Annotated in this window: 96 protein-coding genes, 1 tRNA gene and 1 pseudogene (1 of these 98 running past the window's edge); 54 read left to right on the top strand and 44 right to left on the bottom strand. The window is 43.6% G+C overall.

Annotated elements, in window-relative coordinates; translation table 11 throughout:
- The 9 genes from HQR03_RS04870 to HQR03_RS04830 form a co-directional block, all read right to left on the bottom strand.
- A protein-coding gene (locus tag HQR03_RS04870; RefSeq protein WP_173239349.1) for a hypothetical protein crosses the window boundary here: on the bottom strand, nucleotides 1-446 show its 5' portion. 421 nt of this gene lie to the left of the window's left edge; the window shows 446 of its 867 coding nt (coding positions 1-446); its start codon is at nucleotides 444-446; its stop codon lies off the left edge, out of view.
- A gap of 46 nt (nucleotides 447-492) precedes the next feature.
- Complete coding sequence (locus HQR03_RS04865) at nucleotides 493-1,683, bottom strand: tyrosine-type recombinase/integrase (RefSeq protein ID WP_173239348.1); 1,191 nt, start codon at nucleotides 1,681-1,683, stop codon at nucleotides 493-495.
- Nucleotides 1,684-1,832: 149 nt separating this feature from the next.
- A tRNA-Ile gene (locus tag HQR03_RS04860) sits at nucleotides 1,833-1,909 on the bottom strand.
- A gap of 83 nt (nucleotides 1,910-1,992) precedes the next feature.
- Nucleotides 1,993-2,799 carry a pteridine reductase gene (locus tag HQR03_RS04855; RefSeq protein WP_173239347.1) on the bottom strand — a complete coding sequence of 269 codons (807 nt, stop codon included), beginning with the start codon at nucleotides 2,797-2,799 and terminating at the stop codon, nucleotides 1,993-1,995.
- A gap of 33 nt (nucleotides 2,800-2,832) precedes the next feature.
- On the bottom strand, nucleotides 2,833-4,035 hold the full coding sequence (locus HQR03_RS04850; protein ID WP_173239346.1) for a tRNA nucleotidyltransferase/poly(A) polymerase-related protein: 1,203 nt from the start codon (nucleotides 4,033-4,035) through the stop codon (nucleotides 2,833-2,835).
- Between the two features lie 166 nt (nucleotides 4,036-4,201).
- Complete coding sequence (locus HQR03_RS04845) at nucleotides 4,202-6,544, bottom strand: NADP-dependent malic enzyme (protein WP_173239345.1); 2,343 nt, start codon at nucleotides 6,542-6,544, stop codon at nucleotides 4,202-4,204.
- 354 nt (nucleotides 6,545-6,898) lie between these two features.
- The gene (locus tag HQR03_RS04840) at nucleotides 6,899-8,365 is read right to left on the bottom strand and encodes a protein adenylyltransferase SelO (RefSeq protein ID WP_173239344.1); all 1,467 of its coding nucleotides are present in this window, start codon (nucleotides 8,363-8,365) and stop codon (nucleotides 6,899-6,901) included.
- A gap of 282 nt (nucleotides 8,366-8,647) precedes the next feature.
- Nucleotides 8,648-10,045, bottom strand: a complete 1,398-nt coding sequence (locus HQR03_RS04835) for an acyl-CoA desaturase (protein WP_173239343.1) — start codon at nucleotides 10,043-10,045, stop codon at nucleotides 8,648-8,650.
- Between the two features lie 302 nt (nucleotides 10,046-10,347).
- Nucleotides 10,348-11,076, bottom strand: a complete 729-nt coding sequence (locus HQR03_RS04830) for a glycerophosphodiester phosphodiesterase (protein ID WP_173239342.1) — start codon at nucleotides 11,074-11,076, stop codon at nucleotides 10,348-10,350.
- Nucleotides 11,077-11,503: 427 nt separating this feature from the next.
- On the opposite strand from HQR03_RS04830, the gene HQR03_RS04825 reads away from it, so the two are divergent.
- Complete coding sequence (locus HQR03_RS04825) at nucleotides 11,504-12,484, top strand: hypothetical protein (protein ID WP_173239341.1); 981 nt, start codon at nucleotides 11,504-11,506, stop codon at nucleotides 12,482-12,484.
- Nucleotides 12,485-12,632: 148 nt separating this feature from the next.
- On the opposite strand, the gene HQR03_RS04820 is transcribed toward HQR03_RS04825, so the two are convergent.
- Complete coding sequence (locus HQR03_RS04820; protein ID WP_025650684.1) at nucleotides 12,633-13,271, bottom strand: cob(I)yrinic acid a,c-diamide adenosyltransferase; 639 nt, start codon at nucleotides 13,269-13,271, stop codon at nucleotides 12,633-12,635.
- A 232-nt stretch (nucleotides 13,272-13,503) separates the two neighbouring features.
- Between HQR03_RS04820 and cysS the strand changes: the two genes are divergently transcribed.
- The 5 genes from cysS (at nucleotide 13,504) to pdxH (ending at nucleotide 21,450) form a co-directional block, all read left to right on the top strand.
- Complete coding sequence (gene cysS / locus HQR03_RS04815; RefSeq protein ID WP_173239340.1) at nucleotides 13,504-14,964, top strand: cysteine--tRNA ligase; 1,461 nt, start codon at nucleotides 13,504-13,506, stop codon at nucleotides 14,962-14,964.
- Nucleotides 14,965-15,105: 141 nt separating this feature from the next.
- On the top strand, nucleotides 15,106-17,112 hold the full coding sequence (locus tag HQR03_RS04810) for a mechanosensitive ion channel family protein (protein ID WP_173239339.1): 2,007 nt from the start codon (nucleotides 15,106-15,108) through the stop codon (nucleotides 17,110-17,112).
- Nucleotides 17,113-17,515: 403 nt separating this feature from the next.
- The gene (guaB, locus tag HQR03_RS04805) at nucleotides 17,516-18,988 is read left to right on the top strand and encodes an IMP dehydrogenase (protein ID WP_101212703.1); all 1,473 of its coding nucleotides are present in this window, start codon (nucleotides 17,516-17,518) and stop codon (nucleotides 18,986-18,988) included.
- Nucleotides 18,989-19,184: 196 nt separating this feature from the next.
- A complete protein-coding gene (gene glmM, locus HQR03_RS04800; RefSeq protein ID WP_173239338.1) occupies nucleotides 19,185-20,552 on the top strand; it encodes a phosphoglucosamine mutase in 1,368 nt (455 codons plus the stop codon).
- 238 nt (nucleotides 20,553-20,790) lie between these two features.
- Complete coding sequence (pdxH, locus tag HQR03_RS04795; RefSeq protein WP_173239375.1) at nucleotides 20,791-21,450, top strand: pyridoxamine 5'-phosphate oxidase; 660 nt, start codon at nucleotides 20,791-20,793, stop codon at nucleotides 21,448-21,450.
- Nucleotides 21,451-22,133: 683 nt separating this feature from the next.
- Here the strand turns inward: pdxH and HQR03_RS04790 are convergent.
- Together HQR03_RS04790 and HQR03_RS04785 are read right to left on the bottom strand one after the other, a co-directional pair.
- Nucleotides 22,134-23,459 (bottom strand): HlyD family secretion protein, encoded by a 1,326-nt coding sequence (locus HQR03_RS04790; RefSeq protein WP_173239337.1) that lies wholly within the window; start codon nucleotides 23,457-23,459, stop codon nucleotides 22,134-22,136.
- A 97-nt stretch (nucleotides 23,460-23,556) separates the two neighbouring features.
- A complete protein-coding gene (locus HQR03_RS04785) occupies nucleotides 23,557-25,245 on the bottom strand; it encodes an MFS transporter (protein ID WP_173239336.1) in 1,689 nt (562 codons plus the stop codon).
- 623 nt (nucleotides 25,246-25,868) lie between these two features.
- On the opposite strand from HQR03_RS04785, the gene HQR03_RS04780 reads away from it, so the two are divergent.
- Nucleotides 25,869-27,128 carry an alanine racemase gene (locus tag HQR03_RS04780; protein WP_173239335.1) on the top strand — a complete coding sequence of 420 codons (1,260 nt, stop codon included), beginning with the start codon at nucleotides 25,869-25,871 and terminating at the stop codon, nucleotides 27,126-27,128.
- On the top strand, nucleotides 27,116-28,450 hold the full coding sequence (locus HQR03_RS04775) for a D-arabinono-1,4-lactone oxidase (RefSeq protein ID WP_173239334.1): 1,335 nt from the start codon (nucleotides 27,116-27,118) through the stop codon (nucleotides 28,448-28,450). The genes HQR03_RS04780 and HQR03_RS04775 overlap by 13 nt, the downstream gene beginning before the upstream one ends.
- A gap of 270 nt (nucleotides 28,451-28,720) precedes the next feature.
- Here the strand turns inward: HQR03_RS04775 and HQR03_RS04770 are convergent, their stop codons facing one another.
- The 5 genes from HQR03_RS04770 to HQR03_RS04750 form a co-directional block, all read right to left on the bottom strand.
- On the bottom strand, nucleotides 28,721-29,356 hold the full coding sequence (locus tag HQR03_RS04770; protein ID WP_025650674.1) for a glutathione S-transferase family protein: 636 nt from the start codon (nucleotides 29,354-29,356) through the stop codon (nucleotides 28,721-28,723).
- A 31-nt stretch (nucleotides 29,357-29,387) separates the two neighbouring features.
- On the bottom strand, nucleotides 29,388-30,065 hold the full coding sequence (locus HQR03_RS04765) for a type 1 glutamine amidotransferase domain-containing protein (protein WP_025650673.1): 678 nt from the start codon (nucleotides 30,063-30,065) through the stop codon (nucleotides 29,388-29,390).
- Between the two features lie 216 nt (nucleotides 30,066-30,281).
- Entirely contained in the window at nucleotides 30,282-31,343 is a 1,062-nt protein-coding gene (locus HQR03_RS04760; RefSeq protein ID WP_173239333.1) for an NADP-dependent oxidoreductase, read from the bottom strand.
- 338 nt (nucleotides 31,344-31,681) lie between these two features.
- On the bottom strand, nucleotides 31,682-32,893 hold the full coding sequence (locus HQR03_RS04755; protein ID WP_173239332.1) for an iron-containing alcohol dehydrogenase: 1,212 nt from the start codon (nucleotides 32,891-32,893) through the stop codon (nucleotides 31,682-31,684).
- A gap of 325 nt (nucleotides 32,894-33,218) precedes the next feature.
- Nucleotides 33,219-33,821 (bottom strand): TetR/AcrR family transcriptional regulator, encoded by a 603-nt coding sequence (locus tag HQR03_RS04750; protein ID WP_025650670.1) that lies wholly within the window; start codon nucleotides 33,819-33,821, stop codon nucleotides 33,219-33,221.
- Between the two features lie 470 nt (nucleotides 33,822-34,291).
- Between HQR03_RS04750 and HQR03_RS04745 the strand changes: the two genes are divergently transcribed.
- Nucleotides 34,292-35,776 (top strand): aldehyde dehydrogenase family protein, encoded by a 1,485-nt coding sequence (locus HQR03_RS04745; RefSeq protein ID WP_173239374.1) that lies wholly within the window; start codon nucleotides 34,292-34,294, stop codon nucleotides 35,774-35,776.
- A 152-nt stretch (nucleotides 35,777-35,928) separates the two neighbouring features.
- Here HQR03_RS04745 and HQR03_RS04740 read toward each other — a convergent pair whose 3' ends face one another.
- Nucleotides 35,929-36,159, bottom strand: coding sequence for a hypothetical protein (locus HQR03_RS04740; protein WP_025650667.1), 231 nt, complete (start codon nucleotides 36,157-36,159; stop codon nucleotides 35,929-35,931).
- A gap of 167 nt (nucleotides 36,160-36,326) precedes the next feature.
- On the opposite strand from HQR03_RS04740, the gene HQR03_RS04735 reads away from it, so the two are divergent.
- From HQR03_RS04735 to HQR03_RS04720, 4 genes are all read left to right on the top strand, one after another.
- Nucleotides 36,327-37,673, top strand: a complete 1,347-nt coding sequence (locus tag HQR03_RS04735; protein ID WP_173239331.1) for a DASH family cryptochrome — start codon at nucleotides 36,327-36,329, stop codon at nucleotides 37,671-37,673.
- A 39-nt stretch (nucleotides 37,674-37,712) separates the two neighbouring features.
- Nucleotides 37,713-38,150, top strand: a complete 438-nt coding sequence (locus HQR03_RS04730; RefSeq protein WP_173239330.1) for a DUF3429 domain-containing protein — start codon at nucleotides 37,713-37,715, stop codon at nucleotides 38,148-38,150.
- Between the two features lie 192 nt (nucleotides 38,151-38,342).
- The gene (locus tag HQR03_RS04725) at nucleotides 38,343-39,584 is read left to right on the top strand and encodes an NnrS family protein (RefSeq protein ID WP_025650664.1); all 1,242 of its coding nucleotides are present in this window, start codon (nucleotides 38,343-38,345) and stop codon (nucleotides 39,582-39,584) included.
- Nucleotides 39,585-39,669: 85 nt separating this feature from the next.
- Nucleotides 39,670-40,206 carry an Rrf2 family transcriptional regulator gene (locus HQR03_RS04720; RefSeq protein WP_173239329.1) on the top strand — a complete coding sequence of 179 codons (537 nt, stop codon included), beginning with the start codon at nucleotides 39,670-39,672 and terminating at the stop codon, nucleotides 40,204-40,206.
- Between the two features lie 125 nt (nucleotides 40,207-40,331).
- On the opposite strand, the gene HQR03_RS04715 is transcribed toward HQR03_RS04720, so the two are convergent.
- From HQR03_RS04715 to HQR03_RS04700, 4 genes are all read right to left on the bottom strand, one after another.
- Complete coding sequence (locus HQR03_RS04715; RefSeq protein ID WP_025650662.1) at nucleotides 40,332-41,075, bottom strand: hypothetical protein; 744 nt, start codon at nucleotides 41,073-41,075, stop codon at nucleotides 40,332-40,334.
- 62 nt (nucleotides 41,076-41,137) lie between these two features.
- Entirely contained in the window at nucleotides 41,138-41,884 is a 747-nt protein-coding gene (locus HQR03_RS04710) for a hypothetical protein (protein WP_173239328.1), read from the bottom strand.
- A gap of 269 nt (nucleotides 41,885-42,153) precedes the next feature.
- Nucleotides 42,154-42,900, bottom strand: coding sequence for a hypothetical protein (locus tag HQR03_RS04705; protein WP_025650660.1), 747 nt, complete (start codon nucleotides 42,898-42,900; stop codon nucleotides 42,154-42,156).
- A 119-nt stretch (nucleotides 42,901-43,019) separates the two neighbouring features.
- Nucleotides 43,020-43,961, bottom strand: coding sequence for a dienelactone hydrolase family protein (locus HQR03_RS04700; RefSeq protein WP_173239327.1), 942 nt, complete (start codon nucleotides 43,959-43,961; stop codon nucleotides 43,020-43,022).
- 792 nt (nucleotides 43,962-44,753) lie between these two features.
- Between HQR03_RS04700 and HQR03_RS04695 the strand changes: the two genes are divergently transcribed.
- The 8 genes from HQR03_RS04695 (at nucleotide 44,754) to mmsB (ending at nucleotide 56,448) form a co-directional block, all read left to right on the top strand.
- The gene (locus HQR03_RS04695; protein WP_217271540.1) at nucleotides 44,754-45,887 is read left to right on the top strand and encodes an MFS transporter; all 1,134 of its coding nucleotides are present in this window, start codon (nucleotides 44,754-44,756) and stop codon (nucleotides 45,885-45,887) included.
- 207 nt (nucleotides 45,888-46,094) lie between these two features.
- Nucleotides 46,095-47,765, top strand: coding sequence for a fatty acid--CoA ligase (locus HQR03_RS04690; protein WP_173239325.1), 1,671 nt, complete (start codon nucleotides 46,095-46,097; stop codon nucleotides 47,763-47,765).
- Between the two features lie 245 nt (nucleotides 47,766-48,010).
- The gene (locus HQR03_RS04685) at nucleotides 48,011-50,056 is read left to right on the top strand and encodes a propionate--CoA ligase (protein ID WP_173239324.1); all 2,046 of its coding nucleotides are present in this window, start codon (nucleotides 48,011-48,013) and stop codon (nucleotides 50,054-50,056) included.
- A gap of 273 nt (nucleotides 50,057-50,329) precedes the next feature.
- Nucleotides 50,330-51,814, top strand: a complete 1,485-nt coding sequence (locus HQR03_RS04680; RefSeq protein WP_173239323.1) for a CoA-acylating methylmalonate-semialdehyde dehydrogenase — start codon at nucleotides 50,330-50,332, stop codon at nucleotides 51,812-51,814.
- Nucleotides 51,815-51,995: 181 nt separating this feature from the next.
- Nucleotides 51,996-53,156 carry an acyl-CoA dehydrogenase family protein gene (locus tag HQR03_RS04675; RefSeq protein WP_173239322.1) on the top strand — a complete coding sequence of 387 codons (1,161 nt, stop codon included), beginning with the start codon at nucleotides 51,996-51,998 and terminating at the stop codon, nucleotides 53,154-53,156.
- Between the two features lie 132 nt (nucleotides 53,157-53,288).
- A complete protein-coding gene (locus HQR03_RS04670; protein WP_173239321.1) occupies nucleotides 53,289-54,071 on the top strand; it encodes an enoyl-CoA hydratase in 783 nt (260 codons plus the stop codon).
- Nucleotides 54,072-54,129: 58 nt separating this feature from the next.
- Entirely contained in the window at nucleotides 54,130-55,398 is a 1,269-nt protein-coding gene (locus tag HQR03_RS04665; protein ID WP_244951979.1) for an enoyl-CoA hydratase/isomerase family protein, read from the top strand.
- Nucleotides 55,399-55,494: 96 nt separating this feature from the next.
- Nucleotides 55,495-56,448, top strand: coding sequence for a 3-hydroxyisobutyrate dehydrogenase (mmsB, locus tag HQR03_RS04660; RefSeq protein ID WP_173239320.1), 954 nt, complete (start codon nucleotides 55,495-55,497; stop codon nucleotides 56,446-56,448).
- A gap of 268 nt (nucleotides 56,449-56,716) precedes the next feature.
- Here mmsB and HQR03_RS04655 read toward each other — a convergent pair whose 3' ends face one another.
- Nucleotides 56,717-57,475, bottom strand: a complete 759-nt coding sequence (locus tag HQR03_RS04655) for an IclR family transcriptional regulator (RefSeq protein WP_173239319.1) — start codon at nucleotides 57,473-57,475, stop codon at nucleotides 56,717-56,719.
- A gap of 720 nt (nucleotides 57,476-58,195) precedes the next feature.
- Between HQR03_RS04655 and HQR03_RS04650 the strand changes: the two genes are divergently transcribed.
- Together HQR03_RS04650 and HQR03_RS04645 are read left to right on the top strand one after the other, a co-directional pair.
- Nucleotides 58,196-59,089: a hypothetical protein gene (locus HQR03_RS04650; protein WP_173239318.1), complete on the top strand. Its 894-nt coding sequence runs from the start codon at nucleotides 58,196-58,198 to the stop codon at nucleotides 59,087-59,089.
- A gap of 221 nt (nucleotides 59,090-59,310) precedes the next feature.
- Nucleotides 59,311-59,685 (top strand): hypothetical protein, encoded by a 375-nt coding sequence (locus tag HQR03_RS04645; protein ID WP_173239317.1) that lies wholly within the window; start codon nucleotides 59,311-59,313, stop codon nucleotides 59,683-59,685.
- Nucleotides 59,686-59,826: 141 nt separating this feature from the next.
- Here the strand turns inward: HQR03_RS04645 and HQR03_RS04640 are convergent, their stop codons facing one another.
- The 3 genes from HQR03_RS04640 to HQR03_RS04630 all read right to left on the bottom strand — a co-directional run bounded on the left by HQR03_RS04640 (nucleotide 59,827) and on the right by HQR03_RS04630 (nucleotide 62,089).
- A complete protein-coding gene (locus HQR03_RS04640; protein ID WP_173239316.1) occupies nucleotides 59,827-60,636 on the bottom strand; it encodes a 4'-phosphopantetheinyl transferase family protein in 810 nt (269 codons plus the stop codon).
- Between the two features lie 131 nt (nucleotides 60,637-60,767).
- The gene (gene pal / locus HQR03_RS04635; protein ID WP_025650635.1) at nucleotides 60,768-61,286 is read right to left on the bottom strand and encodes a peptidoglycan-associated lipoprotein Pal; all 519 of its coding nucleotides are present in this window, start codon (nucleotides 61,284-61,286) and stop codon (nucleotides 60,768-60,770) included.
- A 170-nt stretch (nucleotides 61,287-61,456) separates the two neighbouring features.
- A complete protein-coding gene (locus HQR03_RS04630; protein ID WP_173239315.1) occupies nucleotides 61,457-62,089 on the bottom strand; it encodes a DUF6231 family protein in 633 nt (210 codons plus the stop codon).
- Between the two features lie 304 nt (nucleotides 62,090-62,393).
- On the opposite strand from HQR03_RS04630, the gene pepN reads away from it, so the two are divergent.
- A complete protein-coding gene (gene pepN, locus HQR03_RS04625) occupies nucleotides 62,394-65,003 on the top strand; it encodes an aminopeptidase N (RefSeq protein ID WP_173239372.1) in 2,610 nt (869 codons plus the stop codon).
- A gap of 128 nt (nucleotides 65,004-65,131) precedes the next feature.
- On the opposite strand, the gene HQR03_RS04620 is transcribed toward pepN, so the two are convergent.
- On the bottom strand, nucleotides 65,132-66,214 hold the full coding sequence (locus HQR03_RS04620; RefSeq protein ID WP_173239314.1) for a 3-deoxy-7-phosphoheptulonate synthase: 1,083 nt from the start codon (nucleotides 66,212-66,214) through the stop codon (nucleotides 65,132-65,134).
- Nucleotides 66,215-66,709: 495 nt separating this feature from the next.
- Here HQR03_RS04620 and lpxB point away from each other — a divergent pair, with 495 nt between their 5' ends.
- The 3 genes from lpxB (at nucleotide 66,710) to HQR03_RS04605 (ending at nucleotide 70,287) form a co-directional block, all read left to right on the top strand.
- Nucleotides 66,710-67,951 carry a lipid-A-disaccharide synthase gene (gene lpxB / locus HQR03_RS04615; protein WP_173239371.1) on the top strand — a complete coding sequence of 414 codons (1,242 nt, stop codon included), beginning with the start codon at nucleotides 66,710-66,712 and terminating at the stop codon, nucleotides 67,949-67,951.
- A 57-nt stretch (nucleotides 67,952-68,008) separates the two neighbouring features.
- Nucleotides 68,009-68,890 (top strand): ribonuclease HII, encoded by an 882-nt coding sequence (locus HQR03_RS04610; RefSeq protein ID WP_173239313.1) that lies wholly within the window; start codon nucleotides 68,009-68,011, stop codon nucleotides 68,888-68,890.
- A gap of 218 nt (nucleotides 68,891-69,108) precedes the next feature.
- Complete coding sequence (locus HQR03_RS04605; protein ID WP_173239312.1) at nucleotides 69,109-70,287, top strand: CAP domain-containing protein; 1,179 nt, start codon at nucleotides 69,109-69,111, stop codon at nucleotides 70,285-70,287.
- A 99-nt stretch (nucleotides 70,288-70,386) separates the two neighbouring features.
- On the opposite strand, the gene HQR03_RS04600 is transcribed toward HQR03_RS04605, so the two are convergent.
- Nucleotides 70,387-71,052 carry a DUF924 family protein gene (locus HQR03_RS04600; RefSeq protein ID WP_025650627.1) on the bottom strand — a complete coding sequence of 222 codons (666 nt, stop codon included), beginning with the start codon at nucleotides 71,050-71,052 and terminating at the stop codon, nucleotides 70,387-70,389.
- A gap of 90 nt (nucleotides 71,053-71,142) precedes the next feature.
- On the opposite strand from HQR03_RS04600, the gene HQR03_RS04595 reads away from it, so the two are divergent.
- From HQR03_RS04595 to radA, 17 genes are all read left to right on the top strand, one after another.
- Nucleotides 71,143-72,357, top strand: coding sequence for a carboxynorspermidine decarboxylase (locus tag HQR03_RS04595; RefSeq protein ID WP_173239311.1), 1,215 nt, complete (start codon nucleotides 71,143-71,145; stop codon nucleotides 72,355-72,357).
- 271 nt (nucleotides 72,358-72,628) lie between these two features.
- Nucleotides 72,629-73,903 carry a saccharopine dehydrogenase family protein gene (locus HQR03_RS04590; protein WP_173239310.1) on the top strand — a complete coding sequence of 425 codons (1,275 nt, stop codon included), beginning with the start codon at nucleotides 72,629-72,631 and terminating at the stop codon, nucleotides 73,901-73,903.
- A gap of 421 nt (nucleotides 73,904-74,324) precedes the next feature.
- Nucleotides 74,325-74,750, top strand: coding sequence for a hypothetical protein (locus HQR03_RS04585; protein WP_101212667.1), 426 nt, complete (start codon nucleotides 74,325-74,327; stop codon nucleotides 74,748-74,750).
- A 475-nt stretch (nucleotides 74,751-75,225) separates the two neighbouring features.
- A complete protein-coding gene (locus tag HQR03_RS04580; RefSeq protein WP_173239309.1) occupies nucleotides 75,226-75,687 on the top strand; it encodes a methyltransferase family protein in 462 nt (153 codons plus the stop codon).
- Nucleotides 75,688-75,758: 71 nt separating this feature from the next.
- Complete coding sequence (locus HQR03_RS04575; RefSeq protein ID WP_173239308.1) at nucleotides 75,759-76,571, top strand: PhzF family phenazine biosynthesis protein; 813 nt, start codon at nucleotides 75,759-75,761, stop codon at nucleotides 76,569-76,571.
- A gap of 6 nt (nucleotides 76,572-76,577) precedes the next feature.
- On the top strand, nucleotides 76,578-76,910 hold the full coding sequence (locus HQR03_RS04570; RefSeq protein WP_173239307.1) for a YnfA family protein: 333 nt from the start codon (nucleotides 76,578-76,580) through the stop codon (nucleotides 76,908-76,910).
- A 798-nt stretch (nucleotides 76,911-77,708) separates the two neighbouring features.
- Nucleotides 77,709-78,332 carry a 6-pyruvoyl trahydropterin synthase family protein gene (locus HQR03_RS04565; protein WP_173239306.1) on the top strand — a complete coding sequence of 208 codons (624 nt, stop codon included), beginning with the start codon at nucleotides 77,709-77,711 and terminating at the stop codon, nucleotides 78,330-78,332.
- Nucleotides 78,325-78,849, top strand: a complete 525-nt coding sequence (gene tsaE / locus HQR03_RS04560; protein WP_173239305.1) for a tRNA (adenosine(37)-N6)-threonylcarbamoyltransferase complex ATPase subunit type 1 TsaE — start codon at nucleotides 78,325-78,327, stop codon at nucleotides 78,847-78,849. Before HQR03_RS04565 ends, tsaE begins: the two co-directional genes overlap by 8 nt.
- Before the next feature lie 51 nt (nucleotides 78,850-78,900).
- Nucleotides 78,901-80,709, top strand: a complete 1,809-nt coding sequence (mutL, locus tag HQR03_RS04555; protein WP_173239304.1) for a DNA mismatch repair endonuclease MutL — start codon at nucleotides 78,901-78,903, stop codon at nucleotides 80,707-80,709.
- A gap of 44 nt (nucleotides 80,710-80,753) precedes the next feature.
- On the top strand, nucleotides 80,754-81,944 hold the full coding sequence (miaA, locus tag HQR03_RS04550) for a tRNA (adenosine(37)-N6)-dimethylallyltransferase MiaA (protein ID WP_173239303.1): 1,191 nt from the start codon (nucleotides 80,754-80,756) through the stop codon (nucleotides 81,942-81,944).
- 434 nt (nucleotides 81,945-82,378) lie between these two features.
- Nucleotides 82,379-82,906, top strand: a complete 528-nt coding sequence (gene hfq / locus HQR03_RS04545; protein ID WP_173239302.1) for an RNA chaperone Hfq — start codon at nucleotides 82,379-82,381, stop codon at nucleotides 82,904-82,906.
- A 242-nt stretch (nucleotides 82,907-83,148) separates the two neighbouring features.
- Nucleotides 83,149-84,141 carry a KpsF/GutQ family sugar-phosphate isomerase gene (locus HQR03_RS04540; protein WP_025651243.1) on the top strand — a complete coding sequence of 331 codons (993 nt, stop codon included), beginning with the start codon at nucleotides 83,149-83,151 and terminating at the stop codon, nucleotides 84,139-84,141.
- A 68-nt stretch (nucleotides 84,142-84,209) separates the two neighbouring features.
- The gene (locus HQR03_RS04535; protein ID WP_025651242.1) at nucleotides 84,210-84,776 is read left to right on the top strand and encodes a KdsC family phosphatase; all 567 of its coding nucleotides are present in this window, start codon (nucleotides 84,210-84,212) and stop codon (nucleotides 84,774-84,776) included.
- Nucleotides 84,773-85,360 carry an LPS export ABC transporter periplasmic protein LptC gene (lptC, locus tag HQR03_RS04530; protein ID WP_025651241.1) on the top strand — a complete coding sequence of 196 codons (588 nt, stop codon included), beginning with the start codon at nucleotides 84,773-84,775 and terminating at the stop codon, nucleotides 85,358-85,360. Before HQR03_RS04535 ends, lptC begins: the two co-directional genes overlap by 4 nt.
- 302 nt (nucleotides 85,361-85,662) lie before the next feature.
- Nucleotides 85,663-86,148, top strand: a complete 486-nt coding sequence (gene lptA / locus HQR03_RS04525) for a lipopolysaccharide transport periplasmic protein LptA (protein ID WP_173239370.1) — start codon at nucleotides 85,663-85,665, stop codon at nucleotides 86,146-86,148.
- Nucleotides 86,149-86,273: 125 nt separating this feature from the next.
- Nucleotides 86,274-86,984, top strand: coding sequence for an LPS export ABC transporter ATP-binding protein (lptB, locus tag HQR03_RS04520; RefSeq protein ID WP_173239369.1), 711 nt, complete (start codon nucleotides 86,274-86,276; stop codon nucleotides 86,982-86,984).
- 224 nt (nucleotides 86,985-87,208) lie between these two features.
- The gene (radA, locus tag HQR03_RS04515; RefSeq protein ID WP_025651238.1) at nucleotides 87,209-88,645 is read left to right on the top strand and encodes a DNA repair protein RadA; all 1,437 of its coding nucleotides are present in this window, start codon (nucleotides 87,209-87,211) and stop codon (nucleotides 88,643-88,645) included.
- A 126-nt stretch (nucleotides 88,646-88,771) separates the two neighbouring features.
- Here radA and HQR03_RS14365 read toward each other — a convergent pair.
- Both HQR03_RS14365 and rodA read right to left on the bottom strand, forming a co-directional pair.
- Nucleotides 88,772-89,113, bottom strand: a pseudogene (locus tag HQR03_RS14365) (septal ring lytic transglycosylase RlpA family protein); the annotation flags it as partial.
- Nucleotides 89,114-90,377: 1,264 nt separating this feature from the next.
- The gene (rodA, locus tag HQR03_RS04505; RefSeq protein WP_025651236.1) at nucleotides 90,378-91,520 is read right to left on the bottom strand and encodes a rod shape-determining protein RodA; all 1,143 of its coding nucleotides are present in this window, start codon (nucleotides 91,518-91,520) and stop codon (nucleotides 90,378-90,380) included.
- A 262-nt stretch (nucleotides 91,521-91,782) separates the two neighbouring features.
- Here rodA and HQR03_RS04500 point away from each other — a divergent pair, with 262 nt between their 5' ends.
- Nucleotides 91,783-92,757, top strand: coding sequence for a D-Ala-D-Ala carboxypeptidase family metallohydrolase (locus HQR03_RS04500; RefSeq protein ID WP_025651235.1), 975 nt, complete (start codon nucleotides 91,783-91,785; stop codon nucleotides 92,755-92,757).
- Nucleotides 92,758-92,892: 135 nt separating this feature from the next.
- Nucleotides 92,893-93,441 carry a hypothetical protein gene (locus HQR03_RS04495; protein WP_025651234.1) on the top strand — a complete coding sequence of 183 codons (549 nt, stop codon included), beginning with the start codon at nucleotides 92,893-92,895 and terminating at the stop codon, nucleotides 93,439-93,441.
- Nucleotides 93,442-93,630: 189 nt separating this feature from the next.
- On the opposite strand, the gene HQR03_RS04490 is transcribed toward HQR03_RS04495, so the two are convergent.
- From HQR03_RS04490 to HQR03_RS04480, 3 genes are all read right to left on the bottom strand, one after another.
- Nucleotides 93,631-95,208, bottom strand: coding sequence for a M16 family metallopeptidase (locus HQR03_RS04490; RefSeq protein WP_173239301.1), 1,578 nt, complete (start codon nucleotides 95,206-95,208; stop codon nucleotides 93,631-93,633).
- Between the two features lie 68 nt (nucleotides 95,209-95,276).
- Nucleotides 95,277-96,791 (bottom strand): M16 family metallopeptidase, encoded by a 1,515-nt coding sequence (locus tag HQR03_RS04485; RefSeq protein WP_173239300.1) that lies wholly within the window; start codon nucleotides 96,789-96,791, stop codon nucleotides 95,277-95,279.
- A 71-nt stretch (nucleotides 96,792-96,862) separates the two neighbouring features.
- Complete coding sequence (locus tag HQR03_RS04480) at nucleotides 96,863-97,015, bottom strand: hypothetical protein (RefSeq protein WP_173239299.1); 153 nt, start codon at nucleotides 97,013-97,015, stop codon at nucleotides 96,863-96,865.
- Between the two features lie 713 nt (nucleotides 97,016-97,728).
- On the opposite strand from HQR03_RS04480, the gene ftsY reads away from it, so the two are divergent.
- Both ftsY and HQR03_RS04470 read left to right on the top strand, forming a co-directional pair.
- The gene (gene ftsY, locus HQR03_RS04475; protein WP_472853194.1) at nucleotides 97,729-98,784 is read left to right on the top strand and encodes a signal recognition particle-docking protein FtsY; all 1,056 of its coding nucleotides are present in this window, start codon (nucleotides 97,729-97,731) and stop codon (nucleotides 98,782-98,784) included.
- A gap of 73 nt (nucleotides 98,785-98,857) precedes the next feature.
- Nucleotides 98,858-99,430: a methylated-DNA--[protein]-cysteine S-methyltransferase gene (locus tag HQR03_RS04470; protein ID WP_025651230.1), complete on the top strand. Its 573-nt coding sequence runs from the start codon at nucleotides 98,858-98,860 to the stop codon at nucleotides 99,428-99,430.
- Between the two features lie 88 nt (nucleotides 99,431-99,518).
- On the opposite strand, the gene HQR03_RS04465 is transcribed toward HQR03_RS04470, so the two are convergent.
- On the bottom strand, nucleotides 99,519-100,268 hold the full coding sequence (locus HQR03_RS04465; protein ID WP_173239298.1) for a YebC/PmpR family DNA-binding transcriptional regulator: 750 nt from the start codon (nucleotides 100,266-100,268) through the stop codon (nucleotides 99,519-99,521).
- A 359-nt stretch (nucleotides 100,269-100,627) separates the two neighbouring features.
- Here HQR03_RS04465 and HQR03_RS04460 point away from each other — a divergent pair, with 359 nt between their 5' ends.
- Nucleotides 100,628-101,458 (top strand): ion transporter, encoded by an 831-nt coding sequence (locus tag HQR03_RS04460; RefSeq protein ID WP_025651228.1) that lies wholly within the window; start codon nucleotides 100,628-100,630, stop codon nucleotides 101,456-101,458.
- A gap of 209 nt (nucleotides 101,459-101,667) precedes the next feature.
- Here the strand turns inward: HQR03_RS04460 and HQR03_RS04455 are convergent, their stop codons facing one another.
- Together HQR03_RS04455 and aroQ are read right to left on the bottom strand one after the other, a co-directional pair.
- Nucleotides 101,668-102,969 carry an ABC1 kinase family protein gene (locus HQR03_RS04455; RefSeq protein ID WP_173239297.1) on the bottom strand — a complete coding sequence of 434 codons (1,302 nt, stop codon included), beginning with the start codon at nucleotides 102,967-102,969 and terminating at the stop codon, nucleotides 101,668-101,670.
- Between the two features lie 288 nt (nucleotides 102,970-103,257).
- Nucleotides 103,258-103,794 carry a type II 3-dehydroquinate dehydratase gene (gene aroQ / locus HQR03_RS04450; RefSeq protein WP_173239296.1) on the bottom strand — a complete coding sequence of 179 codons (537 nt, stop codon included), beginning with the start codon at nucleotides 103,792-103,794 and terminating at the stop codon, nucleotides 103,258-103,260.
- Between the two features lie 501 nt (nucleotides 103,795-104,295).
- Between aroQ and HQR03_RS04445 the strand changes: the two genes are divergently transcribed.
- Together HQR03_RS04445 and HQR03_RS04440 are read left to right on the top strand one after the other, a co-directional pair.
- Nucleotides 104,296-104,511: a cold-shock protein gene (locus HQR03_RS04445; protein WP_011513806.1), complete on the top strand. Its 216-nt coding sequence runs from the start codon at nucleotides 104,296-104,298 to the stop codon at nucleotides 104,509-104,511.
- Nucleotides 104,512-104,779: 268 nt separating this feature from the next.
- Nucleotides 104,780-105,934, top strand: a complete 1,155-nt coding sequence (locus HQR03_RS04440; protein WP_173239295.1) for a DEAD/DEAH box helicase — start codon at nucleotides 104,780-104,782, stop codon at nucleotides 105,932-105,934.
- Between the two features lie 115 nt (nucleotides 105,935-106,049).
- On the opposite strand, the gene HQR03_RS04435 is transcribed toward HQR03_RS04440, so the two are convergent.
- From HQR03_RS04435 to ilvA, 8 genes are all read right to left on the bottom strand, one after another.
- Nucleotides 106,050-107,015, bottom strand: a complete 966-nt coding sequence (locus HQR03_RS04435) for a sulfite exporter TauE/SafE family protein (protein WP_173239294.1) — start codon at nucleotides 107,013-107,015, stop codon at nucleotides 106,050-106,052.
- Between the two features lie 133 nt (nucleotides 107,016-107,148).
- A complete protein-coding gene (gene ccoS / locus HQR03_RS04430; RefSeq protein WP_173239293.1) occupies nucleotides 107,149-107,439 on the bottom strand; it encodes a cbb3-type cytochrome oxidase assembly protein CcoS in 291 nt (96 codons plus the stop codon).
- A 207-nt stretch (nucleotides 107,440-107,646) separates the two neighbouring features.
- Complete coding sequence (locus tag HQR03_RS04425; protein ID WP_173239367.1) at nucleotides 107,647-108,420, bottom strand: YdcF family protein; 774 nt, start codon at nucleotides 108,418-108,420, stop codon at nucleotides 107,647-107,649.
- Nucleotides 108,410-109,558, bottom strand: a complete 1,149-nt coding sequence (gene murB / locus HQR03_RS04420) for a UDP-N-acetylmuramate dehydrogenase (RefSeq protein ID WP_173239292.1) — start codon at nucleotides 109,556-109,558, stop codon at nucleotides 108,410-108,412. Before murB ends, HQR03_RS04425 begins: the two co-directional genes overlap by 11 nt.
- 256 nt (nucleotides 109,559-109,814) lie before the next feature.
- A complete protein-coding gene (locus HQR03_RS04415) occupies nucleotides 109,815-110,312 on the bottom strand; it encodes a low molecular weight protein-tyrosine-phosphatase (protein ID WP_173239291.1) in 498 nt (165 codons plus the stop codon).
- Nucleotides 110,313-110,520: 208 nt separating this feature from the next.
- A complete protein-coding gene (locus HQR03_RS04410) occupies nucleotides 110,521-110,961 on the bottom strand; it encodes an RNA-binding S4 domain-containing protein (RefSeq protein WP_101212644.1) in 441 nt (146 codons plus the stop codon).
- A 118-nt stretch (nucleotides 110,962-111,079) separates the two neighbouring features.
- A complete protein-coding gene (locus tag HQR03_RS04405) occupies nucleotides 111,080-111,730 on the bottom strand; it encodes an FMN-binding negative transcriptional regulator (RefSeq protein ID WP_173239290.1) in 651 nt (216 codons plus the stop codon).
- A 92-nt stretch (nucleotides 111,731-111,822) separates the two neighbouring features.
- Nucleotides 111,823-113,376, bottom strand: coding sequence for a threonine ammonia-lyase, biosynthetic (gene ilvA / locus HQR03_RS04400; protein WP_173239289.1), 1,554 nt, complete (start codon nucleotides 113,374-113,376; stop codon nucleotides 111,823-111,825).
- Nucleotides 113,377-113,570: 194 nt separating this feature from the next.
- On the opposite strand from ilvA, the gene HQR03_RS04395 reads away from it, so the two are divergent.
- The 3 genes from HQR03_RS04395 (at nucleotide 113,571) to arsH (ending at nucleotide 115,223) form a co-directional block, all read left to right on the top strand.
- Complete coding sequence (locus tag HQR03_RS04395) at nucleotides 113,571-113,933, top strand: ArsR/SmtB family transcription factor (protein WP_101212640.1); 363 nt, start codon at nucleotides 113,571-113,573, stop codon at nucleotides 113,931-113,933.
- A 137-nt stretch (nucleotides 113,934-114,070) separates the two neighbouring features.
- The gene (gene arsC / locus HQR03_RS04390) at nucleotides 114,071-114,478 is read left to right on the top strand and encodes an arsenate reductase (glutaredoxin) (RefSeq protein WP_173239288.1); all 408 of its coding nucleotides are present in this window, start codon (nucleotides 114,071-114,073) and stop codon (nucleotides 114,476-114,478) included.
- Nucleotides 114,465-115,223, top strand: coding sequence for an arsenical resistance protein ArsH (gene arsH, locus HQR03_RS04385; RefSeq protein ID WP_173239287.1), 759 nt, complete (start codon nucleotides 114,465-114,467; stop codon nucleotides 115,221-115,223). Before arsC ends, arsH begins: the two co-directional genes overlap by 14 nt.
- Nucleotides 115,224-115,343: the final 120 nt, after the last annotated feature.

The raw sequence follows: 115,343 nt of genomic DNA, 5'->3' as shown, positions 1-115,343 counted from the left end.
AAAACTATTTCGCACTTCAAACCAGTTTTTAGGTGTTTTTCATTTATCTTGTCATTTATATTATATAAACAATAACCTAATGAAAGATCCTTATTTTTTAGATTTTCATTACTAATACTATAGATCTTAATTTCTTGAGCTACAGGATTTCCAACTCCTAAGATAGCTTCAAGACAAAATTCTGAAAGGAATATGTTTTCGTTAGATAACTTAAATATACCCGAAACATAAAACTCTTCTTCAAAGAGTTTGAAGACATAGTCAATACCTCTCAAAACTGTTCCATTTTTAGTAAGGTGGGCAGCACCTTTGTAGTCAAGATAGGGGGTCAATTGACCAGATTCTATTCTTCTATACACTTCAGTGTCACTTATGCTTTTATCTATCATATCTTTGAAAAGTGCAACAGAGTCTTTAAAATTATAAAAATCACTACTTTTTAACATAAAAATTGCTCTATAAGTTGAAATAAAATAAATTTTTTGATAAAAATCAATAATCTTTTCGAAAACTATTATCTATAAAATCTGCCCACGCATTCATCATATCTCGACGATAATCTAAATGTTGGGCACCGTTATATGCTTTACTAATTTTGTTCTCTTGCTCATGGGCGAGTTGTAGCTCTATAGCCTCATGCATATAGCCCTGTTCGTGAAGGGTGGTGCTTGCCAGCCCTCGGAAACCATGCCCCGTCATTTTGTATTTATAACCCATCTGATAAAGCGCGTTAATAAAAGCATTTTGGCTGTAAGGTTTGCGAGTTGAAGGGTTGTAGAATACGTACTGCTCTGAAAAATTCAGCTCTTTAATTTGTTGTAATATATCTATGACCTGCGGTGCAAGAGGCACAATGTGAGGTCTATCCATCTTCATTTTGTCTGCAGGTATACGCCAAATTTTATCCTTCCAGTCGATTTCTGACCATTCCATAAATCTGATCTCATTAGTTCGTACAAAGGTATAGCATAAGAACCATAGACCTAGTTTGACTGGGATATGGCCAGTGTAGTCATTGATATCTTGTAAAAGTTTTGGTAACTCTTTTGACGTAATACGGCTGTGATTTTTAGTCTTATGCGGTTTGATTGCCGCTGATAAATCTGCCGCAGGATTTGATGTTGCTATACCTATGCGAATAGCATGTTTAAATATCTGTCCAACCTCTGCCATTATACGTCGCGCCATTTCATTAGCGCCACGAGCCTCGACATTCTTACCAATCTTCAAAATATCAGGTGGGGTAATATCATCAATTAGTTTATGACCAATAATCGGTTTAACGTCACGCATATAGGCTGAATAATTACGACTAAACGTACTTGAGGCTAAAAAGGTCTTGCGATCCGCATACCAAGCTTGTGCAATAGTATCAAAAAGTCTTGAACCGTCTTGTTCAGCAGCTTTCTCTTTTTTCTTATCCTTCGGGTTAATACCTTCACTAATTAACTGTTTTATTTCTAGGTTACGCTGGCGTGCTTGTTGTAATGTGATTAGTGGATACTTGCCCAAAGTGAGTGATTGCTGTTTACCTTGCCAGCGGTAAGCACTGACCCAGACTTTGTTTCCCGTATGTCTTACCCACAGTTGAAGGCCATCGCCATCGCTATGCTTGTCAGGGCGGCTAGGGGTGCATTTTTCACTTGGTGTTAATTTATTGATAATCGTATGAGTTAATGTCATGTTGGTATATCTCCGCGTTGGTATAATCTATACCAACAAATATACCAATATTCTATATGGTTCGCCATATACCAAGGTATTCTTAAATCTGCCGAAACCCCATAAAAAAAGGCTTGCCGCATCGCTGCGAACAAGCCTGATTCAAAATGTGGTGGGCCCAGTAGGACTTGAACCTACGACCAAAGGATTATGAGTCCTCTGCTCTAACCAACTGAGCTATGGGCCCTAACGGTAGACGCACAATGATACCTGATTTTTTTTATTTTTCAAGTAAAAGTTAGCAAGTCGAGTAGAGTATTTAACGGTTTGTTAATAATTGCCACCGGCCAGCGTCAAACTACGCCCACCATCTACCGCAACTATCTCGCCGGTTACATAACTTGCTTTAGCCAAATATAGCACACTATGCGCAATTTCATCAGGCATTCCTATTCTTTGCATAGGAATGGAGCTAACGATGCTTTGTTGTTGCTCATCATCAAGCGCTTGATCGCTATCAGTCTCAGGCAAAATATTGACTCCAGGGGCAACGCCATTGACACGTACATCAGGTGCCATATCGAGTGCGAGAGATTGTACCATCATTCGGTGAGCGGCTTTCGCCATGTTATAGATGGTATAAGTGCTGAATGGCTTATTGTGTGCATGGATATCGAGTAGGCTAATGATGCAACCTTGCCGTGCTTTAAGATAGGGATATAACGCTTGGCTTAATAGTAAGGGCGCTTTTGCATTAGTCAAAAACAATTCGTCCCATTGCGCGTTTTCGATACTACCAAGCGGACTCGGATAAAACCGTGACGCATTATGTACCAGCACATCGAGCTGACCAAAACTTCCTATGATATTTTGGATGAACTGGCTAAGAGCCGAGCTGTCATTAACGATTGCCAAATCAGCGACGATTACCACGGCACTATCGGCTCGATTTTCATTTAGCTCATTGGCTAGGGTATTTGCTGCATTCTTACTATGATGACAATGGATAATCACCCGATAGCCCTGATAGTGTGCGGCACGAATAATAGCGGCACCAATACGCTTGGCGCTGCCAGTCACCAGCATCACTGGTGCAACAGTATTTTCTGTTAAAGATATCTTAAGTTTTTGATTCATAGTTAGGTTTTAATAGACATTGAAGAGTGATTTCTAAGCCATCTTTTCAGAAGGTATTGATGACATATCGTGCGCTTGTAAGTGTTCAATTCTGGCTTGTCGCAATGCAGCACCAATCGCTGGACCTTTGAGGTCTGATTCGATATCTTTGACGCCAATAGCATGGAAGCTGCCTAGAGCTAACATCATCTCACGGTGCTGAGAAGCGAGCTGTAACACGTGACTGGTTACTAGCAGTTGCGAGAGCTTATCAGGCTCTTTATGAGCACTATAGGCTTGAATAAGGTCTATTTTTTCGCTCGGGCTCAACTCGTTTATACGCTTTAATTTTTCGCCTTGTTGCACGAATAAAGTCGCAAACTGAGTTTGGGCTTTTGGTATTTTGGCGGTGTTGCCTATTTCAGTAATGGCTTTTGTGGCAGACATCGTTTCACTGGGTACTAAACCGAATAACGCCGGATTAAGGCTCGACAGTAATAACGCCCAGCGTTGTGATAAGTTCAATTGCATTTGACCCGCGAAATACAGTGCGGTCTGTACCGTCTCTCTTATGTCACCGTTAATGCTCCACGTCTGATGTAAGGGCGCAAAGTATTCTGTTAAAGCATCGATTTCGAACAGTTGCTGCCAGTATACCTGAGGAGAGACCTGCATCATTGCACGGCTCGATTCTTGCCAAATGCGCTCGCTACTTAAATGTGTTAGTTCGCCCGAGCTGACCAACTGACGCATCAATTCCAGTGTTTCGCCAGCGATGATAAAGCCCAAGTCATAATAGCGTCCATAAAAGCGCGCGACTCGCAGAACACGCAATGGGTCTTCGCTAAAAGCACTAGAGACATGACGTAGGGTTTTGCTTTTTATATCATCCAGTCCACCATAGTAATCGACCACTTCGCCACTGATAGGGGTGGCGTCAGTGAGGCTAGTAACTTCGATTGCCATGGCATTGACGGTCAAGTCGCGACGTTGTAGATCGTCTTTTAAGCTGATATCAGGACTGGCATGAACACTAAAGCCTTGATAGCCTTGACCTTGCTTACGTTCGGTACGAGCTAGCGCATACTCTTCATGACTGGTAGGGTGCAAAAACACAGGAAAATCTGCGCCGACTTGTTGAAACCCAGCAGCTATCATCTCAGCTACTGTCGCACCGACGACGACGAAGTCTTTGTCTTTGATAGGACGACCTAACAGTCGATCACGTACTGCGCCGCCGACGAGATAAACTTGCATAATATTCCCTAGGTATTGACCCAATTGGCATTCATAGCATGAATAGAAGTGGTACTGAGCAAAAAAAACCAGTCAATGCTTTATTAAAAGCGTTGACTGGTTTTAGTATAGCAGACCGTCGCGATAAATAAATTATAGCGACGGTCTCAATAGTGTACTCATACTATCATTGAGCTTCGTCCTTTAAATCCTGAGCTTCATTCTCTAGATCTTGAGCTTCCGTCACGGCAAGCGCAGTCATGTTGACCACACGACGAGCGGTAACTGATGGCGTTAGGATATGGACTGGTTTATTCGCACCGAGCAAAATAGGACCAATAGAGGCGCTACCAGTTGCTGTTTTGAGCAGGTTAAAGGCGATGTTTGCTGAATCAAGCGTTGGCAAGATAAGCAAGTTTGCGGCACCTTTTAATGGGCTTGATGGCATATCTTCTAGACGAATCGCTTCGTTCAAAGCAGCATCACCTTGCATCTCGCCTTCAAAATCAAAATCAACATTCATATCGGTTAGTAATTGATACACTTTACGCATTTTGACCGCGCTGGCACGGTTTGAGGTACCAAAGTTAGAATGTGATACGAGCGCAACACGTGGCGTGATCCCAAAGCGGCGTAATTGATTAACGCCCAGAACGGTCATTTCAGCCAGTTGTTCAGCCGTTGGATCTTCATGGATATAGGTGTCAGCGATAAAAATATTGCGATCTTGCATAAGTACGGCATTCATCGCATAAAAATCTTTGACGCCTTCTTTTTTGCCAATGACGCTTTGTACGTAGTCTAAATGCAATTGATAATGGCTAAACGTACCACATATCATACCATCGGCATCGCCATTTTCGACCAATAGTGAGCCGATTAATGTGGTCTTGCGACGAACATCACGGCGGGCAAGTTCAATACTAACGCCTTTACGCTTGTTCTTCTCATAATAACCCTGCCAGTACTCTTTATAGCGTGGGTCGTCATCTTGATTGACGATAGTGATGTTCACGCCATCTTTTAGACGCAAGCCCAGTTTTTCGATATTGGCTTCGATAACTGAAGGACGACCAACCAAGATAGGTTGCGCCAGCTCTTCGTCGACGACGACCTGAACCGCAAGTAAGATGTTATTGTCTTCGCCTTCACAATAAACAATGCGTTTTGGTGCGGCTTTGGCACGAGCAAAAATAGGCTTCATGACGAAGGCTGAGTTATAGACAAACTCAGACAGACGTTGACGATACGCCGCAAGATCTGTGATAGGGAGCGTGGCAACACCGGAATCCATCGCCGCTTTGGCAACCGCAGAAGCGATTTCAATGATTAAGTTTGGCTCTAGTGGACCTGGGATTAAGTAGTCACGACCAAAACTTTTCATCGATTCGATGTTTCTAACATTGGTGGTCGGTGTCGCTTCAACGTGCGCCATGGCAGCAATCGCACGTACACAGGCAACTTTCATCTCTTCATTGACAGTTGTGGCACCGACGTCTAATGCTCCACGGAAGATGTAAGGGAAACATAAGGCATTGTTGACTTGGTTTGGATAATCCGAGCGACCAGTTGCCATAATGACGTCTGGACGCACAGCATGTGCCAACTCTGGCATAATTTCTGGTGTCGGGTTGGCAAGGGCAAAGACAATAGGGTCTTTTGCCATGCGACGAACCATATCTTCTGATAAAATTCCTGGCATGGATAGCCCTAGGAACATATCGACATCATCCATCACTTCATCGATAGTAGTGGCGGTCGTGTCACGAGCGTAGCGTTGCTTTGTTTCGTCAAGGTTTTCACGGCTGGTGCTAATGATACCGCGCGAATCTGAGACAATGATATTGTCTTTATTGACGCCAAGTGCGCAAATAATATCTAAGCAAGAGATTGCTGCTGCGCCAGCACCTGAACAGACGACTTTGATATCTTCAATTTTTTTGTCAGTGATAATCAACGCATTGAGCATGGCAGCGGCAACAATGATTGAAGTACCATGTTGATCGTCATGGAATACAGGAATGTTCATGCGTTTACGCAATTCACGTTCGATTTTGAAGCATTCTGGTGCTTTGATGTCTTCTAAGTTAATACCACCAAATGTTGGCTCAAGAGAAGCAACGGCTTCGATGAACTTATCTGGATCGTTTTGGGCAATTTCAATATCAAAAACATCGATACCCGCGAACTTCTTGAATAGAACGCCTTTACCTTCCATCACTGGTTTTGACGCCAATGGCCCGATATTACCTAGACCCAGTACGGCAGTACCGTTGGTGATGACGCCGACCAAGTTGCTACGCGCGGTATATTTGGCAGCTAAGGCTGGGTCTCTTTGAATTTCAAGACAGGGTATGGCAACACCTGGTGAATAGGCGAGTGCCAAATCACGTTGATTGGCCAATTGCTTGATAGGCGTAACTGAGATTTTACCCGGCCTTGGGAACTCATGATAATGGAGGGCAGCTTGTTCAAACTGCTCTTTTTCCGTAGTAGGGTTATCCGTATTCAAAGTGATATCGTCATTCATAATAATTGCCATGGTTGGAATAAATTGGAATAGATTAAATGGTGATAAAAAAAACTAACGCCTAACCCTCAAAAAACCATGAGATATGATGAGAAGAGGGTAAAGTCACACTAAAAAAATAAGTATCGGCAAAAGATAAGTATCGGCGCTTAGATAGCAGCGAAAAAAAGCAATCCTGCAAAATAGTCATTCTAGCATTATTGGCATTTCACTGCCTAGTCAACAGCTGTGAATTATGCGAATAATATAATTAAATGATATTCATCATTTAGCCCGTTGATAATGCCAAAGATTGGAGTCAAATATCAACCCCATTCCTATTATGTTTCAAAATATTACAGTATAGCAGGCTTATTAAGACGAACAACTAATGGGCATTTGCGGTGCATGAGGCGTAGGCGGCTTACTATCCAGTTCGATAGCGATATCTTGAACATTATAAGGGTCGGCGAGTAGCTCGAACACCCGATTAACTTCTTCAAATTGACCTTGTTCAGCAGCAGTTATGGCACGCTGAGCCATGCTATTACGCAGCACATAAACGGGATTATTCTCTCGCATGCTATCGAGCGCTTGTTTGACAGACACTGATCGTAATTGGGCCAAATAGCGCGTCGACCAATCTTGCCAAACTTTACTTGCTTCATCGGTGAGCTCTGCCGTCAGGGTAGACAGTAGCTGCTGCTCATGAGAATAATCATCTGGCGCTACGAGAGCCAATAATGCTCGGAAGCTATTGGTATAATCGAGTAAGTTATCTTCGAGCAAGGTAAGCCACTCAAAGGCCAAGGTTAAGCTTTCTTTTTCGTGCGGCAGACCGAGCTTACGGCACAGTCCCTGTTGGTAGTGCTGCATAAAGGTCGCCTCGTAAGGCGCTAAGCAGTCAGCCAACGTGTCGCGGGTAACTCCCTCTAGGCGCATAAAATGCGGTAGCCAAGTATTGAGATTCCAATGTCCAATAGCAGGCTGATTCTGATAAGCGTAACGCCCAGTATGGTCAGAGTGGTTATTGATCCACGCCGGATCGAAGCGCTCCATAAAGCCAAACGGCCCAAAGTCTAAAGTACTTCCTGTAATGGATAAGTTATCAGTATTCATCACACCATGAGCGAAGCCGATCAGCTGCCAGTCCGCAATCATCCGCGCGGTGCGCTCAACCACTGCGGTCAAAAACGCCAGCACTGGTGTCTCGCTTTGGCGGCACTCTGGATAGTAAGTGTCAATCATATAGTCGGTGAATTCACTGAGTAAATCAGGGGCGAAGCTGGCAATCCACTCGACATGACCTAAGCGAATATGACTGTCAGCCACCCGCATCAATGCCGCACCTGCTTCCACACGCTCGCGACGTACCCGAGTATCTGAAACCACAAAACCCAAGGCATTGGAAGACGGGATACCTAGCTGAGTGAGGGCATGACCACATAAATACTCGCGAATAGTACTGCGTAACACGGCGCGCCCATCACCCATCCGCGAATAAGGCGTTAGGCCGATACCTTTAAGATGTAAGTCTTGCAACGTATCATTATTATCGAGCACTTGTGCCATCAGTAAGCCGCGCCCATCACCCAATTGGCCTGCCCATTGCCCGAACTGATGACCGGCATAGGCCATCGACAGCGGTCGAAACTCAGCTGGCACGTATTGACCACCGAGTATCTCAACCCAGCGCGCCATTAAATCCTCATCATCTGCCCAGCTCAATTGCTGTGCCACCTGCAGGTTGAAGTGACCAATCCGTGGATTTTCTAGCGGTGTAGGAGGTTGTTTGTGATAGAGACGTGTGTCTAGATTGACGTAGGTGTTTTGATAGCGCATAGAAGGCTTTCCCATCGGCTGATAAAATCGAATTATAAAGTGAGTAACTTACTATAGCATAGCCTTACCATTGCAGCGTTTCACTCTGTCCATCTCTTGTAATCTATACCTTCAAATTTTGCCTAATTAATCCTGTCCGATTTCATGCGCCTTGCAGATAAATAAGTGCTGTGAATAAACGCTAAACAAAAAAATCCCTCTATCTATTACAGATAAAGGGAAGGAGAAAAGCAAAAATAAGAAAGTCACATTAACATCACATTACGGGTCTGCTGTTAACGCTTAAGCGGCTTTGGAGCTGTGACCAATAGAGCGAAACGCCGTTTTTAGATTGCTATTATGCGCCAGTATTTTTTGCTCAACTTTGGCATAGTCGTGCTTTAGCATCTCTTCAACTTCATGCAAACGGTCAGCAAGCTCAGTCTTTTTTAGCTCAATAGTTTTGGCTTTTAGCGCTTGCCATTCTTCGACCGTTTGCGTAAAGGCATCATATTCAAACTTGATACGATCTTGGAAACTCTTCATCGCATGCGGAATATCAAGTCCGTTCGCAGTGGCACTATCAATCTGCTGTTGAGCCTTTTTGAACTGCATTTGTACTTCAGCATGCTTAATGGTGGTGTCGTCAACCGTACGTAATTCACTGGTTAACCCAAGTTTAGATAAGCCCAAGATAAGCCATTTAGTTGGATCATATTGCCACCATTTCACGCCATTACGATAGTCGTATTGGAAGAAGTGATGATAGTTATGATAACCCTCACCCCACGTAAAGATAGCAAGGAAAAAGTTATCGCGCGCACTATTGGTATCCGTATAAGGACGCGTACCAAACATGTGGCATAACGAGTTGATAAAGAAAGTAAAGTGGTGGGTCAATACCAAGCGCAGTAGACCTGCCAATACGAGCGTGCCCCAAACGTCACCGATTAACCAACCAACTGCCGCAACCATCGCAACGTTGGTAGCCAGTACCCATAAACCATAGTATTTATGCTGAATCTGTAGCACTTTATCTTTGGTCAAATCAGGAATGTTTTTATAATCAAAGCGACCACTAGGATAATTGCGTAACATCCAACCGATATGACTGAACCAAAAACCACGTCTTGCTGAATAAGGATCTTCCATGCGGTCATCAACATGACGATGATGAGTACGGTGGCCCGATACCCAGTCAAAAGCAGAGCCTTGAACCGCAAGGGTTGAGCCAAGTAATAGGAAGTTTTTTACCAAGGGATGGGCTTTATAAGCGCGATGCGACAATAGGCGGTGATAGCCTGCAGTGATACTAATACCGGTCCACACCATAAAGGCACCAAACACGCCCCAAACCGGCGCACTAACTTGATGGGTCATCAAGTACCATGGCGTAATGACGGCAGCAGCAATAGGCGTTGTAATCAGAAAAATCGCTGGAACCAGATTGATGGGCGACTTTTGAAATTCAAGCTCAAGCGGATCGATACCTTCATAGTTAGCGACTGCATTGGCATCTTTATAACCGCTCGTCGTCGCAAACTGCGTATCGGCAGCCTCATCAGTTTTGCTTTTGCCAGTATCAAGCCACGTCTTCACGCGCAGCGCCTGAGTGCCAGCATGCTGTATAAGCGTATCACCCGACTTCATGGCAAAACGCAAGCCCTTAAGTGGTAAGCCTATTACTTTTTTAGCAATCATGTAATATTCCTAATGATATTAATTTCAGCCTCCATATTACCCTAAAAGACTAGTAAAGTGAACAGTCATACACTAGAAAAATATTGCTAAATAACAATAACTTGTAGGAGTTATGGTAGTGATTAACCCAAACAATCCCTTACTTATCAGCAATTAAGTGAAAGTGTAAGTAAAAAGATAAATATGTGTGCGATAAAAACGTACAAATGACTATCGAGCCAATTAATTAGCTGGCTTTTTTAAGCCATTTTCAAGCAAGTTTTTTGAAATATGACAAAAAGATAGGTAAGAAGTTCACTTACTTAGCGCGTGAGAAAATAGGTTGGATAATCGGTAATGATGACGTCGACTTGCCACGTAATAAGCTGTTTAATTGTCTCGCTATCATTGACGGTCCACGCGCTGACTGGCAGGTGATAACGATGACAGTGCTTAATGACTGCTTGAGTCAGCAATGGATAGTGAATACCTAGCTGGACGCAGCCAAGTTGCAGGGCAGTTTGTGGTGCGCTTAGCAAAGTTTTAGGGGTGCGAATCAGTAAGCCACGCAGAATATGTTGTAAGGTTTTATTGCGTTGCAGCCGCGCGTGTAATTCGACATCAAAGCTAGTCAGGACAATAGGTAAGCTAGCAATCGGGGTGTCAAGGAGATTATGTGTCAATGCATGTACCAACTGCGTGTAATTGGTACGCTCATGAGTCTTTATCTCAAGCTCTATATAGCTAAAATTGGTCAATGCTTGATATGCGCGGTCTAAAGTAATAAGTGGGTGTTTATCCTGACGATAGCGCTGAATCTCAGCGAGCGTTAATTGATCGATGCGCGATTGCTGACCACACATGCGTTGTAGATTGTCGTCATGGAATACGATTAATTGCTCATCCGCACTCAACTGTACATCAAACTCAACCCCTGCTAAACCTTGAGGATTGAGACGTTGAGCGTGTTCAAAACCTGCTAAGGTATTCTCGACTGCTTCACCACGCGCACCGCGATGACCGAGTAAAAGTGTATTGTTAAGATTTATCATAATGAGGAACTGTCGGCTATTTTTACGAGTAATGATATAGCGTCCAACCGACAGAATCTAACGAAATTTGCAAAATAGTTTTGGATTAAATACCGTCTTAGAGGGTTGTGATATTGAAAAGTAAGCTAATATTTGAAAGTTGTTTCAGGAATAGTTTGTTGCAAGTTTCCGCTAGAATTAAGCCCTTGTTTAAATATTCTTAGCGATGATATAAGTATGTATTTGTTATGTTTTTGCAACCAAACATAGGTTTTGGGCACAATGTAAGACATTATTTGTACAGCAAGGGGTCACACTAATGACCATCTCATTTAAACACCGTATAATAATGTGATTTTCAAATCTATCGCGGCAAGTGTTGCGATCTGAATGTCAAATACTGTCCATCGCTGACGGTAAGAATTAGTAAATTGGGAGCAAATTGAGTATGAGCGCAACAAAAAGCAAGTGGATCAAATGGCAGCACGTCGCCGGTATTAGTCTGATATGTGGTTTGGCCGTGACAGGTTGTGATCGCTCAGATAAAGACGATAACGCTGAGACGACAGAGGCAACAGTAGAACAGCCAGCAGTTGACGATAATGTCATCACGCCTGCCGTCAGTTGTGATGATCCGATGGTACAAGACCGCTTGAAATCCGCGCTAAAAAACACGCTCAATCAGCAGGCTCAAACGTTGGCTGCCAATTATGCCAATGAGGCAGAAATCAGTCTAAATAGTGGTGTTGTCACTGACAAAATCAATGGTATTGTCATTGACGTACAAAATGCAGCGATCTTACAAGAAGCCAATAACAACGGCATGACCACTTGTCAGGCAAGCGTTAGCATGACTCTGCCAAGCGAAGATTTGTATCAGGCCAGTCAAGTACAAGCGGCCGGTAACCAGCCAAGCTTGCAGTCTCGCTTAGCGCAAAACAATATTCGTATCAATAATAATATGCTCGTTGACGACGCCTTTACTTATGTCGTTGGTACTCAAGGTGGTCAAGTTCGTACCCGTATTGCTGGACAACCGGCATTATTGACTGTGGTGGCAGATGTGATGGCAGGATCTGCATTTAAGTCAGCAGTTGATGAGCAACGTTCCCAGCGTGCCGCTCAACAGGCTGAGCGTCGCCGTGACACTGCACAGAACAATAATAACAACAATCAATCAGCGCCAACCCGTCAGCCAAGAACTGTGACGCCGACGGCCCCTGTTCGTCCAGCTGAGCCTGCTACGCCACCGACCATTAACAATCCAAGTAGTAGCCAAAATAACAGTCAGAGCAGTGCTACAGAAAATAATCAAGCAGCGCCAAGCACTGACACCAAAAAACCGGCAACCCAAACCTCGCCAAAATTAGTACCTAATGATGAGAGCATTGATATGGTCATCATTGAAGATGACAGTGCTACTTATTAAGTCATAAAAACGCAGCAGTTGCTACGTGATACAACTATAAAAAAGCCCGCTACATTAACGTAGTGGGCTTTTTTATAGAACTAACCTTTTTGGATAAGGTGGGATTGCTATAGTAAAACTACATCATTTGCCTTTATGCTATGGGTGACTATTTATCATTAGCAAAATCTTGCAAGACTTGATTGTCCCACAGCACCTCAGAGACTTGGGCAGGGTCGGTACAAAAACGCGCGGCAACGAACAACCAATCAGACAAGCGATTGATAAAGCTAACGGCAGTACTGCGAATCGCTGCTGGACGCTCTTGCTGCAATAGTACCGCTTGGCGCTCAGCGCGGCGGCAAACCGTACGCGCGACGTGTAGTTGACTGACCAATAGTGAGCCTGTCGGCAAGATAAAGTCCTTGAGCGGTGGCAGAGTTGTGTTCATCGCATCAATTTGTTGTTCTAGCCATTCAATATGGCTGGCATTAACGCCTTCATATTCTGGCATGGCCAGCTCACCGCCGATATTAAATAATAAATGCTGAATTATGACCAAGGCTTGAGCAAAGTCTAACTCTTTTTGCTGTTGTAAGCGTTCAGGCAGATGTTGTTGGTTTGCGTTTTCATTATCAGTAGCTTGTGTTAAGTGTGCCCGTACCAAGCCGATGTGTGAGTTGAGCTCATCGATATCGCCCATTACGCTAAATAAATTGTCGGCTTTACTTACGCGACTGCCATCTGCCATACCGGTGCTACCATCATCTCCGGTGCGCGTATATATTTTGCTTAAGCGATTGGCCATTTCTACATCCTTAACGGTTTTTATCATTGAATAGGGTTAGTTGCGCGCTCATTGTAGTATTTTCCAGCCGATTTCGCTAAGATAATGGGTTAAGTTTTATAAAGCGTTTATAAAGCGGTAACTTTCAAGTTTATAATCTTATTAGTCGCGGTTAGTGGCTAATAGTACGATACTCATATTTTATCGTCATCTCAATTTATCTATCTTGTTCTAATTAAAAGGCTTTTATACCATGACCACACCTCTTGCCGATGCGATGTCTCAGCTTGCCATTTATGATTCACTGACGGGCGGTAAACGTCAGTTTGTACCACTTAAAGCCGGGCAAGTAGGTATGTATGTGTGCGGCATGACCGTTTATGATTATTGTCATATTGGTCATGCGCGGATGATGATTGGCTTTGATATGGCAGTACGTTGGCTAACACAAATAGGTTATGACGTTAATTATGTGCGCAATATCACCGATATTGATGACAAAATCATCGCGCGCGCGAATGAAAACGGCGAGGCTATCAGTGCATTGACTGAGCGCTTTATTAAAGCAATGCATGAGGACTTCTCAGCCCTTGGCTGCTTGACGCCTAATACCGAGCCGCGTGCGACTGACCATATCGATGAGATGCAACAAATGATTGAGACGTTAGTTACCGGCGATTATGCGTATGCTGGCGATAACGGCGATGTCTATTATGCTGTAGATAGCTTTGCAGATTATGGTAAGTTATCAAAACGTAATCTCGATGATATGCAGGCAGGCTCGCGCGTTGATGTCGAAAACGACAAACGCAACCCGTTTGATTTTGTCCTATGGAAAGCGGCTAAACCTCATGAGCCGCAATGGGCATCACCGTGGGGTCAAGGACGTCCAGGTTGGCATATTGAATGCTCGGCGATGTCGACCAAGTGCCTAGGCAATACCTTTGATATCCATGGCGGTGGTCATGATTTACAATTTCCACACCATGAAAACGAGATTGCTCAATCTGAAGCAGCGACTGGCTGCGAGTATTCACGTAACTGGATGCACGTGGGCTTTATCAATGTCGATGGCGAAAAAATGTCTAAGTCATTGGGTAATTTTTCCACAATTCGTGATGTTATTGCACATTTTCATCCTGAAACGCTGCGCTTCTTTTTATTATCCAGCCATTACCGTAGCCAAGTGAACTTTTCGGATACGGCATTAGATGAGGCTCATAACAGCCTAAGCAGACTTTATAATGCCTTAAAGCTGGCTGAACAGCAAAAAGGCGAAGAATTGACAATCAATGATGCGTTGATAAATGACGCTTACAGCAGCCCTGCTGGACAAGATTTTATCAAAGCCATGAATGATGATTTTAATAGTTCAACGGCGATTAGTGTCTTGTTCGGGCTGGCACGTGATATTAATAAAGCCATCAAAGCTGAAGATTTAGAGAGTGCTTGGCAATGGGCGCAGCAGCTCAGAGCCTTGGCACAGGTACTAAATATCTTGCAGCAACCAGTGTCACAGTTCCTACAAGCAGTCATTGGCGATCAAGCGGATAATGGTTTAAGCGATGCGGCTATTGATGGTCTAATCATTGAGCGTGCAGAGGCTAAAGCCAATAAAAACTTTGCGCGTGCCGATGAGGTGCGTGAGCAATTAAAAGAGGCGGGCATCGAGCTTGAAGATAGCCGAGCTGGCACGACTTGGCGCCGTGCCTAATGCTGTGCTTAATAATGCTGTGCTTAATATAGATGCTGTCAGTAATGAAATACGTTAACTAATAAATTAAGTCAGCATTGCGCTGGCTTTTTTTTGTAGACTGCATTAGGTTAGAAATACACTGAGGCCAAGACTTTTCGTATGCAAAATTCCTTTCATTCTCTAAATAATACACCAGTTAAAAACGTCAATCATAAATCTGATGCCATTGAAGATTTTGGTATCGATGACAATGCTATGCGTCATCATAGTAGACTGACACTTTTACTCAGCATGCTCGTCATGGTATGTAGTGTGTTTTATCTTCCTGCCTATGCGGCAACCAGTAGCGATACAACAGTTGATAGGCAAGACACTACAAAAAATACTGAGATGGCAAAGCCAGAAAACCTGATAGATTATACAGCGCAGAAAATTGATCAATTCAAACAAGACGGCATTAGTGTCTCAGATATTGCAGAAGAAACCTTCAATCCTTTAGACAAGGATGCCGTGCAGCAGGCAGGCATACTGCAAGGAGATACTGGTCTCACTGGTGATTATAACGAAAGCTATTATTCCTTAAACAAGCTAAATGCAGGATTGCCGCCGTTAGCTGAACCACCGAACTTATCCACGCCGCTGGCCACATTAGAGTTTTTTCAGTCAGCCGTCATGAAGCAGCAGTATGATTTGGCGGCTTATGCGCTCAATATGAATTTGATTGATAGCAAGTTGCAGCGTAATCGGGCGATAGATCTGGCCAAACAACTTGATTTTTTGTTGGTTGAAAAGAAGCTGTATGTGTTTGATGAATTGCCAGATCGTCCTGATGGCTTGATTGAGCCGCCGCTTGGTAGCACCAACAGTATTCAAGGGATACCCAGACGCTCTATTCAGCTTGGCTATATCGATTATCGTGAACGTCGCGTACCGATATATTTAGAGCGTGTGCGCATTGATGACAGTGCGCCTTTTTGGATATTTTCTGCCCAAACGGTTGGCAATATTGACAACCTTTATGAACAATACCATCCCGCAAAATTCGAACGTTACTTACCAACATGGACAAAATTACAGTTATTTAGTATCGCTATCTGGGAGTTTTTAGCGTTATTTATTTTCTTCTCTTTTACTATGGGAGTAGGTTGGCTATTAAGTACCGCCGCTGGCAAGCTTCTTAATTGGTATGTCAAAGATAAAGAAGGCAATCGGCTGAGTACGGTTCACCATAATAGCGTGGAAGATTTGGTCAATAAGCTGACGGTACCGCTGACCTTTTTCATCAGTTTTTCATCGGTATTTACTTTAGTATCGGGCGGTTTTCCTTACTTAGACGCGGTCGCGTCATCAACTCGTCCAATTATTTGGGTGGGATTGGTCTTTAGCGCGTTGTGGCTGGGTATTCGAGCGATTAATTTTTTTGCCAATCGCTACAAAGATTTGCAGATTGAGAATTTAGGCGACGAGCAATTTGATAAAGGTCGTCGTCGCCGTACTTACGTTTCTATATTTCGCCGCATTTTTATCTTCGTCATGATCCTTGGTAGTATTTGGATTGGCCTCAGTGAGTTCACCAATATTCAAGGATTGGGTAAGACCTTGCTGACTTCCGCAGGTATTGCTGGTGCCGTTATCGGTATCGCCGCTCAGCCGATATTGGGTAATGTCATTGCTGGTATGCAGGTTGCCATCACTCAGCCAGTGCGTATTGGTGATACGGTCATGATGGAAGGTGAGTGGACGACGATAGAGGATTTGGGCTATACCTATGCGGTTCTGCAGACTTGGGATGAGCGCCGGTTGATTATTCCAATGCGCCACTTCGTCACTGAAATCGTAGAGAATTGGTCGCATACAGACTCGCATCAAACCTGTGTGATTTACCTCTACGTCGACTATGGCGCTGATATCGAAGCAATCAGGCAACAATATATCAAGCTGGTCAAAGCGAACGACTTATGGGACGGTGAAACTGAGCCTGAAATGTATACAGTATCCGTGTCCGAAAACACCATAAAATTACGCTGTAGCCAAGCGTCTGATAGTCCTATCAACGCTTGGCGGTTGGAGTGTCAGGTACGCGAGCAGATGTTAAGTTATTTATATGCTGAACAGCAAGCTTATCTCCCCGCTGAGCGCTTGATATTTAAAGACACTAGCGTATAAGTTGGAACGGTCAATAGGTATAGTGGACAGCAAGCAAAGTGGCAAAAACAGACAAACTATTGATGTTAAAATAAGCTAACAAATAAGCATGCGATTTGCTTGTTTATTTGTTATAATATGGCGTTATTTTTAAGGGATAACTGAGCGATTAAAGATAAGAGGTTGCAGTATTTGTGTCTTCTTACCACTGATAAATCAATAGCTGTTTTCCAGTGTCTTTGTTTACTGATAAAAAATATCTAATGACAAATAACAACTGGTACATTGCTTATTATCTAAAGCTCTATGATTCAAAGCCTTTCATAAATAAGGGTTGAACGTCGTAAAGTCATAATGGTGATCTTGATTGATTGTCTTAATGCGAAAATCCCACCCATCAAAATAACCACCACTAGGGGTCTGTATGTTACGAATTGTCGATGAAGCCTTTACCTTTGATGACGTTTTATTGTTACCAGCCTACTCTGAAATCCTGCCAAAATCTGCTGATCTGTCCACGCGTCTGACCAAAAGTATCACACTGAATTTGCCATTAATCTCGGCTGCTATGGACACGGTCACCGAATCTGAAATGGCTATTACCATGGCACAGCTAGGTGGTTTGGGTATCTTGCATAAAAGCATGGATATCGATAAGCAGGCCACGCAAGTACGCCGCGTCAAAAAATTCGAAGCAGGAACCGTGGTTGATCCTATTACCGTTCACCCTGAAATGACGATTGGTGAATTATTAAGATTGACTCAAGACAATAATATTTCAGGTGTACCAGTGGTAGAGAAGGGTACTGATAAAGTCGTTGGTATCGTGACCCATCGTGACTGGCGTTTTGAGACCAATTTGTCGTTACCAGTTAGCCATATCATGACGCCAAAAGAGCAGCTAGTCACCGTGCAAGAAGGTGAAAGCAATGAAAATATCAAAAAATTGCTGCATGAGCACCGTATCGAAAAAGTGATCGTGATTGATGAAGACTTTCGTCTGCGCGGTTTGATTACGGTCAATGACTTTGCCAAAGCTGAGAATAATCCAAATGCGTGTAAAGATGAGCAAGGTCGCCTACGGGTTGGCGCTGCTGTCGGCACTGGCGCAGATACGCAAGCGCGCGTTGAAGCCTTAATCGCCGCTGACGTCGATGTTATCGTGGTCGATACCGCCCATGGACATTCAAAAGGCGTGATTGAAAAAGTCTCTTGGATCAAGAAAAACTTCCCTCACGTACAAGTCATCGGTGGCAACATCGCAACCGGTGATGCCGCTCTAGCATTACGTGATGCGGGCGCTGATGCAGTAAAAGTCGGTATTGGCCCTGGTTCTATCTGTACCACCCGTATTATCGCGGGTATTGGTGTGCCACAAATCTCGGCCATTGATAATGTAGCCAGCGCCCTGAAAGACAGTATTCCATTGATTGCTGATGGTGGTATTCGCTTCTCAGGTGATATGGCAAAAGCTATCGCGGCCGGTGCTTCATGTATCATGGTCGGCTCACTAATGGCTGGTACCGAAGAAGCGCCAGGCGAAGTTGAGCTATTCCAAGGTCGTTATTATAAAGCGTATCGCGGTATGGGTAGCTTAGGTGCGATGTCAGGTCAAAACGGCTCATCAGATCGCTATTTCCAAGATGCCAAAGATGGGGTAGAAAAGCTGGTTCCAGAAGGTATCGAAGGTCGCGTTCCTTATAAAGGACCAGTGGCAGGCATCGTCAATCAGTTGGTTGGTGGTTTACGCTCATCAATGGGCTATACTGGCTGTGCGACTATCGAAGATATGCGTACCAAACCACAGTTCATTAAGGTGACGTCTGCGGGGATGAAAGAGTCGCATGTTCACGATGTGCAAATCACCAAAGAAGCCCCGAACTATCGAGTAGATTAATTCATATTCTGTAGTCCTACTGACGTTGATAATTGCTGACAGACAGTAGGATAGTGACATCAAGATACAAACAGCCAACAATGCCCCGTCATTGTTGGCTGTTTTTTTTGTAAAATACACAAATAGAATATACTGGTTATTGCCTTGCCTACGCGCACGTCTGGCGTTTCATTTTTAGACTTGAGGAACATTTATAATGAGCTACTTTGGCACTGATGGTATTCGCGGAAAATTTGGTGAGTTGCCGATTACCCCTGATTTTATTTTGAAGTTAGGTTATGTGACTGGACTGGTGCTCATAGAAAAAAATGACAATCCTAGCCGTAAACCGAGCGTGGTGATTGGCAAAGACACTCGTCTATCAGGCTACGTCATCGAGGGAGCACTACAGGCCGGCTTTAACGCAGCTGGAGTCGACGTGCATATGCTTGGCCCATTGCCAACACCTGCTATCGCGCATCTAACCCGTAGTTTCCATGCGGATGCAGGCGTCGTAATCTCAGCATCGCACAATCCATACTATGACAACGGCATCAAGTTTTTTTCAGCTGACGGCAAAAAACTCACCGATGAGATGCAAGCAGCGATTAATGATAAGTTAAAAGCTATCATGAGTGACTCTAATAGTGGCGATGTGCTCATGCCTATTCTTGATCCTGCAAAATTGGGTAAAAATAACCGTATTGACGATGCTAAAGGTCGCTATATTGAGTTTTGTAAAGGCAGTTTCCCTTATCAGTATGACTTAGATCATCTGACCATCGTGGTCGACTGTGCCAATGGTGCAGGCTACAGCGTCGCCCCAAGAGTCATGCGTGAGCTGGGTGCCAACGTGATTGCTATCAATAATACGCCGGATGGTATCAATATTAATGCTGACTGCGGCTCGACCCATCCGGAGAGTTTACAAAAAGCAGTGCTTGAGCACGAAGCAGATGTTGGTATCGCCTTAGATGGTGACGGCGATCGTATCGTGATGGTTGATGAGGCAGGTAATTTAGTTGATGGCGATGGCATTTTATACGTGCTTGCCACTCAGGGAAAGACGCCTGCAGTGGGAGTGGTTGGTACGCTCATGACTAACATGGGGCTGGAGTTGGCACTAAAAGAGGCCGGTATTGCCTTTACTCGGGCTAAGGTAGGTGACCGTTATGTCATGCAAGAGCTTGCCGCTCATGACTGGATACTAGGCGGTGAACCATCTGGGCATATATTGTGCTTAGACAAAAGTCGTACCGGTGATGCGATTATCGCAAGCTTGCAAGTATTGGCCGTTATGCAAGCACAGAATAAAGCCTTGAGTGACCTCATGGAAGGCTTTGAAATTTTGCCACAAAAACTGGTCAATGTGCGCTTGTCTACCATGCAAGATCCTTTTGAGCATGAAGAGCTGGTCGCCGCTTTTGATAAAGCCCGTGCCACTCTAGAAGGTCGTGGTCGTCTATTGATTCGTCAATCGGGTACCGAGCCAATGATTCGAGTGATGGTCGAGTCAGACGATGAGATAGAGTGTGATGTGATGGCCAATGACTTAGCTGAGCAGATTAAGGCGGTATTGGGCTAGGGCGTGTCTTCAATTCACTCGATAGTCATCTAAATGGACTAAAAATGGCTAAATCTTGCCAAACATCGTCAAATAGCTGGTTAATATCCCAATATTATCTGCGCTATTTTTCTCGTTTGACGGCAATTTATCTCATTTTTATCAGCATTTTTGAAATGAGGACACGCCTTAATAATCTCAACAAATACATCATCAGAAATTGTGATCAATGTTATTCAATCAAGGAAGCAGTATGAGCATGGACTTTACCGATCAACGTCTATCCTATGAGAAGGGCGCGCTTGATCAACAGTCAATACCCACCTCACCATTTGAGCTATTGAAAGAGTGGATGAATGAGGCACTAGCACAAAAAGTGCAAGAACCATACGCCATGAGTTTGGCAACATGTGGGGCAGACAACAAGCCCAGTGTACGTATCGTATTACTGCGCGAGATTACCGATAATGGCATTATTTTTTATACCAATTATGAAAGTGCTAAAGGTCAAGATATCGCTGAAAACCCCAATGCAGAAGTGCTGTTTTTTTGGCATGAGCTTGAACGTCAAGTTCGTATCAGTGGTTCTATTGCTAAGATTGATACTGCAAAATCCGCTGCTTATTTTCAAAAGCGTCCACACGATAGCCAAGTAGGCGCATGGGTCAGCCAACCACAGAGCGGTGAAGTGGCCAGCCGTGACGTCATGGAACAGACCTTTGATCAGCTACAAGCTGACTATCCAGACAATAGCCAAGTGCCAGTGCCAGTGCCAGCATTTTGGGGTGGTTATGAGATTACCATTGAGCAAGTTGAGTTTTGGCAAGGCCGTGCCAATCGTATGCATGACCGCATTGTGTATACCCAAGATAGCAAACAGAATAATGCCAGTTGGACAACTAAACGTTTACTACCATAAAGTTAAATGAATAAGTGTAAGACTGATATATTTCAGCTTGTTTTAATGCTAAAAAAACCACTTTAAATCCAGTTATATTGGTATTTAAAGTGGTTTTTTTATGCTGGAGTGTATTCACTATGCTCTATAGTCAAGATATACTAAAAACGCGACGATATTGCTGATATTATTTTTTTGTGACCTCTGTCTGTGCAGGCACAGCAAGCAAGAAAAATGGATATCAGCAGTCTTAGGATCTGTTGAACATTCAAATGTGGCACTGGCAGTGGCTATTTTTTAGACAATACGCAGTGAAATTTTTGACGCCTAGTCATTCTAGGTTAGATAATTTCGCCATGTATTGGCAAAAAATAGCCCTGCCCTGAAAGGCTGATACTAAAATCACCCCAAACGTTGTTGTAAACCTAGCTAAGGTCTCGACATTATCGTCGGTTTACGCCTGATTTGATAAAAGGTTTGGGACGATTTTAGCAATCAGCAGTCCTAATGTTTGAATGTTCAACAGACCCTAATGTTTGAATGTTCAACAGACCCTAATGTTTGAATGTTCAACAGACCCTAATGTTTGAATGTTCAACAGACCCTAATATTTGAATGTTCAATAGACCCTAATATTTGAATGTTCAATAGACCCTAATATTTGAATGTTCAATAGACCCTAATATTTGAATGTTCAATAGACCCTAGTTTTTTGCTTTAATATTGGTATCGACATCGACTGAGACGGACATACCGGGACGTAATTGGGTAAGGGCAGCCTGATTTTGGTCTAAATCAATGCGCACGGGGATACGCTGGGCAATTTTAATATAGTTGCCCGTCGCAGGGTTGGCAGCTGCAGCACTAAATTCACTGCCAGTGGCTGGTGAGATGTTGCTGACATGACCACTAAATTTGGCACCACCCAGCGCGTCAACATGGATGGTTGCAGGTTCACCAATGGCCATATTAGCAACTTGCGTTTCTTTAAAATTTGCGATAATCCAAATGCCTTTGGGTACGATATACATGAGCTGTGTACCCGCACTGACATATTGCCCTTCTTTGACACTGACTTGACTCAATTGTCCGGCTTCAGGGGCGGTGATAATGGTGTTGTCTACATTAATCTGCGCTTGCTTGAGAGCTGCTTCAGCATTTTTTATATTGGCATCGAGCGAAGCGCGGCTACCACTGGTCTTTTTACGGTTTTCACGAGCCGCTTGTAAGTTCGCTTCAGCTTGTTGAACGCCTGCCTGCGCTTGTGCAAGTTGTGCTTTTATATGAGCCACTTCTGCCTTTGATACCGCGCCGATGGCATCTAAACCCTGATAGCGATTGACATCTTCACGAGCACTATCGACACTCACTTTGGCGCTATATAAATCCGCTTCGCGTGCTTCAATCTGTGCTTGGCTGGTTTGTGTGTCCTGAGCATTGCTAGAGCGGTTGGTAACCGCCACTTCAATATTGGCCTGCGCCTGCTCAAGCTGTTGTTGAAACGCGCGATCGTCTATTTTTATTAGTAAATCACCCGCTTTTACTTGGGCAAAATCCTGTACGGCTACTTCGGTGACATAGCCAGATACTTGCGGACTAATAATGGTTGTTTGCCCTTTCACAAAGGCATTGTTCGTTTGCTGCAAAGTCGGGGTAAAAGGCGGTAGCTTCCATGCATATAAAATCAATGCCACGCCAATGAGTATTAAGGCAATCAATAAACCTAGATTTAGGTAGGATTTTTTCATAGGTGACCAGCCAGTGGCTGCCACAATCGGCTCTTTGGGCGGCATTGGTGGTTTATCACTGGTATTTTGGCTATCGACAGCCGATTTATCTGTATTTTTATTTGTATTGATATCCGCTTTTTTATTCGAGTCGGTAGCGGCAATTTCAGGCTCTACTGATTCGTTATTATTTTTTGGAGAGGCAGTTACTTTTACTTTAGCTGTATTAAGGGTCGTATTAAGCAGCGTGTCAGTTGGCGTCTGAGATTTTTGGTTAAGCTCACTGGGGTTTTCTTTGCTCATGACGCGCTCCTAAAGTTTGAATAAATATAACAATTATGTTCGATATTTCGATGATGTTATGCAAGATGGCGAGCAAAAATTAAGGCATTTAAAGCCGCTATTTTCCTTCACGCATTTTGGCAATGACAGCCAGCTCGTTAGCAAGGGGATTACGTTTGTGATAACGGTTATAGAGATAATTTATCAATAAAATAACAGCCGACAAAGTCGCAATACTGGCCATAAGAAAAAACAAGTCATCGTAAGCTGCGACGGTAGCTTGCCGCTGGATGCCTTGCAGAACTTGTCCCATGGCAGCAACGTTGGCTTGGGTAGAATCTGTTATTTGACCTGATAAAGCCCTACCTGCGCCTGCAACTTGTGCTACTAACTCAGGCTCGCCTAAGTTGAGTGAGCTGACCATATCGGCATAGTGCACTTGCGTGCGAATAGTGGTAAAAGCTTGAATAGCCGCCGCTCCTGCAAGCCCGCCCACCGTCTGCGAAATACCAAAAATCACTGAAAAACTAATAATATACGCAGGGCCACTGGCAATGGCTCGTAAAAACCCTTCAAAAACCAGAGGACCCATAAAATACACTGCGGCAAAAGCAATGAGGAATTGGCTAAAATAAAACATCGTCGGCGCCGAGTTAATCGATACACCCGTATCCAGCCAAGAACCTAGAGCGATTAGCGCCACTGCAAAAATAACAGGTCGACGCAAATCTATTGGATTGGTACTAAAAATACTAATGACCAATGCCAAGATACTGGCTGCTAATATCACAGCATAAAAAGTGACCAGCTGATCATTACCATAGCCAAGATTGGCCAGTAGTCCGGCAGCGCCAACACTTTGCTCGGATAGCAAGATACGCATGACCGCACCCGTTGTCATAAAAGCAATAATGTTGCGACTACGCATCCAGCGCACCTGTAACATGGGGTTTTTTCGGTGAGTCTCAATCCATAATGCGATGCTAATATTGACGATTGCAATGATGAGCGGGTAGCTCAGCCAAGGTGTTGTCCACCACTGTATGCGGCCTTGTACTAAAAACACCGCCAATGCTGCAAGACCACTGGCAAAAAAAGCAAAGCTTAAAAAATCCAGTTTTTCGAATACTTTTTCAGTATTGCCCGGTGGTAGCTCTAATATATTAATGAGTCCAAAACAAATCAAAGCCAAACCAAATTGAAATAAAAACAAGCTTTCAAGCTGACCATCGACAGCGAGATAGGGTGAGATAATCCGTGATAAGGGAATACCAAACTGTACCAAGCCAAAGCCTAATATCAAGCCACTAGTACGTTTGACGGTTGGCATACCTTGCAAGCAATAGAATAAGCCTAATATGGTCATGCCACTAGCAACCATACCACTGAGTCCTCTAGCAATGATTTCTAAGTAATAAGGATCGATTTGGATACTGGTAGCGTTCAATAGATGGCTACTGACCAACCACTGCAAACTCGTGGCCGCCAATAAAAAAAACAAGGTGATTTTACTAAAGAGTGACATGCCAAATTGCTGGCGAATTTTGTACAGTAGCACCGTAATACAAGCATTGGTCATATTATAGCTGACAGATATCCAACCACCTTCGACTGGTGTTAAGCCCATTTCGCCCTGAATTTGGGACAGGTTTGCCACCAATAGCCCATTTTGAAAGCTGGCGGTTATCCCAATAAAAATTCCGATCATTAAATAACATAGTTTACGGCGTGTAGGATGATCAGGGTTGGCAGGAGAACCAACCATCATTGGCTGTTCATGCGGCTTAAATTTGTATTCAGTATTCATGGGCGTAAGATGATCGGCGTGGTTGGATAGAACAAGACTGGACAAAACAAGACTGGGGTATTGCTACCCATAATGGGCAGCGCTATCATCAGAGTGATAAAATGAGAAAAATAGCCCAAGCTGAGTTTGAACTATTTTATCATAATTCTATTAAGCGTTATCTTACAGCGCCCATTTATTTATGAGTACGCTTGCTACGAGAAGTAAAATATTATCGGCATAAGATTACTATGAACAAGGGGTAACGTCTAAATCATAAAGGATAAACAGTAATAGTTAATCCTAAGCAAAGGTCAAAATAGGCAGTAGCTGCTTTGAATCTCTATTAGAGCATGTCCTCAATTCAATTGACCCTATGTAAACAAGCTAAAAATGGCTGAATTTTAAAAAATTAGTGGCAATAGAGATTTTAAATATGGGATAACGTGTAATAGCCATAAGCACAATGACTGATAATTGTTGAATTTTTATAGACAGGATGCTTGACGGTTTAACTTTGTCGGGTCAAACTGTGATGCTTATTTATCAATTTCCATCAATAAACCACTAAGCAATAAAAAAAGAAAAAAGACACAAGGCAATGTCTATAAAGGCGTAATTACTCACTTTTATAAGGAAGCAAAATGGATTTTGCGCAGATAACGATAACAGCACCCAAATCACCGAGTGCGTGGCTCGACATGGATGCCCTCGATCATAACATTCAGCTGGTCAATCAAAAAACCCAAGCCGTTAGCCTACGTTTGGCAACCAAGTCACTGCGCTCGATTGACGTCTTACACTATATCAAACAACACTCTCCTCATTTTATTGGCCTCATGTCTTATGCTGCCGACGAATCTGTCTATCTGTTAGAAAATGGCTTTGATAATATTCTCTGCGCCTATCCGACATTAGATATGACGAGCGTCACGCAAACTTTTCCCTATATAAAACAAGGCGCGACCATGATTTGGATGGTAGATCGTCCTGAACATGTAGAGGCACTGAATAAAGTCGGTAAGGCGCATGATGTGGTGGTAGATATTTGCCTCGATATCAATATGTCGATGCCGCTGCCAACGTTGTATTTTGGCACCAAGCGTTCTGCCTTAATGAGTAAAAAAGACATTAAAAAACTCATCAAACACATCAAAAAATTGGCCAATGTCAATGTCTGTGCAGCGATGGGTTATGAAGCACAAATTGCTGGACTGCCCGAGCATTTGCCAGGTAAAGCGCTACTAACGCCAGCCATTAAGCTGTTAAAAAACCGCTCAAAAAAACAAGTCAGTCAGCGGCGTGGCTCGCTGGTCAGTTGGCTCAAAAAACAAGGTTATAAGCTAAAAATCGTTAACGGCGGTGGCAGCGGTAGTATGGACTTTACTTCTCGCCAGCCTGAAATCACCGAAATCACTGTTGGCTCGGCATATTATAAGCCTGCATATTTTGACTACATGGACAGCATGATGGAATTTCAGCCAGCGGCAGGATTTGTGTTACCCGTCACACGTCAGCCCGAAAAAGGCGTAATTACTTGTCATGGTGGCGGGTTTATCGCTTCAGGTGCCACGGGAGTGGACAAAGCCCCTGTGGTGTATTATCCATCCAATTTATCAATAGTGGCTGACGAAGGTTTCGGCGAAGTACAAACGCCGATGATGGCTAGTAAAGTTGGTAAAAAATCTGCTAATGGTAAAAATGAGCTAAAGATTGGTGATGCTGTCTGGTGTCGACATGCAAAAGCGGGCGAGCTGTGTGAACATTTTAACGAGCTAAGCTGTTATCGAAAATCTGACATACCTGCACCTGCGCATTTTTCAAATACTGAAGCACTGTCAAACGCTACAAAAGCTGAGCAAACCATGACCACTTATCGAGGAGAGGGTAAATGTTTTCATTAAGACAGTGGCAGGGCAATCACGACTGGCAGAATTGGGTCGGTTATGTGACTGCGCAGCCTGAGCAAAAGCTCACGCCCTCATCCGTTGCAGAACTGCAAGATATTGTCAAAAGTGCCCGCGCCAACAAAAAGCGAGTCAGAGCCACGGGTGCGGCGCATTCGTTTAGTGGCTGTGCAAAGCCAGAAGAGATTGCCGTCAGCCTACACAATATGCGCGGACTTGTTTCAGTAGATAAAGAGGCCAAATTAGCGACTTTGCAGGCAGGTACTTATTTATCTGAAATTGGGGAAGCGCTAAAAGAACACGGCTTGGCACTAGAAAACATGGGTGATGTGCAAGCACAGACCATTGCAGGGTCAGCAAGTACCGCCACCCATGGCACAGGCATTAGCTTGGGCTCAATCGCCAATCAAGTCGTGACATGGGAATGGGTAGATGGGCGTGGGGAGCTGCATACTCATCACCGCGGTGATCCCGAAACCGACGATTTAGGCAATGCCTTGCATGCCAGTCTAGGTATGCTCGGCATATTTACCAAGCTCACCATCAAAGTTGTTGACCTTTATGGCCTAAAAGAGAGCAATGAAGTATTGGATTTTGAAGAGGGTTTGGCCAGATTTTATGAGACCGCCCACAGTCATCGCCATCTGGAATGGTTTTTATTTCCAGGTACCAATAAGCTCCAACAAAAAACGCTGTCTGTGATAGCGCCAAAGCCAATGAGTGAATGGCAGAAGTTTAAAGATCAGTTTGATAGTGCCGTGACCCTCAATGGCGCTTTTTATCTGCTTTGTGAGCTGGCACGTATGAAGCCCGCCCTCACCAAAAAAGTCAGTGAAATCTCGGCAAGATCGATACCGAATACCAAACGCGAAGGCTATAGTTATGAGGTGTTTCCGACACCGCGCGGTGTCAAATTCAACGAATCAGAATACTTTATTAAACTCTCTGACTTTGATGAATGTATCTCGGAGGTCAATCACCTTTTACTAAAAGATAATAAGGGCTCACATTTTCCGATTGAAGTGCGCACCCATAAAGGCGAAACAGGCATGTTGAGTCCAACTCAAGGAGAAGACTGTGCTGTCCTATCATTCCATGTGTATAAAGGAATGAATGATGAGCCACTATTTGAATGGTTATACCACTATATGAAAAAATGGGAAGGTCGTCCGCACTGGGGTAAGGTCAATAAACTGAGCCATATAGAACTACAAAACTTGTATCCTAAGCTAAATCGATTTTTGGAGATTCGCCGTCAATACGATCCCGATAATGTCTTTATGAACCGCTGGCTTGAAGAAAAGTTTCTCAACCGCTAATTTTAGACTTTTTCGAATCAGTCTCGTCAAACGATTAAGCGTTCATTTATAGTCATAATATCCTAAGAACGCGACGGTATTGCTGATATCAGTTTTCAGTTTTTTGTAGCCTCTGTCTGCGCAGGCACAGCTAGCAAGAAAAATTGATATCAGCAGTGCGCGGTGCATCAATATTACTTTTAACTGACTATAAGCAAATCGCACGTCTTTCGTTTATGACATAAAAAAGCAGCTCGTTAAAGAGCTGCTTTTTATAAAATTAATAATAGTTTAAGACTGGATTGATTCATCGTGTTCCGCTTCTAAGCGCATCGCACGTTGATGACTATCAAGACTGGCCAAGTGTAATGCATACTGCTTAATATTTGGATAGTTGTCTAATTTCTGACGACTGGCCAAAATAATTAAGTCAAATGACAACATAAAGTCAGCACCGCTAAGCTGGTTGCCGACGATATAAGACTTACCCTCGACCGCTGCATCTAAATACTTGAACAGTCTGGTTTTTTCTGTCTCTATATAACCGTTCAAAAACTCGTTGTCATTGATACCTGCTTTTTTAGAAAACAACTCAAGCATCAATGGCAGCATGAGCGAGCTTTCAGCAAAATCAATCCACTGTAGATAATGCCCATAATCCACACTATCAGTAGCGGGGCGCAAACGCTCTGGCGCAAAGCGTTCGATCAATAGCTCAGTAATGGCCCCTGACTCCGAGTATATTTCACCATCCATTTCGATGACCGGTGACTTACCAAGGGGATGTACGGCTTTTAAGCTATTAGGTGCCAGATGCGTTTTAGCATCGCGCTGATGACTAATAATTTCGTACGGCTCGCCTAGCTCTTCTAGCAGCCACAAAATGCGTAGCGAGCGTGATTGGTTTAGATGATGCAGTCGAATCATAATAGTACTCTTCTTTACTTTGTCAATTGGATTAACCGTTAAGCTTTGCGATCAAACGCTTAGCGGCTTCTTCTGACGATGCTGGGTTTTGACCTGTGATTAACAAGCCGTCTTCTACCACAAACGATTCCCAATCAGCTGCTTTTTCATAATTACCGCCATTGGCTATCAGTGCATCTTCTACTAAGAAAGGTACCACATCTGTAAGGCCAACCGCCTCTTCTTCTGAATTGGTAAAGCCAGTGACTGTTTTTCCTTTCACTAAATATTCGCCATCGATTTTGACATTTTTGAGGGCAGCAGGAGAGTGACAAACAAAAGCAACCGGCTTATCTTGCTTCACAAACGTCTCAATCAAATTAATAGAGTTTTTATCCACTGCCAAATCCCATAATGGGCCGTGACCACCTGGATAAAATACTGAGTCAAAATCTTCCGCTTTCATATCAGCAAGTTTTTTGGTATTGGCAAGATGCTTCTGCGCCTCAGAGTCTTCTTTAAAGCGCGTCGTATCTTTCGTTTGCGCATCTTCAGTATCGCTACTAGGATCAAGAGGTGGCTGACCGCCAGCAGGAGAGGCTAGGGTTACATTGACACCAGCATCCAAAAACGCATAGTAAGGGGCGGCAAATTCTTCTAGCCAAAAGCCTGTCTTCTTACCAGTATCGCCTAGTTGATCATGTGAGGTTAGTACCATTAAAATATTCATAAGTGTCCTTATTTATTGTTGATGTTGTTTTTAAATTATTGAGTATTAGCAGTCATGCTTAACTATTTATACTGAATTAATTATTCGTACTTAATTAATTTAATATTGTCATTAGCAATGACTGCTAACAGTATTCATGGTTAATGTGTCACTTTCAGTAGTTGTCGTAACGAATTATGTTGTGAAGTCGTTATTTAATGACTTAATTAACGTCACTTACTCAACGTCAGCTACTTTTACGACAGTTTTACCAAAGTTATCGCCATTGAGCATACGGACAAAGGCATTTGGTGCATCATCTAAGCCTTCAGCCATATATTCTTTAGTTTTCACATCGCCTGACTCTACCCATTTACTCATGGTTTTCAAGAATTCTGGGAAATGATCGCCATACTCTTCAAAGATGATAAAGCCTTTGATGGTTAGACGGTTGGCCAATACTTGACCCATTAGCATACCCAAGCGATCTTTACCATCAGGCAGTTCAGTCGCGTTGTATTGTGAGACCAGACCACATACTGGGATACGTGCATGAGCATTTAGTAATGGAATCACTGCATCAAACACTTTGCCGCCGACGTTTTCATAATAGATATCGATACCGTCTGGGCAGGCAGCTTTTAATTGCTCAGCGAAGTCATCCGCTTTATGGTCAATACAGATGTCAAAGCCTAGCTCATTAACAGCGAAATCGCATTTATCGACGCCGCCGGCGATACCAACCGTACGTACGCCATACTGATTACCTACTTGACCAACGGTTGCACCAACTGGACCGGTTGCAGCAGCGACGACTAGCGTTTCGCCTTTTTGTGGTTTACCGATATCGGTCAAACCCATATAACCGGTAAAGCCCGGCATACCGAGGACGCCTAAGCCATAAGAAGGGTTTGGCATATCTTTATCTAATTTCAACACGCCTTCGCCATCACTGACGCTGTAATCCTGCCAGCCTGAATTTGATACCACCAAATCACCGACGGCAAATTTATCAATGTTAGATTCAACGACTTGGGCAACCGTTCCACCCATCATTACGTCACCGACTTCTAAGGGATCAGCGTAGCTTTTGGCATCGCTCATACGTCCGCGCATGTACGGGTCTAATGATAGGTAAACCGTACGCAGTAGCATTTCATTGTCATTTGGCGTTGGGATATCGCTGGTAGCCATATCGAAGTTGTGAGCTTTTGGCGCGCCATGAGGACGACTGGCCAGTTTAATTTGACGGTTTGTTGCTTGGTTTTGTTGCTCATTAAAATTATTGTCAAAGCTCATAGTGAAGACCCTTTTTTATTTATTAAGTGTTAGATGTTGATGGTCAGTTAATGACTAATATTTAGACAGTTAACGGTTTAACGGTTTAACGGTTTAACGGTTTAACGGTTAGATATTGCATAGTCGTTTTTTAATAGTTATTGACTCTTTGCTTGTTGAAAGCTAATGGCGGATTAAAAGGGCAGTAACTACTCATATTTGAATAGCTACTGTTACTGCAGTCATTAAAGATACTGGTATTCTAAAAAGTGGTATTTTGGCTATCAATATTTTGAGCGTTGTTGCTTCAGCCAAATACCATTCAATCTCAGACAGCATTCGTTTACTGTGTTGATTGGTTACGAAGCTTTGCTGGTCACTGCACGATCTAAGATGCGACGTGATACGTCAAGATCATTCGTGCCGTGCTCACCCAGTTTGACCATTTTATGAGATTCGAGCTGCTTAATAATAGGGTCAATTGCTGACTGGTCTAATTCAGCATCTTCTAAACTGACTGGTAAACCAAGCTCGCGGAAGAAGTTCTCAGTATTGACAATCGCTGTCTCAATGATGGTGTCATCGTCTTGAGTGCTATCAGTAAGGTTCCAGACATTGCGTGCATACTGGAGCAGTTTGTCTTTTTTGCTGTCTTTTAGCTCACGTAGCACTGAGGGTAAGACGATGGTGAGCGTACGTGCATGATCAATGGCGTGCAATGAAGTTAGTTCGTGACCAATCATATGCGTCGTCCAATCTTGTGGCACACCAGTACCAATCAGACCGTTCAATGCCATGGTCGCGGTCCACATGATGTTTTTACGCGTTTCCATGTTTTCTGGATCTTTTTTGACGGCAGGGCCTTCTTCAATCAAGATTTTTAGTAAGCTCTCAGCGAAAGCATCTTGCACTTTTGCATTGACTGGGTAAGTCAAATACTGCTCCATAACATGGACAAAGGCATCTGCAACACCGTTCATTACTTGACGTTCAGGCAATGTTAAGGTTTTCGTTGGATCTAAGATTGAGAATTTAGGGAAGGCCAATGGGTTACCAAAGGGCAGTTTTGCCTGACGTTCGCTATAGTTGACGACACCGCCTGAGTTCATCTCTGAGCCCGTTGCTGGAATGGTCAATACAGCACCTAAATCAACGGCAGAGTCGATATTTCTGCAATAGCTGGTCAATGCATCCCATGCTTGCTCACGTGAGACAGACCCATCTTCTTCAGTTAATGAAGACACAAGCGCGACAAACTTACTGCCATCAATGACTGAACCGCCACCGACTGCTAATAAGAAGTCAATGTTATGTTCATTGACCATGTCAGCTGCTTTCAATAAAGTCACAAATTCTGGATTGGGCTCGATACCACCAAACTCAAAAATTTCACGATTGCCACTGGCTGTTAACGCTTCTTTAACTTCATCTAAAGTACCAGTGCGCTGAGCTGAGCCGCCACCGTAAGTAATGAGGACGCGAGCATCAGTAGGGACGAGCTCTGATAGTTGTTTGATTTGGCCTTCACCAAAAACGATACGTACTGGGTTGTAATATTGGAAGTTGTTCATAATTTTCCTAAAGGTTGTAGAGTGTATGTCTTACGTTTTAAAACTAAAATTCGTGATGCGTGTTCTAAACATCTGCACGCATTGTACATGAATTAGACCGGTCGTCTAGAGCTTGACCGTGAATAGTTACAAAACTATCGTAAAGCAAATGGTATGAATCTAATGAATGACTATCTATAACCACGGTGCGTTTTTATCAGAAACGTATAATCTAATTTATCAGAAGCATAGACCTAATTAGAGACGTACAGCTTCATGAAAAACAGACGGCTTCATTGAAAAAGCACCGTGAGTGACAGTGTGTGATGATAGTGTGTGCTGACAGTTAGCGACCCAGTTGCGAAGTCGTCATTTGCCAGACTTCTGCAAGTGGGGTATTGGTTTGGCTGGTTTTAGCGATTAAGCTGGCGCCAAGCCACGCAAAGTACCAGCGCTTCGCCATACTCTCAGCAGCGATATTGTCGAGTTGTGGTACAGAGCCATCAGCCCAACCAGCCTTTATTTGTGTGGCAAGCCAAGTGACGGTTTGCTGATAGCCAGCGTTTAAGGCCTCACGCATTGTCTCTGACATATCTGCCACCTCTGCGCTAAGCTTGACGACCAAGCACTTCCCATGGTCACAGCCATTTTGCTGAGTGTCATACCAGTTTTGAAAGTAGTTATACAGTTTTTGCTGGGCACTTACATCTTGTTCGCCGATCGTTTCTAAACGATTTTTATAATTAAAAAAATAATCACCGATGATTGCCTCACCGAAAGCTTCTTTTGATTCAAAGTAATGATAAAAGGAGCCTTTGGGCACCCCTGCGGTATCCAGTATTTGTTTGATACCAACGGCTGTGAAGCCTTTTTTGGCAATAAGCTGGTAGCCTGTGGCTAATAGGTGGGCTTTAGTATCTGATGAAGTGGTCGTTGTAATAGTAGACATAAAGATAATGTCCTCCTGAGATTTTTTTGATAATTGGGATGGAATAGTTTGTGCAAAATTAAGTTGTGCAAATAGCATATTCGATTATAAAGTGCTTCATTGGTAGGTTTGGGCGAGATATAGATCATTACTTTTAACGCTCTCTTTCAACGTATTTTATTTGGCGTTACGTTTATTCAACAATCTTTAATGATAAATTATTCTCGTTTTCATGATGCCTATGGTAGCATTAGACCAGTCGTCTAGCAAGTTGCGTTTTATAACGGCTTATAACTGAGGTTTTAGTAGGCACTCATTTTTGAGATGCTGACGAAATTTTTTTAGCCCATCTAGATGACTATCGAGGGAATTGAAGACGTGCCCTAGTAGCAGCGTTCATTAATTGCATCAATTAATTGCATCATTAGTCATCTAGATACTTGCTAGCTCAACCACTTTATTTCACAACCATAAAATAAATAAGGATAATTCTGTCAACCGATACCAATAAAACTGGCGTCTATAATGATTTTCATCTGCAATATATCGCAGGCTCATGGCAACAGGGTAAAGACGATAGCGTCAATACCAACACCAATCCCTTCAATGGCGACACGCTGGTCGAGATTCAACAGGCGACCAAAGATCAGCTCGATGAAGCTTATAAGGCGGCAAATGCGGCACAAAAAGAATGGGCGCAAAAGACGCCAGCTGAGCGTGCCAGTTTAATTTATAACGTCGTCAATGTCTTAGATCAGCGTCAAGACGAGATTGTCGATTGGCTCATCAAGGAGTCGGGTAGTACGCGTATCAAAGCAATGGTAGAGTTCGGTAGTGCGCGGGCGATTACACTTGAGGCCGCAAGCTTTCCTAACCGTGTCCATGGTGAGATTCGTGCATCGAATACACCTGGCAAAGAAAACTTCGTCTACCGTGAGCCAATCGGTGTCGTGGCCGTCATTAGCCCATGGAACTTTCCACTACATCTTACCCAACGCTCTATCGCGCCTGCCTTAGCACTCGGTAATGCGGTCGTACTCAAGCCTGCAAGTGATACACCTATTACGGGTGGTTTATTGTTAGCAAAAGTATTCGAAGAAGCGGGTCTGCCAAAAGGACTGCTTAACGTCGTCGTCGGTGCTGGTAGTGAGATAGGGGACGCCATCGTCACTCATGATATTCCAAGCTTTGTCTCATTTACCGGTTCAACCTCAGTTGGCAAACATATTGGCGAGCTGGCCAATGGTGGTGATTACATCAAACAAGTCGCGCTTGAGCTCGGTGGTAATAGCCCATTTGTGGTATTAAAGGATGCTGATATTGAGCAAGCGGTAAAAGCCGCCGCCTTTGGTAAGTTCCTGCATCAAGGTCAAATCTGTCTCGCTATCAACCGTATTATCGTTGAAGACGAGATTTATGATGACTTTGTAGAGCGCTTCTTAGCGCACGTTAAAACCTTAAACGTTGGTGATCCAAGCAAGCAAGATACGGCAGTCGGTCCAATTATTAATGAAAAACAAGTCAAATCGCTGAAAGAAAAAATCGCTAAAGCACAGGAAGAAGGTGCCAAAATGATTTTGAGTGCTGAGATTAAAGGTCAAGTCGTACCGCCGCATATCTTTACTGAAGTGACTCGCGAGATGGATTTGTCACGTAATGAGGTGTTCGGACCATTGGTTGGTATTATTCGTGCCAAAGATGAGGAGGATGCGTTATCGATAGCCAATGACTCCATGTATGGTTTATCTAGTGCGGTATTTACAGCAGATATGCAAAAAGGTCTGCGCTTTGCTCGCGGTATCAGAGCGGGCATGACCCATATTAATGATATCTCAGTCAATGATGAGAGCAACATGCCATTTGGCGGCGAAAAAAACTCAGGTATTGGTCGCTTCAATGGTGAGTGGATACTGGAAGAGTTTACCAGAACGCATTGGATATCAATGCAAAACGAACCGCGTCAATATCCATTCTAATTTAGCCGTTTTAGCTAGTCTTTTTAACTAGCTGTTTTAATAGTATGTTCTAGTCGAGTTAGAATTGTTAATAATGAAAAAGACCGCTTTTATAGCGGTCTTTTTTTTGTGAGTGTCAGCTGTCATTGTGAATCGCTTTATCTAAAAACAGGCTATCGAGAATGAAAACCTAGCAAAGCTTCAATCTCTTCAATAGTTATCTTTCTAACGAGCGCTTGCTCTTCTACTGATAGGCGATTGGTATGTTCTTTTATCATCGTATGGATGCTACGGGAGATCTCAGATGTCGTTGCATAATACATTTGCGGCTGTTCTTTGGTCAGCGTCATCAAAAACTTATTAACGATTTTACGCTTTTCAGCAGGTGCATTTTCTTCAGTCATAGTATTCTCCTAAGTGTCCACCATTTAATCAGCCCACTCAAGTAGAGTCAATGCTAGCGATTACAGTAGCTGCAAAAAGGCAGGTATTTAACACGTCCTATACTGTATCGCTTTTTTTAAAATATTATAGTCATAGCGTAGGGGCTTTTAAATTCTAAAGGATAAGCATGAGCAATCAGTTAGTAGCTAATGAGTCAGGTGAAAAAACAGTATTAATGCTGTTTCATAATGATCTGCGCGTGCATGACAATGCGACTTTGAGTCACGCTGCAGCGTTGGCTGATAGTGGGTCTTTAATAATGGTTTATGCGTCGGAGTTGACCGATAGTCAAACGCCAAACTGGGGGCAAGCTTATCACTTTGATGAGAGGGGATTGGCGCGCCAGCAATTCTTAATGGAAAGTTTGGCAGATTTGGAGTCATCGATACAGCGTTTAGGCAATAGGTTGTTGCACTTAAATCAAGATAAAAAAGCAGACGAAGATGCGTTTACCCATCTGTGTCAGCTTATTGAATCACAAAATGTTAGTGATATCTGCGTTAGTAACACCGCCGACTACGCTCAGAATTTGGCTTATAAAGCGCTACGAAATAAGTATCCACAAATCATTTGGCACTATCAATCGACCGCAACGCTTTTTGCCTCAATGCCAACTCAAGAGCTACCCAAAAGCTTTACTCAGTTTCGTAAAAAAGTAGAGTATGAGCATAATCTATTGAGCGCTCAAGACGATCTTGCCATTTGTCAAACCCCTACTAAGTTACCACCTATGCCTAAAACGCTAGATAGTAGCCATTATATTTTTGAATCCAAAACATTTGATAAATCTGTACAGTTAGAGCCAAACTTCAAAGGCGGAGAAGGGCAGGCACTTGTACATCTAAATAATTATTTCAAGTCGGATGCGCCAAGTCGCTATAAGACCACTCGTAATGCGCTCGATACTTGGACTGACTCAACAAAGTTCTCGCCGTGGCTGGCTAACGGTTCACTATCGGTCAAAGTCTTATTAAACCGTTTGCGTCAGTACGAGCAGGAAGTGATCGCTAATGACTCGACGTACTGGATATGGTTTGAGTTGTTATGGCGCGAGTATTTTTACTGGTATGGCGTCACTCATGACAAGGAATTATTTTTATTCAAAGGTATCAGTCATCAAGCACCAGCCAATCGTCATAATCAACAGCGCTTGGAGGCGTGGCAAAATGGCGAAACGAGATATCCTATTATCAATGCCTGTATGAAGCAGTTGAATAGCACAGGATATATGTCAAATCGCGGTCGACAACTGGTTGCAAGCGCCTTTATTCACGAATTGGGACTTGATTGGCGCTACGGTGCGACTTATTTTGAGCAGCAGTTGATTGATTATGACGTCTGCAGTAATTGGGGCAATTGGCAGTATCTAGCTGGAGTCGGCGCTGACCCTAGAGGATGTCGTCAGTTCAATCTAAAAAAACAAATGCAGCAGCATGATCCAGCAGGCGTGTTTATGGATAAATGGTTGTCTTAAATATTTCTTATCAGCTCAAATAACATATAAGTATGACTTATGAAAAAACCCAGTCCTTATTTAACGTTTGCCGGCGTCATTCCGTTCGTTGCCTGCGCCATCTTTATCACTATGGGCATTGACGCTATACGGGTACTGGGCGCAACCACGCAGATTCTTTCAGTCTATGGGTTAGTCATTGCCTCATTTATGGCAGGCGCGCATTGGGGCAATCATCTGGGGTTGGCTGATAACCATCCGTGGGCTGTCAAGCTACCTGTGCTCAGCAATATTATTGCGCTGCTGCTATGGCTTGGCTTTCTAAGCCTATCAACGACGGGTTTTATCTGGTTGCTTATAATTGGCTTCATTTGTCTGCTGCTCATTGATTATGGTTTACGTCGCGCTGATATTATTGATAATAAGTATTTTAAAGTTAGAAAGTACGTGACCCTAATCGTGGTTTTTTCTTTGTTTGTAGCCGCTATACAAATCTAAGGACTACTTGCTTAGCATCTGTATTACTTTATCAAATAGACATTAAAAAAGGCTATCACTCTAGTCGCCTTTGTTGTATGCATTCATCATTTTATAAGCTATCAAGTGCATTGCGCATATTGTATAATTTATAACATTCATTTAATATGAACTTTTAAGTAAGCGATTTAAATCAATTCTAAGAAGACTGCTATGCACTCTATCAAGCTACCGAGTAAAGCACCATACTCTCCACATCCTATTCTTAACCTCAGCTTTCGCCTATTTTTTAGTGCTGCGGCAGTATTTGCGATTATCATGATGGTGTTGTGGTCGTTTGTGTTTACCGGACATACCGACATCGATGCTCAGGTTTTAAACCCGCTGTACTGGCACGGTCACGAGATGATTTATGGTTATGCACTCGCTGTGGTGGCGGGTTTTTTACTGACGGCAGTAAAGACATGGACAGGAGTGATGATGCCGCATGGTTATTCGCTACTGGCAATCTTTGCTTGTTGGTTGCTGGCGCGTTTAGGATGGTTGGCTTTTGGGCTTGGCGTCACCATTGCAGGAAGTAGTGCATGGTTATTATATGCAGCGGCATTATTTGATTTGTTGTTTGTCGGCTCGATGGCTTTCGTTATATTTCGCGCAGTGCTACAAGTCAAACAATACAAACAAATGGGAATTTTGGCCAAGCTGGCGCTACTAACACTGGGTAACGGTCTGTGCTACTGGGGTATTATAAGCGCAGACATGAGTACGACCAGAGTAGGTATCTACTTGGGCTTTTACTTAATCATTGGCTTAGTGCTAACTATTGGGCGGCGAGTAGTCCCTTTCTTTATTGAGCGCGGATTAAGTGGGGCTGGCACTGGCACTATAACGCTACGAAATAGTAAAATTCAGGATATTGCCAGCTTGGCTTTTTTCTTCGCTTTCTTTTTGGCCGATTTGTTTTATCCTAATAAGTATTTGCTGACGATCACGGCACTTGGCGTAGCCGTGGTCAATATCATTCGTTTGTTGGGATGGTATAATCGCGGTATTTGGCAAAAGCCACTGCTGTGGTCATTATATATTGCCTTTTTGGGAATGTGTCTGAGTTTCCTGCTCTACGCTTTGCAGCCTTGGCTGGGCTACGCGCATAGTATTGCGCTGCACGGATTGGCCATTGCAGGGGTTGGGATGATGACGGTGGCGATGATGACGCGGGTATCGCTTGGACACACGGGCCGCAGTATTCATCAGCCACCAAAGAGCGTGAATGTCGTATACATTCTGATGATACTGGTATTTGTCAGCCGAGTGTTATTACCGCTGGTTGATATGAATCATTATTTGTTATGGATTATGGTGGCACAAAGCGCGTGGATTGCTTGCTTTGTACTGTTCTGCATCAGTTATTTACCGATGCTAGCACGACCAAGACCAGACGGCTTGTTTGGATAATATGCATTAGAGCAAAAATTTCGAAAACGTATAATATGAAAGCATTAACTTTTAATAATCTCAAACTAGACAGGAGCGCGAATCAATGCGACTAACCAATTATAGTGACTACGCGCTGCGCTCATTGATTTATTTAGCGGTGAAACCAGATCAGCATTCACTGGCCAACATCAGTGATATCGCCAACAGCTATAATATCTCAAAAAGTCATTTAACAAAGATTATTCATCAGCTCGGTCAGCTTGGCTATATCGATAGCGTGCGTGGCAAAAACGGTGGTATCCGGCTGGCATGCGCGCCAAAAGACATCAACTTGGGCGTATTGATTAAGCAGATCGAACCAGATTTTGCGTTAGTAGAATGTTTTGCGACGCATTTGCCCAATGGCGAGCGCCAAGCGCATGCAAAAGGATTACCCATTACGCTAATAGATGAGTCCGCACCTACCTCTAAGGTAGGCTGTGTGATTAGTCCAGTTAAGGTAGGCTGTGTGATTAGTCCAGTTTGTCAATTAAAAGGGGTGTTTTTTGAAGCGCTGACTGCCTTTATTGCGGTGCTTGAGCGCTATACATTGGCTGATGTGATGAATAATGAAGCGGAGTTGGCCGCATTATTGTCTTAAATTGCTTTACCATCAAAATCATTCTGTTCAAGGTTTTGGAAATAGACCCTATAATAATAAATTCATAAAAAAGCCGCTGATAATAGCGGCCTTTTTGCATTGAAAATTTTAGATACTGATAAGCTTTAAGCGCTTTCTAGTTTAGGACGCGCTTTATCAATGGTTTTTAACAATGCGGCGGTGAATTCGCCTGCTTCAAACTCGATCATATGGGTATGTGCCGCGCAAAAATGACGGACATCCCAATCATGAGCCAAGCTTGTTGCCCAGTCGCAATACTGTTTGCCAGCATTAGTTTCATTCTTCAGGGCTTTTTCGGTATCAGGTTGCAGTAGTACGTCAGGCAACACGGCATCTAGTAGCTTTAAAGGTGGCGTCACAAAGGTATCATCGACGTGCAAGCTGCGGCTGTCAGGATGATAAACCAATAGCGAACCAGCATGAATCTTTTCATCAGGCGCAATATAATAAATGCCCTTGGGTAAAGAGAAAGCCAGCTCAGGATAGCGCTGAGCTACTGCTTCGCTTTCAACCAAATCATCTGCCCATGCTACCTCTGGCACTTGTTCGGCATGACGGCTACTACCGTAAAATATAGCCTTTGGAAAGTCCTTGGCCATTTGCGCACAGTGTACCGTATGGAAGGGGTGGACATTGAGCACCGCCTCGACATCTTGACCGTCATTGGTCAATGCCATGACCTGAGCACGAACCTCATCGGTCAACGTATAGCTGTCCAAGAATACAAACTTTCCTGACTGTAAGCGTACCAAAGAGCATTGCGCGCCTATATTAACGACACCGCCTATTTTAAACGAGCCGCGTATGTTCCAAAAGCCTGAGCCCAAATCATGAATCTCGTCTGACATAGTTATTATTCCTTTTCATTTTTATTTATCATAACGGTACTAATCATAACCGTTCTACGGCGTTACGCCTGCTCAAGCTTAGGACGCGCTTTGCTTACTGCCTTGACTAACGCCTTTTCAAATTCACCTTCTGCAAAGGTTGTTAACTCTGAGTGCGCTGCGCAAAAGTGACGCACATCACGCCACTCATGAGCCAAGCTCGTTGCCCAGTCGCAATACTGTTTACCAGCATCAGGCTCGTTTTTTAGCGCTTTTTTGGTCGTTGGGTGCAACATTATCTCGGGTAGCACCGCGCGCAGTAACTTTGATGGTGGATTCATAAAAGTATCATCGACGTGTAAGCTTTTGCTGGCAGAATGAAATACCAATAATGAGCCTGCGTGAATCATCTCGTTAGGCGAGATATAATGCACACCTTGGGATAAAGAAAACTCTAGTTCAGGATAGCGCTGTGCCACCGCTTCGCTCTCCACCAAGTCATCTGACCATTGGACCTCAGGTATTTTTTTATGATGGCGGCTACTGCCATACATAGTGGCTTGCGGGAAATCCTTTGCCATCTGTGCGCAGTGAATCGTGTGAAAGGGGTGCAAATTAAGCACCGCTTCGACATCTTGACCGTCATTGGTCAAAGCCATAACCTTGGCACGAATATCACCGGCCAATGCATAGCTGTCCAAAAATATAAAGCGTCCCGATGCCAGCTTGATCAGTGAGCATTGGGTACCGATATTTAAGACGCCGCCTATACGAAAAGTTCCGCGTATGTTCCAGAATCCTGAGCCTAAATCTATAATTTTGTCTGTCATAATTATTTCTCCTTAATTGATCAATGATAAACAGTCTCGCCATGGATAATGACTTAGGACTAGGACACGCTTAAAGTCTGTTATAAAAAAGATGTTATGTGTGGCGATATTCCATCAGCGCAGTGAATTCAAGAGAAATTGTCATTAATAAACGCGCATTCGCTTGGCTTTTTTCACTGCTGATGGGTTTTAATGCTTATAATTTACGCTTATTATTTTATTATTTGTGCTATTTCTTGTGATTGTTTAGACCATTCAAGTTAACTCATTTAAGCCTTCTCAAGCTCAGAACGGGCGCTGTGGATAGTAGACAATAATGCTGCTTCAAATTCACCTTCTTCAAACACTACTAAACCTGAGTGCGCGCCGCAAAAGTGACGCACATCGCGCCAGTCATGTGCCAAATTGATGGCCCAATCGCAATAATTTTTGCCCGCATCTGGTTCATCTCTTAGTGCTTTTATCGTCGTGGCATGTAAGTTTATACCCGCTTGTACCGCATTGAAGCGTTTTGACGGTGGCGTCTCGATGGTATCGTCGACATATAAGCTTTGGCTGGCAGGATGGAATACCAAGAGCGAGCTTGCATGTACCGTATCATCAGGGGCAATATAATGAATGCCTTGCGGTAGTGAAAATTCAAGCTCAGGATAACGCTCGGCGACCGCTGCACTTTCAACGTAATCCTCACTCCAGGTTACTTCTGGCACTTCTTTATGATGACGTGCACTCCCGTAAAATAGAGCATGTGGAAAGTCTTTTGCCACTCGCGCACAGTGCACCGTATGAAAAGGATGTACGTTGAGTACGGCTTCTATGTCCTGCCCATTGTTGGTCAGCGCCATCACTTGCGCGCGGACGTCACCCGTGAGCGTATAGCTGTCTAGCAGCACAAACTTTCCAGAGTGTAACTTTACTAAGGCTGATTGATTGCCTATATCGATCATGCCTTGTCTCACGAACGAGCCGCGAATGTTCCAAAAACCTGCACCCAAATCATGTATCTGGTCTTCCATTGTAGATAATCCTCTTTAAATCATAGCTGAATTCGATAGCTAAATTCGAATGTTCTTAGACCTAATATACGCAAATAAAGGGAGACTTAAAGCAAATGTCACCATTCCTATACACCGCTTTACGGACAGTCTTTATAATTGTAAGCAGAAATGCGCGGGTTTTTGCTATAGTTTTCGTTGGCACATAAAAACTTATCGAAGCGTGTGTCATTATTAATATGGCGCTGCATCCACGCGATGCCAGGCTTACTCAGCAATATCTCGTTAAAGCGGTAACTTGGACAAAAGTGGCTACCATTGTTTACTTCAACTATCATTTTGGGGCCGGTGGCATTTTTATAGAAAGCGTTGCTATATTTATTGTTAGGCGCAATCCGATCATGCTCGCAGGTAATGACTAAGGTTGGCGTTTTTACCGCGCCATAGCTTTTGTTATGGTAGGGTGCTAGTGGCATGATGGCTCGTACTGTGCTGCGCTCCGTTGCCAGTCTAAGCGCACCGCCGCCGCCCATCGACCAGCCAATAGCACCCAACCGCGTAGGATCTATCATGCTGCCGACGGTGTCATCAGCGATCATGTGGTCGAGCGCGGCGTTCAATTGAGCCGCTCTGCTATCTGGATCGTCATAGATAGAGTGGGTATTGATAGTGATAACGACGAAGCCCCAAGATGCCAGACGCGGCCCCCACCATTTAATAGCAGCCTCGTAAGACACATAACCCGGAACCACAGCGATAGCGCCTAACAGACCGCAGCCGCTAGCATTGGTCGGGTAGTGAATCGTACCACCACCGAAACCCTTTGCTGACTGTCGCGAAACGCGTTTGGTGCGGACAGAGAAGGGACCATTATCACGAGTATCTGACAGAGAATCTGCCGTGATTGCGCTATCTGCAATACAGTCTGATGGCATCGCTGGTACTGCTGATACTGATGGTAATGCTTCGTTTACTGTATGAATTTTAGTCTCAGATAGGCTGAGTTCAGCCAAAGTCGGCATAGAAAAAAACAACGCGCCCGTGACAATAATAGCTTTTGCAAGCCCAGCATTTTTTATCATGATAAACATTCTTGTATGTGAGGGTTGTATAATTTTGATTGGCTTAGCTATTGGTTTTTTATTCTATTTTTGACGCTATACCTGATAAGGCAAAATAATAGTAGACATTAATCTTTTAATTGTCAAAGCCATAAACCGCCTGCACGGTATCGAATGCGACTAGGCTACAATGCCAATTTGAAGGTAAAGCGTGGCTAATGTTAAGTAGCGCGGCTAATTTTAAGCAAAGGTATTTCTATAAATGGCGGCGCTATGATATAAAGAAAAATGGCAGTATTTTTTGGTCAAATAACAAGGCTAATGTAGCGCCAATAACACATCTAAAACTGAGTATGAGGTCTGATGTGGTAACATAACTCGCTTGTCTTTAGGATAAATATTTATCATTTAAGAGGTGTTTAGTATTTAAGAAGTATTTACTATTTAAAAATACCATTTTATCCTATAGATTTATCATATAACGCTTTTAGTATCTATAGTCAGTGAAAAGTAATATCGAACCATCACGCACTACTGATATCCATTTTCCTTGCTTGCTGTGCCTGTGCAGACAGAGGCTACAAAAAATTGATATCAGCAAGCAATACCGTCGCGTTTTTAGGATATTTTGACTATAGCTGTATCAACCATCTTTCATCCAAGTCAATAACAGGTATTTATCACTGTCATGGCATAACCAATATAGTCAGCCTCCTTGTGAATCATTCTACTGATCAGACCCAATATACCGCCCCACAGCCTTCCACTTCGCCAAATGGTTCTACGTCATGGGTTTTAAAACTCACCTTTGGCTTGATTGGCATGTTTGCTTTTTTACAAGTGTATTCTATTCAAGCGGTGCTACCTGTCCTGATGCTAGATTTTGCGGCGACTGAAGTCCAAGCGGGCATGATCGTTGGAGCAACTGTGTTAGCGATTGCTATCATGTCACCGTTTTTGGGTATGCTCTCTGATGCCGTGGGGCGCAAGTCATTTATTGTGGCGGCCTTATTGTTTTTAGCGATACCGACCGCGTTGATTGCACAAAGCCCTAGCATCGGCTGGATGGGCATATGGCGCTTTATACAAGGCTTATCCGTACCCGGTATTACTGTGGTGACGATTGCCTACATCGGAGAGGAGTTTGAGGGACGCGCAGTCACTGAGCTGATGTCTTTTTATGTCTCAGGCTCGGTCTTTGGTGGCTTTATGGGACGGTTTTTGCTTGGACATTTACACGAGCTCATCGGCTGGCGCGCAGGCTACTATGTGATGGCAGCGATGACGCTGATTGGTGCGCTCTGGGTTGGTAAAATGCTGCCCTCGTCGCGTCACTTTGAGGCCAATCCAAACTTTCGCTCAGCGATACAGACGCTCGGCGAGCATCTGACCAATCGTTATGTGGTCACTGCTTGCTTGCTTGGTGCCTGCGTTCTGTTCTCCCTAGTTGGTTGTTTTACCTTTATCAATTTGCACCTAGCAGGCACGCCATATGAGCTTAGTACGGGCGCACTGGCCAATATTTTTGCAGTGTATTTAATTGGGGTAGTCATTACGCCGTTATCAACCAATTTACTGCGTCGATTTGGTTCAGCACGTACGGTTCGGGTGGCCGTGGTTGTTTCAATGCTTGGAGTATTATTGACGCTTGTGGCACCACTTTGGGGTATTGTCGTAGGACTGGCGATTATGTCCTCGGGCGTGTTTGTCACGCAGGCTGCGACCATCAGCTATATCGCGGTCAATGTGAAAAAAGGGCGCTCACTGGCTTCTGGCTTATACTATATGGCCTATTATACAGGCGGTACCTTAGGGGCATGGCTGTGCGGCATCGCCTATGCGCGCGGTCAATGGTCGCTTACCGTATGGTTATTATTATTCGTGCAAGTATTGGCATTATTAGTCGCTAGCTTTGGCATGATAAAAACCAAAACTCGTACTACTTAACCTATATAGCCAATAAAAAAGGGCAGGAAAATCACTGTTGCTGTTTCAGTACTTACGCAAGCAGCCTTTACATATAAGCGGTTTTTTCTTACTATCAGTATCAGGCTTATCGAACATATCTTTTATTAAAACAATAATTTTAGTTTGCCTCAAACCCTTTAATAGCCATTAAAATTATCAAAAATACTCAACAAGGACGTCGGATTTATGTCAAACATTTACCACAGCGCACCAGCTGCTTATGAGTTTCCACTTCTGATCAAGCAATTGTTAAACCGTGCCAAAACCGTCTCACAAGATCAAGAAATCGTTTATGCGGATAAAAAACGCTTCACTTATAAAGATCTGTTTAATCGTATCAATCGCTTAGCGAACGTTTTAGCCGACTTGAATCTCGCTACTGGTGATGTGGTCGCCGTCATGGATTGGGACAGCCATCGCTATTTAGAATCCTACTTTGCAGTGCCGATGTCGCAGTATATTTTGCAGACCGTCAATATCCGCTTATCACCAGAAAAAGTGCTGTACACCATTAATCATGCGAAACCAAAAGTGCTGATGCTGAACTCTGAGTTTGCCGCACTGGTGAAGGATTATCAGTTTGAGAACTCTAGTATCGAGCATATCATCTGGCTAGATGACAATGGCATGACAGTAGAAGGGGTCTTTGGTGACAACCAAAGTCGCGTAACGGGTGAGTATGAGGCATTGCTCGAAGCCGCTGATGACACCTTTGACTTCCAAGATTTTGATGAAAACACCATTGCGACGACTTTTTATACTTCGGGCACCACAGGCGACCCAAAGGGCGTGTTTTTTAGCCATCGTCAGCTAGTGCTACATAGTATGGCAGAAGCCGCCACCCTAGGTATGTTGCCGAACAAACAAGGCGTGAGTAACGGCGATGTTTATATGCCGATGACGCCGATGTTCCATGTGCATGCATGGGGTTTCCCGTTTACCGCGACGATGGTCGGTCTCAAGCAGGTCTATCCGGGACGCTATGCGCCTGATACTTTGCTGGATTTAATCATTAAAGAAAAAGTCAGTATCACCCATTGTGTGCCGACGATTTTGCAAATGGTACTCAAAGAAGCGCAAGATCGTGGGGCCAGCTTTAACGGTCTAAAAATGATCATCGGTGGTTCAAGATTGACCGAAGGCTTAGCAAAGTCTGCATTGGCGCAAGATATCGAAGTCTATACGGGCTATGGTATGTCAGAGACGGCGCCGCTTATTAGCTTGACAGAGTTTAGCCTCAACGAACCAGAAATGACGGAAGAAGAAGATATTTCTCGCCGTTGTATGACTGGTAAGCCAGTGGTCATGGTCGATGCACAGGTATGGGGCGAAAACAATCAATCGGTGGGTACGGGTGAAGAAAATACAGGTGAGCTGGTACTGCGCGCACCGTGGTTGACCCAGAGCTATCTGAAAAATGACGATGCAGGCAAAGAGCTGTGGGAAAACGGCTACATGCATACTCAAGATATCGCCTATGTCCGTCCTGATGGCTACATTAGAATCACCGATCGTCTAAAAGATGTGATTAAGTCAGGCGGCGAATGGATATCATCGCTTGAGATTGAGACGATTTTATCCCTGCATCCAGCAGTGGCTGATGTGTCAGTTATTGGCGTTCGCGATAAGCAGTGGGGCGAGCGTCCATTGGCCTTGGTGGTACTCAAGCCTGATTGCCAAGATACCAAGGTGGAGGACATCAAAGCCATCGCTGAGAAAGCGGTAGAGCGCGGTATCATTCCTAAATATGGTGTGCCCAGTCAGTTTAAGTTCGTTGATGAGTTGCCCAAAACTTCTGTAGGCAAACATGACAAAAAAGTCATGCGTGAGATGTATGCCGATCAGACCGAGGTATAACGTTACCGGTCCACTTTTTTAAAGCTATAGGCTGTTAAGGTATTTGAATGCTGATGATAATCAAACAGATTAGACGCTTAATAGTTGACCTTTATTGTTAGCTCTGCTACATTTTAAACCGATACATAATGTATCGGTTTTTCAGTTCTGGCACGGATGACCAGTACCTTATTACGATATTATTTATCACCGCTATATTTACAATTATATTGCATCATATCTTGTTTACGCTAAGGACAGCTATTATGAGCGACCCAATCAAAAACCAAGCCACAACCCAACCTTCTCAAAATGGCCAAACTCAAGTCACTCAGACTCCAAGCTTTGCTGATATTTATCACGATTCTATTAACGACCGTGAGCAGTTTTGGGCAGAGCAAGCCAAGCGTATCTACTGGCATAAAGAGCCTGAGCAAATCCTCGATGACAGCAATTTGCCTTTTGCCAAATGGTACGTCGGCGGTGAGACCAACCTTTGCTATAACTGTGTCGATCGCCATCTGGCAGAGCGTGCAGAGCAAGATGCCTTTATTTGGCTATCCTCTGAGATTAACCAAGAGTTAGTAGCAACATTCCCAGCAGTCGTCGATGCCTTTAGCGATTTAGGCAATAACGTCGAGTTTTATACCGACTATACCAAGCGCCGCCTGACTTATAACGATTTGTATAAAGAAGTGAATTACTTCGCCGATGTGCTACAGCGTCATGGTATCGAGAAGGGCGATCGTGTCATTATCTATATGCCAATGATTTTGGAGGCCGCTTATGCGATGCTAGCATGTGCTCGTATTGGCGCAGTTCATTCTGTAGTCTTCGGTGGCTTTGCCGCGCACAACCTAGCGATTCGTATGGACGATGCTGAGGCAAAAATGGTCATTACGGTAGATTCAGGATTGCGCGGTGGCAAGGTTATCAACTATAAAAACCTCGTCGATCAAGGTGTTGAACAAGCCACTGTGAAGCCTGAGCATGTGCTGGTCGTCAATCGAGGTATCTTGCCTTATGAGCCAAAAGCTATCGATGTCGATTATGCAACCCAACGCCGTATCAGTTGTGAAGCCAATGCGATTGTCGAGCCAGTGTGGTTAGAATCCAATACGCCATCGTATTTGCTCTATACTTCTGGTACTACGGGTACACCAAAAGGCGTGCAGCGTGATACCGGCGGTCATGCAGTGGCGCTAACAACGTCGATAGATTATATCTACGATGGCAAAGCCGGCGAGACCTTTTGGGCAATATCCGATATCGGTTGGGCAGTGGGGCACTCTTATACCATTTATGCGCCATTGCTCGCTGGCATGACCAGTGTGATGTATGAAGGCTTGCCGCATCGTCCAAACCCTGGTATCTGGTGGCGGATTGTTGAAGCCAACAAGGTTAATATCCTATTTACCGCACCGACGGGTGTGCGTATGCTGAAAAAGCAAGATGAGACGTGGATGACACGCTATGATGTCTCTAGCCTCAAGTCATTCTTTTTAGCAGGCGAGCCACTTGATGAGTCAACGGCCAATTGGCTGACCAAGCATTTAGGGGTACCGATTTTAGATCACTATTGGCAAACAGAGTCTGGCTGGCCGATTTTAAGCAATACGCCCAAATTTAATCATAAACCGCACAAACAAGGCTCGCCCGGTTATCCCATGTATGGTTATGATGCCCACGTCATCAATGAAGAGACCGGCGAGCCTTGCGCGGCTGGTGAAAAGGGTTTGCTAGCGATTAAAGCGCCATTACCACCCGGTTGTCTTACTACGGTATGGCGTAATGATGAGCGCTTTGTCAGCAGTTATTTCGGTCTGTTTGATGGTCAACAGTATTCCACCTCAGACTATGCGGTAACGGATGAAGAAGGTTATTTTTATATTCTCGGTCGTACCGATGATGTGATAAATGTCGCGGGTCATCGTATCGGCACCCAAGAGATTGAGGAGGCAATTAGCATGCATCCAGAGATGGCTGAGTGTGCGGTCGTGGGTATTCAGGATCAGTTAAAAGGCGAGTTGCCCATTGCTTTTTGTGTGCTAAAAGATCATGACCAAGTAGCGACGACCGAAAACCGCTTCCGTCTTGAGCAGCAAGTGATTGGGGCAGTGGTAAAATCTCTTGGTGGTATCGCCAGACCCGCAGCGATTTATTTCCCGCAGGCGCTACCAAAAACGCGCTCGGGCAAAATTTTACGTCGTGCTATTCGTGCTTTAGCGGAAGGTAATGAAACGGGAGATATGTCAACGCTTGATAATCCAACCGCGATTGATGCCATTAAACAATCCATGAAAGACTACTAATACGATGAAGTATTAATTGAAAAAAACCATCTGATTTTAATATCGAAAAAAGCTCATGAATTATCATGGGCTTTTTTTGGCCTAAATGTAGAGACAAGCAGTACACATAAAACACTTGACCCTAAAATTGATTTATTGTTATAGTCAATAATGATACAAAATAAATCACTTTAAAATAAAGCTTTATTCGTAGAAACTTATCGTTTCTAATTCTCTTTATATATATGAAGATACCGTCAAACGGTAATCTTGCAAAAAAGATAAGGATATCTTATGCACCACGTTCAGCAGCTCATCAATGGTCAATTTGTTGATTCTAATACCAGTGAATGGATTGATATCACCGATCCCGCCACTCAAGAAGTCATTGCTAAAGTACCGCAAACCACTGACGATGAAATCAATCAAGCCGTCGCTGCCGCTCAGAAAGCCTTTCAGACGTGGCGCAAAACGCCAATCACCACGCGTGCGCGTATCTTTTTAAAGTATCAAGCACTCATACGCGATCATATGGATGAGCTGGCAGAAATCCTGACAGCAGAGCAGGGCAAGACTATCGCTGACGCTCGCGGTGATGTATTCCGTGGTCTAGAAGTCGTCGAACATGCCGCAGGTATTGCCAATCTGCAAATCGGCGACTTCGTTGAAAACGTCGCCTCAGGCGTAGACACTTATAGCATTTGGCAGCCACTTGGCGTCTGTGCTGGTATCACGCCGTTTAACTTCCCAGCGATGATTCCACTATGGATGTTCCCAATGGCGATTGCTACAGGTAATACATTCATTCTAAAGCCTTCTGAACAAGATCCGATGGTCACCATGCGTTTGGTTGAGTTGGCAGTAGAAGCGGGCGTCCCTGAAGGGGTACTAAACGTGGTTCATGGTGGTAAGGCCACCGTTGATGCTATATGTGATCACCCAGATATCAAAGCGGTTTCATTTGTCGGCTCAACCAACGTTGGCAAGCATGTCTATGAGCGTGCTAGTCAATCTGGCAAGCGTGCCCAGTGCATGATGGGCGCAAAAAACCATGGCGTTATCTTACCTGATGCCAATAAAGAACAAACACTCAACCAGTTAGCGGGTGCCGCATTTGGTGCTGCTGGTCAACGCTGTATGGCGCTGTCAGTTGTAGTGCTAGTCGGTGCAGCAGGTGAGTGGATTGATGATATCAAAGCCAAAGCAACAGGCTTAGTCGTATCCGCAGGTAAGCATGATAAAGACTTAGGTCCACTAATTTCTCCTGCCGCAAAAGCCCGTGTTGAGCATTTGATTGATACAGGGGTAGAAGAAGGGGCGAGCTTGATTCTTGATGGTCGTGGCATTACTGTCGAAGGCTATGAGAAAGGCAACTTTGTAGGACCGACTATCTTTGATAATGTCACAAGTGATATGCAAATTTATCAGCAAGAAATCTTTGGGCCTGTTCTGTGTATCATGCGTGCAGCTGACCTTGATGAAGCGATTGAGCTATTGAATGCCAACCCACATGGTAATGGTACGGCGATCTTTACTCAGTCAGGCGCTGCGGCACATAAATTCCAACAAGATGTGCAAGTCGGTCAAATCGGTATTAACTTACCAATTCCTGTGCCACTACCGATGTTCTCATTCTCAGGCTCGCGTGCTAGTAAACTTGGTGATCTCGGTCCTTATGGTAAGCAGGCGGTACAATTCTACACCCAGACCAAGACGGTTACTGCACGTTGGTTTGATGATGAGGCAAGCCGCGGCGTGAATACCACTATTTCAATGTAATCGTTAATCCACTATATTGGCAGCATCTCAACAACATAGCGACAATCTTACTCAGTATGTTTTTAACAAAGCATGATTTATGATTGTCGTTTTGTCGCTGCTATACTGTATAACGATATTGAACTGATGACTTATTAAACTTTCTTCACCATATTTGCTATGCAAGCACAAGGATGACCCTATGGATTTCTCATTGACCGAAGACCAAATTGCCTTTCGCCAAACCGCTCGGCAATTTGCGCAAAAAGAGCTAAAGCCCAATGCGGCTGAATGGGATCGTACCTCACACTTCCCAGTCGATGTGATTAAGAAATCAGGCGAGCTTGGCTTTTTGGGGCTGTATACCAACCCAGAATATGATGGTTTAGGGCTACCACGCTTAGATTCTGCCATGGTGTTTGAAGAGCTGGCTTGGGGCGATACCGCTGTCGCCGCTTATATGAGTATCCATAACATGGCGGGCTGGATGATCGGTGAGTACGGTAGCGATGCTTTGTGTAAAAAGTATTTACCCAACATGGTCAGCGGTGAATGGCTTGGCAGCTATTGCTTAACTGAGCCAAACGCCGGTTCTGATGCTGCCTCATTACGCACCAAAGCTGATAAGCAAGGCGACCATTATGTACTCAATGGCGAAAAAACCTTTATCTCGGGCGCAGGCTCGACTGACGTCTTAGTGGTCATGGCACGTACAGGCGGTGCAGGCCCAAAAGGGGTTTCAGCATTTGTGGTAGACGCTGACAGCGATGGTATTGAGTATGGTAAAAACGAGCATAAAATGGGTTGGAAAGCGCAGCCGACGCGTACCATCAGCTTTAAAGATGTCAAGGTGCCAGCAGAGAATTTAATCGGCGAGGAAGGCCAAGGTTTTCGCATTGCGATGAAAGGCTTAGATGGTGGTCGTATCAATATTGGTATCTGTGCGGTAGGTACGGCGCAGTCAGCGCTAGAGACAGCGACAAATTACGTCCAAGAGCGTAGCCAGTTTGGTAGCCCGATTGCCAGCTTACAATCAGTACAGTTTAAGCTTGCTGATATGCTTACCCAAACGATTACCGCGCGTCAAATGCTTTATTTAGCGGCTAATAAAGTCGATAACAATGATGGGCAAGCTTCTACCTACTGTGCGATGGCAAAGCGTCTCTCCACTGATCTTTGTTTCGATGTTGCCAATGAGGCCTTACAGCTACATGGTGGCTATGGTTATCTGAATGAGTATCCGCTTGAGCGCCATGTACGAGACTTGCGTGTCCATCAGATTTTGGAAGGCACCAATGAGATTATGCGAGTGATTGTCTCGCGTCAGCTTATGCAGGATGATGCATTGAGTCAATTGCGTTAATCGAAGTACGCAACTATTTTATGGCAATATTTTTATCATGGTATTTTAAGTTCGCTATGGTTTTCTATGGCTCTTTTACCTAGCGTCTCACCAATAAATTGTACCAAATTCAGATAAAATAAAGGATTATTTATGACGGATTATACCAATCTCAAGTTATCAATTGACGGTCACATTGCTACCGTAACACTGAATAACCCACCAGCCCATACGTGGACGATGGACAGTCTGCCAGCGCTCAAACAGCTGGTCACTGACCTCAATGCCAATGATGATGCTTATGCCTTAATTATTCATGGCGATGGCGAGAAATTCTTTTCAGCAGGTGCGGACTTAAATAATTTCTCAGACGGTGATAAAGGCCAAGCAATCAGCATGGCCATTGCTTTTGGTGAAGCGTTTGAAGCGCTATCAGCGTATCGCGGTGTCAGTATCGCAGTCATCAACGGCTATGCGATGGGCGGTGGACTTGAGTGTGCGCTGGCCTGTGATATCCGTATCGCAGAAGCGCATGCACAGATGGCCTTACCAGAGACCGGCGTGGGATTATTGCCATGCGCGGGCGGTACGCAGAATCTGCCTTTACTGGTTGGTGAAGGCTGGGCGAAGCGTATGATATTGTGCGGTGAGCGCGTCGATGCCGATACTGCATTACGCATTGGCTTAGTCGAAGAAGTCACGGCAAAAGGTGGAGGTTTATTAGCGGCACAAGCATTAGCGCAAAAAGTCGCTAAGCAATCACCCGTTGCTGTTAGTTATTCTAAACAGCTTATCCAAGCCGCAAGAAATACTCCGCCCGCACAAAACCTTATCCATGAGCGCGAAGCTTTTGTTAAGTTGTTTGATACCAAAGATCAGCGCGAAGGCGTGCAAGCGTTCTTAGAAAAGCGTAAACCCACTTGGCAAAATAAATAAGCCAAATTGAATCAGACTTAGCGTTAATATTCTTCCTTTTAATTTTTAGGTTACTTTTATGACAGCAGCGACGACAGCGACGGACGATACTAATAATCAAAATTCCGTAGAAAACATCACACAAGAAGCGCCAGTATTGTTCGATACTGAGCCGACAGAGTGTGGTCATCTTATTGGAATAATGACCTTAAACACGCCCAAATCTCTCAATGCACTCAGTGTTGAGATGTGTCAGTTATTAGCCCAGCAGCTAGAGCAGTGGCAAAATGACGATCAGATAGTGGCATTGGTATTAAAAGGAGCAGGCGACAAGGCGTTTTGTGCTGGCGGCGATATCCGTAAGCTGTATGACAGTATGTCTACCAGTGCGCCGCTACCGAACCCATATGCGACAGAGTTTTTTGGTCATGAGTATCGTCTTTATCGGCAGATGCATTTTTATCCAAAGCCATTAATACTCTGGGGTGACGGCATTATTATGGGTGGCGGCATGGGTTTGATGGCTGGCTGTAGTCATCGTTTGGTCACTGAGCGCACCCGCTTTGCTATGCCAGAAGTAACTATTGGACTGTTTCCTGATGCTTCTGGCAGTTGGTTTTTACAGCGCATGCCAGCTAAAACAGGTTTATTTTTAGGGCTAACAGGTGCGATGTGTAACGGCAATGACGCTTTATTATCTAATCTTGCAGAGTATGCCGTTGCCAGTAGTGATTATGATGCCATCATACAAAGCTTAAAACAGAGCGATTGGCAAGTGGCAGCAGGTAGCACCGATAAATGTCACAACAATAGCGCTCATAGTATCGTTAGCCGTGCGCTGGCAGCACAGCCAGTAGCCGAATTGCCTGCTAGCAAATTAGCGACATATTGGCATCCTATCCAGCAGTTGATGAACAGCGGCGGACTGGGCGATATCGATGCACTTTTACAAAGTGACGAAGCGCTGGCAAAGCTAGATACAGACTTTGCAGCAGACAGCTGGACGCAGCGGGCAGTAGATACGTACCGTCAAGGTTGCCCAGTTACTGTCGCTTTGACCTACGCGCTTTATCATAAAGTCACGGACTTATCGCTAGAACAAGTTCTGTATTTAGAGGCCAACGTAGCCGTACATTGTGCGGCCAATCCTGACTTTAAAGAAGGCGTACGTGCGCTACTAATTGATAAAGATCGCAATCCACAATGGTCGCGTTCATTAGCAGACTGTCTCAGTATCGAAGGGCAGGAATATATACATCAGCACTTTGTGAACCCTTATGCTAAAGGCGAGCATCCTTTGGGCGATTGGTTGGGTAATGAAGCTTTAGGCAGCCAGCTTGTGCGCTAAGAGCTTGTAAGCTCATTATAAGAATCAGGTATAAATTAAAAAACGTAAAACTATGTGTAGCACTGTCTGCATAAGCAATCATCAAGGAGCGATGAGATGGAAACAAAGGATTCAGGTTTAAGCAATAAAGACTCAAATAATACTGGCAAGCCAAATATAGCCTTTATTGGGCTTGGCAATATGGGCGCACCGATGGCAGAGAATTTATTAAAGGCAGGTTATATGCTCTCTGTCTATGATTTGTCTGAGGAGGCGACCCAGCGCTTGCAACAAGCAGGTGCCAGTGTGGCTGCTAGCCCTAAAAATGCTGCGAGCAATGCACAGGTTGTCATTAGCATGTTGCCTGCTGGCAAGCACGTCCATTCTGTCTATCTAGGTGAGAATGGGGCTGATGGCTTACTAGCAGAATTGCCCAAAGGTACATTGGTCATTGATAGCAGTACCATCGCGGCAGCTGATGCAAGATTGGTAGCAGAAGCTGCAAGTAAGCTTGGTATCGACTTCTTAGATGCGCCAGTCTCCGGCGGTACAGGCGGCGCCATCGCTGGTAGTTTAACCTTTATCGTCGGTGGTAGCGACGATGCGTTCGCCAAAGCTGAGCCCATACTAGCCGTTATGGGTAAAAACATCTTTCATGCAGGCGAGCACGGTGCTGGACAAGTCGCGAAAATCTGTAACAACATGCTGTTAGGCATTCTAATGGCGGGAACGGCAGAAGCAATTAACTTAGGGGTTAAGAACGGCCTTGACCCTAAAGTGCTATCAGATATTATGCTACAAAGCTCAGGTCGCAATTGGACATTAGAGGTCTATAACCCTTATCCGCAAGTAATGGAGAACGTGCCATCTAGCAATGGTTATAAAGGCGGCTTTATGAGTAAGCTCATGCAAAAAGATCTTAACCTTGCGATGCAAACGGCTAAAGATACCGATGTTGAAACCCCAATGGGAGCCAAAGCGACAGAACTTTATGAAGCACATACGGTAGACAACGGCGATAAGGACTTTTCTAGTATTATGGCGCGTCATGATAGCTCAGTACTATCTTAATGCTCTAAATGATTAAGTCTCTTAAGCAGTTTTGAATACTGTGGTTTAATGAAGTATTAAAAGACTGTTCTTGATAGTGCGACTAAGAAAAGTATAAAAATAGCCCTGCCCTGAAAGGCTGATGCTAAAATCACCCCAAACGTTGTTGTAAACCTAGCTAAGGTCTCGACATTATCGTCGGTTTACGCCTAGTTTGGGACGATTTTAGCAATCAGCAGTCCTAATATTTGAATGTTCAACAGACCCTAAGTTCATCTATCTATTACCTTCAATTTTGTAGCTCGTATACCAGCGTCTGAATATCCTTCGCCGCTGCCTGCAAACGCGGCACGTGTGTCATTAGCTCATCTAATGACACGCGGATGGTTGGGGCGTGAATATATAAGGAAGCCAAATAGCGTGATTTTTTATCCAAGACAGGCACCGAAACCGCTACCATCTCTGAGATAAACTCTTCATTATCGATACCGATACCCGTCTCAGCTATACGATCAAGCTCGGCATTTAGAGTATCAACGTCAGTGATCGTATTTTTGGTGAATTTGTCTAGCGGCAGTCCTTGGAGGATTTTGTTGCGACTGGTGGTGGACAATTGACTCAGGTACAGCTTACCTGTAGCGGTACACCACATCGGTGATTTTGCGCCCACTGGTAGATAAATCTGTAATGGCAGCGACGTTTGAGCGCGGTTGGTATAGAGCATATCCATGTGATAGGGAATAGCAATACCACAAGTTTCTTTGATCTCATCAACTAACTTGTGCAAGATCAGCTGTCGTTCATTAAAAAACTGGCGCTGTTGCCAGAGCTCGACACTTAGGTTGCGGACCCGCTTACCGGGTATAATACCGCCACCGATATCAACGGTCACAAACCCTTCATCAACCAAGTTCTGAATTAGTCGATGGATGGTGGGTTTTGGGATATCTAGCTCTTGCGACAGTTCAAGTGGAGAAAGAGGTTTGGAGGCATAGGACACCGCTTCGATAATCTCTAACACACGGGTAATCGACGATACTTTAGGCATAAAAATGGCTCAATAATAAAAAATAATAAGGCAGAGAACGTCAAAACGTTTTAATCGATGAGTCAAATACTGGTAAAGCTAAGACACGACTGAATAACTTTCTAATTTAGCATAATATCAGTCTCAGACAAGCAATAGTCGCACTATGTAGTCAATCCGCTATAAAAGAGTGACAGCGTTTACCCCACTTGAAGTATGATTGCTAATTCTGCACTCGGTTGCCTTTACTCTCTTTTAAATGGAATCAACAATAATTAGTTGAATTATTATTTAAACATAGGCTTGTCGTATGATTCCTGCTCAAAATGGTCTTAGGCCAAAAGCTGCAGGATAAGCAATAAAAGATACGTCAACTCACAAATCACAACAAACTGTAGTAATAAGCCATATAACTACTATTGAATTAGTTTCATGGCTCGTCCATCATAATGACATATTTTGTAATACCATTACATGAACATTAAGCCATTTAGTATTCGTGTCTGTGCTCTTAAGTTACTTTGAGAGCGTTGTGTAACTGGAAGCCGAAGTTTTGCTGGTTAGTGTAGTAATTATTACAATTTCTATGCAATCTTTACATAATGGCAAATAAAAAGCGCGTTTATAGGGGTGACTTTTTGAGCCAAAATTGTTTTAATCTGCTCAACAAAATGATGGTTTAAAAAAAGCTGAATTATCATTTTTTATGGGCGAGTTATTTCACACTTTAGGAGAGTAATTATGAAATTTATTAAACTATCTGCAATCTCTGCCGCTATTCTAGCGTCAACTGCGGCTTTAGCTGCTGAACCTGTTATCGTTGTTGACGAAGCTGATGCTGTTGTATACGAAGCTGAGCCTGTTGCAGTTGCCTATGAAGCTGAGCCTGCTAATGCTGGCATGATGGGCAAAACTGCGGGTGCTGTCCGTAACACGACTGGCGCTGTCGTCGGTGGTACTAAGACTCTCTTTAACACGGCTGTAAATCCAGCTGCTGTTAGTGCTGAGATCGGTACACTAGGTTATGGTGCCAACGTTGCTTGGGCATTGAATGATAAGGTTGAACTACAAGCTGGTTGGGCAGGTGGTGACGTATCTGATTTCAGTAGCAGCGTTACTGTAAAAGATGTCAAATATAAAATTGATGACGCAGACTTTAGCAACCCATACCTAGGCGTACAGCTACGTCCAGCTGGTAACTGGTTCACGGTTGGTGCTGGTATCATCGTACCTGATAACGACATCGACGTAAGTGCTGAAGGTAGAAATGATATCTTCAAAATTGGTAATGTTAGCTATAATGCTACAGATACTGGTAAGCTATCAGGTACGGTAGAGCATCGTAACAAGCTAGCGCCTTATGGTACTATTGGTTTCCGTCCAAATATCGGTAATAACTGGGGTGTGTTCGGTGAGATCGGTGCGGCCTATATGGGTAAAACAGACGCGACAGTTCGTGCAATTGGTGATGCTGATGAGTCTGTTGGATATATAAGTGGGTCAGAAACTGTTAAAAAGGCAGATAGTGATATTACACGTGGTGATGTTGCCGCTGCAGCACAGAAAGAGCTAGAAAGTAAAGATTGGTTAGAATGGTTCCCAATTGTTAAACTTGGTGCAACTTACCGTTTCTAATCTAATCACAGTCTAAGCACTGTATTTAGAGTAAGCAAAAAAAAGGCGGCCTTCGGGTCGTTTTTTTATTGTTTGGTTCATTATTTATTTTTCAACAGGACTCTAGAACGAGTTGTAGGTTGCAGTTACAATGTAACGCTCTAAATTCTTAGGAAAAAAGCATTTATTGATTTTTGTGTATAGTATAGCGAGCTGAAATGGATTCTTAAATCTGAGAGATAATGGGTGTTCTAAGCGTAATTAAAGCTCAATTTAGCAAAAAAATTAAATTTAAAAAGAATGATGCTGAGAGTGAGCCTAATGCATCAGCTCGTGTCACTGCCAATTTATTGACACGATTCTCCAGTAGCTGCCGCTGTGGCGGAATTAGTATTCCTGCGGAAAGGGTAGGAAAAATGTATAGATGTATCCAATGCAATAAGGAAACTATTAATAGCGGTTATAATTTACAACGTAGTAGCCTTGTGACGCCATCATCCAATTTATGCAAGCCATTTGTTAATATGGATTTTTATGCTGCTGCTGTTATGTTATTGAAAAATGATAAAAGAAAGCGACCCACGCTTAAGCAAATAAAATACCGTTTAAAAAATTAACTTACCTACTTTATAGGCATCAATCCATTGGTTGCTGCTCAAATTTTAGAGGTCTATAGCTTCTGTCTGATTTTAAGACAGCTGTTCTTATGGGTATGAGATAAGTGATGATCTTAAATATAAAATTTTAAATTTATAATCTCAAAAAACAACGACAGTTTGCTGCGACAATAAAACCGCAATGTGATAGTCAATCTTATCATCATTAATGATAATGACAGGTGATTTTTCACTCATTTTGTCAACCAAGCTGGGTAGTAAATAAGAGTAATCCATTCCCAGTCCTTGCGCCAATTTATACTGACGAATTTTGATAAAGCTTTCTTTTATTTGCCAAAAAAGCTTAGTCATGGTGCGGTTATCGCTTGCTGATAAGGTCTGTAAGGCAGCGATCTCATTAATATGATAAAAACGCTGTGCCACGTTCTGTGCCACCTCATTGGTTTCTATATCGATACCTACAGCGTGACATCGACTGATGGCCACTGCAATTTTATTATTAGAAGATTTATGGTTAGCATGCCGAAAGTCTGTATCACTATCTGTATGCCTATCGTTTTTATAACCCGCACCCGTATGGCTAAAACATACGTAATATTTACTGTTCATCAGTCGATACGGGAAGTCAGATTCATCTAAGGTGTCAGTGATTTCCAACTTATTAAGCAGTGCTTTTAATAGCAGCCGAACGCCTTTGCGTTGTTGCTGACGTTGGTTGTAAGCGATGTCCCGCACAGACAAATGACTTGGCGAGGTATGATGCTGCCCGTTAGCATCATGTAGCTGATGAAAATTCATATCCGGTATATTAAAAACGGATAAACATGCCGATTTACGCTTTGTTTCTCTAAGGTGTAAAGAGAGAGATTCGCTCACCTCTGCGGTAGCGCACCATGTCATCGGAGCAAGCTGAGTATATTTAACGTCTATTAACTGCAATTTTTGCATCATTATTATTCATTTTTTGCTTTTTGATATCCACTATCTTAACTGACTGAAATGCAAAAAGCCCAGTAATATGATATTACTGGGCTTTGATAAAGCGTATAAAGCTTTATGGATTATTGGCAGTTTACTTGATTTTAGTAAGACAACTCAGCACGGCGGTTTTGTGCATAGGCGTCTTCAGTATTGCCAGCCGCCGCAGGACGCTCTTCGCCATAGCTGATGACACGAATGTTATTTACAGCAACACCTTGAGCAGCAAGATAGTCACGTGCTGCTTGGGCACGGCGCTCACCAAGGGCGATATTGTATTCACGGCTACCGCGTTCATCGGTATGACCAGCGATCACGACACCAGCGGCTGGGTTTGAGCTTAACAAGCCTGCGTGTTGGTTCAACACACTGGCTGCTTGTGAGGTGATTTCACTGCTATCAAAGCCAAAGTAAACAACCGCTTGTAGGTTTTCAGCACCAGTAATAACGGCGTTTGAATTGTCTACAATAACAGCACCATTGTAGCCAGCTTGACCACCTGGGATACCTAGTGGTGCAACCACGACTTCAGAGGTAGCACGCTTGGTTGCACAACCTGTGGTAATGGCAACGGCGCTTGATAACACAGCGAGGACAGCGATCTTAGAGAAACTGATTGACATGACGAGCTCCTAAAATTTTAATTAGATTTGTTGTTTTAAACTGCTTACGATAAAACTTAGGCAATTACTATCTATCATATACTAAATGTTACTTTATGTAAGTAGTATTACTGTAAATAATCTGCAAATTACATAAGGTCTTTCATACTATTCAAACAACACGCGAATTTTTACCAACGATGTTTGCCCCAGTTTTCAGGATTGGCCCAATAATCTGCATTGAGCCAGTTTGGTAATTGCTTATAATCGTACAAATTAAATTGCCATAATGTTGGTAATGAGGCGTCTGGTAGGGAGTCATCTATAGCACTGCTGCCAGTTACTTTCACAGACGGTTCGTCTAAAATATCAAATGGCGTAAAGCCATAAGCTTTTAGGTCTATGGAGCTATCAAGTGCAATCAGTAGATGCGCGGCATAAAGATCGCGATAGCGCATGAGCAATGGAATATATTGTGGTAATAGCTCTGCTGATAAAGTGGGTAGCCAAAAGCAGGCGAGCTCATAACGTTCTGATAATTGCTGTTGCGTAAGTTCTGATAACGTTGATAAATGCATTTTTCCATTTTCATCAGCGTATTTTTTCAGTGTTGGCTGTAGGGCTAAACGCTCAGTTTTATCTTGCACTACCCACAGCAAATCAGAGCTATCATTGATTTGATCAAAAGTGATTTGATCAGCAGTGGTTTGTTCATTCGTGTCTGGTGACTTCACTTGTGTTGCTAATGATGGTAATAGTACATCAATATAATCTATTAAGAGTGGTAGGGTAATAGTTGCGCGATTAGCAGATTGTGTTGTCATTAATAAACCATTGATTGTTGGTGAGCTGTGTCTCTATTAAATCATTTTCATGGCGACTATCCAATGGATGATTGACGCTTTTGATCTTTGCCTCGGATGATAGGCGTAATAATCTTGAGGGTTGCTCTTGAAATCTGCTGGTTTAGGTCAATGTAGCTAAATGTCGCTATCATTCTAATGATCATAAAAATTGTGCATAATTGACGTCCCGCCCTAATGTGATTTACCCAAATTTTTACTATAAATAATAATAGGAATCCCTATGTCTACTGCTGAAACTGATGCTCAAATTATCAACCCTGAAATGCCAGATGTGCCGCCGCATGCACCGAGTAAGATCAACTTAAAAGATTATAAAAAACCAAGCTTTGATGTAGAAACGGTTGATTTAGATATTAAGCTATTTGAAGAATATGCTCAGGTAGACAGTACCCTGAAGATGGTGCGCCAAACCGCTGGGAACATTGTACTATTTGGTGAAGAGTTGGAACTGCTGGCTATTACCATGAATGGTCGTAAGTTATCAGATGCAGATTATCAGCAACAAGCCGGTAAACTTACCATCACTGATATACCTGATGAACTTGAGGAAATCACTTTAGAGATTCAAGTACGTATTTGTCCGCAGACCAATACCGCCCTTGAAGGGCTTTACATGGCAGGTAGCGGTGACGATACCATGTTTGTGACTCAATGCGAGCCAGAAGGCTTTCGCAAGATTACTTTTTATCCAGATCGCCCCGATGTACTCGCGATATTCACCACCCGTCTTGAGGCCGATAAGCGCTATCCGACGTTACTAGCCAATGGTAATTTGGTAGAGGCAGGTGAGGTTACTGGTGCGTCAGACCGTCATTATGCGATTTGGCATGATCCGACCAATAAGCCAAGCTATCTGTTTGCCTGTGTCGTCGCTGACTTAGATGTATTGACGGATTCTTATACCACTAGCGAAGGTCGAGGCGTTTTACTAGAAATATACGCCAAGTCTGCCGATATCGATAAGTGTGATGTCGGTATGCAAGCCCTAAAAGATTCGATGAAATGGGATGAGGTTAATTATGGCCGCGCTTATGATTTAGACCGCTATATGATTGTCGCCGTTAGTCAGTTTAATATGGGCGCAATGGAAAACAAGGGTCTGAATATCTTTAATACCGCTTGTGTGTTGTCTAGCCCTGAGACCACAACGGACTCGCGTAGCTTTAGTGTGAAAGCCATCATCGCGCACGAGTACTTCCATAACTGGACAGGCAATCGCATCACATGCCGCGATTGGTTCCAGCTGTGCTTGAAGGAAGGCTTTACTGTTTACCGCGATCAATCTTTTTCAGCCGATCAACAGTCAAGTGCCGTACAGCGTATTGATGATGTCGCGACTTTGCGTGCCCATCAGTTTGCTGAGGACGCAGGGCCGCTTGCACATCCTGTACGCCCTGAAAGTTTCGTCGAGATTAATAACTTTTACACGACGACCGTCTATGAAAAAGGCGCTGAAATCGTCCGTATGATTGCGAATACCTTGGGGGCAGATAACTTCCGTAAAGGTACGGATGAGTATTTCCGTCGTTACGATGGGCAAGCAGTTACCGTTGAGGACTTCTTGTCTGCGCTTAGTATTACTGATGATAAAATTGAAGATTTTATTGATTGGTATCGTCAACCTGGTACGCCAGTGGTGTCTGGTCACCAAGATTATGACAGCACCACGCAAACGTTAACCATTACTTTAAGTCAGCAAACCCGTCATGTTAGTGGTTTTGATGCGCCTAAACCTTTACCTATTCCCGTAGCGACCGCGCTATTTGACCAAGATTCTGGTGCTATCGTCGCCGAGCGTATGCTGCTACTCGATCAAGCCGCGCAAACCTTTACCTTTGAAAATGTGACTAGCGAACCAGTAGTATCATTGCTGCGTGACTTTAGTGCGCCAGTACAGCTTAATTATGACTATCAAGATGAAGATTTGGCATTCTTACTCAAGCATGAAACCAACGGCTTTAACCGCTGGCAAGTGACGCAAATGCTGGTCAATCGCATCTTGCTGCAAGGCCAAGGCGAGAAGAGCAACCCTGAAGTGTACCTACAAGCATTAGCGCAGACCTTGCCCGTGCTCGCAGCTGACGATGCGATGTTGGCGGCGCGTTTGCTTGATATTCCATCAGCGCAAGAGTTGGCTTCTGCTATTGCTGAAGATTATGATCCAGAGTTGGTCAAAGCGCAGCGTGAAGGCTTATATCAGCAAGTGGCAGAGATGCTAAAAGACCAATGGGCAGTACTTTATAAGCAGCTGCCCATGCAGTCTTATGAAGATAGCGCCGCCGCTCGTGGTACTCGTGCCTTGCGCAATGTGATATTAGACATGGCATTGACGGCTAACGTTGATGCTGCCAATGAATGGGCACAGCAGCAGTATGACAATGCCAGCTGTATGACGGAACGTTTTGGTGCATTAAAAGTGATGGTTAATCATCAATTGGCAGATGCGGATGCCTATTTGGCGGACTTTTATCAACGTTTCCAAGCAAATGACTTGGTTATCGATTTATGGTTTAGTGTGCAAGCATCAGCTGATACGGTCACTACTGAGGCTATCCAATCGTTGCTCACTCATACTGATTTTGATTGGAATACGCCCAATCGTGTGCGCTCAGTGATTAGCGCTTTTACCTCGCAGCCGACCGTCTTATGGACGGCAGAGGGTTTAGATATCTATATTGCTGTGATTAAAAAGTTGGATGATGCTAATCCTGTCTTAGCATCGCGCTTGTTGCAGGTGCTGGCGCGCTGGAATACCTTGGCTGAGCCACGTCGTCAGATGGCGCATGATAAGCTGTTAGATTTGCAGCAAGCCGTGTCTTCTAAACACGTGCTCGAAAGCTTAACGAGCGTACTAGGCGCAGCAAGTGAGTAGGACGGTTAGCTTAAGGCCTGTCCTCAAATTTATAAGCTGAAGTATAAAAAAAGCCCGTTTGACATTAATTATGTCAAACGGGCTTTTTGCTGAGTGGCCTAATAACGATTCATTATGACCAATCGCTATTAACGGTTAGGCAATACATCTTTTACCATGTCACGTAGATTGTATAGCGCAGTGACTGTGCTATCCCAATCTAAGCAACCATCGGTGATAGACTTGCCATACTCAAGCTGGCTCAAGTCAGCAGTTAGCTTTTGACTGCCGCCTTTAAGATGACTCTCAACCATCATGCCGATGATGGATTTGTTACCATTTTGGATTTGCTCGGCGACGTTATTAATAACCATCGGCTGCAAATACGGGTCTTTACCTGAGTTGGCGTGACTTGAGTCAATCATAATCTTGCTGTTGGTTTTACCTTTTGCTAGCTCATTTTCCACTTGCGCAACAGCAGTTTCATCATAGTTAGGCTTGCCATTACCACCGCGTAGTACCACGTGTGCGTAAGGGTTGCCTTTAGATTTGATGATAGAGACTTTGCCATCTGAGGATAACCCTAAGAAGCTATGACCTTCTTTAACCGCTTGCATGGCGTTAACCGCAACTGTCATACCGCCGTCCGTACCGTTTTTGAAACCAACTGGGCATGATAATCCAGAGCTCATTTCGCGATGCGTTTGGCTCTCAGTGGTACGTGCGCCGATTGCTGACCAGCTGATTAAATCCTGCATGTACTGCGGGGTATTTGGATCCAACGCTTCAGTCGCGCAAGGTAAGCCTTTCTCATTCAAATCAAGCAATAGCTTACGAGCGGTACGCAGACCTTTTTCAATATCGAAGCTGTCATTCATGTCAGGGTCGTTGATCATACCCTTCCAGCCGACCGTGGTACGCGGTTTTTCAAAATAAACGCGCATCACAACGAATATGCTGTCTTCGATCTCTTTTGCCAATGCAGCTAAGCGATCGGCATATTCGTGAGCGGCTTTGATATCGTGGATAGAGCAAGGGCCGATGACCACAAACAGACGCTTATCTTTACCATCCAAAATATCTTGGATCGTATTACGCCCTTTTAGGACGGTTTTATAGGCTTCGTCTGATAAAGGTAGCTCAGTTTTTAGCTCAGCGGGGGTGATCAAGGGAATGAATTTTTCAATATTCACGTCATCAATATCTGCATTATTGGTAGCTGGTGTTGTCATGATTATATATCGTCTAGCTGATTTATAGGAATAATCATTATGAGGACAAAAGTGCTGGTTGACAAGGGCAGTCGCGCAGTTAATTGACTGATAACTGGAATGTGCAAACCAAAACTTCGTTATACTTAACAACACTCAGCCCTAAACTGGGATTTTTAAACATCAGCTTACTGCGCATTTTTTTGCGTATAAAAGCTTCTTTTGGTGTTTATCAGCCAACTATGCTGGACTTTTATAAGCTAATTTCGCTATTTGTACCATGGTGACGTATGATGACAACATAAATGATATAACGCTACAATAGTAGTGAGGCAAGCGCTTGCAGCCATTAGCGCGGTGTTACTCACTCGGTGTGCTATATTTTATAATAATGCTATTTTTGTTCATAATAATTGTACCCATTGTCATTCTTCATATTGAGAGCTTGTTATGACCGATTCTGCTACTTCCCATAAACATACTGACTTTATTGATCAGACAGATACCAATCAGCAGATGCCTGAATTTAAGACGGCACCACTGGTTATTGGTATTGTCGCAGGTGAGGTGTCAGGTGACAGTTTGGGGGCAGATTTTATGCAGCAGATGAATAACCTGCGTGATGATATCGTTTGGGTAGGCGTTGGTGGTACTAAGATGCAAGCGCAAGGATTGCAAAGTATTTTTCCACTAGAACGTCTGGCAGTGATGGGCTTGGTGGAAGTCATGGCGCAATTGCCTGACTTACTTAAAGCGCGCCGCGAGTTATTGAGCGCCTTCAAAATCGCTGATATCAATTGGTTTATCGGCATTGATGCGCCTGATTTTAATCTACGAGTCGCCAAAAAGTTAAAGCCAAAAGGCGTGTTTTGTGTACAGTACGTTAGCCCCTCTATTTGGGCATGGCGCGAGTCGCGTATTCATAATATTAAAGCGGCGACCGACCTTGTACTCTGTCTATTTCCGTTTGAGCTGCCAGTATATGAGCGCCACAATCATCCAGCGATATGTGTGGGTCATCCTTTGTTACGTACTATTGATCAGACCTTGATAGAGACGCCTATCAATCAGAGGCGCAGTGAGTTGGTCTGGCACAACGATGGTTTGCAGCAGTTTTTTATCGAGCGGTTCGATGATGTCAGCCAGCTTATTTGTGTGATGCCAGGCTCTCGGCGCGGGGAGATAACGGCTATTTTACCTCTTATGCTGGATGGTATTCAAAAGTTAATATTACTAGATCCGAAGCTGTGTTTTATCATTCCAACGGTCGATCAAAACCATCAGTATATCGTCCAAGACGTCATTGATCGACGATCAGAGCAATTGCGTGCCGCTATCGTGGTGGTCTATGACGACAGCCAGCCAGCGTTTAGTCAGCAGGCTATGGCTGCCTCGGATCTGGTGATGCTAGCATCTGGCACGGCAACCCTTGAGGCGATGCTGCTTGAGCGCCCAATGGTGGTGGTGTATCAATTAAATCAGCTGACCTATCAGATTGCCAAGCGTCTGGTCAAAGTCCCTTATGTGGCACTGCCCAATATTTTAGCCGACACCGCCATCGTCCCTGAGCTGATACAGGAGCAGGCGAGTGGTGATAATATTTGCCGCACCGTCATGCGTCTGTTGCAACCGCGTGCTTATGCAGAACAATTAAAAGCGCTTGTCGCTACCAAGCAGCTATTGCAGCAGCAAAGCAATCATGAGCCTGCTAATAGCGTGATTGATCAATGGTTTATGCAAAACCAGCATAAATCCTAAGGGATAATTGCGCATTATTTATCTTTAACACCTAAATCAATAAGACCACAAAAAATCATGAGCATTCAGAACAACCCTACAGATAGTATTATTCCGATTGACAAAAAAATCCAACAGATTGATATAAAATCCCAGTGCATTGATTTAGCCGAACCTATCCATTTATATGGGCAAGTGAATGTGACTAAGCTGCTCGCTGAATATGGGATAAATGAAGAGCCACACTTAAATACACAACAGCATGTAGAACGCTCAACGCTGCACAGCTCAACGCTGCAAATAGGTGTTGATGAAGCAGGGCGCGGACCACTTTTAGGTAGCGTTAATGTGGCCGCAGCGATACTGCCTGCCACGTGGTCAGGATTGATTGAAGAACAACCCTTAAAAGACACACCTTTATCCATACTGACGGATTCTAAGCAGTTGAGTGAGAAAAAACGCGATATTCTTTATCCATTGGTGCAGCAAAATGCTGTGGGTTTTATCATCGCTGAAATACCAGCAGCGGTCATCGATCAGGTGAATATTTTGCAAGCAACGATGCTCGGTATGCGCTTATGCACTGAAGGATTGTTAGAGGCTATCGCTGAGCATCTTGCCACATCTATGCTGACATTTGAGGTTTTGTTCGACGGAAATCGCTGTCCTCAAGTAAACAATACCAAGCTCGCTGAATTAGGCATAGATCACTCTGCGATTGATTGCCAAGCATGGGTAAAAGGGGATGCGCGTCATACCAGTATCGCCGCAGCCAGTATATTGGCAAAAGTCAGCCGTGATACTGGTATGTATACACTCGATGCTCAGCATCCTGAATATGGGATTGCCAAACATAAAGGCTATCCAACCAAAGCGCATATGGAAGCGATTCAACAGTATGGGGTGCTGCCCGAGCATAGACGTAGCTTTGCACCAGTGCGAAAGGCGTTGGAGAGTTAAAGACAAATGGAGAATTGCTTATTTATATAAATAGCCTAAGCAGAAATTATTTATCAATTTAAAAAAACATCCCTTAGTCAAAAATGAATGGTTTTTTGAGATTATGTGTATTAAGTTTTCATGTTTTATTAAATGACATTTGAATCGTTATTCGATAATATCCGTCATAGCTAATTTATTGCTGATTATAGGCACACCACTATCTTACAGGATAAAAGATGACTCTCAAATTACGAGAAAAAAACCTCGCGGCAGTAATATTTTTAACAGCGTTTTTGACGGCTTGTGGCGGCAGTGGCGGAGACTCAGATGGCAGCACTAACAATACTACGCCCAAGCCAACACCGCCTGTTGCTAGTCCTGATGATACCTCGACTGATAAGCCTAATGACCAGACTGATAATGAGGCAAAAGCTGCATTAATTGCCAATAATACCTTTAGTCTAGCGCGCACCAGCTGTGGTCTAAGTGGTTTGTCTGCCGATACTGCACTGGATAATGTTGCGATTCAACATGCAAAATACATCAAGCATGTATTTGCTAATAGCACGCCGACTGCTTTTAGTCCGCACTATGAAAATAAGATTGCAGATATCGCCAACGTCACGGGTGATAATAACCCATTCTTTAGCGGAGTCAGCTTCACAGATCGGTTGTTACAGGCAAACTACGGCAACGCCCAATATGGTGTGACTGAGAATATTGCTCAGTCGGTCTATTATAGCTCGGCAGGCAATATTATAGGCTCTGATATAGTGGCAGGTGCAATGGCGAAGTCATTATTGGCAGCGCCTTATCATCTGCGTTCTTTGATGCTACCAGGCTCGAGTTTGACGGGTACGGGTATGGTCACTTATAAGCCTTATGGCAAAGACACGACCAACAATCAGGGTTATATCTTAGTCAACCATGCCTCAGCGACGAAGGCAAGCAAAGACAATACGGTGGCAGGCATATTCACTTATCCTTGCCAAGGGGTCAGTGGTACGGTGACTGCGCTGTATAACGAAACGCCAAATCCTGTCAAAGGAACGGGTCGTGACCTACGAGCTGATCCTATCGGGCAGCCCATCTATGTCAGTATGCCAGCTGCCCAGACCATTAAGCTCAGTAATATCAAGTTCCATGATGTTCAGCGTAACATCGATGTGCCCACTGAACTGCTTGATTATGGGCAAGATCCCTATAAGAATACCGTTTATGAGCTACCAGCGAACGAAGCTTTTATTTTACCCATTACGGATAATCTAAAAAGCTGCAAAATCACCACTAAAAAAGATCAAAACTGTGGTTTGCATGGCGAGAATGAATATCGTGTAAGCTTTGATGTGTTAGTGGACAATCGAACGCTAAAGCAGCAGTCGTTTAGCTTTAGCACCGGTAAAGTGAACTACTAATCTATAGGGTATACCCTAGAATAAATAGGATAAAACAAAACAAGGGCTGAACCAGTTATCTGATTCAGCCCTTGTTTTTGTTATTATAAGTAATAACGCTTAGAATGAAGAATTCGGCTGCTGTAAAAATGCGTCTTCTTCTGCAGTCGACTCACGACCCAAGGCTTCATTACGGTGTGGATAGCGTCCAAATTCATCAATAATGTCTTTATGACGGCGTTCAAAGTCTAAAGTGGTTGGGTCATTTAGTTGCTCAAACAGCGGCAGATAGCGTTTATGGATAACAGCTGATTCAGAATGCATAAACGGCATAATAGTAAACTTGCGCCACTCCATCGGTAGGGTCTCAAAATGTGGCTGGGCAATGGCTTCTTGCGCTAATGCCACGGCCATACCGTCTTGAGCAAAGGCGCATGCTTGCTCGCGACATAGATTGCGAGAAAACTGATCTAAGACAATAATCTCTGCCAATCGTCCTGCCAAATTAGTGATTGAGCTATTCACATCGTTGTGATTGTCAGACCATCGCCACGGCGCACATTCACCGTGTTTTGCTGCTTGCCAGATTTTGCCAAACTTAGCCTTTATTTGCTTATCAAAGTTGTCATTTTGGGCAAACCAATATGGCTCATTATCTTGGTCGAACCAAAAATCCAACACTGCGCGCGCCTCAGCATCTAGATACTCTACATTAATATTCTTTGAATCGAGTTGCGATAAATTGGCTTGGCTAGCAGAGCTGGAATAATCGGTTGATAATGACATAAGATATTCTAATTACGGTGGATTTAGTCTACTATAGCGCAAATATTTATATCTGTCATGATACCAACAGCAGCTATTAGGTAACCTCTTATGAATGCAAAAACTTCGCTGAAAACCACAAAATCATCCTTGCCACCAACGCCTTATTATCTACTCGACGAAGCGGCAATCGTTGCCAATATGCAGATTATCGCGCGACTGTGTGAGCTGTCAGGCGCTAAAGCCTTATTGGCGCTCAAATGCTTTGCAACGTGGGGCGTGTTTGATGTGATGCAGCCTTATCTGCATGGCACCACTTCGTCGTCACTCAATGAAGTCAGACTTGGCTACGAGACTTTTGGTAAAGGTAAAGACAGTGATAATGAAAAAGAAACCCATGCTTATAGCGTTGCTTACAGCGCAGATGAAATCGATGAAGTATTAAGCTATGCCGATAAGATTATCTTTAATTCAATCTCGCAACTTAACGCCTTTAAAGAGCAAGCGGCGGCAAAGGGTATTCCAGTTGGGCTACGCTTAAATCCAAAGACTAGCAATTCATCGTTTATCATCGCTGATCCTGCGCGTCCATTTAGCCGCTTAGGTGAGCATGATAAAGATAAGATTGCGGCGGTATTGAGTGATATCACTGGCGTCATGATTCATAACAATTGCGAAAATGACAGTTTTGAGGCTTTTAGCGACAGCTTGGCTGATATCGAAGCTAGATTTGGTGACGTTTTAGCGCAGCTTGAGTGGGTCAGTTTGGGCGGTGGTATTCACTTTATCGCCCCTGATTATCCACTAGAAAAACTTGCTGAGCGGTTGAAAGGCTTTAGTGAAAAATACGGCGTACAAGTTTACCTTGAGCCGGGTGAAGCGAGCATTCATGGCGCTGGATCACTAGTTACAAGCGTTTTAGATACTATGCATAATGAAAAAAACCTAGCAGTCGTCGATGCCTCAATAGAGGCGCATATGCTGGACTTACTCATTTACCGCGAGTCAGCACCCATTGCAGCGATTAATAAAGAGTCGATTAATATCTTACCTGTCGATATGGCCAAAACAGCTGACGTGGTGGACAACACTATTATTTATGGTCGTTCTTGTTTGGCAGGCGATATTTTTGGTGAGTATGCCTTGCCTAACCAATTACAGGTAGGCGATAAGATTGCGTTTGGTAATGCGGCAGGCTATACCATGGTAAAGAAAAACTGGTTCAATGGCATCAACATGCCAGCGATTGTAATTCGTCGTCTGGATGGCAGCATTGATGTGCAGCGCGAGTTTGATTACCAAGATTATAAGGCGAGTTTGTCATAACACTATTATGCTTGGCATTATTCAATAACACTGCCAAACAACTATCTAGAAATGAGTATTGCTCTCAGATTTTCTAAGTTATGTTGTAATTTTTGCCGAAAAGTAAGTAAAAATTGTTATAATCGCCACGGGCAAAAACAGCTGATTTTGCCCGACGGGTGCGTGGGTTTTCCTCGGTCTTCCTTTTTAATTCACGCATATCATTCACTCGTTTCTGTTTTGACTAGCCACCTCTTAGGCGATGACAGGGACACAAAGGAGGATTGTTGCATTGAATACCAACCAACAAGCTAAGCCCAATAAAAAAGACGTACTCATCATCGGCGCCGGCGGTGTCGCTCAAGTGGTCGCGCATAAATGTGCGATGCATAATGATGTGCTCGGCGAGATTCATATTGCCTCACGTACCAAGACTAAATGTGATGCCATCGCGCAAAGTGTCAAAGACAAAGAGAGCTTTAAACAAGCTGCTATCTTGCACACGCACCAAGTTGATGCCATTGATAGCCAAGCATTGGCACAGCTTATCCAAGATACTGGTATACAAATTGTTATCAATGTCGGTTCGGCATTTGTCAATATGACTGTATTAGAAGCTTGTATTGAGACAGGTGTTGCTTATATTGATACCGCTATCCACGAAGATCCGCGTAAGATTTGCGAGACGCCGCCATGGTATAACAACTATGAATGGCAGCGTAAACAGCGCTGTGCGGACAACAATGTCACGGCGATTTTGGGTGCAGGCTTTGATCCCGGTATGGTCAATGCCTATGCGCGCCTTGGCTACGACATGATGGATACAGGCTCGGTCACTGATATTGATATTATTGATATCAATGCGGGTAGCCACGGTAAATACTTCGCCACCAACTTCGACCCTGAGATTAATTTCCGCGAATTCACCGGAACGGTCTACTCTTGGCAGAACAGCAAGTGGCAATCTAATAAAATGTTTGAAGTAAAGCGTACTGACGATTTACCAGTAGTTGGCGTGCAAAACAGCTACTTAAGCGGTCACGATGAAGTTCATTCATTGTCTGCTAACTTAGATGTGCCCAACATTCGCTTTTGGATGGGCTTTGGTGAGCATTATATTAATGTTTTTACCGTGCTACAGAACTTAGGTCTATTGTCTGAGCAGCCAGTGATGACTGCGGAAGGGCAAGAGGTTATTCCGCTAAAAGTGGTCAAAGCCGTGCTACCAGATCCAAGCTCGCTTGCACCAAACTATACGGGCAAGACTTGCATCGGTGACAAAGTTAAAGGTAAGATTAATGGCGTTGATAGCGAAATCTTTATCTATAACGTCTCCGATCATAAAGACGCTTATAATGAAGTCGGCAGCCAAGGTATCTCTTATACCGCAGGCGTACCACCTGTCGCGGCTGCGATGTTAGTCGCGACTGGCGAGTGGGATGCTGGCAAGATGGTCAACGTTGAAGAGCTAGATGCCAAGCCATTTATCAATCTGCTCAATAAAATTGGCTTGCCAACGCGTATCAAAGATAGCGAAGGTGACAGAGCATTAGAGTTTGATGTTTAAATAACGAGTTTGATTTAGAAAAGCCTATCTTTTATAGATAGGCTTTTTTATGTCGGGATTTTTTCATTAATTTTATGAGAAAGGGGGAGAGCTCATTGTGTCATCCGCTATTATCTGCCATTAAAGAGTATGACTCACCTAGAAATGTCAGTCATATTATAAATATAAGTCACTGAACTGCCTGCTTCAATAGTTCAATCAAATTTTATCAAAAAGACAGTCGAAGCTTAATTTTTTAATCAAATTAAGCTTACTAAATATTGCTTAAATGTATGTTTTAGCTTATTCTTGTAACAAATGTGTTAGTCAACATTCATCCATTAAAGCATTCTCTATTTTTATGAATTCTAATATACTGTTTTTAGAAAAAATAAAAAGTGCTATCCAATTTAACTATTAACGAGTATAGGGGAATTTTATAATGAACTGTCTAAAATGTGGTTCTGATAATTGTCAGCGACTTGAAGTGGTATACGAATCTGGAACTCAACAGATTAATACCACCAGTCGCACAGTTGGTGGTGGTGTTGCTAGGGCAGGTGTAGGTGGAGGAGCTGCTCACACTACCACAAGTGGCACATCACGATCTACACTTGCAAACAAAGCTGCCCCGCCTGTAAAACAAGGTATCGGTGTTTTTATCATTATGATTGTTGTAGGCGTTTTTATGCTAGCTGGTGGGTGGTTTTTAAAGCTTTTAGGTATCGCTGTAATAGGGTTTGCCATTTATCTTATGAAGAAGGCATTGAGTTATAATAAAGTTGAATTTCCAGAAAAGTATGATTATTGGATGAATCAGTGGATGTGTCATAAGTGTGGTGATATTTATCATAAAGCATTTGATTGAATTTGATATAATTTTATTTCTCTGAAAGATGCTTATATTTTAATATAACAGTTTTAACTCAATTAGTATTATTTTAATAAACCTCTTGCATAAGTCGTCACTAGCCTTTGAATCACTTTTCAGTAAAATAGTGCTTTTGCAAGAGCTCTAATATTGCATAGTTATTTGAGTTAACAGATAACATCCATTTCAAGCCTATTCAATCAAGCAAAAACTTAATCCGTCACACATTACTAAAATAAATTAGATACTATGCGCCAGTTATTGCTAACAAAGAGGTAGATAGCTGCCCCGTATTTGTCATCTAGCGCTATCTCCCTATTGCCAAACTAGCCTAGATAAATAATGTTAAGGCTTGCCGATATAAAATATCTATCATTATAATGCTACAGATTTTCAATAGTGTCTTAGTAGTCAGCGGACACAATGAATAAAGATAAAAGCATGAATTCAACAAAAACTTGTGGGTGGTCTTATGAAATCCTTAGCACTAAAAGTACCACCACCAGCACAAGTCATCATTACGGCAGCTGCCATGGTTGGCGTGTCTAAAATTGTACCTGCTTTGAAGTTCTCGCTCACTGGCTCAACGGCGCTGGCAGTGGGTTTGGGTGTGATAGGAGTGGGCAGTAGTATTATGGGCGTGATTCAATTTAAAAAAGCGCAGACCACCGCCAATCCACAAGCCCTTGAGCAGGTCTCTAGTTTAGTGACTGATGGTGTATATCGATATAGCCGTAACCCTATGTATGTAGGTTTGGTGCTTGTCTTATTAGGCTGGGCACTATATTTGTCTCACTATCTAGCGTTTGTATTATTACCCATTTTTATACTTTATATGACACGTTTTCAGATCCAGCCAGAAGAGCAGATGATGAAGCAAAAATTTGGTAAGAAGTATCAGGTTTATATATCAAGAGTCAGACGCTGGATATAAAAGGAGCTAATGAGCCTTAATGTAAGTAAGTATTGGCCAAAAAAAATTTCAATAAAAAATATGAGAATGCTATGCAACTAGAAATTAATGTCGTTGATGCTTTTACGGATACTATTTTTAAAGGCAATTCAGCGGCGGTTATCATTACAGATAGCTGGCTTGCTGATGAGTTAATGCAATCGATTGCCTTTGAAAATAATTTATCTGAAACGGCTTTTATTGTGGCTGATGACAAAGACATTTATCATATCCGCTGGTTTTCACCATTGACTGAGATTGCTTTTTGCGGACATGCGACTTTGGCTTCTGCTTTTGTGTTATTTAATAAAAACCCTAATTTAGCGTTTATTAAATTTTCAGCCAAAGCGGTTGGTATATTAACCGTCGTGCAAACAGATGATGGCAAAATACAAATGGACTTTCCTAATGCTAAGCCCGAGAAAGTTGATAATATTCCCGATAGCTTGCTAGCAGGATTATCTATTGCACCAGCTGAAGTTTATAAAAATACCCAAGCTTATTTTGTGATTTATAATACTGAAGCCGACGTATTAACAGTAGCGCGCGATAACGAACAGCTAAAACAGCTCGCACCCTTAGATGTGGTGGTTACTTGTCAGGCTAAGTCTGCTGAATATAAAGAATACGATTTTATTTCTCGTTATTTTTGGCCAGCCAATGGTGGCGATGAAGACCCAGTCACAGGTTCGGCTCATACGGGACTTGCGCCACTGTGGGCAGAGCATTTGGGTAAAAATGAATTGATTGCTTATCAAGCATCAACTCGAGGCGGGGCTTTACACTGTGTCGTTGCAGGCGATAGAGTGCTTATTTCTGGCAATGCCGTGCAGTATATGACAGGCTTTATCACGGTTGAGGAGTAGCGGGTTTTGACAGAATTAAAGACAGTAGCGCTGTTCGCTTTGACAGCATTAGCTGAGATTGTCGGTTGTTACCTGCCTTATCTATGGCTGCGAGAAGGTAAGTCAATCTGGCTGCTTGTTCCCAGCGTGCTTAGTTTAGCCGCTTTTGTTTGGTTGCTGACATTACATCCAACGGCTGTGGGTAGAGTCTACGCAGCTTATGGTGGGGTGTATGTGGTGATGGCGATTTTATGGTTGTGGACGGTGAATGGTATTCGACCAACCACGTGGGATATAGTGGGTTCGACGGTCGCGCTGTTAGGGATGGCGATTATTATGTTTGCACCGCGCAGTACTTAGGGCGTATCTTCAATTCACTCGATTGTATCTAAATGGTCTAAAAATGGCTAAATTTTGCCGAACACCGTCAAACAGCTGACTAATATCCCGATATTATTTGCGCTATTTTCTCGTTTGACGGCGATTTATCTCATTTTTATGACTATTTTTAAAATGAGGATACACCCTAGTATCAAAGCATCATCTAATATAAGAAATGCCAATCAAATATAAGAAATGCCAATCAAACCTTGAGGTTCGATTGGCATAGCTTTAATTAATAGGGTTTCAATTAGCACAGTGGTGCATTGAATATTAATGTTTACCTAAATAAAATACTACCACTGTCTTCTTTCTTTGATTGTTTAGCCGCTTTTTTCTCTTTTGCCGTTAACAGTGGCTTCTTTTTTACATTCTTCTTACTATCTTGACCTTTACTCATGATTTTTTCCTTTTTAGGTAGCTTATACCATCCTCTAAGCCAAATTAGCTGACTAGTAGGCGATATTGCTACAATGGCCGCAAACGCTGCGTACTGGATTGAGTATAGGCTGAAGGGTAGGTAATAGATAGCCTCTGCACAATTCACCTACGATTCGATCCAACCCTGCCTTTGTCGATGCTATGCCTTAAATTCGTATTTTATAAATAGACGTTGTAGGCAATAGATTTATTTAGCCAATATTGCTATTAATAAGTGCTTACTTACGGATACATGCCAATTTGCTATAATAAGCGACAAGCCAATGATTCGCTGTGGCAAACCTTTAGTTATTAATATTTAGCACGATAGTGCTTACTGTTTTGGTCAAAATTATTATGCGTATCCGTAAACTTTTTAAATTTGAAAATGCTCATATCGTGCGTAACTGTAGCTCTGAGCGTTGTAAGCATTCTATCCATGGTCATAGCTATCAGATTGAGCTGATTCTAGAAGCCAAGCGTTTAGATCACGGGCAAATGGTCTATGATTTTGGCTTATTAAAGTCTTCGATTAAAGACATCATCGACAGCTTTGATCATGCCATTTGCTTTTGGAATAAGGACGATCCTGAGTATATTGAGGCTTGTAAAAAGTTCAGCGCACGCTGGATAAGTTTGCCAGTCTCGCCGTCCGCAGAGCAGTTCTCGCGCGTGATATTCTTTTGGGCGCAAGAAATTCTAAAACAAACCCAAATGCAAAACGGTGAGTCTGATGTCAGCGTTTACTCGGTGATTGCCCATGAGACGGCAACCGGTTACGCACAGTGCTTTGCTGATGATGTGGCAAACGCGCAAATGGGCGAGCTTAATTTAGAAGAATTTGAGTTCAGCGACCAAGTGAGTGCTGAATGGCATGACACCGAGTTGTATACCAAGCTGATTCGCGGTGAGCGCTTTGTCAATCCATCCGTGACTATGCAGGTACATACGCAAGTACAGACAGGTAAGCCTGATGCTTAATAGTACAATGGAAGACAAAAACGTAAAAATGTTGACGCTGTATTCTGAAGCCGATACTCAGCGTTTGGCGGCACAATTGGCGGCATTACCACTATCCGGTAGTGTCTGGCTAGCGGGTGATTTGGGCGCAGGTAAAACCACGCTAACGCGTTATTGGTTGCAAGCGCTCGGACATTCGGGTGCCGTTAAAAGCCCGACTTACACCTTAGTGGAACCTTATAGCATTCAGCAAAATGACGACTCAATTAAGCCTGTTTATCATGCTGATTTATATCGTCTGCAAGACCCAGAAGAGCTGTCTTTTATCGGTTTCGATGAGTATCTCGATGAACCAAATGCGCTGGTCATTATCGAATGGGCCAGCCGTGCGGACAGCTACTTACCGCCGCCGACTATGTTTATCGATATGACGCAAGCCAACAGCGCTGATACAGATAAAGAGGCTCGTCAAGTTGAGCTGCGACTATCGAAGGCGGGCCAAGCACAAGGCTTAGATTTATCCTCTCTTAAAATTTAGGTTAGACCCCGTTAATGCTGCTGAGACTATAGAAAAGTATGACATCCATTAATGCCAGATAATCTCTCCAATAGCCGCATCAAAAAATTATCGCCGTTGCTCATCAATCAATTAGCAGCAGGTGAGGTGGTCACGCGTCCAGCCGCAGTGGTCAAAGAACTGCTTGAAAATGCGATTGACGCTAGTGCGAGTAATATTGAAATTCATATTACCCAAGGCGGCATGGGAATGATTGAGCTGATGGACAATGGCACGGGCATTCATCCCGATGATATGGTCATGGCCATTACCCGTCATGCGACCAGTAAAGTTGCGGATGTCGCTAACTTACATGGTATTACAACGTTAGGCTTTCGCGGGGAAGCCTTGGCAGCGACGGCAGCAGTTTCTCGTTTGACCTTGACCAGTAGCCACGATGACAGTGGCATCGGTCGTCAGTTGCAAGTTGCTGGTGTATTGGACGATGTGCCAAGGCTCATACCCGTTGTGCATCATCGTGGTACGACCATTACCGTAAAGGATTTATACTTTAACGTGCCAGCCCGTCGCGGTAATTTAAAGTCTATCGCGACCGAGTTTGGTCATATTGAGACGATCGTCCGTGAAGTCGCACTGGCGCGAGCAGATGTGGCACTGACGCTGTTTCATGATAATAAAAAGCGGCTGTCGCTGTCTTCAAGGTCTGTCGATAACAACAATCATAGTAATATAAATCGTCTGCCATTATCGCGTCTTGAACAAGCGACTGGGTCATCACTAATGGATAATGCGTTAGAAATAGCGATAGATCTCAGCAGCTTGATGCAGTCACCTGCAGAGTATGCTGGCAATAGCTTTGGCGCTCAAGCAAGCATTAATGGTTGGTTGTGGCCTATCGCTCATTCGCAGGATACTTTACCAAAGCTAATCTATGTGAATGGCAGGCTAGTAAAAGAAGCCTTGGTTAGCAATCAATTGCGCCAACTTGCCCAAAGTACTCAGCTGGCAGGTATTGGCTACGCGCTTTATTTTGATTTGCCAACCGAGTGGCTCAATATCAATGTACATCCATCCAAACAGCGCATCAAAATCAGTCCGCTCAACAATATCATGGCGCATCTAAGTCATGATATTCGGACAAAGCTTAAAACGATTATTAGCAAAAAGACCATTGATTCTGCTAATGATGATAGTCAAGTATTAGATAATCGTCTACCTATATATAACGCCTTTGCTGCTGAAAGGGAACAGACATCATCTACCATTCGTTTAACCAAAAGCCAGCAAGTACAAGCACCCAGACAGCCATATCAGTTGTCAGTAAGTAAAGCTTTTTCGCAAAATTTAGAAGAGCGTCTTTCAGGAAAATTCTATAGTGATGACTCTTCAGCGAAGAGTATTAAATTATTAAGTCCAGTTTCAACCAATAACGCTAATATGCTAAGTAGCTCGTTACTAACAAGCGAGTCTTTACCAGTTTGCTTAGACATCATTACGAGCTTAAATAACCTAGCAATCGAATCTTCTTATGCTAAAGACATCGATAATAAATCACTGCCTTGGTTATTATTTTACTATCACGGGCAATGTTTACTCATCAGTGCAGCAGATTGGCAGTCGATGTTAAGCTCATTATTTGAGTCACAAGTGCTTAGCAATAATTTTTCCAAAGAAGGGGAAATATTAGAGGGCAAGTCGATAGATAGTGCAGCATATATTAATCAGCAACTGGCTACCGTGAGCGCGCAAATGTCAGCGCAAGATTTGATAGTATTCTTAGCTGATATCGACTCGTTACTTATTAATAACGCACTCAAAACGATAGACAGTCAGCAGTTAGTCGCGTTAATGCTCTCGTCTGTGAATAAAAAAAATAACTAAATTCTCTTTCTGTTACCCAAAACATTATTGGTAAAGGCAACTTTATGCAACATTCGTCTGATAGCTCGTCTTATCGCCTAAATCCCAATTTGGCAGATAATAGCGTGGTGTGTTTGATGGCACCAACCGCGAGCGGTAAGACAGCACTGGCTTATGAGCTGTATGATACAGGGCGTTATGAGCTCATTTCAGTAGATTCAGCGCTGATATACCGCGACATGAATATCGGTACAGCCAAGCCTACGACGGAGGAGCTTGCGCGTTATCCGCACCATTTAGTTGATATTATTGACCCGACTCAGAGCTATAGCGTTGCAGAATTCGTTAATGATGTTGCTCGTCTGATTGATCGCTGTCATGAAAACGGCAAAATACCCTTGCTCATTGGCGGTACCATGATGTATTACATGGCGCTATTAGATGGGCTATCTCCAGTACCAGATAGCGATGATAGCGTCCGTGCGCGGGTGGAGCAATGGCGACAAGATGAAAGTATAAGTGTGCTATATGACTATCTAGGTGAAGTTGATGCGGTGAGCCACCAGCGCCTCAATGCCACTGATACTCAGCGTATTACCCGCGCTATTGAAGTGTATTTGCAAACAGATATCCCAATTAGTGACTGGCAGCGAAAGCCCAAACAAGCATTGGCCCATAATCCCAATCAGAACTGGCATGTATTGGCAGTGATGCCTGATCGCCCATGGTTACATGAGCGTATCGAGCAGCGTCTAGACATCATGTGGAATGAGGGTCTAGTGGCTGAAGTAATCAGGCTGCTTGAGCAGTATCCACTAACACCGAATTTGCCGTCGATGCGCTGCGTTGGCTATCGGCAAGTCTTAGAATATCTCGTGCATACTAATCATCCAATATTTGAACAGCCGCATTTAGACAAGGCGTTGTTTTACGAGGCTTTTGGCGAATTAGACAGTTCAATAAGTAATAAGTCACAACAAGATAAAGCATCTCAGCCTCTTCTTGAATCAAGTTCGGCCGATAGCCAAACCGAGTTGCTTGCTTGTCAGCAAATGCAAAATAAGGCATTATATGCGACAAGACAGCTAGCAAAGCGCCAGTACACTTGGCTTCGCAAAGTAATGCAACTGCCCAGTACTGCGACACCAGTAGCAATAAGTCCCAACTCTGCTGATGATACAAATGACTCTATGAACCATACGTTAGAGATTAAAGCATTCACAACAATGGCAGAGGCAAGAAACTATCTGCTTTAGCCATTCTTAAAGGCGTTATTTGCCTTAAAGTCTGTCTTGATTTTGCTCCATCTTATTAGAAACACAACATAGCAGCAACGCTTCATAAACACACTAGAAAGTAATGACAATTAGTTTCAAAATACAACGTTAATAGCTGTTATAATTTAAATTCAGTAAAGTGGTGTATTTTGCGCGATCGCCATTGCTTTATTAACTATTATTAATTGACGTTTGTTGATAAAAACAGTTTATGAAACAAGTAGTTACTTAATTATCTACAATAATAATGTATTCACGATAAAGTGGAATCGCTTAAGAAGGACCAGTGTTTATTTAGATACGTTTTATAAATAAAACTTATTATTGTATCTACTCTTAGCCATTATAATTGAATCAACACTTAAAATAATTGGCGCTTAAAACATAATTATATAATATTTAGGAGAGATTTCATGTCAAAAGGACAAACTTTACAAGATCCGTTCTTGAACTCGCTGCGCAAAGATCGCATTCCTGTCTCTATTTTTTTAGTTAATGGTATCAAATTGCAAGGTCAGATTGAGTCGTTTGACCAATATGTCGTGTTGCTCAAAAATACCGTGAGCCAGATGGTTTATAAGCATGCCATCTCGACGGTTGTACCAGCGCGTAACCCGCGTAGTAGCACAGCGACAGGCACTACCTCTCAGCCTCAGAGTGCCGCGCCAACCAGTTATCAAGGTAGTGGTTTTGAACGTGGTAGTAATCCTGCTAGCGGCAGTGGTTTTGAAGAGCGCGGTTTTGCTGCTAATCGTAGTGGCTTCAACCGTGGTGGCTTTAGCCAAGGTCAAGATCGCGGCTTTGAGCGTGGTAGTTTAGGACAAGGTCAAGATCGCGGTTTTGAACGTGGTGGTTTTGGTCAAGACCGTGGGTTTGAGACGCCAGCAGACAGTGCGAGCTTCGAAAGTAAGCCAAATAACGAGTCTGATAATAACAACTAAGTTGATAATAAATAACCGATCATAGACAGGAAGTATTTTGCCTATAGATGCGTTATCTCGACTTGATATACTTAATCAAAACCTGCTGCTATAGTGGGTTTTTTTTGTATAAATAGACGTATAATAACTACTAAACATTGATATCGATTTGACGTTGCTATTGGGTTTTGCGGGGCATTATTAATATTGCTCAGAGTATAGTAAAATATCTTATCGATTCATTATAAACATAGAGCTGATGCATGAGTAATAGCCAAAGCAATCTGACCCATGAGCAATATATTAGTACCGCTATCGAAGCCATCAATACCGAGATATCGGCGTTAGCACTACTGACAGAGCAGATAGACGATAGATTTGCACAGGCTTGCGATATTATCTTGGCCTGTAAAGGTCGGGTAGTGGTGACTGGTATGGGTAAGTCAGGATTGATTGGGCGCAAAATCGCTGCGACCTTTGCCTCTACTGGTACACCCGCTTTTTTTATGCATCCTGGTGAAGCGGGGCATGGAGACCTAGGTATGCTGGTGAAAGGCGATGTGTTGCTGGCCATCTCAAACTCTGGCGAGTCAGACGAAATTAAAATGCTGCTGCCTGTGGTTAAGCATTTAAATATTCCACTGATTAGTATCAGCCGTGATAAGCGTGGCATGTTACCGCGCGCAGCTGACATTGTATTGACTTTGGGTAAATCGCAGGAGGCCTGTCCGCTAAATCTTGCGCCCACTTCTAGCACCACCGCTACATTGGCGCTAGGCGATGCCTTGGCAGTGGCTTTAGTGCATGCGCGCAATTTTACGTCAGAGGATTTTGCTTTATCGCATCCAGCAGGGGCGTTAGGTCGTCAACTGCTCACGCGCGTCGAAGATTTGATGCATACTAAGTCAGAAGATTTGCCACTTATCAATCAACAAGCCCCATTGCAAGAGGCGCTTTTTACCATGTCTGCTGGGCGTTTAGGTATGACAGTGGTCATTGATGATAATGACAGAGTTGTCGGCGTATTTACAGACGGTGACTTACGCCGTGGCTTAGAAAAAGGCATTGATCTACAAACACCGATGCGCGATGTGATGGTACACGACCCACGTCGCATCAGTAAAAGCATGCGCGCATCAGACGCTTTGAGTGTCATGAACGAAAACGGCATTAGCCAGCTATTGATTATCGATGACGAAGATCGCTTGGAAGCGATTATTACGGTTCATGACTTACTACAAGCGGGTGTTAAGTAAGCATTATGCATTTAAAAAAATAACGCTACATAAATAAGAGCCAAAAAGTCTTTAAGAAGGGATGACTCATGCAAGACTTAATAAAAAAAGCCGGACAAGTGAAGCTATTGGTACTGGATGTTGATGGTATTTTATCCAATGGTCAAATTATCTATGACGCCAATGGTATTGAGACTAAGGCCTTTTCGGTACACGATGGTGTCGGCGTTAAGTCGTTAGCACGGTATGGCATTTTGACTGCTATTATCACGGGTCGTAGCAGCGCCATGGTGGATAAGCGCGCTGTCGAGATGGGTGTGAATTATGTGGTACAAGGACGTGATGATAAGCTCATTGCCTTAAATGAATTGTTATCTACCCTTGACCCGGCACTCAACATTACGGCGGCTGATTGTGCTTATATGGGCGATGATTTGCCAGATATTAAAGCGATGCAAACCGTGGGGTTTGCGGCAACGGTGCCCAATGCTCATGCCGAAGTGATTAAGCGTAGCGACATGGTTACCACCCGCGCAGGCGGTACGGGGGCAGTTCGTGAAATATGTGATCTTATCTTAAAAGGTCACGGTCATTATCAAGACTTTATCGCGCACTATACGCTTGATGAGGCACAAACTCAGGATAACTTGTCGTGAATACTCGTGTTTTAATAGTTTTAGCGTTGATTATTGCTGGTATTGCTGGCTGGTTTTTTCAGCAGCAAGGAGATATATCACCGCCAGTCAGTATGGAAGCGACGGATGTTGATTATGAAGCGACCGACATCAAGGCGGTGCAAACCAATGAGCAAGGCGAAACGGAATATGAGCTTACCGCTGAATCGTTGACACACAATCCGGTGACTAATGAGGATGAGATGTCCGGTATTACGATGAATTGGGAGCCCTCAGATGAGCAGCGCTATCGTATCGAAGCGGGTAGTGCTGCTATTAGCCAACAGACTGGAGAGCTGAGTTTGTCTGGTGGCTTTACCTTAGTTAGTGAAGATAAAGCTGATGGCGCATCAGATATTGAACCCATCAAAGTGACGGGTAATACTCTTAAAGGCAATACCAAGTCAGGTCAAGTTTATAGTGATGAAGCGGTCAAGATTGAACAAGGGATGAATCGATTTGAAGCATCAAGTATGAAAGCCAATCTTGAGACTGGAGAATATGAGTTCGGTCAGGTCGCTGTGAATTTTTCTCCTGCTGACCGTCAAGACAAAGCCTTGTTTTAATCACCGTTGCCTTTTACAGTAAATGATTACGTCAAAAAGCATTAAAACAATATAGTTGGTTCAGAATAATTGAGAGACAGGACAGATGAGCGAAAGTGCTATCTATAGTACGCCGAGTGACTCTAATAACCTGAGACCGTGTCCGATTAATATAGAATTGACTATCGTTAGCATAAAGTTTGCAAATCCTACTACTAATAATAAAACGAGTAATATTTATGAAATCTAAATTTTTGCCTACTTTGCGCTTATTATCGACCCGCTCGATTCAAGTCTCTCCTCGTCTGCGCACGCTATCGGTCATGATGTTGCTAGCGTTACCACTATACAGTCATGCGCTGCCATCAGACGCCAACCAGCAGATCAAGCTGTTGGCAGATAAAGCCACGTATAGTGAACGTACCGGCGTCACGAGTTATTCTGGTGGTGTGGTTATTACTCAAGGTACGTTTAAGATGACCGCAGATAATATTACGGTCAACTTATCACAGGGTCGTAGTATCAACTCTGCAGTAGCGACCGGTCGTCCAGCCACTATGCAACAAGTAGTTACCCAAGAAAAAGGCGTGGCGAAAGGTCAGGCCAATAAAATTGATTATAATGCCATCACTGGTATTATCACGTTGACTGGCAATGCAAAGCTTGTACAAAATGGTGCCAGTTTCGCAGGTAATGTCATTCGTTATAGCTTAAAGGCGGGTGATGTAGAAGCGACTGCTGGCGGCAATCAGCGCGTGGAGTTGGTTTTCCCGCCCAGCAACAGTAATAGCCAGAGCGGTGTACGCTAAATTGTACAAACCAGTCTGTAGCAGCGCTTAAATTTCGATAACACTATGAGTAAGTTATGAGTGATAACCAAAATCTTGACCCTTTAGCCCCAACCATCAACGCTGAGCCTGTCGTGCGCTTGTGTATGAAGAACTTAGGTAAGCGCTATGGCAAACGTTGGGTCGTCAAAGATGTCTCGTTTTCTGTTGATCAAGGTCAAGTGGTTGGATTATTAGGCCCTAATGGTGCCGGTAAAACCACCAGTTTTTATATGGTCGTCGGACTGGTTAACATGGATAAAGGCAGCGTCAGCTTAGGCAACATGGATTTATCCAAATATGCCATGCATGAGCGTGCTCGTGCTGGTATTGGCTATTTGCCGCAAGAAGCCTCTATCTTCCGCAAACTGTCTATTGAAGACAATATCTTAGCTATTTTACAAACGCGTACAGAATTGACGGCCAATGAGCAGCGCCAAGAGCTTGAAAAACTAATCGGTGAATTCAATCTAGGACATGTACGCAAATCTTTGGGAATGAGTGTATCGGGCGGTGAGCGTCGCCGTTGCGAGATTGCCCGTGCCCTAGCAGCTGATCCGAAGTTTATCTTGCTCGATGAGCCTTTTGCGGGCGTTGATCCTATCTCTGTTGGTGATATTAAAGATGTGATATTAACGCTAAAAAATCGTGGTATTGGCGTACTAATCACGGATCATAATGTCCGCGACACGCTCGCTATTTGTGAAAAAGCTTATATCGTCTCAGAAGGTGCCATTATTGCTGAAGGTACAGCTTGCGATGTTTTAGATAATGAATTGGTGAAATCTGTGTACCTAGGTAAAGATTTTCAGGTATAAATCAGTAAGTTAACCACTATTCACGTTCGTTTCTGTTTTTATAAGTTGGCATAAAGTCTCAGCTATCTTTTGTGTCAACGACCATAATTCATACCCTATTCGTTATTATCCCTGCTACACAGCCTGTCATCTTAACGGCTTCTTCATACAATTATTCTCATATAAACACTTAAAAAAGTATTCTGATATTTTATTATTGATCGTCTGTATAAGGCTTATACATTATGGCAAAAAATAAAAGCAGTTATGTCTGTCAGCATTGCGGGGCGCATTTTGGCAAATGGGCAGGGCAGTGTACGGATTGCGGGGAATGGAACAGCTTGGTTGAAGCGCCAAACGTCAGTATGCCGCATCATAATAAGAATACTGCTAAGCCTAATGCTAGTCGAGCGGTGTCTCGTAGTACAGGTGCACCCGCTGGCAACTATGCAGGCACTCATAGTGCGGTCATGCCGCTTAATGCTGTCAGCGTCGGCCTAGATACGCGCTTGCCCACTGGCATTAGCGAGTTTGATCGTGTGCTTGGCGGTGGATTGGTTGCCGGATCTGTCGTATTAATAGGCGGCGACCCCGGTATTGGTAAGTCAACTATCTTATTGCAAACAGCGACCAATATGGCTCGTGCTGATTCGCTGGCAGGTAGTGCGCTTTATGTGACCGGCGAGGAGTCACTGGCTCAGGTTGCTATGCGTGCCAAACGTTTGGATCTGCCTGCTGACAGACTTCGGGTATTGGCCGAGACCAACGTCGAGACTATTTGTGCGGCTTTAACTCAAGAGCAGCCAGCCATTGCTATTATTGACTCTATTCAGACTATTTATACAGATGCCATCAATTCTGCACCGGGCGGCGTCAGTCAAATTCGAGAATCTGCGGCTATTTTGACACGGTATGCCAAGCAGACGGGCACTGCGCTATTTTTAGTGGGGCATGTGACCAAAGAAGGTACGCTCGCAGGGCCACGCGTGCTTGAGCATATGGTTGATACGGTATTGTATTTTGAGGGACAGTCAGACTCCCGCTTTCGGATGATTCGCGCCGTCAAAAATCGTTTTGGTGCGGTTAACGAGCTCGGTATTTTTGGTATGACCGATATGGGACTGAAAGAAGTCGCCAATCCGTCAGCGATATTTTTGAGCCGTTATGATAAGCCCGTGGCTGGATCGGTCGTTATGGTCAGTCGTGAGGGTACGAGACCGCTATTGGTCGAGGTACAGGCGTTGGTTGATGATTCGCAAGGTCAACCTAGACGTATGGCGCTGGGGCTAGATTTTCAACGCTTATCCATGCTGCTGGCCGTCATGCATCGTCACGGCGGTATTCATACCAGTGGACAAGACGTGTATGTCAACGTGGTTGGCGGCGTCAAGGTCATAGAGACAGGGTCTGATTTGGCTGTATTATTGGCTTGTGCTTCAAGTATCAAAGAAAAGCCCTTGCCTTCATCCTTAGCCGTGTTCGGTGAAGTAGGCTTGTCTGGAGAGATACGCCCTGTACCTAACGGTCAAGAACGATTGAAAGAAGCGATGAAGCATGGTTTCAAGCACGCTATTATTCCTAAAGCTAACGCACCTGCGAAGGATTCTCCTCAATTTAAAGGCATTAATGTGATTGCCGTTGAACGTCTCGACGATGCTATCGAAAGTGCGTTTGAGTTGTAAGCGATAGGCTTATAGCTTTATATTAAAAAAGATAAATGTCAGACATAAAAAAGCGCCTAACTCATCGTGGTTAGGCGCTTTTTTCGTTTTAGCTATAACTTTAGTTATAAAACTGTAGGTTTAGAACTAGGGTCCTGAAACACGTTCAATCGAGACGTTACCAACCCCTTTGCTAGTGATACCTAGTTGCTTAGCAGCACCATAAGACAAATCCATTACTCGGTTACCGTGGAATGGACCGCGATCATTGACTTTTACCACGACGCTTTTGCCATTGGTCTTATTGGTGACTTTGACATAGCAATTTAATGGTAGTGAACGATGAGCCGCTGTCAGGGCATTCATATCAAAAGTATCACCACTGGCCGTTTTGCGACCATGAAATTTACGGCCGTACCAAGATGCCAAACCGGTTTGCTTAAATTTGCTCACTGAGTTAGACGCGACTGCTGTTAAACGCTCTAGCACGTCTTCGTCATTGCTTACTTGGGCGGTATCGCTCGCTAATAGTGAGCTGCTAAGTGCTAATGAGGTAGGCTGACGGGCAGACTTAACCAAGCTTGAAGCACCATCATGTTGACGACTAAGCTCACCGAGTACACGGTCGATATGGGAGGCGTTATCTTGCGAAATCATTGCAAGGGTGGTTTTTGCTTCTACCGCATTGGCATTAGATGCGACTGCAGAGCCAGCAAATAGACATACTGACATTGTAAGTAAACCAGATAAACGCTTATTCATAAATACCTCTATAACTTATACATTAAAACCTAACTCTAAAAATCTTAGATCGAGTGTGACAGACTTAGACCAATCTAATCGTGTCGCAAGCTCTAAAGCCTATATATCAATCGGTTATTCTAATCAGGATTGATGCAAAAGATGGCTTTTATAGGGTCTAACATATGATAATTTTCATTTTGTTATCATAAATGCGTTGCAGTAGTAAATGACTGAAACGTTTACGATGTGCTCAAATGATAGTTAACAACATTAATTAAGTACCGACTCTCATAGTTAAATAACTAAAGTTTCAATGGTCAGTACCGACATTTATCATATCCGATAAACAAACTTCCATGTATTGCTAAATTAATAAACGTTTTAAAGTGTATTACGTATTACTTTGTTATTAAAGCGTTAACTAAGTAGTCGATTTGAAAGTCTGAAATCTCGGATTTGCTAACTATACGGATGAGCTATAACTAAAATATAATTAAATGCTAAGTTTGTTAGTAGCTCTGTACGGGTTATGTAGCAAAACACAATAAAACGAGGTTAACGCAATTATTTGTAAAAAACAAGGATTAAAACCTATCAGTGTAGAGTAACAATAGGGGGAGTTTTAGAGGAAAAAAGCTGTAGTATAAATATATTTTTTCTAAATATATCAGTAGTTTAAGGTAGGATGTGGCTATGATAAATGATGGGTAATATCAAAGAATATGTAGCATTAATTACAAATAAAACGAATTATTAGCTCCTAAAAACTGCTTAAATTCTATCTTAATATTCTAATTTTTGGATATTAAGGCTGCTATTTTTTAATTAATAAGTCGCTATAGTTTGCGTTTTTGATACTTTCAAGAGTCACGTATGGCGTGTTTATACAGACATTCCAAGTCCAAAATTTCATGTAGGCTTTAAAAAAAGACGCCATAAAATAGCGCCTTTTTAGCTGTTACCGACATAGTGTTTTTTCATTATCTCATATTAAGATTAAAGCCATGCTCTAGTTAGATTTATGGGTATGAATGGACATTAATAACCCAAAGCCTGCCATCAAAGTGACGATTGCCGTGCCGCCATAGCTAACGAAAGGTAGAGGAACGCCAACAACAGGTAAAATACCGCCAACCATACCGACGTTGACGAACACATAGACAAAAAACGACATGGCGACCGCGCCTGCCAATAGTCTGCTATAAACATCGGGATGGGTAAAAGCAATATATAAGGCGCGTGTGAGTAGACATGCGTAGACGAACATCAGTAACATAACGCCCAACAGACCGAATTCTTCAGAAAACGCGGCAATAATAAAGTCAGTATGGCCTTCTGGTAAGAAATGTAGATGCGACTGTGTGCCTTCCAAATAGCCTTTACCCGTCAGCCCCCCTGCGCCAATGGCGGTTTTGGACTGAATAATATTCCAGCCAGCACCTTGCACATCCGCTTCCGGGTTGAGCAATGTCAATACTCGGGTACGCTGATAGTCATGTAACAAAAAATTCCAAGCGATGGCGATAAGCGGTATCGCTAAGATGGCCGCTCCTGAAATCATTCGCCATGACAGACCTGCTAAAAAAAGCACAAAAATGCCGCTGGCCGCAACCAGCAGCGAAGTACCCAAATCAGGTTCTTTGGCAATCAATAGCACCGGAACGATAATCAACGCTAATGTAATGGCGATACTTGAGGCTGAAGGAGGTAGATCGCGCTTAGACAAAAACCAAGCGCACATCATCGGCATGCCAAGTTTCATAAATTCTGAAGGCTGCACGCTGCCAAATCCTGGCAGGTTAATCCAGCGCTGTGCACCCATGCGCACCTCGCCAATAATATCTACCAATACTAATAGTACGAGTCCTAGAACGTAAAAAACAGGCGTAAAGCTACGATAAATGCTGGGCGGTATCTGAGCCATGGTAAACATGACGGCAAACGCTACCCCGTAGCTAATCATCTGGCGTATGACCATGCTCCCATCTTGGGTCGAAGCACTATATAAAATCGTTAAACCAATACAACAAACCGTCAATAAAAGCAGAGTCAACCATGGGTCAATATGAATACGTTGCCATAGCGTCGGTGCATGACCCTGACCTAAATGGTGGCTCTGACGGGAAAAACGGTATTGCGGATTAGAAGACATAGGCAAAATGTGGCTGGCAATTGGCGTAAAAGAGAAGTCTGATTTGACACAAACAAATGATTAATCAATAAATATAAGGTATTCATTCTAATAGATGCTAACCAATAAAGTAACACATTAGTAATAAAGTCACGTAACTATGAAGATTATAAGGATAAGTGTTAATTACGAATAGGTCGCTAAGAATTAGATGCGATAGTTTAGCCTGCTTGCTAAAAATTTGATAGTATCGGTAAAACGTTTTTAGCGGGTGTTTCTTGCAATGATCAATAAAAAAAACCATGTCTATGGGCAGATTCACAAGCCTATTATTGCCTTATTGGTTTGTGCCAGTAGTATCAGCGTTCATGCGGCTATCGTGAGCGACAGCAGTGAGCGCCGCATTCAAGTCCGTCATGGCAATAGTAGCGATAATAGTAGCAGTAATCCCTATATCAAGCCTTCTACTAATGCGACATATAACTCTGGTGTTACTATGTTAAGTGGAGCAAGGCTAAGTGGCGCAAATGTGGTGACTGGCGATAGCATGCAGGGCTTGATTCAGCAAAAACAACGCGATTTCAATTTTGATGCCAGTGTATCCATTGAAGAGAACAAACGCGTCAACATCAATAGACGCGCGCCTAGCTACAGTACCACCTATCCCTCTACTTACAGTACCAGTAATAATACTTATAATAATTTTACCAGTATAGATTTTAACGGCTGGCTAAACAGCAATAGCTACCGAGCGAGCCAAGTTGCCGACTATCAACGCTATTTAAATGCGCGAGTGGGTGCTCGTAATGTACCGCCCTTGTCTCAATTACTCACGACGGCACGCAGTTGGGATAAATGTGGCTATGAGCCTTATCAGCTGCCGCCGCAAGAGTTATGGGCCAATGTCGTGCCCACATTGCGCCTGTATAGTGAGCTAAAAAACCAAGGTATTTTACCCGCTAGTACTGAGATACGCTCGGTATATCGCAGTCCTGGACTCAATGACTGTGCTGGCGGGGCAAGTAGCAGCAAACATATGACCGCAGGCGCTATAGATATTTGGGTGCCTGAGTACGAAGACAATTTATGGCTACTGAGCACCATGCAAGATGGCTTATGTCAGTTCTGGCAATATCAAGGTCAGTCTCATAACTTTGGGTTGGGGTTGTATTCCACAGGCGCTATCCATTTGGATACTGATGGATACCGCAAATGGGGCTTTAATCATGCCAGCAGCAGCTCTTCCTGTCGCTATTGATAAAGCCGATATTATCGTAAAAACGAATATAATTATCCAGTTATACTCATACGTATATAAACCATTTTCTATTGCAACAAATGATGGTGTATTATGTCAAAAATAATACACCATCGTTTGCTGTAAGCGGGATTTATGAAAAAGCGGTACTCAGCAGTAGAAAGATTGAGTCAATCAGACAAACCTAAAAAAAGCACTTTGCGCTCAACCCAGATGTATACGGGGTTATGTTGCTCAGTGGTTTTGTCTCTTCTGTGTGTTAGTGCTTGCAGTCCAGACCCTGCTTCTGAAAATAGCTTGCCCAATGCAAATGCTTCGGATGCAGAAGATATCGAAGAAAATATCAGAAATTCTTATGCGCTTCTCGCCGCTAAACGTCCTGATATATGTCCAAAACTGCTGCAAAAAAACGTCGATGATGACACTATCGTCCGTACGGCTGAGGTCTTGATATCAGATTATTGTGACTATTATTTATACCCAGAAGCAGGTCAAAGCATCGATATTAATATTAATAGCGATCAAATCGAGACGTTATTAATTGTCCCAACCATGCATAACTTTGCCAATGGTCCTTATCAAGTTCAATCTTATGATAAACATGTGATTCGCTTAAATTATGTCGGGGCAACTCACAAACCCACGCGCTTAAGCTATGACGTAAACATCACCATCACTAGCTAACGTAACCTAAGCTGACGACTTTACATAGTAGTTAGTACTTGTAACGTCATCCTTTATTTTTCTATTGTCTATTCTTCTTGTATTTCATATAGCTACTTCCAATAGTTACTGCCAATAGCTATCTTTAATAATTTGTCTAAAAGCACTTTTATAAGTGCTTTTTTTGATCTTCATTATTATTAATAATCACTATTTATCGGCCTTCCAAGGATCCTCTTGTCCAACAGTGACAATCAAAAAGTTATCAGGTTTGAGCGTATCGCGCATGGTTTCATTGACCTCTGGTAATCGTACTTGCTCAATACGGCTTACATAATTGGTCAGATAATTATTGGGCAATTGATAAAAATTCATCATTCCCAATAAGCTATTGATACCGGCGTTGCTGGCAAAGCCCATCGGAAAACTGTTCTTTAAATTGTCGGTCGTCAAGCGCATCTCAGTGCTAGTAATACCATTATCCAAAGTATCATTGATGACGTCTAAGCTGGCATCAATAGCAGCGCGCGCTTTATCATTGCGCGTCGAAAAACCAATCTGGTAAGGGCCGCGCGCTAGCATCGGACTCATTGAGCCTGAAATACCATAGGTATAGCCAAGGTTTTGTCTGATTTCAGTCATCAGCCGCGCATTAAAGTCACTTCCTGCCAGCACTTCGTTACCCACGGCAAAGTTAGTTTGCTTCTGCTGTGCGATAGCATCGGTGGCGCGTTTATCGCCCAGTTGTCCCATTAGTACGGTCGTTTGGGTGCTGGGAAAAGGAATGTGAATATGCTGCGCTTTTGTCAGTGGTTTGGGCTCAGGTAGCGTTGTCGCGGCTTGACCGACCGGCAAGTCAGCAGTGATATTGTCAGCAAGTTTTTTGGCTTGGCTTAAAGTCAGATTGCCTGTCATCGCGATAGAAGCATTTGCCGCAACCAAATAGCGATTTTTGAAGTCGATTAATTCTTTTCTTTCAATAGTCGGTACACTGTCGAGGGTGCCAACGGAAGGATGGGCGTAAGGGTGGTCGCCATATAAAGCTTCATTAAAAGCAATACTCGCAAGGCTATTGGGGTCTTGTTTTTGCTGCTGCAAACCGACCAATAACCGCGCTTTGTTACGAGCTAGGATATCTGCATCAAACGCTGGCTCATTCAGCATTTGAGTCATCAAGTCGACGGCAGGCAGTAGATGTTTGTCATCGGATAAGCTGCGTAGCGAGACGATAAACATATCTTTATAGGCGCTACTGCTCAAATTCACTCCCAAGGTTTCAACAGCGCGGGTGAACTCATTTTCATCTAAGCTTTTAGAGCCTTGTTCCAACATCGTAGCGGTCATATTGGCAATGCCAAAACCGGCTTTGCGTATGCTGCCATCTCGGGCACTACCTGCATTAAAGCGTAAATCAATATCAACAATGGGCAGGGCGGTGGTGCGTACAAAAAGCACAGGAACGCCAGATTTGGTTTTGAACGGTTGAATGGTTGGCACTGTGACTTTTGATGGCTTGGCATCAGCGACACTTGTGAGTGTTGATAGTGCGGCTATTGGTGCATTTATATCAACGGCAGATGATGGCGTACGAAAGTCTTCGCTACCAGTGGTATCTGCCTGAGCGGTGGTCGTCAATATCGTCAAACCTAATAATATACTTAGGCTCAAGTAGGAACGCTGCTTAAACCCAGGTTCGAAACGAGGTTCGAAATGAGGTTTAAATTCGCGCTTTACTAATGACATTAAAGGGCTTCTTTTTATATTCATGAGAAAAGTAGTCTGAGTCATGGCTTTCTTCTTATTAATAAGGTCTTTAGCATTGTCTTATCAGTGAAAATATTGACAGCACGTTGTTATTATTGATTTTTGCTTACCGTTTTTTGACTTATTTGCTTTGTAGATGCTTTTTCTTTAGATGCTTGCTCAGTAGGCGGTATCACATGCATGACGGTCAAATTATCTTTGACCAAGTACTTTTTACTGGCCGCTTGAATATCAGAGATTTTGACGCCATCGAGCTTGGCTGGTAGTTCGGCAAGCAGTCTGTCATCGAGACCGATAGACTGTAGCGAGCCAATCATGCGTGCCTGACCCTCCATGCTGTCTTGCGCATAGACCAATCCAGTGACTGTATTGGTTTTGGCACGACTGACTTCGTCAGCAGCAATAGGATCGGTTTTAAGCTTTTCTATTTCAGAAATTATAGCTTGCTGCGCTTGTTCTAAGCTGACACCTTCACGCGGCGTCGCTTGAATTAAAAACAGTCCATCACCGCGATCGAGCAAGTCATAAGAGGTGCCAACTGTGGTGAGCAGGCCTTGTTCGCGTATCAGTCGGCTCTCTAAGCGAGCAGACAGACCACCATCCAATACGTCTTGTGCCAACGATAACGCGTAAGCTTGTTTTTCATTGGCTGTGCCGGCAGTGACGAGACTGGGCACGTTATAACCCATCAGCAAAACTGGTACTTGTACCGCTTGTTCAGACTCAACTTGCTGATAACCCCGGAAGCCTTTTTGACTGACAGCAGGTCGTTTGGGCAGATTGCTTGGTTTTAGCTCACCGAAGTAGCGTTTGACTTGCGCCAACACTTCTGTTGGGTCAACATCGCCAACTATCATCAAGGTTGCATTGTTGGGTGCGTACCAAGTCTTGTACCACTCTTTTAGCTCTGGGAGCGTAATGGATTCAAGCTCACTCATAGGGCCAATGACAGATTCGCCTTTTGGGCTATCAGGTAGCGCCAACAATCGAAATGATTCATAAGCTTTGGCAAGTGGGTTGTCATCAGTACGTTGGCGTCGCTCCTCCATGACCACTTGGTGCTCTTTGGTAAATTCCTTGTCATCAAAGATTAAGTTTTTCATTCGATCGGCTTCAAGCTCTAGCGCCAGTGGCATACGGTTGGCTGGGAATAGCTCGTAATAACCCGTATAGTCATAACTGGTAAAGGCATTGTTAACGCCCCCAAATTTGGCGATTAGGCGTTCATAGTCGTCACTTGATACAGTAGAGGTACCTTTGAACATCATATGCTCTAGCAAATGCGAGATGCCGCCTTTATCAAGCGGCTCATCTGTCGAGCCTACTCGATACCAAATCTGGGTTATGGCGACGGGTGCGCGGTGGTCTTCTTTTACCACGATCTTTAGACCGTTTGCTAACTGATACTCATGCCGACCTGACATATCCATAGACAACGCTGACGATGGCTGGGATTCCTTGCTGTCTGGGCTTTGGACAAGTGCGTTTCCATCCGCTGACGAAGTAGTGCCAACGCTGTTAGTCTGACAAGCGGCAAGGGTAGTTGCTATCGCCAAAGCGCAGGCAAGGCGTAAGAAGCTAGCAGGTAAGGGTAAGGTCGAGGACATGGTAGGTTCTACTTATATAAAAAGACGGCTGAATGTATGCATGCTAAATATAGTAATCGACAGTGCTGGCGTTACAGCGATTTATGCGCGCCAACTATCACGCTAGCCGTCGGCTTAAACTCTTGCGTGGTGTTACAGCCAGTCGCTGACAGCGCGATGGTGGTTATTAATAGAGCCGCACTGATATTGGCAATTTTTTTATAATAATCTGATAGCGATGACATAGGTGATTCCTAATATGAAGTTATTGAATAAAGCTCGCTAAGAGTAGGCGAAGTTACGCATATTGAAGGTCAGATTTTTGTGTCCAAACCTTAAGCTAAACTTTCTCAACCATTCATCTCATCTAATGAATTCTAGCATTTAACCTCGGTCTAGGATGGTAAAGGCTGAGAGCAACTTGAATTATGCTAAACTAGGCTAAAAATAATCTATCATTTGAATGATAGAAAACGGACGATATACTGACCGATTTTAAAATAAACATCTTACTAATAATGATAACTTTTAGGGCAAGCTTATGAATAACCCAAACAATAGCAATCGTGTGGTCATTAACCTTGACGGTGGTCTTGATGATTTAGATGACGATGATATTACCTTACCCAGCCTACCGGTGCAATCTATGCCCATCGTTGATGAGGATATCGTACCAACCAAACCGTTAGATGATGCTGGGATGACCGATAAGCATCATGACAATGCGGCAAATAATGACAATGCAGTGAATAATGATAAGGCCACAGAGCAAGAAACGACGACAAACAAAGACGTCTCAAGCGCCCATGCTGCTGAGAGTATCGCTTTAGCCACGCCGATTGTCATGACAGAGGAGCATAACGTACCTAAAAGTTCCTCTGAAAGTTTTTCGCGTGCCAAGGAAACAGAAGCTAACAGCAAGACTAATACGGCTTCAACCATTTCAACCATTCCAACCATGCCATTACAAGAGCAATTGGGAGATACAGCAAGCGTAAGCCCAGAAAATAATAAAGTACAACAAGCAGAAAAGCCGTCGCCATTGCCAGAAGACTCACAAGAACAGCAGGATAATAAGAAAAAAGGCAGCTGGTTTAACCGTATGAAAACGGGGCTGAGTAAATCACGGAAGAACTTAGCCGAAGGGATGGTCAGTATCCTGATCGGTGGCAAAGAGATCGATGATGAGCTGTTAGAAGAAGTCGAAGATCAGCTATTGGTCGCCGATATCGGTGTCAACGCGACCAACCGTATCATCAAAAGTCTCACTGAGCAGACAGACCGTGGTGACTTAATTTATGCCCATTCATTGTATAAAGCGTTGCAAACGGAACTGGTTGATATCTTAACGCCAAAAGTCGCGCCACTGGTGATTGATACCAGCAAAAAACCCTTTGTAATTTTAGTAGTGGGCGTCAATGGGGTCGGTAAAACGACGACGATTGGTAAACTTGCCAAGCGCTTACAAGGCGAGGGCAAATCTGTCATGCTCGCAGCTGGTGATACATTCCGTGCTGCCGCAACCGAGCAGCTACAAATCTGGGGTGAGCGCAATAATATTCCAGTCGTGGCGCAGGGTCATGGCTCTGATAGTGCCTCTGTGATCTTTGATGCCATGCAATCTGCCAAAGCAAAAAATATCGATGTACTGATCGCCGATACTGCTGGACGCTTGCAAAACAAAACGCATCTCATGGCGGAGCTAGAAAAAGTCGTACGCGTCATGCGTAAAGCTGATCCAAGCGCACCGCACGAAGGCATGATTGTTCTCGATGCTGGCACGGGTCAAAATGCGATCAATCAAGTAGAACTCTTTAACAAAGTCGTCCCATTAACGGGTATTACGATTACTAAGTTAGATGGAACGGCCAAAGGTGGCGTGGTCTTTAATATTGCCGAAACCACAGACGTGCCGATTCGTTATATTGGCGTTGGTGAGTCGATTGATGACTTACGCGCTTTTAGTCCAAAGCAGTTTGTCGCCGCCTTGTTCGAAACCGACGATAAAGAGTAGTACTCGATAGTTTGTTTGAGTCGATGTTCAATGATAGAGCCTTAAAAACGTAATGATTTAACAGGGGAAAACCATGATAGTCACCGAAGCAGCTTTTGGATCTAACCAGTTAACGTTAATTGCCAGCGTCAATGAGCATAGCAGCCCTAAACTGGTTGAAGTCAACTGGCAGCAGACGGGTGACGCTTGGCATAGCTCAAAATCCATTCCCAAACTTAAAAAGCACTATGGCCTTGTTGATAAGAGCTTTACGTTTATCAATGAGGATAAGCTAAGCGAAAATGAACCGGCTCAAGCGCTACTATTAGAGACTATAAAGCAGTTGGATGAGTACTTTAAGGGTGAGCGTCAAGCGTTTGACTTAGCATTAGATCTGTCTTTGGGCACGCCATTTCAGCAACGAGTATGGCGGGCATTACAAAACATCGATCATGGCGCAACTATCAGCTATGCAATGCTGGCACGAAATGTGGATAATCCCAAAGGCTTTCGCGCGGTGGCCAATGCCAATGGTAGGAATCCTTTTAGCATCATCGTTCCTTGTCATCGCGTCATTGCTAGCGATGGTAAGCTTGGTGGTTATACGGGTGGGCTGGATAAGAAAGAATATTTGTTAGCGCTTGAAGGGGTCACTTGCAAGGCTTAGTCTAAAGTAAGTGCTTATCACTCGTCACTAAAAAAAGGCCAAACATTAAAAAACGTTTGGCCTTTTTATTTAATATTCTCAACCCGAACTATTGCTCAAGTTGCACCATTACCTCATCTGAGAAGTTCACATTGCTATAAACTTCTTGCACGTCATCGATGTCTTCTAGCATATCAATCATCTTCATGACTTTTTCGGCATCATCCACATTGTCTATCTCAGCAGTAGTTGACGGCGACATGGTTACCTCCGCGTTGTCAGAGACCAGACCTGCAGCATTAAGCGCATCTTTGACTTGACCGAAAGTTTCCCATTCGGTAATGACCAGCAAGCTGTCGCCATCATTTTCGATATCAAGCGCACCAGCATCTAGAGCGACCAACATTACTTCGTCTTCTAAGCTTGTGTCATTGAAGGTGATTTCACCGCGCTTAGTAAAGAGATAAGCCACTGAGCCAGAGGTGCCAAGATTACCGTCATTCTTAGTAAAGGCATGGCGTACTTCGCTGACGGTTCGGTTAAGGTTATCAGTCATGGTTTCGACTAATACTGCCACACCGCCAACGCCATAGCCTTCATAGCTCACTTCATCCATATTGTCATTGTCATCGCCACCCGTACCGCGAGCTACTGCACGATTGATAGTGTCCCTAGTCATATTGACTGACAATGCTTTTTCGATAACAGCACGTAAGCGTGGGTTTTTATCAGGGTCAGGGTCGCCTTGCTTGGCAGCTGAGACAATTTCACGAATAATCTTGGTAAATACTTTGCCTTTTACCGCATCTTGACGCGCTTTACGGTGTTTAATATTTGCCCATTTTGAATGGCCTGCCATATGACATCCTTAAAGTTTTACGTGGTTTTTATGGTGTGAATAAAAAGACTATGAATGATAATATTTGATACTTCATAAGCGGTTTTTATTATATGATTGAGCTGTTTTTTGAGGTAATTGACTTACCTGCAAGTTAACGATTTGTATGTCGTTAGCAGTGCTTTTTTGCTACACTATTATTTTTTGCGTTATGGCTGCCTATATCGTCACTTATCGAACCTTGATAATAACTATTGATAGTCATAAGGTGTGGGATATTATAAACCACTTTTACGCGTTTTGACCAATCTTAGCTTGTCCATCCTAGCCTAAATCGTTCGGTTTTTTTAAACCATTGATCTTGTGACTCTATTGACTCTATGAAGCAACCAACTAACGAAGCTATTACTCACCTGCGTAACCGCATTCATATTATTATCGAAGGCACAGATACCCGCATGGGTAAGCTTTTCGATGTTGTATTGTTGATAGCCATTTTGGCCAGTGTTGGGGTGGTAATGCTGGACAGCGTGCTATATATGCGTTTGCAATATGGCACGCTGTTTTTTTATGCGGAATGGTTTTTTACGATTTTATTTACCATTGAGTATGCATTGCGCTGGTTTTCAGCGCCCAACCGCTTTCGTTATGCCTTTAGCTTTTTTGGGGTAGTGGATTTATTATCTGTATTGCCCAGCTATTTAAGCCTGTTGTTTGTAGGCGTGCAGTATCTGTTGGTCATACGTGTTTTGCGTATTTTACGTATCTTTCGCGTACTCAAGCTCAAAGCTTACATGCAACAAGCAGGTTTTTTGGCCTCGGCACTCAAAACCAGCCAGCAAAAAATTACGGTATTTTTCTTATCGCTGGTATTATTGGTTACGATTTTCGGCTCGATTATCTACGTGGTAGAGGGGCCTGAAAATGGCTTTACGAGTATTCCGCTGTCTATCTATTGGGCGGTTGTTACGATGACTACGGTAGGGTATGGCGATATGTCACCTAAAACTCCGTTGGGTCAAGCGATTGCGAGTATGGTCATGATTACGGGTTATTCAATCATTGCGGTACCAACGGGCATTTTTACTTCTGAGCTTGCTCGAAATATGCGTCCACAGCTTAACCCCATTACGTGTCCGAACTGCGGAAAATTTGGTCATGCCGTGAGTGCTGTTTTTTGCGACCGCTGCGGCCATGCACTGCATGTGTAATGTTCACTAGCCTTTATTTTTCTATGTAGGCTAGAGGCTAGGGCGTGTCCTCAATTCAACCGATAGCAATCTAAATGGGCTAAAAATGGTTAAATCTTGCCAAACATCGTCAAATAGCTAGGTAATATATCGATATTATCTGCACTATTTTCCTTGTTTGACGGCAATTTACCTCATTTGTATCACCATTTTTAAAATGAGGACACGCCCTAGTTGGTTATATACTCAGCGACCAGTGGTGACAGGTCTATTTCAACACCCAGATTGACTAGGTTCCAATATTGTCCTGACACGGTACGATCTAGCATCATCGTCGTGGCTGAAGGTTGAAATTGCCCGAAGTATTTTAATGAGGTGCGCATTTGGCTGATGGCTTCATGATGAACTTGACTGCTGCCAAAATCAAATGCCCCTTCTTGATAAGGTGCAATGGATAGCGGCTTCATACCAATAGCCAGCCACTTTTCATAGAATTCACCCGGCACATTTTTATCATCCTCACGGCGAATATCAAGAGCGATTAAGTCTTGCTCTAGTGCGGTCACATCACCTTTGACGGCATGCTGCGCGAAGCGGCGAAACAATTGAACCTCACTATGACTATAGCTGCGAATACCGCCAAAATCATAGGCTACGACACTGCCATCATGACGAAACGCAAAATTACCGGGATGGGGGTCACAGTGCATCCGGTATAAGCCAAACAGTTGACCTGCAGTAAAGTGAAACAGTCGTTTGGCGATTTTCTGTTTGATCTCATTATTCCACGTCGCGGCGACAGTCAGCGTCTCTCCCATCTCCTCAGTCAATGTCAAAACCCGTCTGGTAGAGTGGCTGTTAATGACTTTGGGGATAATAAGTCCTTGGTCATCAGTATGAAAAGCACCGAATACCTGTAGGTTGTGAGCTTCTTTGACATAGTCCAACTCATCATGCAGACTTTGACGAATCTCGTTAAAGAGCTGCTCCTGCAATTGTTTGCTCATATTCAAGACGCCAGCGATTTTTAGCGCCATGCGCACTTGTTTGAGGTCACTATCACAGTTTTCATCGACATCGGGGTACTGTACTTTGACCACGACTTTTTGCCCAGAGGGTAGAATAGCCCTGTGTACTTGTCCAATGGAAGCGGCGGCAAAGGGTGTTTCTTCAAACATCGTAAACAGTTGATCGACAGGAGCTTTGAGCTCACGTTCTATTTGTGCCCGTATCTGCGCATAAGGCATGGGCGGTGCGTCTTTTTGCAACTTTTCTAAAGCTGTCGCAACCTCAGGTGGAAATACGTCCTTATATTGTGAGGCAATTTGTCCCACTTTCATCACCGCGCCCTTCATCTCACCAAGTGTTTCGGCTATTTGGATACCCACGTCTTGCATCAATTCTGAGCGTGCCTGCAGACGTTTTTCTTCGTCACTTGATAGGTGCCTTAATGAGTTTTTAGCGGCTTTGCCGGCAATACTCGCTGTCATGCCAGCCAGTTTCATAAAGCGTTTTCCGGACGATTTTGCCATTCATATCACCATGTAGAGGTTTATTTACCAAACCGTAATTTTATTATTTTAAGCAAGTAATTGCTGTTTGACTAGTGTGCTAAAGATAAGGTTGTCTTGCGCGAATGAGTTTTTTCTTTCTGTATGACTTTCTCAATATATTTTAGCATCAGCCTAAAAGGACAGGGCTATTTTTTGCTGATTCTTTGATAAAAAGAGACGCTTAGAATGACTAAACTTACTATTTTTATCTTTGAATCGCCTAAAAAACAGTCTCTGTCAGTGCCATGATCGAATGTTCAACACGCCCTAATCATTTAGGTTTATCTTATAGGTATTAGCTAGCCAATAATCTAAAGCCATCTGATAACCTCTATGTCCTAAGCCACAAATGACACCGACTGCAATATCACTAAAGTAAGAATGCTGCCGGAAAGCTTCGCGAGCGTGTACATTAGACAAGTGCACCTCGATAAATGGCTTTTGCGTGGCCGATAACGCATCACGGATTGCGACCGAGGTGTGAGTGAACGCTGCAGGATTGATAATGATGGCATCTACTTGCGCTGCTGACTCTGCTAAAAGCCCATAGTGTTGAATCTCATCGACCAGCTTGCCTTCATGGTTTGACTGTATGCAAATCAGCTCAACACCGTAGTTTGCCGCGCGCTCAATGAGGCCCTGCTCAATATCTGCCAGCGTCGTATGGCCATAAATCTCCGGCTCACGCTTGCCCAGTAAATTGAGATTGACGCCATTAATCAATAATAATCTTTGGGTCAAGGTTGTTTTTATTGATTGGTCAACGTGTGCTACTGGCGCTGCTGATTGAGAAGGGGTGGTCATAATGCTCTCTATCGCTATTGAAGGCTACGGATGATTGATGCGTTACTGCTAAATAAGTAGGGTTAATACAGAAAAAGCTGTGCCATAAAACCCCTCTTATCGCATTATGATAACAGCTTGTCAGCAAGGTTATAAAAAAATTACATCAAAAATCAAGCTAAGTTTTAAAAACCGTGTTAAAAGTCTTTATGTTGCTAAAAACCCGTGCTATGATATTTTTTAAGCAATCTATATTGCGAATTTGTTACTACCATTATTATAAGTTTTTATAATGAAGCATCTAACATAAACGATGATGAGTACAAAAGCTATTTTGGTATGAGTAAAAGGTATAGCAAAACAGTACATTCAACATAGTTAAGATAAGCATTCATCTTGTCTGTCTATACGAATGTATGTTGCGTCATAGCGTTTAATTCTGATTTCTCAATCTTAGACCCCGTTTATATGCAATGTTGCAAAGGAATTTGGGGCTAAGCGACTTTTTTAGGAAGTAATATTATGTCAGCTCGTGAGCAAGGTATCGTTAAGTGGTTTAATGACTCAAAAGGCTTTGGTTTCATTCAACGTGATAGCGGAGAAGATATTTTTGTCCATTTCCGCGCGATCCAAGGTGATGGTTATCGCTCTCTAAAAGATGGCGAAAAGGTTGAGTTCAGCGTGGTCGAAGGCGACAAAGGTCTTCAAGCTGAAGAAGTCAGAAAAGTAGAAGAATAGTCGATACAGTCATTAGCACAGTTTAGTTATAATGTCTGGATAAACTACTGATATACTACCGAGTCAAGCCCGTCTTATCTTACCTATGTTGATTTTCATTCAGCATGATTGGTGAGGGTAGGCGTTGGGCTTGGCTTTTTTTATGCTTATCAATGTACAACTTTTAGAGGCGTACTTATATTGGTAGCGATATACAGCTAGGCTGAGTCTTGGCATAAGCCTATCATTGATTGAAAAATACAAGCGATTCATACAAAAGGATGATTTTTTGAGTAATTTTACAGCGTTTACTGATTTACCACTCTCTACACCGACCTTGCGCGCGGTAAGTGATTTAGGTTTTACTGAACTGACGCCTATCCAAGCACAAATATTACCGCATACCTTGGCAAATCAAGACGCTATCGGACAGGCACAAACTGGCACCGGTAAGACGGCAACGTTTTTGTTGACCATTATGGAGGCATTACTCAAGCGTCCTTTTACCAGTGATGAAGAGCGCTATCTAGGTGAGCCGCGCGCAGTGGTTATGGCACCAACCCGCGAGCTTGCACAGCAAATATTTGATGATTGTATCGCTTTGACCAAATACACTTCGCTGCACAGCGTTTGTATTATGGGTGGCACCAATTATGAGACCCAGCAGCATGAGCTTGAGCGTCAATATGTCGATATCTTAGTAGCGACGCCCGGTCGTCTGATTGATCTTGCCAATAGGGGCATGGTCTATCTGGATCGAGTAGAAGTGCTGGTACTAGATGAAGCAGATCGCATGCTGGATATGGGTTTTATTCCGGATATCAAGCGCTTGGTTGGTCGGATGCCTTCGAACACCGATCGCCAAAGCTTGTTATTCTCAGCCACTTTTAACCAAGATGTGATGAACTTGGCCTATCGTTGGTTACATGAGCCGCAATTTGTTGAAATTGAGCCTGAGCATAAAACCAGTGAGTTGGTCGATCAGCACTTTTATTTATTGACAGAAGATCAAAAACTAGCGGCATTGCAGCGTATTATTAGTGATAGCGCTGTCGATAAAGTGATTGTTTTTGCCAATCGCAAAGATCAAGTCAAGCGTCTCTATCACAAACTGCGCCAAGGACATAAAATTGTGATGTTGTCAGGCGATGTCATTCAGCAAAAACGCGAAAAATACTTACAGCGTTTTAAAGATGGTCACGCTTCTATCTTGGTTGCCACCGATGTCGCAGGGCGCGGTATTCATGTCGATGATATCAGCCACGTGGTCAATTATACTTTGCCTGATCAGCCAGATGATTACGTACATCGCATTGGTCGTACGGGCCGCGCTGGACAGACTGGTATCAGTATTAGCTTCGTTAGTGAAGATGATGCTTTTAATATCCCTGCGTTAGAGAAGCATTTAGATACCAAGTTTACGCTTGAGCAATGGCAGGAATAACTGGTCTAATTTGGACTTTGTCTTAATAATTTCGGATTAATAGAAAAGCCCTTAACATCCTGATTGATGTTAAGGGCTTTTTTCTGATTAAGACATGCCCTAGCGCTTTGATTTTTTATTCAGCATTTTCTATCATAGCATCCTGATTGTTTTTCATGTCTGCTTCGCTACTCTTATTGTTCATATCATGCATACTGTGATCCATTGTATCAGCCATAGCAGGTGTCATGTCATGATTCATTTGACTCATATCATGATGGTCATGGGTATCTGTATCAGTAGTCGTCGCAGAATGGCTGCTGTTATTCATCGATCCATCCATCGTTCCATGCATGGGCATATCCATCATTTGCGAATCACTCATCTGCATATGATCGCTATGCATAGTGGACATATCATGCCCACTATGCATATTTGCCATTACTAATGGGACGACAATGATCGCCATACCTGACACGACCATCAGTGCCCCATTCATCTGACGCAGACGAAAGCGTCCAATTTTGTTGCGTAGCCAGCCAACGGTCTCGTGCGTGGCAACCAGCATCGGCACTGTACCCAGGCCAAAGACGAACATTAATGCCGCGCCGCTTAATGGGTTGTGGGCAACCACTGCAATCAGTAGAGCGCCATAAACCAAACCACAAGGCAAAAATCCCCACAATAGACCCGCTGACAATGCTCGTGGAAAGGTGTTTAAAGGAAAAACTTTTTGACGAAGGGGACTGAGATACTGCCAAAAACGCATGCCATAGCGCTCAAGCTTGCTCAAAAATGGCGCACCAAGCATGGTCACACCAACAAACACCAATACCAAACCTAATAAGATACGCGGCATATTATTGCCTCGCATCAAGGGTTCTAAAACAGTCGTACCAATCAAACCTGCGACTAAACCCAACAGCGCATAGCTGCTAAGACGCCCTAAGTGGTAAGTCGCCACAAGGGCGCGGCGTTTAGCGGGACTAACGTCTTTCATCGACAGACCAAACGCTGTTACCAGCCCCCCGCACATACCCAAGCAATGTGGTGAACCAAAAAATCCCATTAGTAATGCCGCAACAAGTAAAGCAGTGGTCATGGGTCAATTCTCCTAAAAATAGCAAAAGGCGCGCCTACTTTTATAATTGGTCTTTAATATAGCGGGTCAGCAATATAGTTTGATTACTGACAAAAACATCAACAGTAGGGCGCACAGGTAAGATGATTTAAAGCTATGGTTTGAGGTTGTCATCAATATCATTATCGATGGGATTTTCCCTATTTGCTAATTTGTCATTATTAGCAGTATCCGTCGCGATAGTAGAGTTAGTCTGTGTACTTGCTGCTGATTGCTCGTGAGCCTGCATGGTTTGCCGACGTTCTTGACGATCATCTAATATAATACGCTGTGAAGCGTTGTCTAAATCTTCAAATTGGTTTGATTTAACCGCATAACGTACTGCCCAAATGGCAACCACAAACAGCATGAGACTTAATGGAATTAATAAAAATATACTGAGCATGGCAAATCTCTTTTATAGCAGTTTCTGACGTTATTATACACTTGTCATCAGGGTGATGGACGACTTGTAGAGGTAAAAGTAATATAGCGAATGATTAGAAAATGGCAGGTGCAGAGGTTAATGACGGCTGAAACTTATTGCTATAGTCAAAATATCCTAAAAACGCAATGCATGATGGTTCGACATTACTTTTCACTGACTATAACATTATTGCACAGGCGTTTTTGCTGCGTTTCCTCTGGGGGTCAATAGCTGCTGTGAAGTGACATCATTGGCATGGCGGCAGTCCATCTGCGGACGTATCACATCACGCAAATAGGCGGCGACTTCATAGACGGCGCGCCGTGAATGGCTCAAGTTTTGTGCTGGTTTTATCCAATCACGCCTGACGGGCAATGGCGCATCAATAGGCGTGCTATTGATACCATTTAAAGCAAATTGTCTACGCGCCCGTGCCATATGATAGCTGTCGGTAATAAGGTACACGTGACGTAGTGGAATGCGCTTAGCGGTAAAGCGGGCATTTTCGCAGGTATTCATGCTAGCGTTTTCGCTTATCAATCCATCAATGCCATGCTCAATGAGCCATTGACCGAGCCACGGCGCTTCGGCACCGCTGAGCACAATAGGCAGCGGTAAATCATGATAGGCAGTAGCAGCGGTACGGGCGCGATTAAGACTATAGCTATTGAGGATGATTTGGTTATTGTGATCGTTGGTTAGGCCACCACCTAGCACCACATAGGCAGTAGGAGGAGAGCTTTTGGCAGCCGATGGCATGCTAGGTAATGGCAACAGCGCAAATATATAAACGATTACTTGCGAGAATAGCGGGGTGAATAAGCTAATTAGCACTAAAATAACAGACGTTGAGCCGAGCAAAAAGGTGATGTTAATGATACGAAACAGCTTCACCATACGTTCCGCTGACCGCAAATAATAGCGCCATAAGCGTTTGGATAATAGGCGCTTAGACCACATGCTCATCATACCCAATAGAGCCATCTGCATTTATCCAAACCGGCTCACGCGATAGTTGAATCGCAAATTTTTCATAGACCTGAGCAGCGATATAGTGTTGGGCAGTGGCTACGTCATCTTGGGTTGCTTGATAAGGGCTATGATTGGTCAGTACCAGCGCTTGCTGCTGGTGGGTAACAATAGGAACAATACCGCCCCCCTTTAAGCCAGCTTGTTCAATCAACCAACCGGCGGCAACCTTTACCGTCGCATCGGGTATTGGGTAGCCAACGATAGTAGGATAAGTTTGTTGAAGAGTGGCAAACTGTGCTTGCGAAATAATAGGGTTTTGAAAAAAACTACCGCAATTCGGCAGCTGTTTAGGATCGGGGAGTTTTTGCTGACGAATATCAATGATTGCTTGCATGACATCGGCGGGGGTAGGCTGTAGGCGATTTTTCTGCTCAGCATAGCGCTGCGCTACTGTCTGTACATCACCATAACTGGCAAGAATTTTACTCGCATCGGTATGCAGTCTAAATCCTACACGGCTGATCAACCATGTATTGGGCGTGCGCTTAAAAACACTATCGCGATAGCCAAACTGGCAGTCTGTCAGCGATAGACGATGCCACGTTTGCGTTGGCAAATGATAAGCACGGACGTATTGCAAACAGTCTTCTAACTGGACACCGTAAGCACCGATGTTTTGTACGGGCGCCGCTCCGGTCAGACCTGGTATCAAGGCTAGATTCTCTAGTCCATACCAGCCTTGCTCAACGCTATACACCACGAAGTCATGCCAGTTCTCACCCGCCATCACTTCTATATCGACATAACGCTCTGTTTGCGCCGTCATCGTGATGCCACGCATCTGTGGCTGTAATACCGTCGCCTTCAAATGCGCTGGCAACAACACATTGCTGCCGCCAGACAATACAAATAATGATGGCTGATGCTCAGGATTATTAGCATAACTTGCCATCAAACTGTCTAGCTGAGCTTCATCTGTTAGGGTCACGACAGAGTCAGCGACACATGCCAATGCCATGGTATTACCATGCGACAAATCGACCGACTTAGCATTAAGTAAGCTAAGCGGTAAATCAGTCGACATAGTCTGTTGAGCGCTAGAATCAAGGCGAACAGCTGAGGTCATAACATAGCCTATATGGCAAATATAAAAAATTATGCGATGTTTAGGGTCTATTGAACATTCAAATATCAGCCTTTCAGGGCAGGGCTATTTTTTGCCAATACATGGCGAAATTATCTAACCTAGAATGACTAGGCGTCAAAAATTTCACTGCGTATTGTCTAAAAAATAGCCACTGCCAGTTCCACATTTGAATGTTCAACAGACCCTATTATAAAGGATGCAGGGTGCAAAAGTAGCATAAATATAGATTGTTTGGCTAGCAAGTCTTCCAGCTTTCAATCCAGGCTTGTGCACTTGACTCAATACGTTCAATCACCTCTTCAAAAGCATCGCTATCGCCTTTATAAGGGTCTGGCACGTCATCGCCGCCGTAGGTCGGATCTTCTTCACTGAATAATGCCAACTTCGCTAAATGGTCGTCTGTGCCCGCCAAACTATCTTTGATGGCCTGTAGATCAGCTAAATTCTGCGTGTCCATCGCCAGTATCAAGTCAAAATTGCGAAAATCGTCTGCACTCACTTGACGGGCAACCAGCTTGTTGATTTTATAACCATGGGCTTTTGCATGGCGCTGCGCTCGCTCATCGGGCGCATGACCAATATGCCAGTCGCCAGTGCCTGCTGAGTCTACCTTGATTGACAAGCCTGCGATCGCCGCCTGCTGACGAAAAACCTCCTCGGCAGTCGGTGACCGGCAAATATTTCCTAAACAAACCAATAATACAGACGATGGAGTACAAGTTTTCATCAGCATAATATGACCTTTTCTTACAGCAAAAAAAACATGCTATAAAAAACCAGCATGGGTAATGCGGTTTATGAGCATGCTATCTAGTAAACTAATAAGGGATCAGCGTAACGCTTAATACCTTGAATGGCAAGGGCAGAAGCTAAACAACAGGGTCACGCCAGTGATTATTGCTCAGCTGCTCAGCTTTTAGATATAGAATGATTTGTTAACATTAGTCTTGGTTGCTTTTAAAGCGTTGTAAATCGCGGCGCTCTTTTTTATTGGGCTTGTTATCAGGGCGGGCAAGGTTGGCAAGTTTGCGCTGCTCGGCATAATAAGCGCGGCGCTCTTCACTTTCCTCGGTCTCTGAATATAACACTTGCGCGGCAGTCGCATTACCACGTTGTGCTGTTAATGCTTCGACGACGATGGTTTTTTCGGTCATGGCAGTGGCTGAGCCTTGGCGAATACTCAATTCATCTCCGACGGCAATCTCTTTGCTGGTCTTGACTCGGCTACCAGCATAATGCACCCGTCCGCTTTCGATGGCTTCTTTGGCAAGGGTACGGGTGCGATAAAAACGCGCGGCCCATAACCATTTATCGAGACGCATACGCACAGCATCGGGCTGGCTATGGCTGGGTTGATTGTGGTTTTTATTGTGTTTACTCATCAAAACCTCATAGATATCAATAAACTAAGATAATAATGGTGCTTTTTTTAGATATTAAAAGAGTGATGAGTGATTAAAGTTTTTCAAAATGGGGTTTTATGGTGAATAAGTAAAAAAATTAGCCTTCATTTTGATTTGTAACTTTAACAGCCATTTCTTTAGCGTCATTTGTATGTAAATGCTCTAAGCCATTTATCACCCCTGTGATGTTTTCTACAGTTTTATTTTGGCTTAGTTTAAATTGGGCTTGTATCGAATCAATAGACAATCTAAAGCCAATAATACCGCGGCACATGGCATCGATATAAGCAGCTGGTGCGTCATCTAACGACCAAGGATTATTGTTTATTACTTCTTGCTGCGCCGTCATGGTAGCTAATATCCATTTAAGGGTATCAGTGTCTTCAAGCAGCTCAATTTTAGATTGAATATGGACGCTTTGATAGTTCCATGTCGGCACTTCTTTATGAGTTTTAGCTTTGCTAGGGTACCAGTTAGGGCTAATGTAGTGTCCAGAATCTTGAAAGATAATTAACCATGAGCTGTCTGCTAAAGCCTGTTGGTAAATAGGATTTTTGCGACCAAAATGACCGTAAAGATAGCCGTATTGAGAATTGATGTTTGCATCATCTTTATACCAAAATAACGGTATATGACAGGCTTCCATACCATCATTAGTTTGGGCAATCAAAGTTGCTAACGGATTAACGGCGATAAATTTAATAATATTGTCAAAATTGTCTTCGGCAAAAACAGTAGGGATATGCATCGCGTTCTCAATATTAGTAAGCGGCCAATCCTAGTGGGGTAGGCCGCTTAAAATATGTTGTCATCATTATGGTTAAAAAACCATTTTTGAGATTACTTTAAAAATAATTGATAACCGACATTGTCAGTGATGGAAGTACAATCATAGCCAATATCAAGTAAGGCATCTTGCAGTAAACGTGAGTTGCTTTCAGAGGCTTGTAGACCCACTAACACGCGTCCTTCAGCAGCGCCATGGTTGCGATAATGGAACAAGGTAATATTAAAATCGTCACCCAGCTTTTCTAAGAAGGTCAATAGCGCACCCGGACGCTCAGGAAAGGTAACTTTTAATAATTGCTCATTTGTGACGTGGGCGTGACCACCAATCAAATGACGGATATGCGATTTAGCGATATCATCGTCAGTCAAGTCATGCGCCGTATAACCATCTGCTGCCAATTGCGTACGGATAGTTTGACGCTCTTTATCACCTTCTTTTAGGGCAATTCCGACGAATATGGCTGCAGGCTCCATCGAGTCTGGTGATTTTTTGCTATCGGCACGGTAGTTAAACTCGGTGATATTACGTCCGTGTAGGCTACGGCAGAAGTTTAAGAATGCCCCAGTCTGCTCAGGAATCGTCACGCCAAAGATGGCTTCCTTTTTCTCCCCTATCTCAGTACGCTCAGCGATATAGCGCAGACGGTCAAAGTTCATATTGGCACCGCAGATGATGCTTACGCAGTTTTTGCCTTGTAGATTATGAGCTTCAATATATTTTTTCATGCCCGCAACGGGTAACGCGCCAGCAGGCTCAACGATGCTACGGTTTTCTTCAAAGATGTCTTTGACGGCAGCGCAGACTTCATCATTGGTACAAGTGATAACGTCAGGCTCGACCAAAGGCCCTGAGTTATCGCTTTTTTGCATACGGACGATATCAAAAGGCAGTTCACCAATTTGCGCGACTGCCACACCATCGACGAACAGTCCTACTTGCTCAAGTTTTACGCGTTCGCCAGCTTCTAGCGCCGCTTTTAGGCAGGCTGATTGTTCCGCTTCTACGGCGATGACTTTAACATGCGGGGCTACTTCACCTAGGAAGGCTGCGACACCTGAGACCAAACCACCACCACCCACGGCAACGAAAACATAATCCATGTTGCGCCACTGCTGGGTTAGCTCAAGTCCAATAGTGCCTTGTCCAGCGATAACCAATTCATCATCGTAAGGAGGAATGAAGGTTAAGCCTTCACGCTCAGCACGATCAATCGCATAGCGGTTGGCTTGATCGAAGCTATCACCATGCAGATCAACGTTGCCACCAAGCGCTCTGACGGCATCTACCTTGATATCAGGGGTAGTGGTTGGCATAACGATGATATTATTAAGCGATAACTTGCGTGCCGAGTAAGCCACGCCTTGCGCATGGTTACCTGCCGACGCACAAATCACGCCGCGCGCTTTTTGCTCATCGCTCAATTGGCTGATGCGGTTATAAGCACCGCGCAATTTAAAGGATTTGACTGGTTGCAGGTCTTCGCGTTTAAAACGAATATCATTAGCAAAACGTTGGGTCAGCTTGGGTGCAGCTTCAAGTGGCGTTTGAATAGCAACGTCATAGACAGTGGCTTGTAAGATGGCGCGTACCCAATGTGACAGCATAATGACCCCTAAAAAATGAATATAAAAACGAAATAGATTAGCCTATGCTGATTTTGATTATCATGCAAGACCCTATTGCAGTTTTTATAGCAGTTTTACTGCACTGATGGTTTTTAAGTAAAAAAACAGCCTTCTTATAGGGTAGTGAATTCAAAAGTATTGAATTATTTCAATATGTCTGTATTATTGGACATATGGAAATAACAAATGCTATCGCAAGCTTCGCTGCGCTGTCTCAAGATACTCGTCTCAAAGCCTTTAGGTTACTTGTCAGTCAAGAGCCTGAGGGCTTGCCTGCGGGTGAGATAGCCCGTCAGCTGTCTGTGCCGCATAACACTATGTCGGCGCATTTATCGGTGTTGGCACGAGCAGGGTGGGTAGTGTCAAAACGCCAAAGTAGGCAGATAATTTATCGCGCCTCGTTGTCGCATATGGAGGCGGTCGTGCAGTTTTTATTGCAAGACTGCTGTGCGGGACATCCAGAGCTGTGTGCCTCGCTCATGGAAATTTTGAGTGGATGTGAGACTGCTAAACTTAATAATAAAGACAATCTGTAAAGTAAGCGCTAAGCCGATAGCTGACTCAATAACTATCTCTTAACTAATAGAAGTAGTAGAACTAATAGATTCTTAATAAACGTTTTCTGAACAAATATATTATTAATAACCATACCCATAAAATAGGTGAGATTGCTATGAAACCATTAATTTTTCATAATCCTAACTGCGGTACTTCTCGCAATACGTTAGCCATCATGAAGGCATCAGGTGAACAGCCAGAAGTAGTGGAGTATCTGAAAAACCCGCCGAGCCGTGATGAGTTAGTTGAGCTATTGGCAAAAATGAACCTCTCGCCAAGAGAGTTGCTACGTAGTAAAGAAGCCATCAATGATGAGCTGGGCTTAGACAATCCTGAGTTGTCTGATAACGACATTATCGATGCGATGATGGCGCATCCTATCTTAATCAATCGTCCTATCGTGGTCACGGATAAAGGCGCAGCGTTATGCCGACCTTCAGAGCGAGTGTTTGAATTGTTAGAAAACCCAGTGAGCAGCTTTACTAAAGAGGATGGAGAGGTTCTACATCATGGTAAAGGTTAATACAGGGCAATATGACGTCGATGACTTAGCCAATCTAGATGACTTGCCCAATATTGATGCCAGTCAATTACAACCGATTGATATTGAGTCATTGATTGCGCTAACTGACCCGCGTCATCCGCCTAAAATACTAGTGCTATACGGGTCATTACGTGAGCGCTCGTTTTCGCGGCTGGCGGCTGAAGAGGCAAGCCGTCTATTACGTTGGTATGGCTGCGAGGTACGGATGTTTAATCCATCGGGTCTACCGCTGCCAGATGATGCTGATATCAATCATCCAAAGGTACAAGAGCTGCGCGAGCTGGCGCAGTGGTCAGAGGGTATGCTGTGGGCGAGTCCAGAGCGTCACGGTAGTATGACTAGCATTATGAAAGCACAAATCGATTGGATACCACTCGCACTGGGCGGCGTACGTCCAACCCAAGGCAAAACCTTAGCGGTGATGCAAGTCAGCGGTGGCAGTCAAAGCTTTAATACCGTCAATCAGCTGCGTATTCTTGGGCGCTGGATGCGTATGATTACTATCCCGAATCAATCGTCTATCCCTAAAGCCTTTTTAGAGTTTAATGACGATAATCGCATGGACAAGTCGCCCTTATATCTGCGCCTCGTTGATGTCTGTGAAGAGCTGGTAAAGTTTACTTGGCTCACTCGTGGACGTTCAGCCTATTTGACAGATAGGTACTCTGAGCGGGTGGAAAGTGCTGAAGCAGTGTCGCAACGTGTCAATCAAAAGTCGATTTAGTCTTTTATATATAGTCAGCTCAAAATAAAATTGTTATGGTTAGGACAAACATCATAAAACAATTTGGATAAGTCGTTTTCCATCCAGCCTTGGCGTAGAAACTTCACCTGAGCCCATTTC

Source organism: Psychrobacter okhotskensis (genome assembly GCF_013248965.1).
Taxonomy (GTDB): Bacteria; Pseudomonadota; Gammaproteobacteria; order Pseudomonadales; family Moraxellaceae; genus Psychrobacter; species Psychrobacter okhotskensis.
Note: the sequence above shows the minus strand (reverse complement) of the source record. Positions and strands in the feature narration are given on the sequence as shown.

What these genes read in the sequence shown, in the direction of transcription:
- HQR03_RS04755 (WP_173239332.1), bottom strand. Translation starts at nt 32,893, where the DNA reads ATGAACAACTTCCAATATTACAACCCAGTACGTATCGTTTTTGGTGAA.
- HQR03_RS04705 (WP_025650660.1), bottom strand. Translation starts at nt 42,900, where the DNA reads ATGGAAGACCAGATACATGATTTGGGTGCAGGTTTTTGGAACATTCGC.
- HQR03_RS04810 (WP_173239339.1), top strand. Translation starts at nt 15,106, where the DNA reads ATGCAAAATTCCTTTCATTCTCTAAATAATACACCAGTTAAAAACGTC.
- HQR03_RS04775 (WP_173239334.1), top strand. Translation starts at nt 27,116, where the DNA reads ATGTTTTCATTAAGACAGTGGCAGGGCAATCACGACTGGCAGAATTGG.
- HQR03_RS04445 (WP_011513806.1), top strand. Translation starts at nt 104,296, where the DNA reads ATGTCAGCTCGTGAGCAAGGTATCGTTAAGTGGTTTAATGACTCAAAA.
- mmsB (WP_173239320.1), top strand. Translation starts at nt 55,495, where the DNA reads ATGGAAACAAAGGATTCAGGTTTAAGCAATAAAGACTCAAATAATACT.
- HQR03_RS04825 (WP_173239341.1), top strand. Translation starts at nt 11,504, where the DNA reads ATGAGCGCAACAAAAAGCAAGTGGATCAAATGGCAGCACGTCGCCGGT.
- murB (WP_173239292.1), bottom strand. Translation starts at nt 109,558, where the DNA reads ATGACCTCAGCTGTTCGCCTTGATTCTAGCGCTCAACAGACTATGTCG.
- guaB (WP_101212703.1), top strand. Translation starts at nt 17,516, where the DNA reads ATGTTACGAATTGTCGATGAAGCCTTTACCTTTGATGACGTTTTATTG.
- HQR03_RS04610 (WP_173239313.1), top strand. Translation starts at nt 68,009, where the DNA reads ATGAGCATTCAGAACAACCCTACAGATAGTATTATTCCGATTGACAAA.
- aroQ (WP_173239296.1), bottom strand. Translation starts at nt 103,794, where the DNA reads ATGACCACCCCTTCTCAATCAGCAGCGCCAGTAGCACACGTTGACCAA.
- HQR03_RS04490 (WP_173239301.1), bottom strand. Translation starts at nt 95,208, where the DNA reads ATGACTCAGACTACTTTTCTCATGAATATAAAAAGAAGCCCTTTAATG.
- HQR03_RS04640 (WP_173239316.1), bottom strand. Translation starts at nt 60,636, where the DNA reads ATGATGCAAAAATTGCAGTTAATAGACGTTAAATATACTCAGCTTGCT.
- HQR03_RS04670 (WP_173239321.1), top strand. Translation starts at nt 53,289, where the DNA reads ATGACGGATTATACCAATCTCAAGTTATCAATTGACGGTCACATTGCT.
- HQR03_RS04700 (WP_173239327.1), bottom strand. Translation starts at nt 43,961, where the DNA reads ATGATAAAAAATGCTGGGCTTGCAAAAGCTATTATTGTCACGGGCGCG.
- HQR03_RS04585 (WP_101212667.1), top strand. Translation starts at nt 74,325, where the DNA reads ATGAACTGTCTAAAATGTGGTTCTGATAATTGTCAGCGACTTGAAGTG.
- HQR03_RS04835 (WP_173239343.1), bottom strand. Translation starts at nt 10,045, where the DNA reads ATGATTGCTAAAAAAGTAATAGGCTTACCACTTAAGGGCTTGCGTTTT.
- HQR03_RS04715 (WP_025650662.1), bottom strand. Translation starts at nt 41,075, where the DNA reads ATGTCAGACGAGATTCATGATTTGGGCTCAGGCTTTTGGAACATACGC.
- HQR03_RS04785 (WP_173239336.1), bottom strand. Translation starts at nt 25,245, where the DNA reads ATGAATACTGAATACAAATTTAAGCCGCATGAACAGCCAATGATGGTT.
- HQR03_RS04840 (WP_173239344.1), bottom strand. Translation starts at nt 8,365, where the DNA reads ATGCGCTATCAAAACACCTACGTCAATCTAGACACACGTCTCTATCAC.
- HQR03_RS04720 (WP_173239329.1), top strand. Translation starts at nt 39,670, where the DNA reads ATGCGACTAACCAATTATAGTGACTACGCGCTGCGCTCATTGATTTAT.
- HQR03_RS04580 (WP_173239309.1), top strand. Translation starts at nt 75,226, where the DNA reads ATGAAATCCTTAGCACTAAAAGTACCACCACCAGCACAAGTCATCATT.
- mutL (WP_173239304.1), top strand. Translation starts at nt 78,901, where the DNA reads ATGCCAGATAATCTCTCCAATAGCCGCATCAAAAAATTATCGCCGTTG.
- HQR03_RS04435 (WP_173239294.1), bottom strand. Translation starts at nt 107,015, where the DNA reads ATGACCACTGCTTTACTTGTTGCGGCATTACTAATGGGATTTTTTGGT.
- HQR03_RS04845 (WP_173239345.1), bottom strand. Translation starts at nt 6,544, where the DNA reads ATGAATGACGATATCACTTTGAATACGGATAACCCTACTACGGAAAAA.
- HQR03_RS04770 (WP_025650674.1), bottom strand. Translation starts at nt 29,356, where the DNA reads ATGATTCGACTGCATCATCTAAACCAATCACGCTCGCTACGCATTTTG.
- HQR03_RS04725 (WP_025650664.1), top strand. Translation starts at nt 38,343, where the DNA reads ATGCACTCTATCAAGCTACCGAGTAAAGCACCATACTCTCCACATCCT.
- HQR03_RS04425 (WP_173239367.1), bottom strand. Translation starts at nt 108,420, where the DNA reads ATGTGGTCTAAGCGCCTATTATCCAAACGCTTATGGCGCTATTATTTG.
- HQR03_RS04465 (WP_173239298.1), bottom strand. Translation starts at nt 100,268, where the DNA reads ATGGCAGGCCATTCAAAATGGGCAAATATTAAACACCGTAAAGCGCGT.
- rodA (WP_025651236.1), bottom strand. Translation starts at nt 91,520, where the DNA reads ATGTCTTCTAATCCGCAATACCGTTTTTCCCGTCAGAGCCACCATTTA.
- HQR03_RS04600 (WP_025650627.1), bottom strand. Translation starts at nt 71,052, where the DNA reads ATGTCATTATCAACCGATTATTCCAGCTCTGCTAGCCAAGCCAATTTA.
- arsH (WP_173239287.1), top strand. Translation starts at nt 114,465, where the DNA reads ATGGTAAAGGTTAATACAGGGCAATATGACGTCGATGACTTAGCCAAT.
- ccoS (WP_173239293.1), bottom strand. Translation starts at nt 107,439, where the DNA reads ATGCTCAGTATATTTTTATTAATTCCATTAAGTCTCATGCTGTTTGTG.
- lptA (WP_173239370.1), top strand. Translation starts at nt 85,663, where the DNA reads ATGATGTTGCTAGCGTTACCACTATACAGTCATGCGCTGCCATCAGAC.
- cysS (WP_173239340.1), top strand. Translation starts at nt 13,504, where the DNA reads ATGACCACACCTCTTGCCGATGCGATGTCTCAGCTTGCCATTTATGAT.
- HQR03_RS04650 (WP_173239318.1), top strand. Translation starts at nt 58,196, where the DNA reads ATGAAATTTATTAAACTATCTGCAATCTCTGCCGCTATTCTAGCGTCA.
- glmM (WP_173239338.1), top strand. Translation starts at nt 19,185, where the DNA reads ATGAGCTACTTTGGCACTGATGGTATTCGCGGAAAATTTGGTGAGTTG.
- HQR03_RS04865 (WP_173239348.1), bottom strand. Translation starts at nt 1,683, where the DNA reads ATGACATTAACTCATACGATTATCAATAAATTAACACCAAGTGAAAAA.
- HQR03_RS04690 (WP_173239325.1), top strand. Translation starts at nt 46,095, where the DNA reads ATGTCAAACATTTACCACAGCGCACCAGCTGCTTATGAGTTTCCACTT.
- HQR03_RS04575 (WP_173239308.1), top strand. Translation starts at nt 75,759, where the DNA reads ATGCAACTAGAAATTAATGTCGTTGATGCTTTTACGGATACTATTTTT.
- HQR03_RS04855 (WP_173239347.1), bottom strand. Translation starts at nt 2,799, where the DNA reads ATGAATCAAAAACTTAAGATATCTTTAACAGAAAATACTGTTGCACCA.
- HQR03_RS04405 (WP_173239290.1), bottom strand. Translation starts at nt 111,730, where the DNA reads ATGCATATCCCTACTGTTTTTGCCGAAGACAATTTTGACAATATTATT.
- lptB (WP_173239369.1), top strand. Translation starts at nt 86,274, where the DNA reads ATGAAGAACTTAGGTAAGCGCTATGGCAAACGTTGGGTCGTCAAAGAT.
- HQR03_RS04730 (WP_173239330.1), top strand. Translation starts at nt 37,713, where the DNA reads ATGAAAAAACCCAGTCCTTATTTAACGTTTGCCGGCGTCATTCCGTTC.
- HQR03_RS04595 (WP_173239311.1), top strand. Translation starts at nt 71,143, where the DNA reads ATGAATGCAAAAACTTCGCTGAAAACCACAAAATCATCCTTGCCACCA.
- radA (WP_025651238.1), top strand. Translation starts at nt 87,209, where the DNA reads ATGGCAAAAAATAAAAGCAGTTATGTCTGTCAGCATTGCGGGGCGCAT.
- HQR03_RS04740 (WP_025650667.1), bottom strand. Translation starts at nt 36,159, where the DNA reads ATGACTGAAGAAAATGCACCTGCTGAAAAGCGTAAAATCGTTAATAAG.
- HQR03_RS04630 (WP_173239315.1), bottom strand. Translation starts at nt 62,089, where the DNA reads ATGACAACACAATCTGCTAATCGCGCAACTATTACCCTACCACTCTTA.
- HQR03_RS04500 (WP_025651235.1), top strand. Translation starts at nt 91,783, where the DNA reads ATGATCAATAAAAAAAACCATGTCTATGGGCAGATTCACAAGCCTATT.
- HQR03_RS04415 (WP_173239291.1), bottom strand. Translation starts at nt 110,312, where the DNA reads ATGCTGATGAAAACTTGTACTCCATCGTCTGTATTATTGGTTTGTTTA.
- HQR03_RS04645 (WP_173239317.1), top strand. Translation starts at nt 59,311, where the DNA reads ATGGGTGTTCTAAGCGTAATTAAAGCTCAATTTAGCAAAAAAATTAAA.
- arsC (WP_173239288.1), top strand. Translation starts at nt 114,071, where the DNA reads ATGAAACCATTAATTTTTCATAATCCTAACTGCGGTACTTCTCGCAAT.
- HQR03_RS04830 (WP_173239342.1), bottom strand. Translation starts at nt 11,076, where the DNA reads ATGATAAATCTTAACAATACACTTTTACTCGGTCATCGCGGTGCGCGT.
- HQR03_RS04685 (WP_173239324.1), top strand. Translation starts at nt 48,011, where the DNA reads ATGAGCGACCCAATCAAAAACCAAGCCACAACCCAACCTTCTCAAAAT.
- HQR03_RS04710 (WP_173239328.1), bottom strand. Translation starts at nt 41,884, where the DNA reads ATGACAGACAAAATTATAGATTTAGGCTCAGGATTCTGGAACATACGC.
- HQR03_RS04735 (WP_173239331.1), top strand. Translation starts at nt 36,327, where the DNA reads ATGAGCAATCAGTTAGTAGCTAATGAGTCAGGTGAAAAAACAGTATTA.
- tsaE (WP_173239305.1), top strand. Translation starts at nt 78,325, where the DNA reads ATGCTTAATAGTACAATGGAAGACAAAAACGTAAAAATGTTGACGCTG.
- HQR03_RS04605 (WP_173239312.1), top strand. Translation starts at nt 69,109, where the DNA reads ATGACTCTCAAATTACGAGAAAAAAACCTCGCGGCAGTAATATTTTTA.
- pdxH (WP_173239375.1), top strand. Translation starts at nt 20,791, where the DNA reads ATGGACTTTACCGATCAACGTCTATCCTATGAGAAGGGCGCGCTTGAT.
- HQR03_RS04620 (WP_173239314.1), bottom strand. Translation starts at nt 66,214, where the DNA reads ATGACAACACCAGCTACCAATAATGCAGATATTGATGACGTGAATATT.
- HQR03_RS04780 (WP_173239335.1), top strand. Translation starts at nt 25,869, where the DNA reads ATGGATTTTGCGCAGATAACGATAACAGCACCCAAATCACCGAGTGCG.
- HQR03_RS04675 (WP_173239322.1), top strand. Translation starts at nt 51,996, where the DNA reads ATGGATTTCTCATTGACCGAAGACCAAATTGCCTTTCGCCAAACCGCT.
- HQR03_RS04480 (WP_173239299.1), bottom strand. Translation starts at nt 97,015, where the DNA reads ATGTCATCGCTATCAGATTATTATAAAAAAATTGCCAATATCAGTGCG.
- HQR03_RS04655 (WP_173239319.1), bottom strand. Translation starts at nt 57,475, where the DNA reads ATGCCTAAAGTATCGTCGATTACCCGTGTGTTAGAGATTATCGAAGCG.
- HQR03_RS04460 (WP_025651228.1), top strand. Translation starts at nt 100,628, where the DNA reads ATGAAGCAACCAACTAACGAAGCTATTACTCACCTGCGTAACCGCATT.
- HQR03_RS04540 (WP_025651243.1), top strand. Translation starts at nt 83,149, where the DNA reads ATGAGTAATAGCCAAAGCAATCTGACCCATGAGCAATATATTAGTACC.
- HQR03_RS04680 (WP_173239323.1), top strand. Translation starts at nt 50,330, where the DNA reads ATGCACCACGTTCAGCAGCTCATCAATGGTCAATTTGTTGATTCTAAT.
- pal (WP_025650635.1), bottom strand. Translation starts at nt 61,286, where the DNA reads ATGTCAATCAGTTTCTCTAAGATCGCTGTCCTCGCTGTGTTATCAAGC.
- HQR03_RS04850 (WP_173239346.1), bottom strand. Translation starts at nt 4,035, where the DNA reads ATGCAAGTTTATCTCGTCGGCGGCGCAGTACGTGATCGACTGTTAGGT.
- miaA (WP_173239303.1), top strand. Translation starts at nt 80,754, where the DNA reads ATGCAACATTCGTCTGATAGCTCGTCTTATCGCCTAAATCCCAATTTG.
- HQR03_RS04410 (WP_101212644.1), bottom strand. Translation starts at nt 110,961, where the DNA reads ATGAGTAAACACAATAAAAACCACAATCAACCCAGCCATAGCCAGCCC.
- HQR03_RS04765 (WP_025650673.1), bottom strand. Translation starts at nt 30,065, where the DNA reads ATGAATATTTTAATGGTACTAACCTCACATGATCAACTAGGCGATACT.
- HQR03_RS04455 (WP_173239297.1), bottom strand. Translation starts at nt 102,969, where the DNA reads ATGGCAAAATCGTCCGGAAAACGCTTTATGAAACTGGCTGGCATGACA.
- pepN (WP_173239372.1), top strand. Translation starts at nt 62,394, where the DNA reads ATGCCAGATGTGCCGCCGCATGCACCGAGTAAGATCAACTTAAAAGAT.
- HQR03_RS04820 (WP_025650684.1), bottom strand. Translation starts at nt 13,271, where the DNA reads ATGGCCAATCGCTTAAGCAAAATATATACGCGCACCGGAGATGATGGT.
- HQR03_RS04395 (WP_101212640.1), top strand. Translation starts at nt 113,571, where the DNA reads ATGGAAATAACAAATGCTATCGCAAGCTTCGCTGCGCTGTCTCAAGAT.
- hfq (WP_173239302.1), top strand. Translation starts at nt 82,379, where the DNA reads ATGTCAAAAGGACAAACTTTACAAGATCCGTTCTTGAACTCGCTGCGC.
- HQR03_RS04760 (WP_173239333.1), bottom strand. Translation starts at nt 31,343, where the DNA reads ATGAGCTTTGACAATAATTTTAATGAGCAACAAAACCAAGCAACAAAC.
- ilvA (WP_173239289.1), bottom strand. Translation starts at nt 113,376, where the DNA reads ATGCTGTCACATTGGGTACGCGCCATCTTACAAGCCACTGTCTATGAC.
- ftsY (WP_472853194.1), top strand. Translation starts at nt 97,729, where the DNA reads ATGCCATTACAAGAGCAATTGGGAGATACAGCAAGCGTAAGCCCAGAA.
- HQR03_RS04750 (WP_025650670.1), bottom strand. Translation starts at nt 33,821, where the DNA reads ATGTCTACTATTACAACGACCACTTCATCAGATACTAAAGCCCACCTA.
- HQR03_RS04535 (WP_025651242.1), top strand. Translation starts at nt 84,210, where the DNA reads ATGCAAGACTTAATAAAAAAAGCCGGACAAGTGAAGCTATTGGTACTG.
- HQR03_RS04495 (WP_025651234.1), top strand. Translation starts at nt 92,893, where the DNA reads ATGAAAAAGCGGTACTCAGCAGTAGAAAGATTGAGTCAATCAGACAAA.
- HQR03_RS04790 (WP_173239337.1), bottom strand. Translation starts at nt 23,459, where the DNA reads ATGAGCAAAGAAAACCCCAGTGAGCTTAACCAAAAATCTCAGACGCCA.
- HQR03_RS04565 (WP_173239306.1), top strand. Translation starts at nt 77,709, where the DNA reads ATGCGTATCCGTAAACTTTTTAAATTTGAAAATGCTCATATCGTGCGT.
- HQR03_RS04470 (WP_025651230.1), top strand. Translation starts at nt 98,858, where the DNA reads ATGATAGTCACCGAAGCAGCTTTTGGATCTAACCAGTTAACGTTAATT.
- HQR03_RS04485 (WP_173239300.1), bottom strand. Translation starts at nt 96,791, where the DNA reads ATGTCCTCGACCTTACCCTTACCTGCTAGCTTCTTACGCCTTGCCTGC.
- lpxB (WP_173239371.1), top strand. Translation starts at nt 66,710, where the DNA reads ATGCCTGAATTTAAGACGGCACCACTGGTTATTGGTATTGTCGCAGGT.
- HQR03_RS04665 (WP_244951979.1), top strand. Translation starts at nt 54,130, where the DNA reads ATGACAGCAGCGACGACAGCGACGGACGATACTAATAATCAAAATTCC.